Origin of the sequence: Microbacterium sp. TPU 3598 (assembly GCF_002356155.1) — a bacterium.
In the GTDB taxonomy this organism is placed as follows: Bacteria; Actinomycetota; Actinomycetes; order Actinomycetales; family Microbacteriaceae; genus Microbacterium; species Microbacterium maritypicum_A.
In genome coordinates, this window is sequence record NZ_AP017975.1 from 3,565,805 (window position 1) to 3,678,766 (window position 112,962).

At 69.2% G+C, this 112,962-nt stretch carries 110 protein-coding genes and 1 pseudogene (2 of these 111 only partly in view); 47 read left to right on the forward strand and 64 right to left on the reverse strand.

Translation table 11 applies throughout. The annotated features are described in order from the left end of the window. The 3 genes from MST3598_RS17020 to MST3598_RS17030 form a co-directional block, all read right to left on the reverse strand. Positions 1–1,695 carry the 5' portion of a glycosyl hydrolase family 95 catalytic domain-containing protein gene (locus MST3598_RS17020; protein WP_051671229.1) on the reverse strand. 1,509 nt of this gene lie to the left of the window's left edge, so only the first 1,695 of its 3,204 coding nucleotides appear in the window; the start codon lies at positions 1,693–1,695; the stop codon falls past the left edge of the window. Between the two features lie 241 nt (positions 1,696–1,936). Then, complete coding sequence (locus tag MST3598_RS17025; RefSeq protein WP_021201588.1) at positions 1,937–2,293, reverse strand: hypothetical protein; 357 nt, start codon at positions 2,291–2,293, stop codon at positions 1,937–1,939. Next, entirely contained in the window at positions 2,290–2,940 is a 651-nt protein-coding gene (locus MST3598_RS17030) for a hypothetical protein (RefSeq protein WP_021201587.1), read from the reverse strand. The genes MST3598_RS17025 and MST3598_RS17030 overlap by 4 nt, the downstream gene beginning before the upstream one ends. 305 nt (positions 2,941–3,245) lie before the next feature. Here MST3598_RS17030 and MST3598_RS17035 point away from each other — a divergent pair, with 305 nt between their 5' ends. After that, positions 3,246–4,169 carry a hypothetical protein gene (locus tag MST3598_RS17035; RefSeq protein ID WP_029260654.1) on the forward strand — a complete coding sequence of 308 codons (924 nt, stop codon included), beginning with the start codon at positions 3,246–3,248 and terminating at the stop codon, positions 4,167–4,169. Here MST3598_RS17035 and MST3598_RS17040 read toward each other — a convergent pair. Then, positions 4,157–4,996 carry a sulfurtransferase gene (locus MST3598_RS17040; RefSeq protein ID WP_021201585.1) on the reverse strand — a complete coding sequence of 280 codons (840 nt, stop codon included), beginning with the start codon at positions 4,994–4,996 and terminating at the stop codon, positions 4,157–4,159. The genes MST3598_RS17035 and MST3598_RS17040 overlap by 13 nt on opposite strands. 119 nt (positions 4,997–5,115) lie before the next feature. Between MST3598_RS17040 and MST3598_RS17045 the strand changes: the two genes are divergently transcribed. Then, positions 5,116–6,108: a DMT family transporter gene (locus MST3598_RS17045; RefSeq protein ID WP_231494498.1), complete on the forward strand. Its 993-nt coding sequence runs from the start codon at positions 5,116–5,118 to the stop codon at positions 6,106–6,108. Here the strand turns inward: MST3598_RS17045 and MST3598_RS17050 are convergent. Continuing rightward, complete coding sequence (locus MST3598_RS17050) at positions 6,098–7,117, reverse strand: zinc-dependent alcohol dehydrogenase family protein (protein WP_029260656.1); 1,020 nt, start codon at positions 7,115–7,117, stop codon at positions 6,098–6,100. The two genes, MST3598_RS17045 and MST3598_RS17050, sit on opposite strands and share 11 nt — an antisense overlap. Before the next feature lie 129 nt (positions 7,118–7,246). Here MST3598_RS17050 and MST3598_RS17055 point away from each other — a divergent pair, with 129 nt between their 5' ends. From MST3598_RS17055 to MST3598_RS17070, 4 genes are all read left to right on the forward strand, one after another. Continuing rightward, entirely contained in the window at positions 7,247–7,906 is a 660-nt protein-coding gene (locus MST3598_RS17055; protein ID WP_029260657.1) for a GTP cyclohydrolase II, read from the forward strand. Between the two features lie 38 nt (positions 7,907–7,944). Then, positions 7,945–8,418: a MarR family winged helix-turn-helix transcriptional regulator gene (locus tag MST3598_RS17060; RefSeq protein ID WP_021201581.1), complete on the forward strand. Its 474-nt coding sequence runs from the start codon at positions 7,945–7,947 to the stop codon at positions 8,416–8,418. A 71-nt stretch (positions 8,419–8,489) separates the two neighbouring features. Next, positions 8,490–9,416 (forward strand): helix-turn-helix transcriptional regulator, encoded by a 927-nt coding sequence (locus MST3598_RS17065; RefSeq protein WP_051671230.1) that lies wholly within the window; start codon positions 8,490–8,492, stop codon positions 9,414–9,416. A gap of 63 nt (positions 9,417–9,479) precedes the next feature. Next, a complete protein-coding gene (locus MST3598_RS17070) occupies positions 9,480–9,809 on the forward strand; it encodes a helix-turn-helix domain-containing protein (RefSeq protein WP_029260659.1) in 330 nt (109 codons plus the stop codon). 111 nt (positions 9,810–9,920) lie between these two features. Here MST3598_RS17070 and MST3598_RS17075 read toward each other — a convergent pair whose 3' ends face one another. From MST3598_RS17075 to MST3598_RS17085, 3 genes are all read right to left on the reverse strand, one after another. After that, the gene (locus MST3598_RS17075) at positions 9,921–10,511 is read right to left on the reverse strand and encodes a ClpP family protease (RefSeq protein ID WP_029260660.1); all 591 of its coding nucleotides are present in this window, start codon (positions 10,509–10,511) and stop codon (positions 9,921–9,923) included. Continuing rightward, a complete protein-coding gene (locus tag MST3598_RS17080; protein ID WP_021201577.1) occupies positions 10,508–11,122 on the reverse strand; it encodes a ClpP family protease in 615 nt (204 codons plus the stop codon). The genes MST3598_RS17075 and MST3598_RS17080 overlap by 4 nt, the downstream gene beginning before the upstream one ends. Positions 11,123–11,309: 187 nt before the next feature. Further along, positions 11,310–12,737: a hypothetical protein gene (locus tag MST3598_RS17085; protein ID WP_081860211.1), complete on the reverse strand. Its 1,428-nt coding sequence runs from the start codon at positions 12,735–12,737 to the stop codon at positions 11,310–11,312. Between the two features lie 213 nt (positions 12,738–12,950). On the opposite strand from MST3598_RS17085, the gene MST3598_RS17090 reads away from it, so the two are divergent. Further along, positions 12,951–13,424: an acyl-CoA thioesterase gene (locus MST3598_RS17090; RefSeq protein ID WP_051671231.1), complete on the forward strand. Its 474-nt coding sequence runs from the start codon at positions 12,951–12,953 to the stop codon at positions 13,422–13,424. A 28-nt stretch (positions 13,425–13,452) separates the two neighbouring features. On the opposite strand, the gene MST3598_RS17095 is transcribed toward MST3598_RS17090, so the two are convergent. Continuing rightward, a complete protein-coding gene (locus MST3598_RS17095; RefSeq protein WP_029260663.1) occupies positions 13,453–14,703 on the reverse strand; it encodes a trans-sulfuration enzyme family protein in 1,251 nt (416 codons plus the stop codon). 112 nt (positions 14,704–14,815) lie between these two features. On the opposite strand from MST3598_RS17095, the gene MST3598_RS17100 reads away from it, so the two are divergent. Beyond that, positions 14,816–15,283 carry an Lrp/AsnC family transcriptional regulator gene (locus MST3598_RS17100; protein WP_021201573.1) on the forward strand — a complete coding sequence of 156 codons (468 nt, stop codon included), beginning with the start codon at positions 14,816–14,818 and terminating at the stop codon, positions 15,281–15,283. A gap of 125 nt (positions 15,284–15,408) precedes the next feature. Further along, the gene (locus MST3598_RS17105) at positions 15,409–17,124 is read left to right on the forward strand and encodes an AMP-binding protein (RefSeq protein ID WP_029260664.1); all 1,716 of its coding nucleotides are present in this window, start codon (positions 15,409–15,411) and stop codon (positions 17,122–17,124) included. A 2-nt stretch (positions 17,125–17,126) separates the two neighbouring features. Here the strand turns inward: MST3598_RS17105 and MST3598_RS17110 are convergent, their stop codons facing one another. Together MST3598_RS17110 and MST3598_RS17115 are read right to left on the reverse strand one after the other, a co-directional pair. Further along, the gene (locus tag MST3598_RS17110) at positions 17,127–17,594 is read right to left on the reverse strand and encodes a hypothetical protein (RefSeq protein ID WP_136053565.1); all 468 of its coding nucleotides are present in this window, start codon (positions 17,592–17,594) and stop codon (positions 17,127–17,129) included. 145 nt (positions 17,595–17,739) lie between these two features. Beyond that, positions 17,740–19,212 carry an MATE family efflux transporter gene (locus MST3598_RS17115; RefSeq protein ID WP_029260665.1) on the reverse strand — a complete coding sequence of 491 codons (1,473 nt, stop codon included), beginning with the start codon at positions 19,210–19,212 and terminating at the stop codon, positions 17,740–17,742. Positions 19,213–19,367: 155 nt separating this feature from the next. On the opposite strand from MST3598_RS17115, the gene cycA reads away from it, so the two are divergent. Then, on the forward strand, positions 19,368–20,837 hold the full coding sequence (gene cycA / locus MST3598_RS17120) for a D-serine/D-alanine/glycine transporter (protein WP_029260666.1): 1,470 nt from the start codon (positions 19,368–19,370) through the stop codon (positions 20,835–20,837). Positions 20,838–20,948: 111 nt separating this feature from the next. Here cycA and MST3598_RS17125 read toward each other — a convergent pair whose 3' ends face one another. The 4 genes from MST3598_RS17125 to MST3598_RS17140 form a co-directional block, all read right to left on the reverse strand. After that, positions 20,949–21,401: a DUF2871 domain-containing protein gene (locus tag MST3598_RS17125; RefSeq protein ID WP_029260667.1), complete on the reverse strand. Its 453-nt coding sequence runs from the start codon at positions 21,399–21,401 to the stop codon at positions 20,949–20,951. 142 nt (positions 21,402–21,543) lie between these two features. Next, positions 21,544–22,167, reverse strand: coding sequence for a response regulator (locus tag MST3598_RS17130; RefSeq protein WP_029260668.1), 624 nt, complete (start codon positions 22,165–22,167; stop codon positions 21,544–21,546). Beyond that, positions 22,164–23,471, reverse strand: a complete 1,308-nt coding sequence (locus tag MST3598_RS17135; protein WP_029260669.1) for a sensor histidine kinase — start codon at positions 23,469–23,471, stop codon at positions 22,164–22,166. The genes MST3598_RS17130 and MST3598_RS17135 overlap by 4 nt, the downstream gene beginning before the upstream one ends. Next, positions 23,437–25,575, reverse strand: a complete 2,139-nt coding sequence (locus tag MST3598_RS17140) for an MMPL family transporter (RefSeq protein ID WP_029260670.1) — start codon at positions 25,573–25,575, stop codon at positions 23,437–23,439. Before MST3598_RS17140 ends, MST3598_RS17135 begins: the two co-directional genes overlap by 35 nt. Positions 25,576–25,805: 230 nt before the next feature. Here MST3598_RS17140 and MST3598_RS17145 point away from each other — a divergent pair, with 230 nt between their 5' ends. The 9 genes from MST3598_RS17145 (at position 25,806) to MST3598_RS17185 (ending at position 35,766) form a co-directional block, all read left to right on the forward strand. Further along, positions 25,806–26,792, forward strand: a complete 987-nt coding sequence (locus MST3598_RS17145) for an aldo/keto reductase (RefSeq protein WP_029260671.1) — start codon at positions 25,806–25,808, stop codon at positions 26,790–26,792. A gap of 30 nt (positions 26,793–26,822) precedes the next feature. Continuing rightward, positions 26,823–27,476, forward strand: coding sequence for an IMPACT family protein (locus MST3598_RS17150; protein ID WP_029260672.1), 654 nt, complete (start codon positions 26,823–26,825; stop codon positions 27,474–27,476). Positions 27,477–27,546: 70 nt separating this feature from the next. After that, positions 27,547–28,479, forward strand: a complete 933-nt coding sequence (locus MST3598_RS17155) for a DnaJ domain-containing protein (protein ID WP_029260673.1) — start codon at positions 27,547–27,549, stop codon at positions 28,477–28,479. A gap of 128 nt (positions 28,480–28,607) precedes the next feature. Then, complete coding sequence (locus tag MST3598_RS17160; protein WP_029260674.1) at positions 28,608–29,597, forward strand: LacI family DNA-binding transcriptional regulator; 990 nt, start codon at positions 28,608–28,610, stop codon at positions 29,595–29,597. A gap of 109 nt (positions 29,598–29,706) precedes the next feature. Next, positions 29,707–30,969 carry an ABC transporter substrate-binding protein gene (locus MST3598_RS17165; RefSeq protein WP_029260675.1) on the forward strand — a complete coding sequence of 421 codons (1,263 nt, stop codon included), beginning with the start codon at positions 29,707–29,709 and terminating at the stop codon, positions 30,967–30,969. A gap of 16 nt (positions 30,970–30,985) precedes the next feature. Next, entirely contained in the window at positions 30,986–31,870 is an 885-nt protein-coding gene (locus MST3598_RS17170) for a carbohydrate ABC transporter permease (RefSeq protein WP_029260676.1), read from the forward strand. Then, positions 31,867–32,709 carry a carbohydrate ABC transporter permease gene (locus MST3598_RS17175; protein ID WP_081859796.1) on the forward strand — a complete coding sequence of 281 codons (843 nt, stop codon included), beginning with the start codon at positions 31,867–31,869 and terminating at the stop codon, positions 32,707–32,709. The genes MST3598_RS17170 and MST3598_RS17175 overlap by 4 nt, the downstream gene beginning before the upstream one ends. A 29-nt stretch (positions 32,710–32,738) precedes the next feature. Beyond that, a complete protein-coding gene (locus MST3598_RS17180) occupies positions 32,739–33,722 on the forward strand; it encodes a glycoside hydrolase family 130 protein (RefSeq protein ID WP_029260678.1) in 984 nt (327 codons plus the stop codon). A gap of 4 nt (positions 33,723–33,726) precedes the next feature. Then, positions 33,727–35,766, forward strand: a complete 2,040-nt coding sequence (locus MST3598_RS17185; protein WP_051671232.1) for a hypothetical protein — start codon at positions 33,727–33,729, stop codon at positions 35,764–35,766. 80 nt (positions 35,767–35,846) lie between these two features. On the opposite strand, the gene MST3598_RS17190 is transcribed toward MST3598_RS17185, so the two are convergent. Continuing rightward, positions 35,847–39,359, reverse strand: a complete 3,513-nt coding sequence (locus MST3598_RS17190) for a DUF7507 domain-containing protein (protein ID WP_051671233.1) — start codon at positions 39,357–39,359, stop codon at positions 35,847–35,849. 193 nt (positions 39,360–39,552) lie between these two features. Between MST3598_RS17190 and MST3598_RS17195 the strand changes: the two genes are divergently transcribed. Beyond that, positions 39,553–39,975, forward strand: a complete 423-nt coding sequence (locus MST3598_RS17195; RefSeq protein WP_029260681.1) for a Fur family transcriptional regulator — start codon at positions 39,553–39,555, stop codon at positions 39,973–39,975. Positions 39,976–40,041: 66 nt separating this feature from the next. Beyond that, a complete protein-coding gene (locus MST3598_RS17200) occupies positions 40,042–41,493 on the forward strand; it encodes a catalase (RefSeq protein ID WP_029260682.1) in 1,452 nt (483 codons plus the stop codon). An 87-nt stretch (positions 41,494–41,580) separates the two neighbouring features. Here MST3598_RS17200 and MST3598_RS17205 read toward each other — a convergent pair whose 3' ends face one another. Further along, positions 41,581–42,240, reverse strand: coding sequence for a TetR/AcrR family transcriptional regulator (locus MST3598_RS17205; RefSeq protein WP_051668199.1), 660 nt, complete (start codon positions 42,238–42,240; stop codon positions 41,581–41,583). Between the two features lie 126 nt (positions 42,241–42,366). Here MST3598_RS17205 and MST3598_RS17210 point away from each other — a divergent pair, with 126 nt between their 5' ends. From MST3598_RS17210 to MST3598_RS17220, 3 genes are read left to right on the forward strand one after another with little or no spacing between them, the layout of a single operon-like run. Then, on the forward strand, positions 42,367–44,388 hold the full coding sequence (locus MST3598_RS17210; protein ID WP_231494499.1) for a glycoside hydrolase family 3 N-terminal domain-containing protein: 2,022 nt from the start codon (positions 42,367–42,369) through the stop codon (positions 44,386–44,388). Positions 44,389–44,425: 37 nt separating this feature from the next. Beyond that, a complete protein-coding gene (locus MST3598_RS17215; RefSeq protein WP_029260685.1) occupies positions 44,426–45,727 on the forward strand; it encodes an MFS transporter in 1,302 nt (433 codons plus the stop codon). A 46-nt stretch (positions 45,728–45,773) separates the two neighbouring features. Beyond that, on the forward strand, positions 45,774–46,574 hold the full coding sequence (locus MST3598_RS17220; protein WP_096359657.1) for an alpha/beta fold hydrolase: 801 nt from the start codon (positions 45,774–45,776) through the stop codon (positions 46,572–46,574). Positions 46,575–46,629: 55 nt separating this feature from the next. Here MST3598_RS17220 and msrA read toward each other — a convergent pair whose 3' ends face one another. From msrA to MST3598_RS17275, 11 genes are all read right to left on the reverse strand, one after another. Then, positions 46,630–47,178, reverse strand: coding sequence for a peptide-methionine (S)-S-oxide reductase MsrA (msrA, locus tag MST3598_RS17225; protein ID WP_029260687.1), 549 nt, complete (start codon positions 47,176–47,178; stop codon positions 46,630–46,632). Then, positions 47,175–47,669, reverse strand: coding sequence for a peptide-methionine (R)-S-oxide reductase MsrB (msrB, locus tag MST3598_RS17230; protein WP_029260688.1), 495 nt, complete (start codon positions 47,667–47,669; stop codon positions 47,175–47,177). Before msrB ends, msrA begins: the two co-directional genes overlap by 4 nt. A gap of 171 nt (positions 47,670–47,840) precedes the next feature. Continuing rightward, positions 47,841–49,796 (reverse strand): sialidase family protein, encoded by a 1,956-nt coding sequence (locus tag MST3598_RS17235; protein WP_051671234.1) that lies wholly within the window; start codon positions 49,794–49,796, stop codon positions 47,841–47,843. 183 nt (positions 49,797–49,979) lie between these two features. Further along, positions 49,980–50,900, reverse strand: a complete 921-nt coding sequence (locus tag MST3598_RS17240; RefSeq protein WP_051671235.1) for a DUF4862 family protein — start codon at positions 50,898–50,900, stop codon at positions 49,980–49,982. Further along, entirely contained in the window at positions 50,897–51,583 is a 687-nt protein-coding gene (locus MST3598_RS17245; protein WP_029260691.1) for an N-acetylmannosamine-6-phosphate 2-epimerase, read from the reverse strand. The genes MST3598_RS17240 and MST3598_RS17245 overlap by 4 nt, the downstream gene beginning before the upstream one ends. Then, complete coding sequence (locus MST3598_RS17250) at positions 51,580–52,515, reverse strand: ROK family protein (protein WP_029260692.1); 936 nt, start codon at positions 52,513–52,515, stop codon at positions 51,580–51,582. Before MST3598_RS17250 ends, MST3598_RS17245 begins: the two co-directional genes overlap by 4 nt. Further along, entirely contained in the window at positions 52,515–53,462 is a 948-nt protein-coding gene (locus MST3598_RS17255; RefSeq protein ID WP_021199494.1) for a dihydrodipicolinate synthase family protein, read from the reverse strand. Before MST3598_RS17255 ends, MST3598_RS17250 begins: the two co-directional genes overlap by 1 nt. A 16-nt stretch (positions 53,463–53,478) precedes the next feature. Beyond that, positions 53,479–54,279, reverse strand: a complete 801-nt coding sequence (locus MST3598_RS17260; RefSeq protein WP_021199493.1) for an ABC transporter ATP-binding protein — start codon at positions 54,277–54,279, stop codon at positions 53,479–53,481. After that, entirely contained in the window at positions 54,276–56,327 is a 2,052-nt protein-coding gene (locus MST3598_RS17265) for a dipeptide/oligopeptide/nickel ABC transporter permease/ATP-binding protein (protein ID WP_051671236.1), read from the reverse strand. Before MST3598_RS17265 ends, MST3598_RS17260 begins: the two co-directional genes overlap by 4 nt. A 1-nt stretch (position 56,328) precedes the next feature. After that, positions 56,329–57,285 (reverse strand): ABC transporter permease, encoded by a 957-nt coding sequence (locus MST3598_RS17270; RefSeq protein WP_029260694.1) that lies wholly within the window; start codon positions 57,283–57,285, stop codon positions 56,329–56,331. 72 nt (positions 57,286–57,357) lie between these two features. Continuing rightward, the gene (locus tag MST3598_RS17275; RefSeq protein ID WP_021199490.1) at positions 57,358–58,956 is read right to left on the reverse strand and encodes an ABC transporter substrate-binding protein; all 1,599 of its coding nucleotides are present in this window, start codon (positions 58,954–58,956) and stop codon (positions 57,358–57,360) included. Positions 58,957–59,115: 159 nt separating this feature from the next. On the opposite strand from MST3598_RS17275, the gene MST3598_RS17280 reads away from it, so the two are divergent. From MST3598_RS17280 to MST3598_RS17290, 3 genes are all read left to right on the forward strand, one after another. Then, on the forward strand, positions 59,116–59,811 hold the full coding sequence (locus MST3598_RS17280) for a FadR/GntR family transcriptional regulator (protein ID WP_021199489.1): 696 nt from the start codon (positions 59,116–59,118) through the stop codon (positions 59,809–59,811). A 95-nt stretch (positions 59,812–59,906) separates the two neighbouring features. Beyond that, on the forward strand, positions 59,907–60,824 hold the full coding sequence (locus MST3598_RS17285; RefSeq protein WP_029260696.1) for a DUF808 domain-containing protein: 918 nt from the start codon (positions 59,907–59,909) through the stop codon (positions 60,822–60,824). Between the two features lie 120 nt (positions 60,825–60,944). Then, positions 60,945–61,184: a hypothetical protein gene (locus MST3598_RS17290; RefSeq protein ID WP_029260697.1), complete on the forward strand. Its 240-nt coding sequence runs from the start codon at positions 60,945–60,947 to the stop codon at positions 61,182–61,184. 49 nt (positions 61,185–61,233) lie between these two features. On the opposite strand, the gene MST3598_RS17295 is transcribed toward MST3598_RS17290, so the two are convergent. Then, complete coding sequence (locus MST3598_RS17295) at positions 61,234–62,583, reverse strand: HNH endonuclease (protein WP_231494500.1); 1,350 nt, start codon at positions 62,581–62,583, stop codon at positions 61,234–61,236. Between the two features lie 83 nt (positions 62,584–62,666). Here MST3598_RS17295 and MST3598_RS17300 point away from each other — a divergent pair, with 83 nt between their 5' ends. After that, entirely contained in the window at positions 62,667–63,866 is a 1,200-nt protein-coding gene (locus MST3598_RS17300) for a hypothetical protein (RefSeq protein ID WP_029260699.1), read from the forward strand. 51 nt (positions 63,867–63,917) lie between these two features. Here MST3598_RS17300 and MST3598_RS17305 read toward each other — a convergent pair whose 3' ends face one another. The 4 genes from MST3598_RS17305 to MST3598_RS17320 all read right to left on the reverse strand — a co-directional run bounded on the left by MST3598_RS17305 (position 63,918) and on the right by MST3598_RS17320 (position 68,498). After that, positions 63,918–65,861 carry an ABC transporter ATP-binding protein/permease gene (locus MST3598_RS17305; protein ID WP_036271968.1) on the reverse strand — a complete coding sequence of 648 codons (1,944 nt, stop codon included), beginning with the start codon at positions 65,859–65,861 and terminating at the stop codon, positions 63,918–63,920. Position 65,862: 1 nt separating this feature from the next. Beyond that, the gene (locus MST3598_RS17310; protein ID WP_081860212.1) at positions 65,863–67,083 is read right to left on the reverse strand and encodes a peptidoglycan-binding domain-containing protein; all 1,221 of its coding nucleotides are present in this window, start codon (positions 67,081–67,083) and stop codon (positions 65,863–65,865) included. Between the two features lie 63 nt (positions 67,084–67,146). Beyond that, positions 67,147–68,019 carry a hypothetical protein gene (locus MST3598_RS17315; RefSeq protein ID WP_029260702.1) on the reverse strand — a complete coding sequence of 291 codons (873 nt, stop codon included), beginning with the start codon at positions 68,017–68,019 and terminating at the stop codon, positions 67,147–67,149. Positions 68,020–68,048: 29 nt separating this feature from the next. Next, the gene (locus tag MST3598_RS17320; protein WP_029260703.1) at positions 68,049–68,498 is read right to left on the reverse strand and encodes a peptidase inhibitor family I36 protein; all 450 of its coding nucleotides are present in this window, start codon (positions 68,496–68,498) and stop codon (positions 68,049–68,051) included. Between the two features lie 235 nt (positions 68,499–68,733). On the opposite strand from MST3598_RS17320, the gene MST3598_RS17325 reads away from it, so the two are divergent. Next, complete coding sequence (locus MST3598_RS17325) at positions 68,734–69,261, forward strand: GNAT family N-acetyltransferase (RefSeq protein WP_029260704.1); 528 nt, start codon at positions 68,734–68,736, stop codon at positions 69,259–69,261. 2 nt (positions 69,262–69,263) lie between these two features. After that, on the forward strand, positions 69,264–69,977 hold the full coding sequence (gene pnuC / locus MST3598_RS17330; RefSeq protein ID WP_029260705.1) for a nicotinamide riboside transporter PnuC: 714 nt from the start codon (positions 69,264–69,266) through the stop codon (positions 69,975–69,977). A gap of 64 nt (positions 69,978–70,041) precedes the next feature. Here the strand turns inward: pnuC and MST3598_RS17335 are convergent, their stop codons facing one another. From MST3598_RS17335 to MST3598_RS17365, 7 genes are all read right to left on the reverse strand, one after another. Next, on the reverse strand, positions 70,042–71,409 hold the full coding sequence (locus MST3598_RS17335) for a heparan-alpha-glucosaminide N-acetyltransferase domain-containing protein (protein WP_051671237.1): 1,368 nt from the start codon (positions 71,407–71,409) through the stop codon (positions 70,042–70,044). 130 nt (positions 71,410–71,539) lie between these two features. Then, positions 71,540–72,277, reverse strand: coding sequence for an amino acid ABC transporter ATP-binding protein (locus MST3598_RS17340; protein ID WP_021199478.1), 738 nt, complete (start codon positions 72,275–72,277; stop codon positions 71,540–71,542). Continuing rightward, complete coding sequence (locus tag MST3598_RS17345) at positions 72,274–73,140, reverse strand: amino acid ABC transporter permease (protein ID WP_029260707.1); 867 nt, start codon at positions 73,138–73,140, stop codon at positions 72,274–72,276. Before MST3598_RS17345 ends, MST3598_RS17340 begins: the two co-directional genes overlap by 4 nt. After that, the gene (locus MST3598_RS17350) at positions 73,137–73,988 is read right to left on the reverse strand and encodes an ABC transporter substrate-binding protein (RefSeq protein ID WP_029260708.1); all 852 of its coding nucleotides are present in this window, start codon (positions 73,986–73,988) and stop codon (positions 73,137–73,139) included. The genes MST3598_RS17345 and MST3598_RS17350 overlap by 4 nt, the downstream gene beginning before the upstream one ends. 77 nt (positions 73,989–74,065) lie before the next feature. Then, on the reverse strand, positions 74,066–74,494 hold the full coding sequence (locus MST3598_RS17355; protein WP_029260709.1) for a cupin domain-containing protein: 429 nt from the start codon (positions 74,492–74,494) through the stop codon (positions 74,066–74,068). 37 nt (positions 74,495–74,531) lie between these two features. Beyond that, the gene (locus MST3598_RS17360) at positions 74,532–75,827 is read right to left on the reverse strand and encodes an amidohydrolase family protein (RefSeq protein WP_029260710.1); all 1,296 of its coding nucleotides are present in this window, start codon (positions 75,825–75,827) and stop codon (positions 74,532–74,534) included. Further along, a complete protein-coding gene (locus MST3598_RS17365; protein ID WP_051671238.1) occupies positions 75,824–77,281 on the reverse strand; it encodes an adenosylhomocysteinase in 1,458 nt (485 codons plus the stop codon). Before MST3598_RS17365 ends, MST3598_RS17360 begins: the two co-directional genes overlap by 4 nt. A 120-nt stretch (positions 77,282–77,401) precedes the next feature. On the opposite strand from MST3598_RS17365, the gene MST3598_RS17370 reads away from it, so the two are divergent. Next, the gene (locus MST3598_RS17370; protein WP_029260712.1) at positions 77,402–78,784 is read left to right on the forward strand and encodes an LLM class flavin-dependent oxidoreductase; all 1,383 of its coding nucleotides are present in this window, start codon (positions 77,402–77,404) and stop codon (positions 78,782–78,784) included. A 73-nt stretch (positions 78,785–78,857) separates the two neighbouring features. On the opposite strand, the gene MST3598_RS18585 is transcribed toward MST3598_RS17370, so the two are convergent. Continuing rightward, positions 78,858–79,034, reverse strand: a complete 177-nt coding sequence (locus MST3598_RS18585; protein ID WP_029260713.1) for a hypothetical protein — start codon at positions 79,032–79,034, stop codon at positions 78,858–78,860. Positions 79,035–79,051: 17 nt separating this feature from the next. Beyond that, positions 79,052–79,420 (reverse strand): hypothetical protein, encoded by a 369-nt coding sequence (locus MST3598_RS17375; protein ID WP_029260714.1) that lies wholly within the window; start codon positions 79,418–79,420, stop codon positions 79,052–79,054. 54 nt (positions 79,421–79,474) lie between these two features. Here MST3598_RS17375 and MST3598_RS17380 point away from each other — a divergent pair, with 54 nt between their 5' ends. Next, positions 79,475–80,224 (forward strand): DeoR/GlpR family DNA-binding transcription regulator, encoded by a 750-nt coding sequence (locus tag MST3598_RS17380; protein ID WP_029260715.1) that lies wholly within the window; start codon positions 79,475–79,477, stop codon positions 80,222–80,224. Here MST3598_RS17380 and MST3598_RS17385 read toward each other — a convergent pair. Next, positions 80,208–80,954, reverse strand: coding sequence for a MerR family transcriptional regulator (locus MST3598_RS17385; protein WP_081860213.1), 747 nt, complete (start codon positions 80,952–80,954; stop codon positions 80,208–80,210). The genes MST3598_RS17380 and MST3598_RS17385 overlap by 17 nt on opposite strands. A 61-nt stretch (positions 80,955–81,015) precedes the next feature. Between MST3598_RS17385 and MST3598_RS17390 the strand changes: the two genes are divergently transcribed. From MST3598_RS17390 to MST3598_RS17415, 6 genes are all read left to right on the forward strand, one after another. Beyond that, entirely contained in the window at positions 81,016–81,456 is a 441-nt protein-coding gene (locus MST3598_RS17390; protein ID WP_029260717.1) for a DUF6194 family protein, read from the forward strand. Between the two features lie 2 nt (positions 81,457–81,458). Beyond that, the gene (locus MST3598_RS17395; protein WP_029260718.1) at positions 81,459–81,992 is read left to right on the forward strand and encodes a putative immunity protein; all 534 of its coding nucleotides are present in this window, start codon (positions 81,459–81,461) and stop codon (positions 81,990–81,992) included. Between the two features lie 72 nt (positions 81,993–82,064). After that, positions 82,065–82,742: a response regulator transcription factor gene (locus MST3598_RS17400; protein ID WP_021199465.1), complete on the forward strand. Its 678-nt coding sequence runs from the start codon at positions 82,065–82,067 to the stop codon at positions 82,740–82,742. Continuing rightward, complete coding sequence (locus MST3598_RS17405) at positions 82,735–84,051, forward strand: sensor histidine kinase (protein ID WP_029260719.1); 1,317 nt, start codon at positions 82,735–82,737, stop codon at positions 84,049–84,051. The genes MST3598_RS17400 and MST3598_RS17405 overlap by 8 nt, the downstream gene beginning before the upstream one ends. 79 nt (positions 84,052–84,130) lie before the next feature. Beyond that, positions 84,131–84,961 (forward strand): hypothetical protein, encoded by an 831-nt coding sequence (locus MST3598_RS17410; protein WP_029260720.1) that lies wholly within the window; start codon positions 84,131–84,133, stop codon positions 84,959–84,961. A 152-nt stretch (positions 84,962–85,113) separates the two neighbouring features. After that, positions 85,114–85,341: an RNA-binding S4 domain-containing protein gene (locus tag MST3598_RS17415; RefSeq protein WP_021199452.1), complete on the forward strand. Its 228-nt coding sequence runs from the start codon at positions 85,114–85,116 to the stop codon at positions 85,339–85,341. Positions 85,342–85,398: 57 nt separating this feature from the next. Here MST3598_RS17415 and MST3598_RS17420 read toward each other — a convergent pair whose 3' ends face one another. The 3 genes from MST3598_RS17420 to MST3598_RS17430 form a co-directional block, all read right to left on the reverse strand. Further along, positions 85,399–85,992 (reverse strand): hypothetical protein, encoded by a 594-nt coding sequence (locus MST3598_RS17420; RefSeq protein WP_029260721.1) that lies wholly within the window; start codon positions 85,990–85,992, stop codon positions 85,399–85,401. 145 nt (positions 85,993–86,137) lie between these two features. Next, positions 86,138–86,599, reverse strand: coding sequence for a hypothetical protein (locus MST3598_RS17425; RefSeq protein ID WP_029260722.1), 462 nt, complete (start codon positions 86,597–86,599; stop codon positions 86,138–86,140). Between the two features lie 118 nt (positions 86,600–86,717). After that, positions 86,718–87,341 (reverse strand): LysE family translocator, encoded by a 624-nt coding sequence (locus tag MST3598_RS17430; RefSeq protein WP_021199449.1) that lies wholly within the window; start codon positions 87,339–87,341, stop codon positions 86,718–86,720. Between the two features lie 98 nt (positions 87,342–87,439). Here MST3598_RS17430 and MST3598_RS17435 point away from each other — a divergent pair, with 98 nt between their 5' ends. After that, on the forward strand, positions 87,440–87,895 hold the full coding sequence (locus MST3598_RS17435; protein WP_021199448.1) for an Lrp/AsnC family transcriptional regulator: 456 nt from the start codon (positions 87,440–87,442) through the stop codon (positions 87,893–87,895). An 11-nt stretch (positions 87,896–87,906) separates the two neighbouring features. On the opposite strand, the gene MST3598_RS17440 is transcribed toward MST3598_RS17435, so the two are convergent. The 9 genes from MST3598_RS17440 to MST3598_RS17480 are packed head-to-tail and all read right to left on the reverse strand — an operon-like array spanning position 87,907 to position 96,872. Beyond that, positions 87,907–88,401 (reverse strand): gluconokinase, encoded by a 495-nt coding sequence (locus MST3598_RS17440; protein WP_231494501.1) that lies wholly within the window; start codon positions 88,399–88,401, stop codon positions 87,907–87,909. Beyond that, a complete protein-coding gene (manD, locus tag MST3598_RS17445; protein WP_029260724.1) occupies positions 88,398–89,636 on the reverse strand; it encodes a D-mannonate dehydratase ManD in 1,239 nt (412 codons plus the stop codon). Before manD ends, MST3598_RS17440 begins: the two co-directional genes overlap by 4 nt. Continuing rightward, positions 89,633–90,886: a mannitol dehydrogenase family protein gene (locus MST3598_RS17450; RefSeq protein ID WP_331280353.1), complete on the reverse strand. Its 1,254-nt coding sequence runs from the start codon at positions 90,884–90,886 to the stop codon at positions 89,633–89,635. The genes manD and MST3598_RS17450 overlap by 4 nt, the downstream gene beginning before the upstream one ends. Continuing rightward, on the reverse strand, positions 90,856–91,716 hold the full coding sequence (locus tag MST3598_RS17455) for a sugar phosphate isomerase/epimerase family protein (protein WP_029260726.1): 861 nt from the start codon (positions 91,714–91,716) through the stop codon (positions 90,856–90,858). Before MST3598_RS17455 ends, MST3598_RS17450 begins: the two co-directional genes overlap by 31 nt. Further along, complete coding sequence (locus MST3598_RS17460) at positions 91,713–92,831, reverse strand: Gfo/Idh/MocA family protein (protein WP_029260727.1); 1,119 nt, start codon at positions 92,829–92,831, stop codon at positions 91,713–91,715. Before MST3598_RS17460 ends, MST3598_RS17455 begins: the two co-directional genes overlap by 4 nt. Next, on the reverse strand, positions 92,828–93,661 hold the full coding sequence (locus MST3598_RS17465; protein WP_021199442.1) for a sugar phosphate isomerase/epimerase family protein: 834 nt from the start codon (positions 93,659–93,661) through the stop codon (positions 92,828–92,830). The genes MST3598_RS17460 and MST3598_RS17465 overlap by 4 nt, the downstream gene beginning before the upstream one ends. Beyond that, a complete protein-coding gene (locus MST3598_RS17470; RefSeq protein ID WP_029260728.1) occupies positions 93,658–94,569 on the reverse strand; it encodes a carbohydrate ABC transporter permease in 912 nt (303 codons plus the stop codon). Before MST3598_RS17470 ends, MST3598_RS17465 begins: the two co-directional genes overlap by 4 nt. Further along, on the reverse strand, positions 94,566–95,495 hold the full coding sequence (locus MST3598_RS17475) for a carbohydrate ABC transporter permease (protein ID WP_231924894.1): 930 nt from the start codon (positions 95,493–95,495) through the stop codon (positions 94,566–94,568). The genes MST3598_RS17470 and MST3598_RS17475 overlap by 4 nt, the downstream gene beginning before the upstream one ends. Positions 95,496–95,513: 18 nt before the next feature. After that, complete coding sequence (locus MST3598_RS17480) at positions 95,514–96,872, reverse strand: ABC transporter substrate-binding protein (RefSeq protein WP_029260730.1); 1,359 nt, start codon at positions 96,870–96,872, stop codon at positions 95,514–95,516. Positions 96,873–96,988: 116 nt separating this feature from the next. On the opposite strand from MST3598_RS17480, the gene MST3598_RS17485 reads away from it, so the two are divergent. Further along, positions 96,989–98,035 carry a LacI family DNA-binding transcriptional regulator gene (locus MST3598_RS17485; protein WP_021199438.1) on the forward strand — a complete coding sequence of 349 codons (1,047 nt, stop codon included), beginning with the start codon at positions 96,989–96,991 and terminating at the stop codon, positions 98,033–98,035. Continuing rightward, positions 98,032–99,450 (forward strand): glucuronate isomerase, encoded by a 1,419-nt coding sequence (uxaC, locus tag MST3598_RS17490; RefSeq protein ID WP_029260731.1) that lies wholly within the window; start codon positions 98,032–98,034, stop codon positions 99,448–99,450. The genes MST3598_RS17485 and uxaC overlap by 4 nt, the downstream gene beginning before the upstream one ends. Before the next feature lie 3 nt (positions 99,451–99,453). On the opposite strand, the pseudogene MST3598_RS18890 reads toward uxaC, so the two are convergent. After that, positions 99,454–100,265, reverse strand: a pseudogene (locus MST3598_RS18890) (helix-turn-helix transcriptional regulator). Between MST3598_RS18890 and MST3598_RS17500 the strand changes: the two are divergent. Then, the gene (locus MST3598_RS17500; RefSeq protein WP_029260732.1) at positions 100,225–101,361 is read left to right on the forward strand and encodes an epoxide hydrolase family protein; all 1,137 of its coding nucleotides are present in this window, start codon (positions 100,225–100,227) and stop codon (positions 101,359–101,361) included. The pseudogene MST3598_RS18890 and the gene MST3598_RS17500 overlap by 41 nt on opposite strands. 27 nt (positions 101,362–101,388) lie before the next feature. Here MST3598_RS17500 and MST3598_RS17505 read toward each other — a convergent pair whose 3' ends face one another. Continuing rightward, complete coding sequence (locus MST3598_RS17505) at positions 101,389–102,003, reverse strand: class I SAM-dependent methyltransferase (protein ID WP_029260733.1); 615 nt, start codon at positions 102,001–102,003, stop codon at positions 101,389–101,391. A 93-nt stretch (positions 102,004–102,096) separates the two neighbouring features. Here MST3598_RS17505 and MST3598_RS17510 point away from each other — a divergent pair, with 93 nt between their 5' ends. Genes MST3598_RS17510 through MST3598_RS17520 form a run of 3 tightly spaced genes read left to right on the forward strand, consistent with a single transcriptional unit; the run spans position 102,097 to position 104,460 of the window. Continuing rightward, positions 102,097–102,633: a Chromate resistance protein ChrB gene (locus MST3598_RS17510; RefSeq protein ID WP_029260734.1), complete on the forward strand. Its 537-nt coding sequence runs from the start codon at positions 102,097–102,099 to the stop codon at positions 102,631–102,633. Continuing rightward, positions 102,630–103,826, forward strand: coding sequence for an MFS transporter (locus MST3598_RS17515; protein ID WP_029260735.1), 1,197 nt, complete (start codon positions 102,630–102,632; stop codon positions 103,824–103,826). The genes MST3598_RS17510 and MST3598_RS17515 overlap by 4 nt, the downstream gene beginning before the upstream one ends. Before the next feature lie 43 nt (positions 103,827–103,869). Continuing rightward, positions 103,870–104,460, forward strand: coding sequence for a DUF2165 domain-containing protein (locus MST3598_RS17520; protein ID WP_029260736.1), 591 nt, complete (start codon positions 103,870–103,872; stop codon positions 104,458–104,460). A gap of 21 nt (positions 104,461–104,481) precedes the next feature. Here MST3598_RS17520 and MST3598_RS17525 read toward each other — a convergent pair whose 3' ends face one another. After that, positions 104,482–104,925 (reverse strand): VanZ family protein, encoded by a 444-nt coding sequence (locus tag MST3598_RS17525; protein WP_029260737.1) that lies wholly within the window; start codon positions 104,923–104,925, stop codon positions 104,482–104,484. Between the two features lie 492 nt (positions 104,926–105,417). Beyond that, a complete protein-coding gene (dnaB, locus tag MST3598_RS17535) occupies positions 105,418–106,791 on the reverse strand; it encodes a replicative DNA helicase (protein WP_017829839.1) in 1,374 nt (457 codons plus the stop codon). 531 nt (positions 106,792–107,322) lie between these two features. Between dnaB and MST3598_RS17540 the strand changes: the two genes are divergently transcribed. Together MST3598_RS17540 and MST3598_RS17545 are read left to right on the forward strand one after the other, a co-directional pair. After that, the gene (locus MST3598_RS17540) at positions 107,323–108,312 is read left to right on the forward strand and encodes a hypothetical protein (RefSeq protein ID WP_029260739.1); all 990 of its coding nucleotides are present in this window, start codon (positions 107,323–107,325) and stop codon (positions 108,310–108,312) included. Positions 108,313–108,413: 101 nt separating this feature from the next. Then, positions 108,414–109,937 carry a hypothetical protein gene (locus MST3598_RS17545; protein ID WP_096359731.1) on the forward strand — a complete coding sequence of 508 codons (1,524 nt, stop codon included), beginning with the start codon at positions 108,414–108,416 and terminating at the stop codon, positions 109,935–109,937. Between the two features lie 199 nt (positions 109,938–110,136). On the opposite strand, the gene MST3598_RS17550 is transcribed toward MST3598_RS17545, so the two are convergent. The 5 genes in view from MST3598_RS17550 to MST3598_RS17565 are tightly spaced (at most 21 nt apart) and all read right to left on the reverse strand, a layout consistent with a single transcriptional unit that may run on beyond the window. Beyond that, positions 110,137–110,385: a hypothetical protein gene (locus MST3598_RS17550; RefSeq protein WP_172889166.1), complete on the reverse strand. Its 249-nt coding sequence runs from the start codon at positions 110,383–110,385 to the stop codon at positions 110,137–110,139. Further along, positions 110,334–110,483 (reverse strand): hypothetical protein, encoded by a 150-nt coding sequence (locus tag MST3598_RS18450; RefSeq protein WP_157749870.1) that lies wholly within the window; start codon positions 110,481–110,483, stop codon positions 110,334–110,336. The genes MST3598_RS17550 and MST3598_RS18450 overlap by 52 nt, the downstream gene beginning before the upstream one ends. Further along, the gene (locus MST3598_RS17555; RefSeq protein WP_051671241.1) at positions 110,480–111,322 is read right to left on the reverse strand and encodes a hypothetical protein; all 843 of its coding nucleotides are present in this window, start codon (positions 111,320–111,322) and stop codon (positions 110,480–110,482) included. Before MST3598_RS17555 ends, MST3598_RS18450 begins: the two co-directional genes overlap by 4 nt. Before the next feature lie 21 nt (positions 111,323–111,343). Then, entirely contained in the window at positions 111,344–112,207 is an 864-nt protein-coding gene (locus MST3598_RS17560) for an amidohydrolase family protein (RefSeq protein WP_029260743.1), read from the reverse strand. Next, on the reverse strand, positions 112,207–112,962 hold the 3' portion of the coding sequence (locus tag MST3598_RS17565; protein ID WP_029260744.1) for a CaiB/BaiF CoA transferase family protein. The gene runs 435 nt beyond the window's last position; the window shows 756 of its 1,191 coding nt (coding positions 436–1,191); its start codon lies beyond the right edge, outside the window; it ends in the stop codon at positions 112,207–112,209. Before MST3598_RS17565 ends, MST3598_RS17560 begins: the two co-directional genes overlap by 1 nt.

Here is a 112,962-nt window from a genome sequence, read left to right on the forward strand (position 1 = left end):
CTCGATCGCCGGCTGCGGCGCCGCACCGCGCCATCCGTGTGCGGCGCTCAGGCGGTAGTCGGTGCGGGCGTCGAGCAGCAGGGTGATGCTCGCGGCGCCGGAGACGCGCAGTCCGCCCTCGGCGGCGACCACCTCTCCGTCGGTCTCCGCGATGCGCACCGCGGCCGCGTGCGTGAGGTTGTTGGCCATGGTTCCGGCGAAGCCCATTCGGCGGCCGCCCGCGTCGACTGTCGTCGCGACGCCGTCCTGCTTCGAGACCAGGGTGATGAGAGCGGTGAGCGCACCGGGGCGGTCGGCGGTGAACCGCACCGCGATCACGTCGGCATCCCGACTGGCGAACGCCTCACGCAGCACCGTGCCCTGTGCGGTGGCGAAGTGGGTGCTGTGGGTGCCGTCCGCGATATCGAGTGCACGTCGGTAATCGACGACGGCGCGGGCTCCGGCGGTGCTGAAGCCACCGCCGGTGAAGGCGATGCCGCCGAGACGGAGCGCGCCGGGTGCGGAGAACGAGATGCGGTACATCGTGTAGGCGGTGGTGTTCGCGAACGAGAAGACCCGCCCGGTGCCGCGCTCCGGGAACGTCTCCCCGGTGCGCGTGTCGAGCGTCTTCCAGCCGAGCCCGTCGTCCGAGCCGGAGACCGTCCAGTCCCGCGGATCCTGTTCCGGCGCGTCGGGAGCACTCGTGAGCACGTAGCCGTTCAGGGCGAGCTTGGCGCTGAGCTCGACCTGCCAGACCGCCCCTGACCCGGTCGACGGAACCGCCCAGACGGTCGCGGGGTCGGCGTCCACGGTGCCGACGAGGGAATCGGCGTGGCCGCTGGGCGACGACACGTAGACGGCGCTCCCCTGTGCGAGGTCGACCCCGCCGAGCGCGACCTCGGCGACCTGGAAGTGACTGACCCCCGCCTTCGGCGCGAAGACGAAGCGGTAGTGCGCGTACGCCGTCGTGTTCGCGAACGAGAAGCTCTTGGTCTGGAGCCGCTGCGGGAACGGCGCTTCAGCCCGCGTGTCGAGCGCGACCCAGGCCGCTCCATCGGCAGACCCTTCGAACCGCCAGTCCTGCGGATCGCGGGCGGGGACGTCGTTCGCGCTCGTGAGCGCGTAGGAGGAGACGGCGACCGGCTCCGCGAGATCGGCCTGCCAGATCACCTCGGCGGGCGGCGCGATCAGACACCACTTCGTGGCCGGATTCCCGTCGAAGGTCTTCTCGACGCTCTCGCCACCCGATACCTCGTACGGGCCTCCCGGCGAGCTCACGACGGTGCGCGCGCCGAACGCGACGGTCACCTCGCCGAAGTCGCGGAACGAACCGAAACCGGTGACGCTGGTGTCGTACGCTCCGTCGGGCTGGCCGGCGAGCGCGTTGTCGTAGTCGTTGACGCCGCCCCACAGGCTCTGCTCGCTGAACTGGATCACTTCGGCGTCCGGGTTCCCGAACAACTTCGCGCCGAGGCGCGAGTTGCCGATGGGGAGCGCCTGCGTCTCCCAGCTCGTCGCCGGGGTCGCGTACCAGAGGGCGTACGGCGAGAGCTGCGGACGCGGGATCGCACCGGCGGGGACGGCGCGCAGAGCGGCGTCCACCGAGAATGCGTTCGCAGCCGCAGGCCGAGCGGCCAGGAATTGAGGGACGAGCGGGGCGAGGAGGGCGAGGCCGCCCACCTGCAGCGCCTGTCGGCGGGAAATGGGGTCCATCATCACAGCAAACCTCCGGAGCATCGTTGATCATCTGGGGCCGTGCGGTCTCGCAACCGGTCGTGGATGCGGGGCGCGTCAGAAGTCAGTGTCCGACACGAGACATCGGATGTCTAGAGACGATTGTCCAGAGGGTACGCCGAAAGTACCGGAGATCCGCGCGATTCAGAACGCCTGACGCGCTCTTTAATCGGATGTTAGATGGTCCCGTCGACGAGCAGATCTGCCGCTCCTGCGGAGCGCGTCAGGAGGACGCCGGGCGGCCGGAAGCCTCGGAGTCAGGGCTCTCCCCGTCGGGCTCCGGGTCGTACAGCACCGGACGATCGATCGTCTTGGTGACGTCGGAGGGATCGACGGCGAGGATGAGCATCGCCAGGATCAGCAGCGTCACGATGAACGCCCCGCCGCCGACGACGAGCCCCAGCGCGATCGGGGTCAGCCCGTCGTAGGTGCCGTCGGCGATCGACGCGTTCACGCGTGCGGTGAAGGCTCCGGTCGAGACCAGGGTGACGACCATGGCGAAGACGCCGCAGCCGAGCGCGATGAGGAGCAGGTGCAGGGGCCGCAGAATGTCCCGGCGGGTGGGCTTCTCGTCGCTCATCGCTCTCCTCCATGCTCCGCGGGGGCGGCGCTGTCGTTCGATTCGGACACCGTGGCGACGGCATCGACCTGCTTCGGCGTGAGGCCGGCGATGCCGAGGAAGACCGCGACGATCGCCGCATAGCCGCCGAACATGCCGACGCCGAGGATGATCCCGGAGAGGACGAACGTGCCGGCCTTGTCGATCGTGTACTCCTGCAGGAACCCGGCCGGGATCAGCAGCAGGGCCACGCCGAGCAGAACACCTAGGCCCCCGACGGTGATCGCATCGCGCGACAGCATTCCGCCGGTGCGCCGGGAGCGGATGCCGGCGAGCAGCTCGATGCCGCCGCTGACGATGGCCCAGGAGGAGACGATGATGAAGAACAGGTCGTCGGAACGCCACACCGGGATTCCGCTCACCATGCCGGCGACGACGCCGACCGCGGCGAGCAGGACGTACGACCAGCGTGAGCCGGCGGGGAGCACCAGCCAGGCGGCGAGCACCTGGACGAGAGCGGTGATGAAGACGAAGCCGCTGAACACGGACAGGCCGACGGCGGCGGAGTGATCAGACGAGAACGTGATCATCAGTGCAGCGACTGCGGCGAACAGGGCGCGCAGCAATTGCACGTGGCGCATGGTGAATGCGCGAGCAGGGGCAGACATGACGGTCCAGAGTCCTCCGGGGTGTTGCTCCCAGTCTACGCGGGGCGGCGGAGCCGCAACGCCGGGAGCCCTGCGGAGGGAGGATTCGTGAAGCCCGGCTGATCTCCCCAGATCGATTGCCGGGCTTCACGACATACGCAGCAAGGGGGGCATCACTGCGTCAGGCCGGTGATCGCAGGGTCGGGCACCCTGCCTGCGAAGACGGCCAAGTGACCCCACATGCCCACCCGGTCCCCTGAGGTACGCGCGTGCGGTCGTATGCTCACTCTAAGGCGCTGATCTTCACATACCGGAGGGGATCTGTGATGAGTTTCGAAGATGACGCGCGCAGAGCCGAACCCGATGACTTCGCGAACGCCCTGCGCGACGCGATAAACGCGAAGCCGGTGACGCTGTCGTGGCTGCAGCGTCAGCTCAAGGCGCGCGGGAACCGCGTGTCCATGGCCACGCTGAGCTACTGGCGATCCGGCGCGCGACGGCCGGAGGGGGCGCAGTCGCTCGCCGCGCTCAGCGACATCGAGGAACTCCTCGGACTCGACACGGGGGCGCTGAGCAGACTGCTCCGATCGACGAACCGCACAGGTCCGCTCGGACCCAACCAGTTCCCGATCGACGAGGAAGAGCTCGAGTTGGCGGTGATCGACGCCTTCCGCGCGCTCGGCGCCTCCTACCCCGACACCTCCCGCGAGCTCACGACGCATTCGGTGACCGATGTCGGCGCGGACGGCAACGTCGCATTCAGCATCACGCGCAGCATCGTGCAGTCCACGGTCGGCACGATCACGGCGATCCCCTTCCTCGAGATCACCCCCGGGGTGCGCACCCCCGCACCTCTGCTGAAGGCGGTGGCAGGGGGCCGGATCGCCGCGCGCTACTCCCACCCCGACGGCGAGGTGCACGGGGTGCTGTTCGAGCTCGATGTGCCGCTGACCGCGCCGGAGACGGCGATGGTGGAGTGGTCGGTGGAGTACCCGCCCGACTACCCCGCGACGCGCGACACCGGCCACGCCCTGGCGCAGAAGGCCAGAGAGCTGCTGGTGTGGACACGCTTCCATCCGGACGCTATCCCTGACTGGTGCGAGGAGCACCTCGAGACACCGGACGGCGTCATCATGACGCCGCTGCCGCCGCCCCGGGGAACGTCGGTGCATCTGGTGCGCCGGGCTTTCGGCCCCGGCGCCCTCGGACTGCACTGGGGCTATGGCCCCCGGGAGGATCAGCCAGGCTGATCTCCGGTCGCGACCGGTCGGCCGGGGGTGTTCGACCACTGGCTCCACGACCCGGGGAAGACCTTCGCCTCGATGCCGACCTCATGCAGGACCAGGGCGGTGTGCGCGGCCGTCACGCCGGAACCGCAGTATGCCGCGACGGCCGTGCCCGGCGTGACGCCGATCTCGGCGAAGTTCGCCAGCACGGTCTCCCGGTCGAGGATGCGGCCTGTGGCGTCCAGATGCAGCAGGGTGGGCAGGTTGCGTGCGCCGGGGATGTGTCCTGCCGCGGGATCGAGCGGCTCGGTCTCGCCGCGGTAGCGTTCGGGGGCCCGCACATCCACCAGGACACCGGATGCCGGGAACGCGGCGGCCTCGTCGATCGTCAGCGCATCCGCACCGATCTCCGTGAGGACGACATCGCCACGATCCGGCGCCACATCATCGGTCGCGACGGCGAAGCCCTCATCCTTCCACCCGCGGATGCCGCCGGCGAGCACCCGCACATCGACGCCGGCCTGACGCAACAGCCACCAGGCACGGGCGGCCGCGATCCCCTTGAAGTCGTCGTAGGCGACCACCGTGTCGCCCGCACGCACGCCCCACCGACGGGCCGCGTCCTGGAGGGTGGCCGTCGACGGCAACGGGTGCCGTCCCTCCGACGGCTCGCCGTGGGTGGAGAGCTCGGTGTCGAGCGCGGCGAACACGGCGCCCGGGATGTGCCCGGTGAGGTAGTCGTCGTGCCCGGCCTCCGGACGATCCAGGCGCCACCGCACGTCGATCACGCGCACCGGTGCACCCCGGGTCAGCAGGTCGTTCAGTTCGACGGCACTCACGAAGTCGCTCATGCTGCGAGGCTACCGAGTCGCCGGCGGCGTCCGGTGCGCCATCGTCTTCTTCCGTCACGATCCGAGCGACGGGTCCGGCGCACTAGGCTCGATCCGGCAACGTCGAGAAAGGGCCAACGATGCCCTCTCGTCTCCGCTGGATGCGGTTCCGACCGCAGGAAGCCGCGCTCATCGCGATCACCGCCGTCTGGGGCGGCACGTTCCTGCTCGTGCATTGGGCGATGGAGCACTCCGGACCCTGGTTCTTCGTCGGCATCCGGTTCCTCATCGCGGGACTGATCAGCATCGTGATCTTCCGACGCGTGCTGCGCGGCATCCGCTGGCGCGATGTCGGCGCGGGCGTCGCGATCGGGGTGATGATCTACCTCGGCTACGGCCTCCAGACGCTGGGGCTGCAGACCATCGACAGCAGCACCTCGGCCTTCATCACCGCGATGTACGTGCCGCTGGTGCCGCTGGCGCAGTGGGCCGTGTTCCGCAAGCGCCCGCCCGCCATGGCGTTCGTCGGGGCGGGTCTGGCCTTCGTCGGGCTGCTGTTCATCGCCGGCCCCGACGCCTTCGCGCTGACGCTCGGCGCGGGCGAGATCGCGACCATGATCAGCACGCTGCCGATCGCCGCCGAGATCATCCTGATCAGCCTCTTCGCCGGGAAGATCGACCTCGGACGCATCACCGTGGTGCAGCTGCTCACCGCGGGAGCGCTGGGACTGCTCACGATGCCGGTGGTCGGCGAGGGCGTGCCGGAGTTCTCGTGGATCTGGGTCGGCTGTGCGGTCGGCCTGGGAGCGGCGAGCTGCCTGATCCAGTTGACGATGAACTGGGCCCAGAAGTCGGTCTCCCCCACCCGCGCGACGATCATCTACGCCGGGGAACCGGTGTGGGCAGGAGTCATCGGACGCATCGCCGGTGAACGCCTGCCCGCGACCGCGCTCGTGGGCGGAGCGCTCGTCGTGCTCGGCATCCTCGCGAGCGAGTTGAGGATCGTGCGGCGCAGGGCACAGCCACAAACATCACCGCAGGCTCGGGAGGAGAACCACGCCATGGGCGGAGAATCTCCTGTCGAATCTCCGCCCGACACGGAGATCTCCGCCCGCCGCGAGGTCACACCGTGAGCAGCACCTTCGTGGCGCGGCGCTCGTCCATGGCCCGATAGCCCTCGGCGGCTTCTTCGAGCGGAAGGGTGAGGTCGAACACCTTGCCCGGGTCGATCTTCCGGTCCCAGATGAGCTGGATCAGCTCGGGGAGGAAGCGCCGCACGGGCGCAGGTCCGCCGTGCAGGTGCACGCCGGAGTAGAACAGCTCCTCGCCGGGCAGCGCCACGTCGTGAGAGACGCCGACGAAGCCGACGTGGCCTCCGGGGCGGGTGGAGCGGATCGCCTGCATCATCGACTCCTGGGTGCCGACGGCCTCGATCACCGAATGCGCACCGAGACCGTTCGTGAGTTCCTTGATGCGGGCCACTCCCTCATCCCCGCGTTCGGAGACGATGTCGGTCGCGCCGAACTCGCGCGCCAGCGCCTGCCGATCGGCGTGCCGGCTCATCGCGATGATGCGCTCGGCACCGAGCTCCCGTGCGGCGAGGATCCCGAGGAGCCCGACCGCGCCGTCGCCGACCACGGCGACGGTCTTCCCCGGTCCGACCTCGGCGGCCACGGCTGCGAACCATCCCGTGCCGAGGACGTCGGACGCGGCGAGCAGTGAGGGGATCAGATCGGCGTCGGGCCGGCCGGGCGTGACGACCAGCGTGCCGTCGGCGTGCGGGACGAGCGAGTACTCGGCCTGCGTGCCGTAGCGCCCCATCGGCACCACGTGCACGCAGCGGGACTGGTACCCCGCCTGACAGATCTCGCACGTGTTGTCCGACGCCATGAAGGATCCGACGACGAAGTCGCCGACCCGCAGCGTCTGCACCTCGGCGCCGATCTCCTCGACCACGCCGACGTACTCGTGCCCCATCGGCGCGTGGTCGACGTCGTTGGCACCGCGGTACGGCCACAGGTCCGAGCCGCAGATGCAGGTCGCGGCGATGCGGATCACCGCATCGGTCGGCCGCGTGATGGTGGGCTTCTCTCGCTCCTCGACCCGGACGTCTCCGGGGGCGTGCATGACTACTCCGCGCATTCGTGGTGCTCCTTCTGTCGCGTGGACTTCAGTCCACACCGAATCCCTCGCGGATGGGAGGTTCTGACGGAACCCCTCCGAAATCCTGGGATCCGGGAATAGTCCGCCGAGCGCCGCGTTGCACCCGACATGATTGAAACTTCAACCGTCGCTCCGGTCGCCACGGAACGCACTCGCGTCCGCGTGCCGCTGCGCTTCGGCGACGGCTTCTCCACGACCGCCGACGTGGTCACCTTCGACGGCCTCGTCGACGGCCGCGAGCACCTGCTGCTCGGGCTCGGCGACTGGCGCGCCGCACTCGAACCCGTGATAGACGGCGGGGACGCACCGCTCGTCCGTCCGCACAGCGAATGCCTCACCGGCGACGTGTTCGGCTCCGAGCGCTGCGACTGCGGCCCCCAGCTGCGCGAAGCCGTCGAGCGCATCGCCGACGAAGGCGGGTTCCTGCTCTACCTCCGCCAGGAGGGCCGGGGCATCGGCCTGTACGCCAAGCTCGACGCCTACGCGCTGCAGGACGCGGGCCTCGACACGTACGAGGCGAACGTCGCCCTGGGCCACGGCGAAGATGAGCGCGACTACACGGTGGCCGCCCAGATGCTGAACGCGCTGGGCGTCGACGGCATCCGCCTGCTGAGCAACAACCCCGACAAGGCCGTGCAGCTCGAAGCGCTCGGCATCCGCGTCACCGAGCGCGTGCGCACCGAGGTGCACCTGTCCGAAGCGAACACCCGCTACCTGCAGGCGAAGCGCGACCACACGGCGCACACGCTCGACCTGTCGGCAGCGTGACACCCGCGGGATACCCGAGTGACCCCCAGGAGGACAGCATGACGGCGGAGCAGCAGCATCCGCGTCGACTCGACGACACCGAGATGGAGACCTGGCTCCCCGTCATCCGGTTCGTCCAGCTGCTGCCGCAGGTGCTCGATCGCACGCTGAAGGAAGAGGTCGGGCTCAACCACGCCCGATACGCGATCCTCGTCACCCTGGCAGGTCAGGGGGAGAGCGCCGTCACCATGACCGAGCTCGCCCGCATCGCCGGCCTCAGCCGTTCCCGCCTGAGCCACGCTCTGGATTCTCTCGAGGAACGCGGCTGGGTCACCCGCACCTCGTGCGGGTCCGACAAGCGCACCCTCTCGGCCGCACTGACTCCGGCCGGACGGGAGATGCTGCGCACGGCCGCCCCCGTGCACGTCGAGCAGGTGCGGGAGCTCGTGCTCGATCCGCTCACCGCACAGGAGCGCGAACAGTTGGGGGCGATCCTCGGCAAGCTGCTGCCCGGGGTGACCGCGGCACTGTGAGGCGTCGCGGATCGGTCACCGGTACCGCCAGTACCTCCCTCCACGGTCGCTGAGCGCGTACCGTCGAAGGCATGGACACCCGCAGCGAGGTGCGCGAGTTCCTCTCCACGAGGCGCGCACGCATCACCCCCGATCAGGCAGGCCTCCCCGCATTCGGGGGCAACCGCCGCGTACCGGGCCTGCGCCGCGAGGAGGTCTCGCTCCTCGCGGGTGTCAGCGTGGACTACTACACGCGGCTCGAGCGCGGCGACCTGTCCGGCGCGTCCGACAGCGTGCTCGACGCCCTCGCCCGCGCGCTCCAGCTGGACGAGGCCGAGACCGCGCACCTGTTCGACCTCGCCCGCACCGCGAACGCCTCGCCGGTCGCACGCACGCCGCGGAAGAAGGCCACGGAGCTGCGTGCGAGCATCCTCCGCCTGCTCGATGCCATGACCGAGGCGCCGGCGATCGTGCGCAACAACTACTTCGACTACCTGGCCGGGAACGCCCTGGGCCGTGCCCTCTACGCGCCCGTGTTCGCGCAGCCGCAGCCCAACAGCGCCCGCTTCGCGTTCCTCGATCCGGTGGCGCAGGAGTTCTACCCGGAGTGGGACCGCAACACGCAGGAGCTCGTCGCGGCGATGCGCGGGGAAGCCGGCCGCAATCCGTTCGATCGGAAGCTCACCGACCTCGTCGGCGAGCTCTCGACGCGGAGCGAGCGGTTCCGCACGCTGTGGGCCGCCCACAACGTGCGCTTCCACCGCACGGGTGTGAAGCGCATCGCGCATCCGGTGGTCGGAGAGATGGAGCTGACCTACGAGGCGTTCGAGCTGCCGGCCGATCCGGGACTCCACCTGTCGACCTATACCGCGGAGCCGGGCACGGCGTCGGCGGACAAGCTGCGGATGCTCGCCAGCTGGGCGGCGACGGATGCGGCCGCACCTGTCGCCGCGGAGCCCGAGCCCGCTCCCGATCCCACTCCCACTCCCGATCACACCTCGGGGCGCGCAGACTCCTGAACCACGGTTCTGCTCTGAGCAGAACCGCTCGAAGCCGCCGGATGCCGCGGATTATCGTGAGGCATGGCCGACATCCTCGCATTCCCGCGCACCCCTCGCTCCGATCGCCCCCGCCCGAGCGATCCCGAGCCCCTGTGGCGACACCTGCTGGGTGACCAGCTGCGCCGCCGACGTCACGACCGCGAGGAGACCCTCTCCGAGACCGCCGACAAGGCCGGTGTCTCGCCGCAGTACCTCTCCGAGGTCGAGCGGGGATTGAAGGAGCCGTCGAGCGAGATGATCGCCGCGATCGCCGGAGCCCTCGACACGAGCCTCGTCGAGCTGACGAGCGACGTTGCCGACAGTCTGCGATCGACGGCCCCTTCGCGTGGCGCGTTCGCCCTCGCCGCGTGATCCCGGAGCCGTCATCTGCATGATCGACGGACGGATGCATGACCACAGGCACCGCATCGGTCATGCAGTCGTCCGCCGCTCATGCATCCGTCCGCGAGCCCGGACTGCAGATCAGCTCCGCGCGCCGAGCACCGTGTCGACCAGCCCGTAGTCGAGTGCGGCGGCGGCGGTGAACACCCGGTCGCGATCGGTGTCGACCCGGAGCTCCGCGACCGTCCGGCCGCTGTGCCTGGCCAGGATCTCCTCCATGTCGGAGCGCACCCGCACCACCTCGTCGGCCGCGAGGATCAGGTCGGGGATCGCGCCCCGGGACTGTCCGGCCGGCTGGTGCAGCACGATGCGCGCATGGGCGAGGGCGGCCCGCGCCCCCGGATCTCCGGCAGCGACGAGGAGTGCTGCCGGTCCGATGGCCTGCCCGACGCAGGTGGTCGCGACGCCGGGACGGATGTGCTGCATGGTGTCGTAGATCGCGAGCGCTGCGCCCGGATCGCCGCCCTCGCTGTTGATGTAGAACTGGATGCCGGATTCGGGGCTGTCCGCGTCGAGATGCAGCAGCTGCGCGATGAGGGCGTTCGCGACCCCCGCATCGATGCCCGTGCCGAGGTAGATGACCCGCTCCGCGAGCAGGTGCGAATAGACGTCCATGATCCGCTCGCCTCGGGGATGCTGCGCGATGACGTTCGGGATCGTGTAGCCGCTCATGCGTCCGCCCCCAGTCCGACGCGCGCGCGACGTCGCGGCATCACTTCGGCGATCGAGGCCACGATGCCGTCGATGAAGCCGTAGTCCTGCGCCTGCACCGCGGTGTACCAGCGGTCGTGAAGGGAATCCTCGAAGATGCGCGCGATGGGCTGGCCCGTGTCGTCGGAGATGAGGCCGAGCACGGTGTCGCGCATATGCCGCAGGTCGTCGGCCTGCGTCTCGAGCTCGCCCGCGGATCCGCCGATGCCCGCGGAACCCTGATGCATCAGGATGCGTGCGTGCGGCAGCGCCCGTCTCTTGCCGGGGGTACCGGCGGAGAGCAGGAACTGTCCGGCGCTGCAGGCGAGTCCGAGGGCGAGGGTGGCGACGTCGTTGGGGATCAGCCGCATGATGTCTCGGATGGCCAGCATCGACGGCACGGAGCCGCCGGGCGAGTGGATCCACAGCGCGATGTCGGCGACGGGGTCCTCGGCCGACAGCGCGAGCAGCTGGGTCATCAGCAGCGTGCCGTTGTCGTCGTCGAGAGCGCCGTCGAGCACGAGCACCCGCTCGTGGAACAGTGCGCGGCGGGCTTCGGGACCGAACTGCGGGATGGGGTTGTCTTCGCTCATGCCCCCAGCCTCTGTCGCCCCGCAGGCGTGCGGAGCGGATTCTGCCCTGGGCGGCTCTGCCGTCAGCGGATGCGGGCAGATGCGAGCGGATGCGGGCAGATGCGAGTTCCTGGGCGGATGCCGGTGGGGAGGCATCCGCCCAGGCCCTCGGGTGGGGATGGAGGCGGGTGGGGTGAGCGGACGCGGATCAGGCGGCGAGGGCCAGTGAGCGCCGATGGGAGATGCGGTGACCGACCCAGAAGCCGATCGCGATCAGCCCGGCCAGGGCGATGCCGAGGATCCACGGCAGCATCGAGGGCGCGGCCCCCGCGGTGGCGGTGGCGAGGGTGTCGGAGCCGTCGGCGATCAACCCGTTCCCCGCGGCGAGGTCGGCGGCCCCGGCCTCGAGCTTGTCGCCGCCGTCCGCGAGATCGCCGGAGCCGTCCGCGACCGTCGCCGCGCCGGCGGAGAGCTTCTCGATGCCGATGTTGAGGTCGCCGGCCCCGGCCTGCAGCGCACCGACGCCGGTGGCGAGCGTGCTGGCGCCGTCGTTCAGGCGGGTTGCGCCCGCGCTGAGGTTCGCCGTGCCGGAGGAGAGGGAGGAGGCCCCGGTGGAGAGCGTCTGCAGCCCGGCGGCCAGCGTGGCGGCGCCGGCCGAGAGCTGCGACGTGCCGGAGTGCAGGGACTGCGCGCCCGCGACGAGGGCCGGCGCCCCCTGGGGAGCGACCAGCGCCACGGTGCCCGGCCACTTGTTCGCGACGTCGCCGTTGATGAGGCCGTTGACCCCGGCCGTGACCTTCGCCGACCCGCCGGCGGCGGCGACGAGCCCCTGGGCGAGGTCGGACCCCTTGGCCGCCACGGGAGCCATCGCGTCGACCTCCTGATCGACGCCGGCAGCCAGGCCGGCGAGCGCCTGGAGCTGCGGGTTCTTCGGGTCGGCGGCGAGCATCCCGGCGAGAGCATCGGCGAGCTGCTGCGAATGCCCTGGCGCCGTAGCGGCCACTCCCTGCAGGAGGCTCTTCGCTTCGGGCTGCGCGAGAGCGATCACGTTCGCGTCGACCTTCGTGCCGAGCGTGCCGCTGAGCGCGCTCGCACCCGCCAGTACCTGCCCGGCGTACGCGTGCGCTCCGTTGACTCCGGCGGCCAGGGTCGACACTCCCGCTGCCAGCGTCTGCGCCCCGGCATCCGCCTGCGCCATCTTCGTCGAGAGCTCCTGAGCCCCGGCGAGCGCGCTCTGGGCTCCTCCGCTGACCTTGCCGGCACCGGCTGCCGCGGTCGATGCGCCGGCGGCGAGGCTGCTCGCGCCGTCGGCCAGGCTCATGGCACCGCTCGCCGCCGTCGTGGCCCCGTCGCTCAACTTCTGGGAGCCCTCCTGCGCGCTGGCCGCGCCCGCGGAGAGGACACCTGTCCCCGTGGCGAGCTGCGCCGCACCGGCCGAGAGGTCTGCGGCACCGGCAGCGAGGTCGGCCGATCCGTCTTTCGCGGACGTCGTTCCGTCGGCGAGCTCGGAGGCACCGGCGGCGATCTTGCTCGTCGTCGCGAAGAACAGGATCACCATCGCGGCCAGCAGCAGGCTGAGCACGATCACGGCGATGCGCATGCCGATTCCGTGCGAGTGGGGCGTGGTACTCGTCATTGAGGACTCCCGGGGTCAGTGGCGTCGTTGCCACCGGCGACTGTATGGGCACCCCGACTCGCGACCCCCGGATTTGCCGTTCGAAACCAAGTCTCAGTGCCGATGGAACTCAGTTTCTTGTCGCTAATGCACAAATAGGCGTGCCCTGCCCTGTGTCCTCTACGAAAAGAGGCCGTAACATCGCGGACTCACGACCCGCCTAGCCTCGTGCCCATGGCGAAGCAGAAGGCACCGGCGTGGCAGTGGTCGGAGGACGGACTCAATTTCCGCACGCGCAAGTGGGTGCGTCCGGAAGACCTCAACGCGAACGGCTCGCTGTTCGGCGGCAGCCTGCTGAAGTGGATCGACGAGGAAGCGGCGATCTACGCGATCGTCCAACTCGGCAACTACCGTGCCGTCACCAAGCACATCTCGGAGATCAACTTCGAGGCCTCGGCCGTGCAGGGCGATCTGATCGAGATCGGTCTGCAGGCCACGCACTTCGGCACGACGTCGCTCACCATGCGCGCGGTGGCCAGGAACATGATCACGCGCAAGCGCATCCTCACGATCGAGAAGATCGTGTTCGTCAGCCTCGACGACGATGGGATGCCGACCCCGCACGGCTACACGGAGATCACCTACGACCGCGACCGGATGCCGACCGAGCGCATCGCCACCGGCACGATCCGGCTCCCCTCCCTCTGATCCGCCACAGGAACGCCGAGCCACCTCCTCAGGCGCGAACTGCCCCCCGGTGTGCCGCGCGCGAGGAGGTGACCCGGTCGGAGAGGGGCGCATCGACCTCGAAGGCCGGAACGCCGGCGAACGCCTGGGCGAGGTCGGCGATGAGGTCGTCGACATCCTCCAAGCCGATCGACAGACGCAGCACGTCGGCTGCCGGACGCGCTTCGGGAGGGACAGGCCGATGCGTGAGCGCCGCCGGATGCTGGATCAGCGAGTCCACTCCGCCGAGCGACACCGCGTGCGTGAACAGTGCGGTCGCGGTGGTGACCGCAGAGGCCGCGGCGAAACCCCCGCGCATGCGCATCGCGATCATCGCGCCGGTACCGCGCATCTGCCGTTCCAGGATGCCGCGCGGGTCGCCGTCGAGTCCCGGGTAGAACACCTCGGCGACCTCGGGGCGATCGATGAGCCACTGCACGATCCGCCGCGCACTCTCCTGCTGGTGCCGCACCCGCACGGGGAGGGTCGTGAGACCGCGGTGCAGCAGATAGGCCCCGAGGGGATGCAGCAGCCCTCCCGTCACCGCCCGCACGCGGCGCAGAGCCTCCGCCGTCTCCTCGCTGCACGCGACGACGCCGGCGATCACATCACCGTGCCCGCCCAGGTACTTGGTGGCGCTGTGCAGAGACATCGCCGCCCCGAGGTCGATCGGATTCTGCAGCACGGGGGTCGCGAACGTGTTGTCGACGACGACCGGTACCGCGCCGGCCTGGCGCACGACGTCGGCGATGTCGGCGATGTCGAGGGTGGGGTTCGCCGGGGTCTCCACCACGACGAGGCCGGTGTCGGGGCGCACGGCCGCCGCGACCTCATCGGGGTGACAGTAGGTGGTCTCGACGCCGAGCAGGCCGGAGCCGAGCAGATGGTCGGTCCCCCCGTAGAGCGGACGCACCGCGACGACGTGGCGCGCCCCGGTCGCTCCCGTGTTCGCCAGGATCACGGCCGTCATCGCGGCCATGCCCGAGGCGAAGGCGACCGCAGCCTCGGCGTGCTCGAGCTCGGCGAGTGCCTCCTCGAAGCGGGCGACCGTGGGGTTCCACAGTCGCGCGTAGACCATGCTGCCGTCCGCCGGAGGACGCCCTCCCGTCGCCATGGCCTCGTACGAGTCGCCGCCGCGCTCGATGTCCGGGAGCGGGTTCGTGGTCGACAGATCGATCGGCAGCGCGTGGACCCCGAGCCCCTCGAGGTCGGAGCGGCCGCCGTGGACGGCGACGGTGTCGGGATGCAGCGGTGCAGTCATGACTCCACGTTGCCGGAATCACGATGAAACCGCAGGAACTCGACAGAAGCCGCCAGGAATTCGACGCTGAACGCTATTCTGTGCAGGATCCGAAAGGCAAGGAGGCCCCCCGTTGGCGAAAGCACAACTCGACGAGACCGACCTCGAGCTGCTCGCGGTCCTCAGCCGCGACGCCGAGACGACGAACAAGGCGCTCGCACATCGCCTCGGCCTCGCCGAGTCGACCTGCGCACATCGGGTGCGGGCGCTGCGCGAGCGCGGAGTGATCCGCGACACGCGCATCCGCGTCGACGGGGCCGCTCTGGGTTTCCCGCTGCAGGCGATCATCAAGGTGCGCCTGGCGAACCACACAGGAGACAAGGTGACGGCCCTCTTCGATGCCCTGGTCGACATCCCGCGCGTCCTCCAGGTGTTCCACGTCGCCGGCGTCGACGACTTCCTCGTGCATGTGGCCGTGCAGGATGCGACGGCCCTGCGCGACATCGTTCTCGAGCACATCACGGTGCACCCCGTCGTGCGCGGCACCGAGACCCAGCTCGTGTTCGAACTGCGCGACGGACCGGGAGTGCTCTCCACCTGACCCTTCCGGTCGCACTTCGTGCCGTCCGATTCCGTTTCAGACGGCACGAAGTGCGACCGGAACGAGCGGAGCGTCGGTGCGTGCGCGAGGATGGAAGGCACGCCAGCCAGGAGCAAGGGAGCACCATGAGACGCAGCGCCACCGCCGCCACGCACACCGTCCGCGAGATGCGGGACTTCCTCTTCGCGAACGCCACCGACTATGCGGCGGCCCGCGACGGATTCGTCTGGCCGGAGGTCGACGAGTTCAACTTCGCGTTGGAGTGGTTCGACGTGGTCGCGAGCGAGAACCCCGACCGCCCGGCGGTTCAGATCGTCGAGGCCGACCTGAGCCTGCGCTCCTGGACCTACGGGCAGCTCTCGGCGCGATCCGACCAGGTCGCCTCCTGGCTCCGCACGCTCGGCATCGGTCGCGGCGACCACGTGATCGTGATGTTGAACAACACGATCGAGCTGTGGGAGGTGATGCTGGCGATCACGAAGATCGGCGCCGTGTCGATCCCGACCTCGACCCTGTTGTCGGCTTCGGACCTCGCCTACCGCGTCGAGCACGGACGCGCGCGGGCGGTCATCACTCTCGGAGCGCTCGCCGATCGCCTCGACGACATCGATCCCGGCATCCCGCGCATCGGCGTCGGCGACGACATCTCCTCCGGCTGGGCACGCTTCGCCGATTCCACCGCCGCTCCGGCGGGTTTCGCGCCCGACGGTCCGACCCCCTCGTCCGACACCGCGCTGCTCTACTTCACCTCGGGCACGACGAACCGCCCGAAGCTCGTGCAGCACACCCACGCCTCCTACCCGATCGGGCACCTGTCGACCATGTGGTGGCTCGGGGTGCGCCCCGACGACGTGCACCTCAACATCTCCTCCCCCGGCTGGGCCAAGCACGCGTGGTCCAGCTTCTACTCGCCGTTCCTGGCCGAGGCCACCGTCTTCGTCTACAACTACGCCCGCTTCGACGCGAACACGCTCATGCAGGTCATGGACACCCACCACGTGTCGACGTTCTGTGCGCCGCCGACGGTGTGGCGCATGCTGATCCAGGCCGATCTCGCCCGGCTCACCCGCCCTCCGCGCGAACTGGTGGGCGCGGGCGAGCCCCTGAACCCCGAGGTCATCGACCGGGTGCGTGACGCCTGGGGCGGGACGATCCGCGACGGGTTCGGTCAGACCGAGATGACCGCGTGCATCGGCAACTCCCCCGGCCAGGCGGTCAAGGTCGGCTCGATGGGACGCCCGTTGCCCGGTTATCCGGTGGTGCTGCTCGACCCGGTCACCGGCGCAGTCACCGAGGGGCAGGGCGAGGGTGAGATCGCGCTCGATCTGTCGCAGCCGCCGCTCGGGCTCATGGCCGGCTACTACGACGACCCGGAGAAGACCGCGGAGTCACGGACGGGCGGTTACCACCACACGGGCGACATCGCCGTGCGCGACGACGACGGCTATCTCACCTATGTCGGCCGCTCCGACGACGTGTTCAAGGCTTCCGACTACAAGATCTCACCCTTCGAGCTCGAGTCCGTGCTGCTCGAGCACGACCTCGTGATCGAGGCAGCGGTGATCCCGAGTCCCGATCCCACGCGTCTTGCGGTGCCGAAGGCCTACATCTGCCTGACCCCGGAGGCCCCGGCCGTCGGTTCGGATGCGGCGCGCGCGATCTTCGCCCACGCGCACGAACGGTTGTCATCGCATCTGTGGGTGCGGATCATCGAGTTCGTCCCCGAGCTCCCCAAGACGATCTCCGGCAAGATCCGACGCGTCGAGCTGCGGGCACGCGAAGCCGCGCGGGTGCAGTCCGGCGACGAGGCCGGGCAGCACCGTGACCGTGACTACCGCTGAGGTCAGCGCACGACGGCGATCGTCGCCGTCGCCGGCCCGGTCTTCGTGAGCGCAACCTTCGACGTCGCTGCGACGGGCGTCTTCGACGTCGCCGTGACGGGCGTCTTCGACGTCGCCGTGACGGGCGTCTTCGACGCGGGAACCGCCTTCGGCAGCTCCTCGACCGCGCGGTCGGCACGTTCCACCCCGGCCGCATTCACGATCGCGCGCACGACGCTCCCGACGATCAGCATCGCCGTCAGCGCCGCGCATGCCACGATCAGCGGCGTCCACTCGCGCGCGAAGGACGCCGCGAAGCTCATCAGCGCGCCGACGATCCACAGACCCACCGCGCCCCCGGCGAGCCCACCGGAACCCCGGACGATCGCGACCGCCGCGACGATCGCGAAGATGACGGCGAGCGCCGCACCCACGTAACCGATCGGCACCATCACCGCAGCCAGATCACTGGCCATTCTCAATGTCGTCATGACGACCCCCCGTCAGTGGTTACTCCACTCATTCGACATTAGAAGTGTCCCCCGGAATGGGCATCCGCCTCAAGTGCGACTCGCATCATCCTGAAGGCGGATATCTGTACGGACCGGCACAGTCGGAACGACAGCGGCGCGGCTGTCAGCGACGACGTGGCCAACGCAGGCGGCGCGCCCGCACGACCCGCACCGGCTGGGTGACGACCGCGTCCACGACCATCGACCCGTCGGTCGGTCCGACGATCGCGATGGCCGAGGTCTCCGTCGCCTCCGCGGGGTCGATGGGCAGCCGTCCGAGAGCGCGGTGGGCGCGGATGTACGCGGGGACGAGCAGCACGATCGCTCCGAGCCAGGCGAGCGGGTTGCTCAACGCGACACCGTCGAATCCGATCCATGCCCCCAGCACGATCGCCGCGCCCACGCGCATCACGAGCTCGATCACGCCGGTCACGGTGGGCACGAGCGTGTGACCGAGTCCCTGAAGAGCGCCGCGCAGCACGAACAGCATGCCGAGCGCCCAATACCCGCAGCCGTTGATGATGAGCATCCGATGCGCGTCGTCGACGACGACGTCGGATCCTTCGCCGATGAACAGGCGCACCATCGGGGCACCGAATGCGACCAGCAGGGCACCGAGGACCACGCCGGCGGCGACCGCCATCCAGGTCGCCTCGACCACACCGCGACGGATGCGGTCGGGCCGACGACCGCCGTGGTTCTGCGCCGCGTACATCGAGACGGCGAGGCCGAGAGAAGACAGCAGCGCGACCGCGAGGCTGTCGACGCGCGAGCCCGTGGTGTAGGCCGCGACCGCGTCGGCGCCGAGAGTGTTCAACGCGACCTGCACCGTGAGCGTGCCGATCGCGATGATCGACGCCTGGAACCCCATCGGCAGGCCGAGTCGCAGGTGCTCGGCGATGTCGTCACGGGTGATGCGCCAGTCGGCTCGGCGCAGGTGCAGCATCGGCAGGCGCCGACGCACGAACTCCAGGCACAGCGCCACCGAGACGGCCTGAGCGACGACCGTGGCGAGCGCAGCTCCCCCCACTCCCCATTCGAGGGGCCCGACCATCAACACGACGAGGCCGACGTTGAGCGCACACGACACGGTCAGGAACACCAGCGGCGTCTTCGAGTCGCCGATCGCACGGATGATCGCGGACAGGTAGTTGAAGAACATCGTCGCGCTCGCGCCGAGGAAGCTGATCTGCGTGAAGATCGTCGCCTCGGCCATCAGCTCGGGCGGCGTCTGCAGCAGCGACAGGATCGGGCCGGCGAGGAGGGGCGCCCCCACGGTCAGGATGACGCTCGTGATGGCGCTGAGCAGTACGCCGGTCGCGACCGATCGGCGTACGGCCGCGTCGTTCCTCGCACCGAATGCCTGGGCGATCGGGATCGCGAAACCGCTCGTCAGCCCCCAGGCGAACCCGAGCAGCAGGAACAGCAGGCTTCCGGTCGCTCCGACGGCGGCGAGCGAGGTGACGCCGAGATGACGGCCGACGACGATGGCGTCGGCGAACTGGTACAACTGCTGCACCACGTTGCCGAGCAGGAGCGGGATGGAGAAGGCAAGGATGACGCGCCACGGACGGCCCGTGGTGAGGGAGGTGGCCATGAAGGAGCGGCTCGCAGAACTGAGGGGATGATCGGGGGTGCCACCAGCTTATCGAATCGATTCGGCGGGCCGGAAGACCGGTACTCGATTCTGGACTCGGCCCCTCCTCCAGGTACCGTCGGACGGCAACCGTCGACGAGGACCGGAGGAAGAAAGTGACGAAGCAGCACACGGGGGGAACCGGACGCGAGCGCGACACCGCCGCGGACGGAGAGGAACAGCATCTGCGGCGAGCGCTGAGCAACCGCCACATCCAACTGCTCGCGATCGGCGGGGCCATCGGCACCGGGCTGTTCATGGGCAGCGGCAAGACCATCTCGGTCGCGGGCCCCTCGGTGATCTTCGTCTACATGATCATCGGCTTCATGCTGTTCTTCGTCATGAGGGCGATGGGCGAGCTGCTGCTGTCGAACCTGAAGTACAAGTCGTTCAGCGACTTCGCGAGCGACCTGCTCGGCCCGTGGGCGGGCTTCTTCACGGGGTGGACCTACTGGTTCTGCTGGGTGGTCACCGGCGTCGCCGACGTGATCGCGATCGCGGGATACACGGATGCGCTCATCCCCGGAATCCCCCTGTGGATCCCCGGCGTGCTGGTGATCGTCATCCTGCTCGCCCTGAATCTCCCGACCGTCGCCGCGTTCGGCGAGATGGAGTTCTGGTTCGCGCTGATCAAGATCGTCGCGATCGTGGCGCTCATCATCACCGGACTCGTGATGATCTTCACCGGATTCCAACACGACGCCGGCACCGCGAGCTTCTCGAACCTGTGGGACAAGGGCGGCATGTTCCCGCACGGATTCATGGGTTTCGTCGCGGGCTTCCAGATCGCGGTGTTCGCGTTCGTCGGCATCGAGCTCGTGGGCACCGCAGCGGCGGAGACCAAGGACCCGAAGCGCAACCTGCCCAAGGCCATCAATGCGATCCCGATCCGTGTGCTGCTGTTCTACGTGGGCGCGCTCATCGTGCTGATGGCGGTCACCCCGTGGACCGAGTACGTCGCCGGCGAGAGCCCCTTCATCGCGATGTTCGCCCTCGCCGGACTCGGCATCGCCGCGACGGTGGTGAACCTCGTGGTGCTGACCTCCGCCATGTCGAGCGCGAACTCCGGCATCTACTCGACCTCGCGCATGGTGTTCGGTCTCGCACAGGACGGCGACGCCCCGCGCATGTTCGCCCGCCTCTCGCGCCGCCGGGTGCCGCAGAACGCACTGTTCCTGTCGTGCATCCTGCTGCTCTCCGGCGTCGTGCTGCTCTACGCGGGCAAGGACATCGGCACCGCGTTCGACATGGTGACCACGGTCTCGGCCCTGTGCTTCATGTTCGTCTGGACGATCTTCCTGTGCAGCTACCTCGTGTACCGCCGCACCCGCAAGGACAAGGTCGCCGCGTCGACCTTCCGGCTGCCCGGCGGTGTGTTCATGGTCTACGTGGTGCTGGCGTTCTTCGTGTTCATCCTGTGGGCGCTCACGACCCAGCCCGACACGCTGACCGCGCTGCTCGTGACGCCGATCTGGTTCGTCGTGCTGCTCGTGGCCTGGCTGTTCGTGCGCCGCTCACCGAACCACCTGGCCCGGCACGCGGCGCACATCGCGCACCTCCGCGACGACTCGGTCGAGGCGGACTGACTCCGGCCTCGGGCGGTCTCTCTGTTCACCACTCAGAAACTTCGTCGAGCACCGGACCGGATCACGGGGACATGGCTGTCCGGCCCTGAAGTTCCTGAGTGGTGAACGCCGTCAGGCCGAGACGGCCGGGGCGGCCGCAGCCGGGGCGGCGGGCTTCGTCGCGAACAGACGCTTCCGCAAGGCGAGGAACAGCAGCACCATACCGGCGCTGAGCAGGATGTGGCCCAGCCCCGCGATGCCCGCGATCATGCTCGACGACTCCTGCCCGAGCACCGTGAGGCAGCCGTGCCAGATCATCATGGCCGACGTGAGCACCAGGCCCGCGTTGTACAGCCAGAAGAACCAGCCGAACAGGCGGCTCTCGGAGAGCGCGAACGCCTTCTCGAGGAGCAGGACGATCAACAGCACGATGAAGCCCAGCACGAGCAGGTGCGTGTGCACGAGCCCGAGCTGCGTCGCCTCCCCCTCGGGGAAGCCGTTGATCTTGGTGAACTCTCGGTAGAAGAGTCCGGAGGCGACGCCCGCGATCATGGAGGCGAACGCGGCGGTGAAGAGTCTGCGCATCGGGAATCCTTTCGGTCTGATTCCAGCCTCGGCGTCGCGGCCGTTCCGGGGATCCATCGAACGGTTGACAGGGTCCGGCCCCGCACACGCGGCCCGCGCCAGCGGGCGACTCGGAGCAGACCGGACTCGGAGCAGACCGGACTCAGAGCAGACCGGACTCGCGTGCGATGGCGATGGCACGCGCCCGGTTGTCGGCGCCGAGCTTCTCGAACACGTGCACGAGGTGGGTCTTGACGGTGGCCTCCGTCACGAACAGCGTCTTGGCGATCTCGCGGTTCGACGCCCCCGTGTCGAGCAGCCGGAGCACCTCCAGCTCACGGCCCGTCAGCCGCACCCGCGGCGCGCGCATGACCTGCACCACCCGCTCACTGAGCTCCGGGCTGAGCACGAGTCCGCCGGATGCGGCCTGCCGGATCGCACGCACGATCTCGTCCGGGGCGACATCCTTGAGCAGGTACCCCGCCGCTCCCGCCTCGATCGCACCGAGGATCTCGGCGTCGCGATCGAATGTCGTGAGGATCAGGACGGCCGGGGCCGGATCCTGCGTGCGCAGGGCGGCGGTCGTCTGCACGCCGTCCATGCCCTCACCGAGCCGCAGGTCGCACAGCACGACATCGGGATGCAGGTGCCGAGCGAGAGCGAGCGCCTCTTCTCCGGACGCCGCCTCACCGACCACCTCGACGTCGTCACGGTGGTCGAACAGCGAGCGCACACCGGCGCGGACGATGGGATGGTCATCGACGAGCAGCACGCGCACCGGGGTCATCCCTGTTCTCCGTTCCGTCGCCCCTGAGCGGCGCGGCCCAGAGGGATGTGCGCCGAGAGCGCGGTGCCGTCGCCCGGGGCGCTCTCCACATCGAGCCCTCCGCCGAGCTCCCGCAGGCGCGCACGCATCGAACGCAGTCCGTAGCCGCCGCCGCGGCTGCCGACGCCGCCCTGGGCGTCCCAGTGCCGGGCGTCGAACCCGATCCCGTCGTCGACGATGTCGAGGCGCACCGCATCGCCCGCATCGGCCAGGGTGACCACGACACGGGAGGCCGATGCGTGGGAGCGGACGTTCGCCAGGGCCGACTGCGCCGTCCGCAGCAGGGCCACCTCGGCATCGATGCCGAGCGACGGCAAGTCGTCGTCGGCGTGCAGAGCGGCCTCGATCCCGGTCTCCTCGGTGAGGCGCTCCAGCATCCGGGCGAGGGCGTCGCCGAGCGCCGTCGACTCCAGCTCCGCCGGCGCCAGGGCGTTCACGATGCGCCGAGCATCCGCCATCCCCTCCGCAGCCAGGGCGCCGATCTGCTCGAGAGCGCGCGTGCGCTGCGACGGATCGTCGACCTCCAGGGCCGAACGCGCGAGCATCCCGATCGACGACACGCTCTGCGCGACGGTGTCGTGGATGTCGCGCGACACCCGGGTGCGCTCGGCCGTCGCCCCCGACTCGCGCTGGGTGCGGGCGAGCTCGTCCTGCAAAGCTGCCATCTCCTCCTGGGTCGCAACCAGCGAGGCGATCAGCCGACGGCGCTCGCGCCCGTCGCGGACGAGCTCGAGGTACCCGCGCGAGATCCCCAGCGCGAAGACGCCGCCCACGAGGGGACCGATCACGTTCGCATAGGTCGTGGTGCCGGTGTGCAGCAGCGGAGCGGTCACCACCACGGCGAGGACCACGACGCTGAGCAGCAGCGCCCACCGCAGGCGCATCACGAATCCGGCGAGCAGCCACAGCGGGAAGGCGAGCCACACGAACTCCGGCGAGACCACGACCGCGCCGAGCCAGATGAGGGTCAGCCCGAGCAGCCACCAGGTCGCGAGGCGACGGTCGGCGGTGCGTTCGCCGAGCAGCAGACCGCCGCCGTACCAGCCGAGGAAGACGAGCGAGAGGGCGAGGACCCACGGCAGCGGCACACCGTCCGCCGCGGCGCGCCACGCACCGACCACGAGCAGCACGACCGTGATGACGGCCTGACCGATCCGGATGGAACCGACCAGGCTCGCCCACGTGCGCGGCGCGCGGATCCCGGCCGCGGAATCGACGCGGCCGGAACGCTCAGTCCGCGTCTGCGGAGATGGCGACTGCGGCATCTTCGTATTCTCCCCCGTGCGGCCGGTCTCCGTGTCGATCCGCGTGTCGATCCCCGCGGGATCCCGCACCCCCGGCCTTCCGCGGCCACCACATCCGCTCGCCGACGATCGCGAAGATCGCCGGGACCACCAGGGTGCGCACGACGAAGGTGTCGACGAGCACGCCGATCCCGACGATGAGGCCGATCTGCCCGAGCGTGACCAGGGGCAGCAAGCCCAGCGCAGCGAACACGGCCGCGAGCACGACACCGGCGCTCGTGATCACGCCGCCCGTCGCGGTGAGGGCGCGCACCATCCCCTGCCGCGTGCCGACCGTCCGTGCCTCCGTGCGCGCGCGATGGACGAGGAAGATCGTGTAGTCGATCCCGAGCGCGACCAGGAACAGGAACGACAACAGGGGCACCTGGAGGTCGAGCGCGTCCCACCCGAACACGACCCTGCTCAGCCACGTGCCGGCACCGATGGCCGCGACCGCGCTGAGGATGTTCACCGCGAGCAGCAGCACCGGCGCCACCAGGGAACGCAGCAGCACGATCAGCACGAGCAGACTGACGGCGAGGACGAGCGGGACGACCAGCAGCAGGTCGCGCCGATTGCCCTCGCGCGCATCGAGATCCGCCGCCACCGGGCCGCCCACCACGGCGTCGGCATCCGGCACCGTCTGCACGGCCTCTCGTACCGCGCTCACCAGGTCGAGGCTCGCGGGCGTTCCGGGCGCCGGCTCACCGACGACGAGCAGACGGGTGAGCGCTCCGTCGCTGCTCTCCCCGGTCGCCGATACCCGGAGCACACCCGGCACGTCGTCGATCGCGGCGACCAGCGCATCGGCCTCCGCCGTATCGCCGATCACGAACATCGGCTGCGCCTCCCCGGCCGGGAAGTGATCGCCGAGCACCGTGAGACCTGCGGCCGACTCGGACACGACACGGAACTTCTCGACCTGGGTGAGCCCGACGGACGCTCCGGCGAGCCCACCGGCGAGAACGCCGAGCAGCGCGAGTCCGCCGACCAGTGGCACCCACGGGCGCCGGGAGACGCGTTGAGCCACCGCACCCCACACGCGGCCCGTGGCCGCGACATCGCCCACGCGCGGCGCGAACGGCCAGAACAATCGACGGCCGCACACGGCGAGCGCCGGTGGCAGCACCAGGAGCACGGCGGCGAGCGCGATCAGCAGGCCCACGGCAGAGGCGATGCCGAGCCCGCGCGTTCCCGGGATCACCGCGAGGGCGAGAGTCGACAGCGCCAGGACCACGGTGACGTTCGAGGCGACGATCGCGGGGGCGGTGGCACGCCAGGCGGCGACCAGGGCGCGGCGATGATCGGTCTCGCGGGCGAGTTCTTCGCGGTAGCGCGAGATGAGCAGGAGGGCGTAGTTCGTTCCGGCACCGAAGACGAGCACGCTCACGATCCCGGAGTCGAACTGCAGCCCGAGCCCGGCGCCGATCGCCGCGGTCGCCTTGTTGGCCAGCTGATCGGCGAGGGCGACCACGATGAGGGGGATCATCCACAGCACGGGCGAGCGGTACGTGACGATGAGCAGCAGGGCCACGATCCCGAGGGTCACCATCAACAGCGTGAAGTCCGCGCCGTCGAACGCGGAGGCGACGTCCACACCGAACGCGGGCCCGCCCGTGACCTGCACATGCATCCCGTCGAGGGGGTGCTCGGCCACGGTGTCGCGCAGACCGTGCACGGCCTCAGCGGCGGCGTCGTCGTCGTCCAGGGTCAGCGTCGCCTGGATCACCGCGGCCTCGCCGTCGTCGCTGACGATCGGACCGTGGGGGGCGTGCCCGGTCTCCGCTTCGACTTCGCCCGAGAGCGCACCCAGGGCGGCGAGGTCGGCATCGCTGAGCTGCGCGTCGTCGTCACGGGAGGCGACCAGCATTACCGTGTGCTCGTCCGCGTCGGGGAACTGCTCGGCGAGGAGCGCGGCCTGCGCGGATTCGGAATCCGGCGGAGCCACGTCGTTGCCTGCCGGGACCGATGCCCGTCCGAACGCGCCGAGGAGGGCGGTGAACGCGACCGCCGCGATCAGCAGGGAGATCCATCCCCCGCGACGAGAGGTGAGCCACAGCGGAAGGGAGCGGAGGGTGCGGAGCATGACTCCAGTCCAGCCGCCCTCATCCTCGACCGGATCGCGCAGGGGGCGGAGACGGGTCTCCACCCTTCGATGGATCCGCGCGGCGCGCAGGAGGGTCCGGCAGCGGCCTCCTGCCGAGAGAGGGGCTCCCGTCAACGGGGTTCCACCAGACCCTCCCCCGTCGCCGCACGTGCGCGTAGCGTCGGGTCCAGGCCGCCGATCCGTCCGCGGCCGCGACGAAAGGACCACTCATGCACACGCGCACTCTCGGACAGGGCCTTCAGGTCTCGGCGGTCGGACTCGGCTGCATGGGCATGTCACAGAGCTACGGCCCCAATCCGGGTACCCGCGACGACATGATCGCGGTGCTGCGCTCGGCGGTCGATCACGGCGTCGACTTCTTCGACACCGCCGAGGTGTACGGACCGTATGTGAACGAGGAGCTCGTGGGCGAGGCACTCGAGCCCATCCGCGACCGGGTCGTGCTCGCGACGAAGTTCGGGTGGGATATCCAGGACGGCAAGAGCGTCGGCCTGAACAGTCGACCCGAGCAGATCCGCCGGGTGGCCGAGGCATCGCTGCGGAGTCTGCGCTCCGATGTGATCGACCTCTTCTACCAGCACCGTGTCGATCCCGATGTGCCGATCGAGGACGTCGCCGGCACGGTCGGCGAGCTGATCGCCGAGGGGAAGGTGCGCCACTTCGGGCTCTCCGAGGCGTCGGCCGAGACGATCCGCCGCGCGCACGCCGTACATCCCGTCACCGCGCTGCAGAGCGAATACTCCCTGTGGACCCGCGACCCCGAGGCGGAGATCCTGCCGGTGCTCGCCGAACTCGGCATCGGATTCGTGCCGTTCAGCCCGCTCGGCAAAGGTTTCCTGACCGGCACCGTCGACACCGCGTCCGACTTCGCGGCCGGCGACATCCGCGCCACGATTCCGCGCTTCACGGCAGAGAACCGGGCCGCGAACCAGGCGCTCGTGGCGCATGTCGCGCAGTTGGCCGCCGCCAAGGACGCCACGGCCGGCCAGATCGCGCTGGCCTGGCTGCTCGCCCAGCAGCCGTGGATCGTGCCGATCCCCGGCACCCGGCGCACCACCCGCATCGCGGAGAACGCCGCGAGCACGGCCGTCGCACTCTCGGCCGACGAGGTCGCCGACCTCACTGCCCTCGCGACACGCATCGGCGTGAGCGGTGACCGCTACAACCCGCAGCAGATGGCGTTCGTCGATGGTTGAGCCTCCCGCGGCATCGGTATCGTGAGGCGGGTGACCGCCGCCCGCAGCTACCCCGCGACCATCGCGTCTGCCGTCGAGCATGAGACCGTCATCCGCAAGTCACGCTTCCTCACGCGGATCGAGCCCGTCACCTCGGTCGAGCAGGCCGAGGCCGTGATCGCCGGCATCCGCAAGAAGGCGTGGGATGCCAACCACAACTGCACGGCGATGGTGACGGGTCTGCTCGGCGAGCAGGCGCGGTCGTCGGATGACGGCGAACCGTCCGGCACCGCGGGCATCCCGATGCTCGAGGTGCTGCGTCGGCGCGGACTGACCGACGTGGTCGCGGTCGTGACACGGTACTTCGGCGGGGTGAAGCTCGGAGCGGGTGGCCTGGTGCGTGCCTACTCGTCAGCGGTGTCGGAGGCACTCGACCTGGCCGCGCTCGTGCGGCGGGCGGCATTGCGCCAGGTGACGTTCGAGGTTCCGCACGCCGACGCCGGCCGCTACGACAACCTGCTGCGCGAATGGGCGGCGCATCACGGCGCGACGCTCGGCGAGCCGACCTACGCGGCGACAGCCACGCTCGAGCTGTGGGCACCGGAGCCGGAGCTCGCGCACCTCGCGGACGACCTCGCCGCCGCATCGGGCGGCGGGATCGCACCCGTTCTCGGCGTGGAGCGCATCGTCGACGTGCCCGCCTGACCCCCCCGGCATCGGGAGAACCACAACGGCCGCCGGATATCCTGGATGCCGCGGTCGCGGAGGGAGAGCGATGTTCGACAGTCCGCTCTCGGCTTCGGCCTACGAGATCCTCGACGTCGACCCCACGGTCGACGACGTCGAGTTGCGCCGCGCCTATCGCCTCCGCCTCCGGCAGACGCACCCCGATACCGGTGGAGATGCGGCGATGTTCATCCAGGTGCAGCGCGCGTGGGAGCTGGTCGGCACCGTCGAGAGCCGCGCCGCCTACGACCGCCGCTCCGGTGTGGCAGGAGCGACGGCCGCCGAGCCCGGGACCGAGTGGAGCGGATGGCGCCCGCCCGCCGCCCGCACCGACACCCGTCCCCGCGCCCGGTCCTACGGGCACCCCGGCGGCTGGCGCCGTGAACGCTACCTCGTGCTCATTCGCGAATGGGCCGGCCGCGGCGTCGAGGTCCCCGATCCGTATGACCCCGCGCTCGTGCGCTCGGCTCCGCGTGACCTGCGGCGGATGCTCGCCGACGCGCTGGCGGAGGAGGCCACGGCCCGCACGGTCTCCGACCTCGGCATGGGCTTCACGGTGTGGCACGACGTCGCGGTGGGAGCGGATGCCGACGACAAACTCGACCATGTGGTGCTCGGCCCGTCCGGACTGTACGGCGTGATGTCTGAAGACTTCGGGGGTGTCGTGGGCTTCCGCCGCGGCGAGATCACCGGCCCGAGTCTGGGCACCCGCGCGCCGGTCACCGCTGCTCTGCGTCGGATGCGCACCGTCGCGAAGGCCGCGCGCGTGCGCTTCGGCGGGGCGATCATCGTGCTGCCCGACGACGACCTCGCCCAAGCCGTCACGCCGCTCGGCACGAGCCGCGGAATTCCGGTCGTCGTGGTGCGACGCAGCGCTCTCGCGATGGTGCTGCGTCAGGGTGTGCCGCAGGCGCGGGCGATCGGGGGCAACGAGCTCTTCGACGTGCGCACCCGCCTGCAGCAGACCGTCCGCTTCGTCTGAGCCCGCGCTCGCCGAGCGTCGTCGCACCGCGGTCGTACCGTTGACTTCCGAAATCAAACCGGTTTACACTCATCAAACCGGTTCACCGATGAGCGCATCGGAGCGTCCGGAATCCACGAGGAGGTGGCATGAGCCGCACGACCATCGCCGATGTCGCTCGCGAAGCAGGCGTCACGAAGGCCACGGTCTCGCACGCCCTGAGCGGCAACCGCCCGATCTCCGACGAGACGAAGGCGAAGGTCCTCGCAGCGGCCGAGAAGCTGAACTGGGCGCCGAGCCAGAGCGCACGGGCACTCGCCACCCGTCGAGCCAACGCGGTCGCCGTGGTGCTGGCCCGCGACCCCCAGGTCATCGCGAACGATTCCTTCTTCCCGGCCTTCATCGCCGGCGTCGAGTCGGTGCTCGCCGAGACCGAGACGGCACTCCTGCTCCAGGTCGTCCCCGACCGCGACGCCGAGGAACGGGCCTACCGCACGCTCACCCACGGCCGCGCCGACGGCGCCCTCCTGCTCGACCTGCGCACCGACGACTGGCGTGTGCCCTTCCTAGACGACCTCGGACTGCCCACCGTGCTGGTGGGCGCCTATGACCAGCCGACCGGGTTCTCGTGTGTGCGAACCGACGACACCGCCCCGGTCCGCGAGATCATCGCGCACCTCCGGGCCGCCGGGCACGAGCGCATCGCCCACATCTCCGGGCCGCTCGAATACGTGCACTCGAAAGCGCGTGCAGACGCCTATGTCGCGGCGATCGGCGACGACGAGCTGCTCCGCGAGGGCGACTTCACCGCCGCGAGCGGGCGCACCCGCACCGCCGAGCTCCTCGCCCTGCCCGACCGCCCGACTGCGATCCTCTACTCGAACGACACCATGGCCATCGCCGGGCTCTCCTACGCCCGTTCCCAGGGCCTCTCGATCCCGCAGGACCTCGCGATCTCGGGCTTCGACGACGACCACCTCTCCGCCCACCTGTCTCCGGCGCTGACCAGCGTCTCATCCGACCCCGCGGCCCGAGGCCGCGCCGCCGCCCGCCTCCTGCGGGCAGACATCCTCGGGGCGCGGCCGCGCACCGAGGATGTCGACTGCAACGTCGTGCACTTCCGGGAGAGCACCAGCTAGTAGACATCCGTATCACCGCAGCATCACCACCGCAGCATCACCACCGCAGCATCACCACCGCAGCGTCACCACCCGCAGCGTCACCACCCGCAGTGTCAAGGAGGACACCATGAAGAAGCTCCGCGCAATCGCCTTGATCGGCGCCACCGCTCTCATCGCCACCGGATGCTCGGCCGGAGGCGGCGGCGAAAGCTCAGCCGACGGCACCGGCCCCATCAGCATCTGGCTCTCCAACAACGAACAGGAACTCGCCTGGGGCACCGCCGTGGTCAAGGCCTGGAACGACGAGCACCCCGACGAGAAGGTCAAGGCGCAGGAGATCCCCGCCGGCTCCTCTTCGGAAGAGGCGATCACCGCCGCGATCACCGCCGGCACGGCTCCCTGCCTCGTCTACAACGTGGCCCCGGCCGCGGTCTCGGGCTGGGTCAAGCAGGGCGGACTCGTCGACCTCAGCAAGATCGACGGCGGCAGCGACTACATCACCGAGCGCGGTGGAGAGGTCGACGCCTACGCGAGCGACGGCAGCTTCTACCAGCTCCCGTGGAAGTCGAACCCCGTGATGGTCATGTACAACAAGGCGCTCTTCCAGGCCGCAGGGATCGACCCAAAAGACCCGCAGATGAACACGTACGACGCGTTCCTCGAGGGGTCGCGCGCGATCGTCGCCTCCGGCGTGCAGAGTGCGATCTGGCCGGCGCCGACGAGCGAGTTCTACCAGCCGTGGTTCGACTTCTATCCGCTGTACCTGGCCGAGACCGACGGCACGATGCTCGTCGAAGACGGCAAGTCCACGTTCGACTCGGATGCCGGGCGCACCGTCTCGGAGTTCTGGAAGACCTTCTACGACGAGAAGCTGTCGCCGAACGAGGCGTCGACCGACGACGCGATGTCGGCAGGTACCACTGCCATGCAGCTCGCCGGCCCCTGGGCGATCCCCTCCTACGCCGACACCGTCGACGTAGGCTTCATGCCGGTGCCCACCAGCGACGGCCGAGAGACTCCGACGACCTTCGCCGACTCGAAGAGCGTGTCGATGTTCACGGCCTGCAAGAACCAGGGCACCGCGTGGGAGTTCCTGAAGTTCTCCACCAGCGAGGACAGCGACGGCCAGCTGCTCGAGGCCACGGGGCAGATGCCGATGCGCACCGGACTCACCGACACCTACGGCGACTACTTCGCTGCGAACCCGAACTACGTGGCCTTCGCCGAGCAGGCTGAGAAGACCGCCGACGTGCCCAGCATCCCCAACTCCGTCGAGGCGTGGCAGGCGTTCCGCGACGAGTACTCCTCCGCCGTGATCTTCGACAAGGAGTCGATCGACGACTTCCTCGGGAACGCGGCGAAGAAGATCGACGCGCTCGTCGCCGAGTGACACCGTGACCGATGAGATGCGGCCCCGCACCCGCTGGCTGGGTGCGCAACCGATCGGCGGGCTGTTCGCGCTCCCGTACTTCGTGTTCGTGATCGCGATCTTCGCGTATCCCCTTGCGTTCGCGGTCTACATCGCCTTCCACGACTACTTCTTCACGGCTCCGGGCACCGAGGTCGATCGCCCGTTCGTGGGCTTCGACAACTTCGTCACGGTGCTCACCGACCCGCGGGTGCTCGGGTCCTTCCGCAACACCCTGATCTTCCTGGTCATCAACGTGCCCCTCACGGCCGTGCTCTCCCTCGTGCTCGCGGCGGCCCTGAACACCGGCATCCGGTGGGTCGCGGCGTACCGGGTCGCGTTCTATGTGCCGTATCTGACCGCGAGCGTCTCGCTCGTGGGCGTGTGGATGCTGCTGTTCTCGGGCAACGGGCTGATCAACACGATCCTCGGCCCGCTCGCCCCCGATCCGTCGTGGCTCGTGAACAGCGGACTCGCGATGCCGATGATCGCGTTCTACGTGACCTGGAAGCAGCTCGGGTTCTACATCCTGCTGTATCTGGCCGCGCTGCAGAACGTGCCGAAGGAGCTGTACGAGTCGGCCGAGACCGACGGTGCCGGAGTGCTCTCGCGCTTCCGACACGTCACGATCCCCGGCGTGCGAAGCGCCACGACCCTCGTGCTGATCCTGTCGATCATCACCGGCGCGAACCTCTTCACCGAGCCGTACCTGCTCACCAACGGCGGCGGCCCTGACGGCGCCTCGACCACCCCGGTCCTGCTGATCTACCAACTGGGCATCCAGCAGCAGAACCCCGACACCGCAGCGGCCATCGGCATGATCCTCGTGATCCTCGTCGGCATGCTCTCGCTGGCGGCCAACCGCGCGACCAGGGAGCGATGATGCGAAAGAAGCGTTCACTGCCCCGCATCCTGAGCATCATCCTGCTCACGATCGCGGCCATCGGATTCGCCTTCCCCTTCTACTTCATGATCGTGGGGGCGTTCCAGGAGAGTCCGACGAACTCCCCGAGCGAACTGTTCCCGACGAGCGGGTGGACTGTCGACAACTTCGTCGCGATCGACTCGCGCATCGACCTGGTCGGCTCGCTGCTGAACTCGCTGATCTTCACGGCGGGCGTGCTGCTGGGAACCGTCGTGTTCGGGCTGCTCGCCGGCTACGCGATCGCCCGCCTCGACTTCCGCGGCCGAGGCGTGATCTGGGTGCTGATGCTGCTCGTGCAGATGGTGCCGTTCCAGCTGCTGATGATCCCCCTCTACGTGCAGATCACCCGCAACTACGGCCTCGGCGACTCGTACATGGGCATGATCCTGCCGTTCCTGATCAACACCACGGCAGTGTTCATCTTCGTACAGTTCTTCAAGGCGCTGCCGGTGGAGATCTTCGAAGCGGCGCGGATCGACGGTGCGGGCGAGATCCGCCTGCTGACATCCGTCGCGATCCCGCTCATCCGCCCCGTGCTGGTGACGGTCGTGCTGGTCACCTTCATCGGCCCCTGGAACGAATTCCTCTGGCCCTTCCTCATCACGAAGGATGCGAGTCTGCAGCCTCTGGCCGTCTCACTCGCGAACTACATCTCCAACGTGGCGCAGTCCACGGCCAACCCGAACGGCGCGATCCTCGCCGGCGCCACGGCGCTCGCGTTCCCCGTCGTCATCCTGTTCGTCGTCTTCCAGCGCTTCTTCAAGGCCACCGACCTCGGCGCGGCCGTCAAAGGCTAGCCCCCATCCCCCAGTCAGAAAGGGCCCCCATGTTCTCCGGAGCCTCCTTCCCCCTCGGTCCGTTCACGCCCTTTGAAGGCAACCCCATCCTGCGTCCGCGCGGCGACAGCTGGGAGTCGGCCAACCTCTACAACCCGGCGGCCATCGTCGACGGCGATGAGGTCGTGCTGCTCTACCGGGCGCACGCCGACGACATCATCTCCCACATCGGCATCGCCCGCTCCCGGGACGGGGTGACCTTCACCCGCGAGGACGCGCCGATCCTCTCCCCCTCCGAGGACTACGAGACCTACGGATGCGAAGACCCGCGCATCGCGCTGATCGACGGCACCTACTACCTCACCTATACGGGCTGGGACCGCCGCAGCGCGCAGCTGTGCCTGGCGACCTCGACCGACCTGCGCACCTGGACCAAGCACGGTCCGCTGTTCGACGACTTCGACACGTTCAAGACCATGGACCCGCGCGGGTTCAACTGGTCGAAGGCCGGGGTCATCGTTCCGCAGCGGATGCACGGGAAATGGTGGATGTACTTCGGCGAGGGCGCGATCTACTGGGCGACCAGCGACGACCTCATCCACTGGAGGCCGGGCACGCCCGACACCGAGCCGATGTACTCTCCGACCCCCGGCACCTGGGACGAGGCGCTCGTCGAGATCGGCGCCTCCCCTGTGGTCACCGACAACGGATTGCTCCTGTTCCTCACGAACGGCGCCACCCGCACCGTGCACGACGACGGCACCGTCGACGTCGACTACCGCTGCGGGCAGATCGCGATCGACCCGGACGAGCCGACGAAGGTCATCGCCCGCCTGCAGGAGCCGTGGCTGCGCCCGCAGACCTTCGAGGACATGCACGGACTCGTCTCTAACGTGACCTTCGTGGAGGGGCTCGTGAAGTTCCACGGGAAGTGGTTCGCGTACTACGGGCAGTCCGACACGACGCTGGCGGTCGCGATCCACGATCCGGCCGAGCCGTGGGGTCGCGCACTGCGCGACGGCGGAGAGGCGTGATGACGTGGACGCCTCCCGACGCACGTTCCTGACGTTCACGGCAGCAGCCTCCGCGCTCGCCCTCCTCCCCGTCGACGCCGCCATGGGCACGACGAACACTGCGACCGGCACGGCGACGCCGCCGCCGCTCGAGACCGCGCGCCGGCCACGGCTGACGAACCTCGCCCACCTGCGATTCCTCCTCGCCGATGTTCCCGTCGTCGCGAGCGCGACCCACACGACGTTCGGGATCGAGACGAAACCAGCGGTCCGTGCGCCCTGGACCTACGCCGACACCGACGGTTCCGGCGGCTATCGACCCGTGGGCGGCGGCACCCGCGATGCGCTGACCGGATACTGGTCGCAGGGCGCGTACAACGCCGACGACATCGCCCGCGCCGCCGTCGTGTTCGTCCGCGAGTGGAAGGCCACGGGCGACGCGCAGAGCCGCGACGAGGCCAGAGACGTGCTTCGTTCGCTCGCCTTCCTGCAGACGACTTCCGGGCCGAATGCCGGACGCGTGGTGCTGTGGCAGCAGGAGGACGGCACCCTGACCCCCAGCGCCGTCCCTGTCGAGCTGCCCGACCCCTCGGACTCGGCGGAGTCGTACTGGCTCGCCCGCTCGGTCTGGGCCTTCGGCGAGGGCTATGCGGCCTTCCGTCGCGATGACCCGGAGTTCGCGGCGTTCCTCCTCGCAAGGCTGCACCTGTGCCTCGATGCGCTGGGTCTCGAGTCGCTCTCCCGCGCCGGCCAGTGGGTGAGAAGCGATGGGCAGAGGCTCCCCGCCTGGCTGATCGCCGGAGGAGCGGATGCGACGGCCGAGGCCATGCTCGGTCTCGCTGCCGCCACCGAGGCCGGGGACTCCCGCAGCAGGACAGCTCTGCAGTCGTACGGCGAGGGCGTGGCCGCGATGTCGACCGACCCCGCGCGGGGCTGGCCGTTCGGCGCCGTGCTGCCGTGGACGGGTTCGCTCGGGTTCTGGCACGCATGGGGTGCGGCGGCGCCGGAGGCACTGGCCAGAGCCGGAGCGCTGCTACGGCGTCGGGACTGGTCGGCCGCGGCGCTCTCGGACGCCGGACGCTTCACGCCGCAGGTGCTGGCTTCGGGCGGGCCCCACAACGCGTGGGCGCCGCTTCCCGCCGAGGCGCAGATCGCGTACGGCGCGCACGGCCGCGTGGCCGGCGCACTCCAGGCATCCACGGTCGGAGGGGAAGGCCTCCGCGTACTCGCCGGACTCGCCGCAGGATGGTTCTTCGGCGCGAACACGGCCGGCATCCCGGTGTACGACGCAACGACCGGGGTCACGTTCGATGGGGTCGAGACCGACGGACGGGTGAACCGCAACTCGGGCGCAGAGTCGACGATCCATGGCCTGTTGACGATGCAGCTGCTCGACGCGAACCGCGACGTGGCCGACCTGGCAACCTCGATCACCGGCCTCACGGCGAACACCGGTCTGCGCGTCATCGAGGCCGAGACCGCGCGACTCTCCCCCGGATGTGTGGTCGAGCGACCGGACGGCGGGGCATGGACGGGCGAGGGGAATCTGTCCGGCGGCGCATACGTGCGCATCCCCCGCGGTGAGTGGGTCGAGTTCGACGTCACCGAGTCCGGCGGCATCCTGCACGGTGTCGTGTGGCGACAGGCGGCAGATGCGGGCGAGGCCGAGTGGGAGGTCCTCCGCGGACGCCGCCGACTGTGGAAGACCCGCACCGCGGCCGGTTCGACCGGAGACCGCGGCCTCACCGAGGCCGACGGGATGCTCGTGCCTGAGCTCCTCGGTGGCGATCTGCCGGAGGCGGCGGTGACGGTGCGCTGCACGAGTCGCGGCGATGTGCGCCTCGATGCCCTGCTGATCCAGCCGCGGATCGCGAGCGCGGTGTATTCGACGCGCTCGGGCTCTGCCGTGCTCTACGCCAACGGCACGCGCCAGGATCAGCGGGTCCCACCGCTCGCGCCGGGCACCGGGCGCGCCTACGACGCAGACGGCTCGCCGCGCGGCGACGCGGCGCAGAGCGGGAAGGTGCGGGTGCGGGGTACCGGCTTCACCGTGACGCGCAGCTGACGCGCACGCTCGGCCGATCTACGCCGACCATGACAGTGCCCCGACGAGCATAAGAGCTCGTCGGGGCACTGTCGGTTGCGCTACTCCTGCGGCTGTCGACGACGGCGGATGGCGGGGAGGAGCATCCCTCCAGCGAAGAGCATCAGTCCCCCCAGCAGCAGACCGGCCGAAAGCACTCCACCGGTCACCGCCAGTGTGGGCGGCGGCGGCGGGAACACTCGCGTGGTCGTCTCAGACGGAGGCGGAACGATCGTCCCTCCCCCGGGCGGGACGCCTGTGGCGGTGGCCACGTTCCGCACCTGACCCCTCTCGACGTCGGCGGCGGTGACGGTGTGCGGCGGCACCGTGCAGGTCATCTGCACCCCGGAGCCCAGACTCGTCGACGGACACGTGACCGGCCCCGCGGTGGGGTCGGTCACGACGATGTCGTCGATGGTCTGTGCACCGGTATTGGTCACGAGGATCGTCCACTCGATGCGGTCACCGGGATCGATGACGCCGTTGCCGTTCACATCGACCGGATTCGCGCGCTTCTCGAGGGTCAACGCGTTGGGCCCGTCGAAGGGGACCTCGACCGTCGACGGCGGCGAGACCGGAGGCTGCCCCGAGGGCGGAGTTCCGGTGGCGACGGCCGTGTTCGTGAGCAGGCCCGAGTCCACGTCGGCCTGCGTCGTCTGGTACTGCGCGGTGCAGGTGATGATCTGGCCCGGCAACATGCTCGCGGCACCCGCAGGGCATTCGATGGCGGACAGCGATCCCGACCCGGAGAAGGCGGTCTCATCGACCGTCACGTCTTCGAGCGTGACGTTTCCGGTGTTCGTGACCACGAAGGAGTATGCGAGGATCTGCCCCACCGCCGTCATGGTCGCCGGCGTGGCCGACTTCACGATGCTGATGCCCGGGACGGGATCGATGGGAACCTCGGTCTCCGAGGGCGGCGAGACCGGCGGGACGAGCGTGCCCGGGGGCGTTCCGGTCGCGGTGGCGCTGTTCGTCACCCGGCCCGCGTTCACATCGGCTTGGGTCAGCACATACGTGGCGGTGCAGACGATCTGCACGCTCGGGGCGAGCGACGCCGCGCCGGCCGGGCACACGACGGGCGACAGTGCGCCGGTCCCGGAGAAGCTCTCCTCGTTCACCGTCACGTTCGCGAGGGTGACGTTGCCGGTGTTCGTGACCACGAAGGAATAGGTGATCTCCTGGCCCACCTGGTAGGCGTCCGGCGTGTTCGGGCTCGCCGATTTCACGACCGTGATCCCGGGCACCGGATCCGGCGGGACGACGACGGTCGACGGGGGCGACACCGGAGGCTCTCCGGTCGGCGGCGTGCCCGTACCGGTCGCGGTGTTCGTGACGCCTCCGGCATCGATGTCGGCCTGGGTCACGACGTACGAGGCCGTGCAGGTGACGGTCGCGCCCGCGGCGAGCGATGCCGCGCCCGCGGGGCACGTGACCACGGGGGGTGTCCCCGTTCCGGTGAATGCCGTCTCCGTCACCGTCACACCCGTGAGTGTGACGTTTCCGGTGTTCGTCACCAGGAACGAGTAGTTGATCGTCTCGCCCGCTGCCGTGATCCGCGTGCGGTCGGCGGTCTTTGACACGGTCAGCGCCGGTGCCGAGACGACGGGGATCTCGACGGTCGACGGCGCAGACACCGGCGGAGTGCCCGAGGGCGGGGTTCCCGTCGCTGTGGCGGTGTTGTCGAGGGAATCGGAGGTGTAGTCCGCAGCGGTCGTCGTGTACGACGCGGTGCACGTGATCTGTGCACCCGGGATCATCGACCCGGCACCCGCGGGGCACGTGATCGCCGGAGAGGTACCGGTTCCGGAGAACGCCGTCTCATCGACCGCGACGTTCGTGAGGGTCACGTTGCCGGTGTTGGTGACCACGAAGGAGTAGCCGACCGCCTGACCCGCTGCCGTGATCTCGGAGGTGTCGGCGCTCTTCACGAGGGTGATCGCGGATGTCGCCGTCGACGGCACGTTGACGGTGGAGGGCGGGGAGACGGGAGGCACGAGGATGCCCGGCGGGACACCCGTCGCGGTGGCCGTGTTGGTGAGGGTCCCGCTGTCGATGTCGGCCTGGGTGAGGGTGTAGCTCGCGGTGCAGGTCGCCTGCGCCCCGGGAGCCAGCGGTGTCGTCGGACACACCGGGGTGGTCATGCTCCCCGAGCCGGTGAAGGCGGTCTCGTCGACGCTGATGTCGGCGAGGGGCACGTCACCGGTGTTGGTGACCACGAAGGAGTAGTCGATGACCTGTCCGACCGTGAAGTCATCGGGCCCCGACGGCGATGCGGACTTGAACAGCGAGATCCCCGGGTTCGCCGCGGCGATGGTGAGGGCATAGTCCTCCACCTCGCCCACCCCTCCCGCGCCCGTGGGCATGGAGGTGGTCAGGGCGGTGCCGCTGGAGATCCGGAACCGCGCGAAGGTCGGTCCCGCGACGGTCTGTGCGATGATGCCCGGCCAGGTGAGCGTGACCGAGGATCCGTCGGGCGTTCCCGCCGGGACCACCGCGGATGCCCCCTCGTTCGCGTCGAAGACGCCGTTGCGGTTGAAGTCGACCCAGCCGACCAGCGTCGCCGGCTGACCCGGCACCTTGTTCGACGCCAGCACCGACACCGAGTAGCTGCTGGTGATCCCTGCGGTGATCGGCCCGAACGTCGCGACGCCGTTCTCGTCGTCGATGAACTGGTTCGGCGCGGTGCCGCCGACCTGATCGTCTCCGGTCGCGTTCGCGCTGTACTGCATCGCCGCCTCGGTGTCGGCTGACCACCCGAGGTAGGTGGCGGCATTCAGCTCGTGGGACACGACCCCGTAGCCGGCCGGGGCATCGCCGTAGTCGTCGGGGATGGTGGCGCAGGAGGGCGTGAAGCCGTCGATGCCCTCGCCGCCTCCCTGCGCACGGTAGCCGCGCACGAGGATGTCGCTGGTCCCGGTGGTGGCCGCAGGCCCGCAACGTGGCGTCGGGGTGTCCAAGCCGCCGGTCGTGTTGAAGTTCTCACCGATGGTGAGGACGGTGGGCGTGGCGGCGAGATCGATCCGCAGCTCGCCCGCCGCGCTGAAGGTCATCGGCCGGCAGGTGATCTGCACCGATGAGGGCCAGCGGTTCGTGCCGTCGCCGACGAAGGTGGTCCCGGTGATGCGGTGCACGAAGGTGTTGGCGGGGCACACGCCGGTCTGCACGTTGGCACGGCTCTCGTTGTAGACGGGACCGGTGATCCACGCGGGGTTCACGGTTCCCGTGACGGTCCCGGCGTTGCTCACGGTGATCGTGGAGCACTGGATGCTGAAACGCACGAGGATCGAGTTGGCGTTGGACGGAGAGTCGGCCGTGCGGTTCTCCGTCTGCACGCCGGTGAGCACCGAGTTCGACGGACACTCCGTCGGCGCGACGAGGTCTTTGTCGGATCCGACCGTGGCCGCTTCCGTGGAGGGTCCGAGATACAGCTGGGCGGCATCGCCCGGAGCCGCCGTGGCGGGCGACGCGGGCACGATCAGCGCGGTGAGCACGAGCGTCAGCAGTGCGGCGACGGCCCAGGGCTTGCGACGGTCACGGCTCGTACGACCATGATGAGTGGCTGGATTCCGCATGGGGTCGCCCTCCGTTTTCTCAGCGTCACCAGAAGCTGAGACTTTGCTCACAGTAACCGACGAATCCCCTGGGTCCAACCCCTTTTTTTATGCTGCGACCTCGGTGAAATCACCTCGACCCCACCTCGATCCCTCCGCGGCATGCCGGAATACTTTCTTTTGAGTTATTCAAATGAAGAGGTATGCTTGATGGATGGAGACAGAACTCGACTCGGCGCTTCGCGTTGCCGGGTTGCGCGCGACCGCGGGCCGCGTCGCCGTTCTCGAGGCTCTCGACTCCATGGCCCATTCAGACGCGGAGCGGCTCTACCGTGCCGTGTCTGAGGTGCTGCCGACCACGTCGATCCAGTCGGTGCACAACATCCTCGCGGACCTGACGACGGCGGGCCTCATCCGCCGGATCGAACCGGCAGGCTCCGCGGCGCTCTACGAGCGGCGCATCAACGACAACCACCACCACGTCGTCTGCACCTCCTGCGGTGCCATCGGCGATGTGGACTGCGTCGTCGGCGAAGCGCCGTGTCTCACCCCGTCCTCGACGGGGGGATTCACCGTCCAGACAGCCGAAGTCACCTTCTGGGGCCTCTGCCCCAGTTGCCAGAACGCCGCGCAATAGCAGTCCGCCGATCACCCGTCCCCGGATGGGGGTAATCGTTGCGCCTGCGCGGAGAAGGAGAACACCATGACGAAACCTGCCACCACCACGCAGGCCGGAGCCCCGATCGCGAGCGACACGCATTCGCTCACGGTCGGCGCCGACGGCCCCACCGTCCTGCACGATCACTACCTGGTCGAGAAGATCGCGGCCTTCAACCGCGAGCGGGTGCCGGAGCGCAACCCGCACGCGAAGGGCGGCGGCGCGTTCGGCGAGTTCGTCGTCACCGAAGACGTGTCGGCCTACACGCGCGCGGCCGTCTTCCAGCCGGGTGCGGCCAGCGAGACCCTCATCCGCTTCTCCTCCGTCGCCGGGGAGCAGGGCTCGCCCGACACCTGGCGTGACGTGCGCGGGTTCTCGCTCCGCATGTACTCCGACGAGGGCAACCTCGACATCGTCGGCAACAACACCCCGACGTTCTTCCTTCGCGACGCGATCAAGTTCCCGGACTTCATCCACTCGCAGAAGCGCCTCGGCGACTCGGGTCTGCGCGATCCCGACATGCAGTGGGACTTCTGGACGCTGTCGCCGGAGAGCGCCCACCAGGTCACGTATCTGATGGGAGACCGCGGCCTGCCCCTCAGCTGGCGGCACATGAACGGCTACGGCTCGCACACCTACTCGTGGGTCAACGCCGCAGGCGAGGTCTTCTGGGTGAAGTACCACTTCATCTCGCAGCAGGGCGTCGAGGCGATGAGCAACGAAGAGGCCGAGCAGCTCGCCGGGTCGGACGCCGACCACTACCGGCGCGACCTCTTCCGGTCGATCGCCGACGGTGAGTTCCCGAAGTGGGACCTGTACGTGCAGATCATGCCCTACGACGAGGCCAAGGCGTACCGGTTCAACCCGTTCGACCTCACCAAGACCATCTCGAAGAAGGACTACCCGCGCATCAAGGTCGGCACGCTGACCCTGAACCGCAACCCGGAGAACTTCTTCGCACAGATCGAGCAGGCCGCCTTCTCGCCGGGGAACCAGGTGCCGGGCACCGGCATCTCCCCGGACAAGATGCTGATGGGGCGCATCTTCGCCTACCCGGACGCGCAGCGCCACCGCATCGGCCCGAACTACAACCAGCTGCCGGTGAACCAGCCGCACGCGAGCGAGGCGCGCAACTACCAGCACGAGGGCTCGATGCGCTACCAGTTCAACGACGCCGCGCACCGCACCTACCAGCCGAACTCCTATGGAGCGGCAGGAGGCCCGGAGGCCGACCCGTCGAAGGGCATCGAGGTGAACTGGGAGGCCGACGGCGAGATCCAGCGCTCCGCCGCGACCCTGCACCCCGAGGACGACGACTTCGGGCAGCCCGGCACGCTCTACCGCGAGGTGTTCGACGCCGAGCAGCGGGCACGTTTCCTGGAGACGCTCACCGGCCAGGGGCGTTCGATCACCGTCGACGCCATCCGCGAGCGCTTCTTCCAGTACTGGACGAACGTCGACGCCGCACTCGGCGCCGCGCTGCGCGACCGCGTCTGATCCTCGCGATCACCGGAACGGAAACGGCCTCCCCGAGACTTCGGTCTCCGGGAGGCCGTTTCGTCGTCCCCGGCACTGCCGGGCGCGTCAGGCGCCGACCGGCTCCGGTTCGGGGACGATCGCCTCGAACGCCACCTCGCCCGCCGGGGTCATCCACGCCCGCAGCATCGCGCGGATGGCGCCGGCCATGTCGATCGACCGGTCGAACAGCCACTGGGTCTGCAGACCGTCCATGGTCGCGGTCAGGCGCAAAGCCGCGTCGTGCGGATCGATGTCGGGTCGCAGCTGACCGGACGCGATGGCGAGCGCGATCGCCTGTCCGGTGCTCGAACGGATCCTCTCGTAACGGCGCCGGAAGTACTCGTGCGCCGGGTGATCGGCAGCCGACGCCTCGGACGACAACCGCACGAAAAGCTCGATCAGACCCGGCACGAGACGGTTGTGGTCGGCGAGGTCGACCATTCCGCGCAGCACGCCCATACCGCCGTAGCCGCGGGCGTAGGGACGGAAGCGGTCGCGATCCTCGATGTCACGGGCTTCGAGCACGGCTTCGAGCAGGGCTTCCTTGTCGGCGAAGTGGTGCAGCAGTCCCGCGCGTGAGATGCCGCACACCGCGGCGATCTCGAGGATCGTCGCCGAGAGGAAGCCGCGTTCGGCGAAGTGGTCCGAGGCCACGCGGATGATCTCCTCGCGGCGCGCTCGGCCGTTCGCGTATCCGCGCCCTCGCAGCGTCGTCGCATCAGCCATGGGGGAAACCGTAGCACCGCTCTTGACAAAACCGACACAAGTGTAGATATTTAACCGAACCACCCGCCGCACCCGCACCGCCCGCCGTACCCGAAAGACCCGCCGTACCCGAACGAAGGAGTTCCCGTGAGCGCGATCGCGCACCCGTACCAGGACCGCACCCTGACCGTGGATCAGCGTGTCGAGGACCTGCTCACCCGAATGACGCTCGAGGACAAGGCGGGACAGATGTTCCAGCCGATGGCGACCCTCGGCGACGACCTCGACGCCCCCGGCCTGTTCGGCTCTCCGTCGATGCGCACCATCATCGACCGTGGCATCACGCACGTGAACATCCTGCAGGCCCCGTCGGCGCGGGAGATCGCCGCATGGCACAACGCCCTGCAGGAGGAGGCCCGGCGACGCGGCCTCGGCATCCCGTTCTCTCTGTCGAGCGATCCGCGCCATTCGTTCTCGAACAACCCGGCCGCCGCGCTCATCGCCGGCCCCTTCTCGCAGTGGCCGGAGTTCCTCGGTTTCGGCGCCATCGACGACCCCGAGCTCACCCGCCGCTTCGCCGAGGTCGTGCGTCGCGAGTACCTGGCCGTCGGCATCCGCACCGCCCTGCACCCGCAGATCGACCTCGCCACCGAGCCGCGCTGGGCGCGGGCTTCCGGCACGTTCGGCCAGAGCGCGGAGGTGACCGGGCGTCTCGGCGTCGCCTACACGCTCGGGTTGCAGGGCGACGAGCTCGGAGCCGAATCGGTCTCGGCCATGGCCAAGCACTTCCCCGGGGGCGGCCCCCAGCTCGACGGCGAGGATCCGCACTTCTCATACGGCCGCGAGCAGGTGTACCCGGGCGGACGATTCGACCTGCACCTGCAACCGTTCCGCGACCTGCTGGCCGCCGGCGTCTCGCAGATCATGCCCTACTACGGCATGCCGATCGGCACCGAGTACGAAGAGGTCGGCTTCGGCTTCAACAAGCAGATCATCCAAGGCCTGCTGCGTGACGAGCTGGGCTTCGACGGGATCGTGTGCACCGACTGGGGCATCCTGTCCCGCACCTTCTGGGGTGTGGAGTCGCTCACCTACGACGAGCGGATGATGAAGTCGCTCGATGCCGGTGTGGACCAGTTCGGCGGTGAGTTCAACCCGAAGGCTCTGATCGGGCTCGTGCGGGCGGGCTCGGTGCCCGAGTCCCGGCTCGACATCTCGGTGCGCCGGCTGCTGCGTGAGAAGTTCCGTCTCGGGCTGTTCGACGACGCACGGTTCGTCGATGTCGAAGCTGCGGATGCGATCGTCGGTCGGGAAGACGCCCGCGCCGCCGGACTCGAGGCCCAGGCACGTTCACTCACGTTGCTCACGAACGGCGGCGGGGCGGCGCATCTGCCGCTGCAGGGGCGCCCGACCGTCTACGTCGAAGGCCTCGACCCCGTCGAGCTCGCCGGCTGGGCCGATGTGGTCACCGACCCCGACCGCGCCGACGTCGCGATCGTGCGCACCGACGCCCCGTGGGAGCCGCGCGGCAACGGGGCCGGCATCGAATCGTTCTTCCGCGCCGGATCCCTCGAGTTCCACGACGACGAACTCGCGCACCTGCGCGATCTGGCCGCCCGCGTGCCGCTCGTGCTCGACGTCTACCTCGATCGTCCGGCGATCCTCGCCCCGCTTCTCGACGTCGCCTCGACGATCATCGCGAACTACGGCGCCTCCGACACCGCGCTCGTGAATGTGCTGTTCGGCGCGGTGGAGCCCCAGGGGTCGCTGCCCTTCGAGGTGCCGTCGTCGATGGAAGCCGTGGCGGTGAGCCGCCCCGACGTGCCGTCGGACACGGTCGACCCGTCGTTCGCGTTCGGCCACGGCCTCCGGTACCTCGACTGGTCGCCTGCCGCACGGCCCGACCCCGCGTCCACGACGATCGAGATGGCGGATGTCGCCGCACCCGGCGGACGCTTCGACCTCACCAGCGCGACCGTCGCCCAGGTGCTCGCCGACGCCGAGGCGCTCGCGATCATCACCGAGCTCGTCCCGGAACTGCCGGGCAACCCCATGCTCGCCGCGGCGCAGAACATGCCGCTCGACACCGTCCTCGGCTTCGCCGGCGCCACCCTGCCGGCCGAGACGATCGACACGCTGCGCTCCCGCCTGGTGGCGCTCCCCGCCTGACCCCCGTTCTGCCCGACCCGAGAGGACCACGACGACGATGTCTGGAACGCCCGCAACCCCCGAGAGCACCGTCCCGATCACGGAGACGACGTTCATCCGCACCGCCGCCGGCAACGACGACCCGCCCCCGCCCCTCAAGGGGATCCGGCGCCTGCTCGGCTGGATCATCCCCGCCAACCTCGGCATCTTCCTGATCTGGGGCGCGGTCCCCGGCATCCTCCTCCCCCAGCAGGTCACGGTCGCGCTCGGCGAGGAGAACAAGGTCGCCAACCTCGCGATCATCGCGACGATCGGTGCGTTCGCGGCGATGATCGCGCAGCCGATCGCCGGGCAGATCTCCGACCGGACGCGTTCCCGCTTCGGTCGGCGTGCACCGTGGATGATCGTCGGCGTCCTCGCCGGAGGGCTGGCCCTGGTCGGCCTCGCCTTCGCGGACTCCCTGGTCGGCATCGCCATCGCGTGGACTCTGGTGCAGATCGCGTACAACTTCGCCCAGGGCCCGCTCTCCGCCGTGATGCCCGACCGCGTGCCCCTCAAGCGCCGGGGAACCTTCGCCGCCCTCTCCGGCATCGGCCTCATGGTCGGCTCGCTCGGCGGTCAGATCGTCGGCTCCCTGTTCTTCAACAGCATCGCCGCGGGCTACGTGGTCTTCGCGGTCTTCGCCCTCGTCGTCATCACACTGTTCGTCGTGTTCAACCCGGACTACTCGAGCGAACGGATCACGCCCGAGCCGTTCGACCTCAGCGCGTTCCTGCGCACCTTCTGGGTCAGCCCGATCAAGCACCCCGACTTCTTCTGGGCGTTCCTCGGCCGCCTGCTGCTGTTCACGGGCTACTTCTCCGTGACCGGATATCAGCTCTACATCATGACCGACTATCTGCACATCGAGAAGCCCGAGACGGTCATCCCGCTGGTCGGGCTCCTCAGCCTCGCCGGCATCCTGATCTCCACGATCATCTCCGGTCCGCTCTCCGACAGGGTCGGGCGACGCAAGCCGTTCGTGTTCGCCTCGTCGGTGGTCACCGGTCTTGCACTGCTGCTGCCGTGGATCTCGCCGACGATCGAGGCGTGGATGATCATGTCGTTCATCGCCGGGCTCGGGTTCGGCATGTTCCAGGCCGTCGACACCGCACTGATGAGCGAGGTGCTCCCCTCGGCGCAGTCGTTCGCGAAAGACCTCGGGGTCGTGAACATCGCGGCCACCCTGCCCCAGACGCTGGCCCCCGGAGTCTCGGGTCTGATCGTGATCGCATTCGGCTTCGCCGGGCTCTTCCCCGTGGGCATAGTCCTGTCGGTGCTCGGCGCGTTCGCGGTGTGGCCGATCAGGTCGACGCGCTGATCCCGCACCCGACGCCGCCGTCCAGGAACAGGGCCAAGATGGAGAGGTGGCCGTCCCTCTCTCCGACCTGACCAGCATGCCCGAACCCCAGCAGGTGTACGCCGCCGACGGCACACGACTGGCGACCTACACCTGGGGCGAGTTCGACGCCCCCGTCGTGGTGATCGTGCACGGCTTCGCGTCGAGCGCGCGCGACAACTGGGTGCTCACCGGATGGGTACGCGAGCTGACGCGCGCGGGTTATCGCGTGCTGGCACTGGATCAGCGCGGCCACGGCCTCAGCGAGAAGCCACATGACCCCGACGGTTACCGGATCCGCACACTCGTGACCGATGTCGAGACCGTGATGGACACGTACCTCGTCGACGACGCCCTCTACGTCGGCTACTCGCTCGGCGCACGCGTGGGCTGGGAGGTCGTTCGCGAGCTGCCGCACCGCATCGGGCGTGCAGTGCTGGGAGGGGTGCCGGACGGCATCCCCCTGGCGCGGCTCGATCTCGAACAGGTCCGGAAGTACATCGCCGACGGCACCCCGGTGGCCGATCGGACCACGCAGAACTACATCGCGCTGACCGAACGGGTGCCGGGAAACGACCTGCAGGCACTCGTCGCGCTCGCGGAGGGCATGCGGGCGTCGGGCATGATCGACCCCGATCCCTCGGATGCGCCGACGCGGCCGATCCTCTTCGCCACCGGCTCGAAGGACGCGATCATCGAGGGTTCGCGGGCGCTGGCCGCAGCCGCCCCCGACGGACGGTTCTTCGAGATCCCGAACCGGAACCACTTCAACGCCCCGGGCTCGCGCGACTTCAAGGACGCGGCCGTGGCGTTCCTCGCCGAGGCGTAGACCGCTCACGAGAATGGCCCGGTCGGATGCGACCGGGCCATTCTCGGGTTCCGCGTCAGACGGTGGCGGCGGCCTCGTCGCGCTTCGGCAGCACCCAACCCGCACGCGGGAAGTGGCACGTGTAGCCGTTCGGGTACTTGATCAGGTAGTCCTGGTGCTCTTCCTCGGCCTGCCAGAACGGCCCTGCCGGCTCGATCGTGGTGACGGCCTTCGCCGGCCACAGGCCCGAAGCGTCGACATCGGCGATGGTGTCGCGCGCGATCGCCTCCTGCTCGGGGGTGAGCGGGAAGATCGCCGAGCGGTAGCTCGAACCGATGTCGTTGCCCTGACGGTTCAGCGTCGACGGGTCGTGGATCTGGAAGAAGAACGCCAGGATGTCGCGGTAGGTCGTCTTCGTCGGGTCGAACACGATCTCCACGGCCTCGGCATGGCCGGGGTGGTTGCGGTAGGTCGCGTGCTCGTTCGAGCCGCCGGTGTAGCCGACCCGGGTGTCGAGCACACCGGGCTGACGGCGGATCAGGTCTTCCATCCCCCAGAAACAGCCGCCGGCGAGAACGGCCGTCTCGGTCCCGGGCGTGCGGGTGATGGTTCCGGTGTCGGTCATGACTGCTCCTCGGTGGTGTCGGAAGGTGCGGGGGTGTCGGTGGTGGGGCGTGCGAAGAGGGCGCTGTAGCGACCGTACCCCTCTTCCTCCAGGCTTTCGGCCGGGATGAAGCGGAGAGCCGCCGAGTTCATGCAGTAGCGCAGGCCGCCCTCGGCGCGCGGGCCGTCGTCGAATACGTGACCGAGGTGGCTGTCGGCGACGGCCGAGCGCGCCTCGGTGCGCTTCATCCACAGCGAGCGGTCGGTGCGCGTGGTCACGGCATCCGCGTCGATGGGCTTCGTGAAGCTCGGCCATCCGGTGCCGCTGTCGAACTTGTCGGTCGACGAGAACAGAGGCTCGCCCGAGACGACGTCGACGTAGATGCCGTCGTCGTGGTTGTCCCAGTACGCGTTGCGGAAGGGCGGCTCGGTCGCGTCCTGCTGGGTCACCTGGTACTGCAGAGGGGTGAGGCCGCTGACGGCCTCGGGGGTCGTGCCGTAGTCGTTCGACATGATCTGACTCCTTGTCCGACGTCGCTGGCTGCGCCGTCATAGAGGAGAACCGACGAGCGGCCCGTTTTGGTCCCGCGGCCCTGAGAACGGGCTGTGAGTTTCTGCGGGCGGGGAGTTTCTGCGGGCTGGGGGGGTTCCACGGACCGCTCGTCGGGGGATGACGGATGCTCGTCAGCCGCGCAGAGCCACCGGCGCGCCCGCGTGGGTCACGGTGACCGCCGGCGCCGAGCCGTCGGCCGGTGCCACGGTGAACGCGAACTCCGGCGTGTACCATCCGCGGTCGATGTCGGCCTGCGTGAGCGTGCGTCGAGGGGTGCTGCAGTTGTAGGCGTCGTAGGCCGGGAGATTCAGCCATCGGCACGCGGTGGGAGCGAAGCCGGCGGTGAAGGTGTTCGTCGCCGGAGTGACGACCGTCGTGACGCCCGCTGTGCTCACGACCCGCACTCGGAAGCTCAGCTGCTCCCCCACCGTGTACGGATTCGTCGCGACGTCGCGCGGGGCCGAGGTGTTCGTCGCCGTGAGGGTCGCTCCGAGCGCGGAGGACTGCGGAAGGGTGAACGTCGCGGTCGTCTGACTGAGGCGTCCGTCGGCGGCGGTGAAGGCGGCCTGGAGACGCTGCTCACCAGAGACGCCCTGCGGAGCGGTGACCTGCACCTTCACGGTGGCGCTCGCTCCCGGTGCGAGACCGGTGATCTGCGCGGTGGTCGCGGTCCAACCGGCGGCGGTGTGGAAGGTCACGGCGCCGCTGAGCGCGGCCGCCTCCTGATTCGTGATCGTGACCGGGACCGTGGTGGCGACTCCGGCGGTCAGAGCGGTCTTCGGCACCGACAGTGGCGCACACGCCGCGTTCAGCCACGCGTCGTCGAACGAGGAGAACTGCATCGTGTTCGTGTAGCCCGCCTCCCACAGCACCCCCACCCTGCCGTCATCGATCGCCGTCGCGCTGGAGTAGGCGAAGGTCCCCGTCTCGAGCGTGCGCAGACCGGGCCAGGTCTCGCCGTCGTCGCAGGAGAGGCGCACCGCTCCGTTCACACGGTTGCTGTTCGCCCCGTTGGCGGCATTCGTGAAGATCAGCTTCTTCGCGTCGGCGCTGCCCGCGGCGGCGTCCGGATGCAGGCGGGTGATCGAGGCGTTGTTCGTGGGGTCGGGCAGCTCGGCGTCGCGGGTGACCGGACCATAGCTGTGACCGCCGTCGGTCGAGATCGCGACCTTGCGAAGACGCCCGTCGGAGCTGTCTCGCGAGTTGAGCATGACGCGTCCGTCGGAGAGCTCGACGACCTTGTTCTCGTCCATGCCGGTGCCGACGTATTCGCCACGCTGCCAGGTGTCGCCGCCGTCGTCGGAATACACCGAGTACGCCTGGATCGCGGTGGATCCGTCGGCCTGACGCACGGTGCCAGCGTACTGCTGGATGAGCCGCCCGGCATACGCGCCGTAGCGCAGCTGGATCCCCTCGCCCGAAGTGGCGAACGTGCCCTTCACATCGCCCGCGACGGGCGTGTAGACGCCCCCGCTGGTCGTGCCGTTGGAGGTCTTGGCGACGTCGGTGATGAGCCGCGGCGCACTCCAGGTCGCGCCGCCATCGTCGGAATGGATCACGGCCGCTCCCAGAACCTGCCGGTTCGCGTCGTCGTCGCCGTAGGCACTCCCCTGGAACCCCTGGTCCTGGGAGCGCACGAAGAACGCGAAGACCCGACCGCTCTGCCGGTCGACGACGTAGCTCGGGTCGGAGTAGCCGTACTGGCCGCTCCCGGTCTTCCCCGCGGCGATGATCTGCAGCGGACCCCAGGTACGACCGTTGTCCGTCGAGCGGCGCTGGATGATCGAGTTGGGGTTGGGGGCGTCAGCGGCGCTTCCCGGCCGGGCATCCCACGCCGAGAGGACCACGCCGTCGCCGAGGTGGGTGAGCGCGGGGATCCGGTAGAAGTAGTTCGAGGCCGTGCGGTCGGCGCCGATGTTCAGTTCGAGGTAGTCGCCGGGGTCGGCGTTCGGATCGGTCAGATACCCGGGCGCCGGGGCCGCCGAGGCAGCGGCGGCGGGGAGGCTGAGCGCGAGGACCAGCGCTCCGATCGTGCCGCATCGCAGCAGGCGGCGGCTCCGGGAAGGGGGCGAGGAAGGAACGTGCATGGACAGACCTTTCTGTTCGTGCGGAAATATGACGTCTGATGTCAGATTTCAAGTCACTCTAGCGAGGGGTATCCCCACGGACAAGGCCGGATCTCGTCGTCCCGCGAGCGGCGTTCGACTCCTCGGGCTCGCGCGGCGAGCCGTCGACGACACCGCGCCGACGGCTGCCGCCGTTCCCTCCGGTCAGCCTGCGGCGCGCACCACCTCGAGGTTCCGCGCGACCGTGCGCAGGGCATCCGCCGCGGTGGTGTCGTCGGGGCGGCGGGCCGTCTTCAGCCCCAACCACTCGACGTCGCCCGCAGCGGCGAGCGCTGCGGCGACGTGCGCGTCGTCGAGGAGCGAAGCGGATTCCGGGTGGGTCGAGGCGATCGGCAGGTGCGCATCGCTCCATGGGTGGCCATACGGGCTCTGCACCGGGGCGGCCCCTGAGAACGCCAGGCCGACGAGGAGGCCGGACGCCGCCGCCGCCGCGACCTGCGCGGTGACGGCATCCGCATCGCGCAGCTCGATCGCGGAACGCCCCCAGTTGAGCCACACTCCGATCGGCAGTCCCGACGAGCGGATCGCGGCGATCTCGGCGTCCAAGGGCAGGAAACCCTTCTCAGGGACGCGGCCGGGCACGAACGCATCGCAGTGTTCGATGACCAGGCGCGCGCCGGACCAGTCGAGCGCGGCGACCTCCCCCAGCGAGCGCACGAGCGGCTCCATGGCGGCCGTCGCTCGCGGCGCGGAGTGCACCGTCACCACCGCGACGGATGCGGCGCTCTCGCCGTCGATGCGCGCGACGTCGGCGGCGACCCTCCGAAGATCGGCGACCGCCGCCGCGCGCCCCTCCTCATCGGCCGAGGCGAGACCATACCCGGGGTGTGCCCCGACGCGCCCCATGACGAACGGGATCGGGGTGACGGCGAGCGGCACGGCCGGCACGTTCGCGAGGAACCAGGCGTCATCGTGCGGATGCAGGCGCCCCATCCACGGCACCTCGAGTCCGGCGACCCCGGGAAGCGCGCACAATGCGGGCAGCAGCGCGCCTTCGAGCACCGGATCCCAGTGCGCGTGGGCGGGAGAGGCCGGGTAGGCGCTGACGAGGATGGGCGCGGTCATGCGCGTGCTCCCGCGACGGCATCGGCGAACCAGGTGGTGATCGTGGACGGATGCGTGATGGCGGTGCCGACGCACACCGAGAACGCCCCGGCGGCGATCGCGGCCGCGGCGTGCTCGGGTGTGTGGACGCGCCCCTCGGCGACGATCGGGCGGCGGCAACGGGCGGCGATCAGCGCGATGAGCTCCAGGTCGGGCCCGGTGGTCTTCGGGCGCTCGCCGGTGTACCCCGACAGGGTGGTGCCGAGGATATCGGCGCCGGCGGCCTCGGCGGCGATCGCGTCGTCGAGGGAGCCGCAGTCGGCCATGATCAGCGCGTCGGTGTCCGCGCGAAGGCCCGCGATCGTCTCCGCGAGCGTCAGCCCGTCCGGGCGCGGGCGCCGCGTCCCGTCGACCGCGACGATGTCGGCGCCCGCGTCGGCCACGGCCCGAGCGTGCCGGAGCGTCGGAGTGATGAAGACTTCGGCGTCGCCGTCCTTCCACAGCCCCACGATCGGAACAGGGAGGTGTGCCGTCGCGCGGATGTCATCGAGCCCCTGCACGCGGATTCCGGCTGCTCCTCCGGCCAGGGCGGACGCCGCGACCTGCGCCATCGTGCGGGGGTCGCGCATGGCCTCACCCGGGTAGGCCTGGCACGAGACGATCAGTCCACCCCGCAGTCGTTCGAGGGTGTCGGTGAATCTCATGGTCGCCTCCAGGCGGATGCCGCGGCTCCGCGCAGCGGTGCGTCGTCGCCGAGCGCGCCCGGCAGGATGGGGGTGTTCTGCAGCGCATCGATCGCCTCGGCGTGGAAGGCGGCGCGCATCGGAAGCCACCAGGACTCACCGATGTTCGGCACGCCCCCGGTGACCACGATGCGCTCAGGGTCGAGAAGCGTCGCCGCCCCCGCGAGGGCCCGACCCACCGCCGCGGCCGACTCGTCGAGGGCCCGGCGGGCGATGGGGTCCGCGGCCGCAGCTGCCATCGCGACCCCCCGCGCATCGGTGATGCCGGGATCGCCTCCGAGAGACCGGAAGTGCCGATGCATCCCGATGCCGGAGCCGATGGCCTCGAGGTGCCCGAAGCGCCCGCAGGGGCAGCGCAGGTGTGCGGCTCCCGGCACGGGCAGGTGCGCGATCTCCCCCGCGACGTGATGCGCACCCCGCACGGCCCTGTCGTCGAGCACGACTCCTGCACCGACACCGGTGCCGACCGCGACGACGAGCGCACTCGCCGCCCCGGCCGCGGCACCGTGTCGATGCTCTCCTGCCGCGTGCGCGTCGACGTCGTTCTGCACGGCGACGGGAGCGTCGGGGAGCAGATGCGCGCCGAGTCCCGAGCGCACGAGTGCGGCCAGCGGTGTACCCGGCCAGTCCGCGAACGTATCCGTGGCGGAAACGATCGTCCCGGTTCCGGCATCCACGACCCCGGCCGTGCCGATGCCGACGCCCGAAAGGCGCAGCCCGCTGCCGGCGAGGAGACGTCCGGCGAGCGCGACGACGGTGGCGACGACCGCCACCGGCCCCTGGGCCGCCGGCGTCGCGGCCACCTCGGTCCGCAGCAGTGCATCGTCGCGGTCGGCGAGGGCCGCGGCCGTCTTGGTGCCGCCGATGTCGACGGCGAGGACGACCTCGCCCATCAGCCGACGGCGACCGGGAGCAGATGCAGCTCGTCGAGGATGTCGCGGATGCGGGCGACCGCGTCGACGTCGAGCGCCTGCACGGTGTTTGCCATCGTGGCGTGATCGATGATGCCACGGGCGTGCATGGCCGCCTTGAACGCGCCGACACCGGTCGCATCACCCGAGAGGCCCTTCGGCTGGAACACGATGTCGAACAGGCGGTTGATGCGCTCCTGCTCGGCCCGAGCCGTCTCCCAGTCGCCGCTCTTCGCGGCCTCCCACAGTCGCACGTACCCCGCGGCCTCCACGTTCGCGAGCCCGGGAACCACGCCGTCGGCACCGGCGAGGGCCATGGCGTCGACGACGACCTCATGTCCGGTGAGCAGCTGCAGCGGACCCCCTGCGGCATCGTTCGCCGCGATCAGGCGCCGGAACGAGACGTCGTCACCCGAGGAATCCTTCACGCCGTGGATGACCCCTTCGGTGCCCAGCTGCACGAGCAGGTCGATGCCGAGCTTGGAGTGCACGCGCACCGGCACGTCGTAGGCCCACAGCGGGGCGTCGATGGCCGCCGCGATGGTGCGGAAGTGGTCGGCGACCTCGGCTGCCGAGTTCAGTGTGTACAGCGGAGCCGTCGTGACGATCGCCTGGGCGCCGGCATCGATCAGACGGCGGGCGGTCTCGATGATGCGCGGCGCCGTGAGCTCGATCGCGCCGGCGATGACCGGCACCCGACCGGCGTTCGCGGCGACGATCGTGCGGAGCAGCTCGACGCGCTGGTCGTCGGTGAAGTACGCGGTCTCGCCGGTGGAGCCGAGCGCGAACAGTCCTGACACCCCCTCGGCGACCAGACGGTCGACGAGGCGGGAGAGGGAGACGTGGTCGATCGATCCGTCCTCGAGCAGCGGGGTGGCGACGGGCGGGACGACGCCCGCGAAGACGGGGGCGGGAGAGGCAGCAGACATGTGTGTTCCGGTCGTTTCAGTGGTGGGGTTCGAGCAGCGAGGGCGCAGCGCCCAGCAGCGTTCTGGTGTACTCGTCGGAGGGCGCGTCGAACACGCGGGCCGCATCGCCGAACTCGACGACGCGCCCCTTGTTCATCACGGCGATCTCGTCGGAGAGATAGCGGACGGTCTGGATGTCGTGGGAGATGAACACCATCCCGAGGCCGAGTTGATCCTTCAGATCGGTCAGCAGATTGAGGATCTGGGCGCGCACCGAGACGTCGAGCGCCGAGGTGGGCTCGTCGGCGACGATCACCTGCGGGTCGAGCACGAGCGCCCTGGCGATCGCCACACGCTGGCGCTGGCCACCCGAGAGCTGGCTGGGCAGGGCGTCCAGGGCCGATGCCGGCAGTCCGACGAGACCGATCAGGTCGCGCACCTTTCGGCTCCGGGTCGACGGGCTGCCGAGGCGGTGCACCTGCATCGGGTCGAGCAGCGCATCGCGCACCGTCATCCGCGCGTTCAGGGCGGTCGCCGGATCCTGGAACACCACGGAGAGGATGCGGCCGAGTCGTCTGCGCACGGCGGGCGTGAAGGATCGCACCGGCTCTCCCCCGAACACGACCTGCCCGCTCGTGGGCTTCTCGAGGCCGATGAGCACCTTGGCCGAGGTCGACTTGCCCGACCCCGACTCGCCGACGATGCCGAGCGTCTGCCCGCGCTTCACGGTGAGCGAGACCCCCGCCAGCGCGTCCACGTACTGCGGCCGGAAGAGCGAGGAGGCACGGGTCTTGTAGCGGACGTGCACGTCCTTGAGCTCGATGACGGGTTCGCTCATCGTCCTGCTCCGATCGGCTCGACGGGCGCATCGTCGGGATGCGCGGAGTAGTAGTGCTCGGTTCCTGCGATGTGCCGCCGCACCGGGGCGACGCCCGCGTACCGGGCGGGGTCGCTGGAGCGCGGCGCGAAGCGGTCGCCCGTCGGGAAGTCTCGCGGCGACGGCACGACGCCCGAGACCTGATGAAGACGATCGGAACCGGCCTCGATCGAGAGCACCGCGCCGAGGAGCCCCTGCGTGTACTCGTGCACCGGCTGGGTCAGCACCTCTCTGGTCGTGCCCTGCTCGACGACCTGGCCCGCGTACATCACCGTGATCCGGTGCGTGAGCTCGGCGACGAGCGCGAGGTCGTGCGAGACGAACAGGAGCGCGAATCCGAGCTCCTTCTGCAACCGCATGAGCAGGTCGACGACCTGCGCCTGCACCGTGACGTCGAGGGCCGTGGTCGGCTCATCGGCGATCACCAGTCGCGGGTTCCGGGTGAGCGCCATGGCGATGAGCACGCGCTGCCGTTGGCCTCCCGAGAGCTCGTGCGGGTACGAGGCGAGGGTGCGTTCGGGGTCGAGACCCACGAGCTCCAGCAGCTCCCTGGCGGTGCGGGTGCCGCCGCGCGACGTGAGCTGCTTCATCTGGGAGCGGATGAGCATGGCCGGATTGAGGGAGCTCAGCGCGTCCTGGTAGACCATCGCGATGTCGTGGCCGCGCAGCGCGTTGCGCTCCTTGGGTGCCATCTGCAGCAGGTCCTCGCCGTCGAACAGGATGCGCCCGCGGATGTCGGCTTTCGGATCGAGCAGGCCCATGATCGCGAGCGAGGTGATCGACTTGCCGCAGCCCGACTCCCCCACCAGCGACATCGTCTCGCCGGGGCGCACCGTGAAGCTGACGTGGTCGACCACGTCCACGTCGCCATGACGGGGGAACGAGATGCACAGATCCTGCACGTCGAGCAGAGGCTTCTCCTCCGCCGTGTACACCAGGCGGTCGGTGCGCGAGAGCTCGCGCTGACGGAGCTCGGCCAGTCGCTCGGCGAGAGGAACGGCCTCGGCGCGCGGCACCAGGGTGTCGGGCACCCCGCTCGGAACGGAGAGGTTCACCGCCGTGTCGACGGTGGGGATCACGTGGGTGTCGTCGGGGATCGCTGCGACCTCGAGCTCGTGCGTGGACTCCTCGGTGCCCGCGGCATCCGCGGTGATCTTGCGTGCCCGCGGCGACACCATCGCATCGGTCATCCCCTCCGAGAGGATGTTGAGGCACAGCACCGTGAGCATGATGAGGATGCCGGGGAAGAAGGTCGCCCACCACGCGCCGCTCATCAGCAGATTGCGGCCGGCGGCGATCACGTTGCCCCACGACGGCTCGGGGTCGGGAACCCCGGCCTGCAGGAACGACAGCGAAGCCTCGAACACGATCGCGTCGGCGACGAGCACGGTCGCGAACACCAGCACGGGGGCCATGGCGTTGCGCGCCACGTGGCGGACGATGATGCGCGGGGTGCCCGCGCCCATCACGCGCACGGCCGAGACGTAGTCCTCGCCGTACTGGTCGAGGATGTTGGCGCGGACGATGCGGGTGAGCTGCGGCACATAGAGGAACGCGATCGTGAGCACGAGCACGGGGAGCGACTTGCCGAACACCGCCACGAAGACGGCGGCGAGCGCGATGCCGGGGAACGACATCACGACGTCCATGACGCGCATGAGCGTCTCGGAGATCCACCTCGGGGCCGTGGCGGCGATCGTCCCGAGCACGCAGGCAGCCAGCAGCGCGACGAGTGTCGCGCCGATGCCGATCACGAGCGAGTAGCGGGCACCGAAGACGAGACGGGAGAAGATGTCGCGGCCCTGACGGTCGGTGCCGAACCAGTGCTCCGCGCTCGGCGGCTGCACCGGAGTCCCGGACGCCAGCGGGTCGAAGGGCGCGATGAGCGGTGCGAAGATCGCCGCCAGCCCGATGATCGCCAGCACGGCGATGCAGATGATCGATCCGAGGGACAGCCGGCCCCAGCGGAAACCGGGAACGGAGAGACGTTCCGTGAGTTTGCGTCGCATGTCACACCGCCCGGATTCGAGGATTGATGAGCACGTACAGGAGGTCGACGATGATGTTGATCACGACGAAGGCGAGCGCCACGGCGAGCGTCACACCCTGCACGAGGTTGGGTTCGTTGTTGGTGACGCCGTTGAGGATGAGCGTTCCCATTCCCGGGATGGCGAAGATGATCTCGATAACGACCGCACCGCCGAGCAGGTAGCCGATGCGGAGTCCGAGCACGGTGACCGGGGTGATCAGGGCGTTGCGCAGCACATTGCGACCGACGACGATCACTCGCGGGATGCCGGCGCCCAGGGCGGTGCGCACGTAGTCGCGGTCGAGCTCCTCGACCATCGAGGTGCGCACGACGCGGGAGAGCTGACCGATCACCGGCACGGCGAGCGCGATGGCGGGGAGGGTCATGCGGGCGAGCCATCCGGAGGGGTCGCTCCAGAAATCCGGGAGCGGCCCGGAGGCCGGCAGCAGGTTCAGCCCCAGGGTGAAGACCTGGATGAGCAGGATGGCGAGCCAGAACGACGGCGTGGAGAGCGCCGCGACGCCGAACACGCGGATCACCTGATCGGGCCAGCGGTCGCGGTAGACGGCGGCGAGGACGCCGATCACGAAGGCGACGATCACCGCGATGAGGAGCCCGAGGAAGGTGAGGGCCAGGGTCACCGGGAAGGCGCGGGCGACCTCGTCGATCACCGGGAGACTGCGTGCGGAGTAGGTGCCGAGGTCGCCCTGCACGAGTCCGAGCAGGAAGTTCACGTAGCGGACGAACAGCGGGAGGTCGAGGCCGTGGTCCTCGCGGTACGCCTCGAGGGCTTCGGGCGACGCCGTCTCGCCGAGCGCGGTGCGCGCCGGGTCTACGGGGGAGAACGACATCACGAAGAACACGAGGAACGTGATGCCGAGGATCATCAGCGGCAGCTGCAGCAGTCGCCGGCCGATGAGGCGGAGCGTGTGGGACACGTGCCGCTCCTTCCGGGGGTATGGGAGAGACAGGGGGCGCACTCGTCGGGTGAGCGCGCCCCCTGGTGCGGGCTACTTCGCCGCCACGCCGACGTCGAGGAACGACAGTCCGGTGGTGGGGACGGGCTGGAATCCGACCAGCTCCTGGCTGCTCCATGCGGTCGGCAGCTTGCGGTGGAACAGCGGGTAGAGCACGGCCTGGTCGGAGAGCAGGTCGTAGGCCTCGTCCCAGGTCTTCTGCTGCTCCTCGCCCTCCTGCTGGACGGCGGTGTCGAGGAGCGTGCGCAGCTGGGCGTACTCGGGAGAGTCGGCCCAGTTGGTGCGGGTCTGGGTCCAGACGTTCTCGCCGTACCACCAGTTCATGAGCAGGTCGGGGTCGACGCCGAAGACCGAGGGGTCACCGGGGGCCACGGCCACCGTGTAGTCGCCGGAGTCGACCTTCTCGTACATCGACGCGGACTGCCCGATGTCGAGCGTCGTGTCGATGCCGATCGCGTCGAGGGACTCCTTGATCAGCGGGGCGACCTCCTTGACCCATCCGGTGTCGGTGGTGAGCAGGGTGATGGACAGGTCGGAGACGCCCGCGTCGGCGAGCAGTTCCTTCGCCTTCTCGGGGTCGTAGGTGTAGACCGTGGAGGCCTCGTGGTAGTTCGGGTAGGTCTCGGGCAGGAACGAGGTCGCGGGCGTGGCGTTGCCGAGCATGCCGGTGCCGATGATCTTGTCCATGTCGAGGGCGTAGTGCAGGGCCTGGCGCACGCGGACGTCGTCGAACGGCGCCGCCTTGGTGTTGAACATCATGAACAGCAGGCCGAACGACTGCACGCTGTCGACGTCGGCCGAGGAGGCGAGCGCGTCGACGTCGATGTACGGCACGTCCTCGATCGCCTGCACGGTGCCCGTGGACATCGCGGTGACGCGAGCGGAGGCGTCGGAGAGCAGGTTCCAGTTCATGCCGGCGGCGAGCGCGGGGCGCGGCCCGTTGTAGTCGTCGTAGCGCTCGAAGACGAGCTTGTCCTCGGGAACGGCCGACACCAGCGAGTACGGGCCGGAACCGACGGGGTTGGTGGCGAAGCCCTCGGGGTCGGCTTCGACGACCGACTTCGGGACGATCTTGACGACACCGAGGCGGTCGTTGATCAGCGAGAACGGGTAGTCGGTGGTGATCCGCACGGTGTCGTCGTCGACCGCGGTGACGGTGTCGATGAAGTCGACGAACGACAGGAAGAGCGAGTTGTTGTTCGGGTCGAGCACGCGGTCGTAGCTGAAGACCACGTCGTCGGCGGTGACCGGATCGCCGTTCTGGAAGGTGGCGCCTTCGCGGAGGTCGATCTCGTAGGTCGTGTCGTCGATCTTCGTCGGGAGGTCGGCGGCGAGGGCGGGGGCAGACTTCTGGGTGACGGGGTCGAGGTCGACCAGCCCCTCGAAGATGTGCCAGTTCGCCGAGACCGTGACGGCGCCCGACGCGACCATCGGGTCGAAGCTGCCGTTCAGCGTGTACGAGATGCCCGCTTCGATGATGCCGTCGGGGTCGATCTCGCTCGCGGCTGCGCTCTCGTCGGGAGTGCTGGTGGTGCCCGCGCCGCAGCCGGCGAGGGCGACGGACGCGGCGACTGTGCCGGCGACCGCCATCGCGAATCGACCCGCGCGGCGGCGGGTGATGTGTCGGTTCATGTGTGCTCCAGGGTGGTGGGGGGAACATCTTGAGGACATCTGATGTCTGATGTACTCTAGACACAGGTTCGATCAGATCACAAGAGTGAGATGATCGGAGCGTTTCTGCCAGGCACGAGAGGGAGCCCCATGAAGTCCACCACGAGTAGGGCGTCACGCATGCGGCGCTCGACCACGGCGGATCAGATCAAGCAGCTCATCCTGACCCGGGGGCTCACGCCGGGCGACCCGCTGCCGACCGAGGCGGAGCTCTGCGAGGAGCTCGACGTCTCGCGATCCTCCGTGCGCGAGGCGATCCGCACGCTCTCGACCCTCGACATCGTCGATGTGCGTCACGGCCACGGCACGTATGTCGGACCGATGTCGCTGGACCCGATGGTCGAAGCCCTCGTGTTCCGCGGGGTGCTGTCGCCGGAGGGATCCCTGCAGGCGCTGCGGGAGGTCGTCGAAGTGCGCCTGGCGCTGGATCTGTCGATGGCCGAACGCGTGGTGGCCGCCGCTCAGGACGACCCCGACCCCGAGCTCGACGCCCTGGTGGCCGACATGGTCGCCAAGGCCGAGCGCGGGGAGCACTTCCTCGACGAGGACCGCGCGTTCCACACCCGCCTCTTCGGCGCGATCGGCAACCGTCTGGTCGGTCAGCTGGTCGGCGCCTTCTGGGATGTGCACACGGCCGTGCTCCCCCAGCTGGGCATCCCTCAGCCCGACGACATCCACAAGACGGCGAAGGCGCACGGCGACATGCTCGACGCCGCACGTTCGGGTGATGTCGAACGCTATCGGCAGGCCGTCATCGAGCACTATCAGCCGTTGCAGCGTGTGCTCGCGAGCGCGGCGGAGGAATCCCAGGGCTGAGGTCGCCGGCCGGATCCCTTTTCCGACTCGACAGTGGCGCCCCTCGGACTCGATAGAGTTGCCTGCGCACTGCACACCACGAGGGGGATCCGCCCATGTCCGTTGGACTTCTGGCCGTCGTCGACGACATCCTGAGCGCAGCGATGAAGGCATCGGCCAAGGCGGCCGGCGTCGTGATCGACGACGCCGCGGTGACTCCGCAGTACGTGCAGGGCCTCACGCCCGCGAGGGAGCTGCCCGTCGTCGGCAAGATCGCCCTCGGGTCGCTGGCGAACAAGTTCGTGATCATCATCCCGGCGGCGCTGCTGCTGACCGCGTTCGCTCCGTGGGTGCTGCCGTATCTGCTGATCCTGGGCGGGGCGTACCTGTGCTTCGAGGGCGCCGAGAAGGTGCTCGAGTGGTTCGGCGTGCAGCACGGTCACGCCGACGAGGGAGCGCGCGATGAGAGGAAGCTCGTGCTCGGCGCGGTGCGCACCGACCTGATCCTCTCGACCGAGATCATGCTCATCTCGCTCGCGAGCCTCGAGAAGGGGCTCGACATCTGGGCGACGCTGGCGATCCTCGCCGTGATCGCCCTCCTCATGACGGGTGTCGTCTACGGCGCTGTCGCACTGCTGGTGAAGATCGACGACATCGGTCTGAAGATGGCGAAGAACCCGGTGCAGCGTGTGCGGCACACCGGCACCAGGATCGTGCGCTCGATGCCCGGGGTGTTCCGCTTCATCAGCATCCTCGGCACGGTCGCCATGCTCTGGGTCGGCGGCCATCTCGTGCTGGTGAACCTCGGCGAGGTGGGGTGGCACTTCCCGGTCGATGTGCTGCACGCGGTGGAGCAGGCGCTGCATGGCCTCGGTCCAGTCGTGGTCTGGATCGTGGACACCATCATCTCCGCGATCGCCGGTCTCATCCTGGGGCTGCTCGTCGTCGGGATCGTGCTCGGCATCGCCCGGCTGTTCGGCAAGACGCCCAGCTTCCACGAGGGCGAGGCATCCCCCGCCGACGTCCACGTCTGAGCCCGAGCCCCAGCCCGAGCCCGAGCCCCCGCCCGAGCCCCAGCCCGAGCCCCGGCCCGAGTCGTCGCTATCCGCCGCGCGGGGGATGCGGCCCGCCGTCCGCTCCGGTTTGATCGGAGCATGAGCACCGATCACGCCACGCAGTTGCGTCGGACCCGGCGCCTGATCTCCGCCATCGCCATCGTGGGGATCGGTGCGGCCGCGGTCTGGTTCGTCTTCGCCGCAATCGGCGAGTCCGGTGGCCAGCTCACTGCTGCCAGCGCCACTGCTGCGGGGCTGGGCGCGGCCTGGTCAGCGGGGTTCGCCGCCCTCACCTCCCGACTGAAATCTATCGAGAACGCCCCGACCTCGTCGGGCTGAGTCCACCGGACGAGCGCGACGAAGGTGTCTGCCCGAGGAGACGGCGCACTCACGCCGCGATGTCGTACCGGGCTCTGCCGCCAAGCCTCGGTCTGCGCTCGGGGTCGACGTTCGGCGGCGGAATGAGCCACACCCGCGCCGCGAACCCCCGCCCCTCGATCCTGATCTCCCAGTCGTTGTCGTGGATGCGATGATGACAGCTCTCGCAGAGCAGCACTCCGTTGTCGAGATCGGTCGGTCCGGCATCCCGCTGCCACCAGCGCAGGTGATGCGCCCTGGTGAGTTGCGGGGGCAACCCGCACATCACGCAACCGCCGTCGCGTTCCACGAGCGCGAGTCTCTGGGCGCGGGTGAACAGCCGCTTCTCGCGCCCCCAGTCGAGGATCTCGCCGCCACCGCCGAGCACGACGGGGATGATGCCCCCACCCGCCGCCATCCGACGACATGAGGCGATGCTGACCGGCTCATCGAGGCCGTCGACCGTCGCGAATCCGGTGCCTGCGGTCAGGTCGTCGAGCCCCACGCGGACGACGACGGTCGCACCGGATACCGGAAGCCCGCCGTTGTCGCATCCGCTCGCATGCGCGCAGATCTCGACGAGCGCATCGGCCTGGATCATCGCGACCGTGCGACGGTCGGCATCAGGCGCCGCGGGGTCGAGCACGTGCGCCCGCGCCTGGAACGTGGCCGTCACGTACGCCTGGATCGCCGCCTTCACGGGAGCGCCGGACGCGATGTCGGTCTGCAGGGTCAGATGCAGCGACCCGTCGCGCTCGAACATCGTCAGCGAGCGCCGTGACCGGGCCTCATCTTCGCGCGGAGCCACACCGTCGGGATCGAGCCAGGCCTCGGCGTGCACGACGAGCTTGCGCACGTCATCGAGCGACAGCCCTGCCGCACGTTCGACGAGCAGTCGCTCGGCATCGACGATCCGCTCGATCCCGGCCTTCACGCGCGCCCGGTCGAGCAGGGCCACGATCAGCGCCGCGGCCGCCGCACTGAGCTCGCCGGCGCCGATCGCCCGCTGCACCTCGGGGTACCGCGGGGGCAGCTTCTCGCCGATGAGGTTCGCCCGCGGCGCGGTCGCCTCCCCCACCTTGACGAGCCGCACCGCGTCGCCCGTCGATCCGCCGGTCGTGGCGGCGATCATGGTCGCCGGGTTGCGGAATCCCTGCTGCTTCGCGAGACCCGCAGGCCCCAGTTCCGGACGCGATTCCCGCGCGATGCCCGCCGCGATCTCGGCATGGATGCCGTCGAGCCGACGCTGTACCAGTCCCATCGCCCGGTGCGCATCGAGCAGCTGCGCGCGGCTCAGATCGGCCGCGTTCGTCGCATCGCCCCACGCGTCTTCGAGGTACGTCATCGCCTCGAGGAGCGGGTTCAGATGCGGGTTCGCCATACCTCCATCTTAGAAGATATGTTCGAATCTCAGGAAGGCCTGTGGATAACTCCGCACCTCGTCATTGCCGTAGTCTCATCGCCATGTCCGCGTCCCCGAAGCTGCGCAGCACGAAGCGCGATGCCGACCGCTGGTTCCGTGAACAGGGCCTTCCGACGTTCGTTCCGCTACGCCGCTGGTTCACCGACCTCCCCCGCCGTGTCGCACCGTTGATCGCGTGGGTCGCGGTGGCCGCGTACCTCTTCCAGGACGGGATCGAGGTCGTCTTCGACTTCGCTCTCGACGACGACTCCACGGAATGGGAGATCCTGCTCGTCCTCCTCGCCGTGGTGATCTTCCTGCTCGCGATCGGGCTCGCGTGGGCCGCCTACTACCTCGTGCGCGCCCTGCTGCGTCGCCTCCCGGTGGGCATCGGCACCGCGGTCGCGCTCGTGCTGATCGCCGCGTGCCTCGCCTTCACGATCGTCTACGGATACAGCGCCCAGCCCGACGCGACCGTCGGCCCGGTCCTCCGCACGATCCTGGTGCTCGGCCTCTGCATCCTGGTGACCGGCATGGGCGGCGGCGCGATGATCTCCTGGGCCTCGCGCCTCGCGGTGCGCAACGCCTCGGCGATCGGTCACATGGCATCGATCGCCCTCCCGGTGATCCTGATGCTCGTCGTGTTCTCGTTCTTCTCCGCCGAGGTCTGGCAGATGGCATCCGCCCTCTCCTGGGGATCGATCGCCCTGCTCGGCCTGGTCGTCGCGGTGCTCGCGGGGATCGTCGTGCTGCGAGTCAGCGCCTCCGAGATCGACGACGACGCTCAGGCACCGAGTCCCGAGCAGCGAGCCGCCCTGCTCGTCGGCACGCCCGCCGAAGGCCGCCCCGTCACCTCCGGCGCTCCGGGGCGACTGCGCGCACCGCAGCGCATCAACATCCTGCTCGCGATGACCGTCGCGCAGCTGGTGCAGGCCCTGTTCTTCGCCGGGCTCCTCGCGGCGCTGCTGATCGTGATCGGAGGCATCGCCGTCCCCACGGGCGTCGTCGGCATCTGGCTCGGTCCCGGCAGCGCCGCACAGCCGCTCGCGGTGCAGCCCCTGGAGTTCTTCGGGGCGAAGCTGCCGCTCACCGTCAACCTGCTCAAGGCGGCCACCCTGCTCTCGGTGATCGCCGCCCTCCCCTTCGTGTTCTCCGCGGTGAGCGAGGCCCGCTATCGTGAGCGATTCTTCGACCCGATCATGGCCGACATGCGGCGTGCGATCCTCGTGCGCGAAGCCGTGAGCACGACGACTGCGCGCTGAGCTCTGTGACTGTTCGGTCGCAGCACGCCCGGACGGCGTCCAGCGAGGATGTCAGCTGCGGAGGTTCTCCGCGGGGCGCAGACGCGCGGCGCGGATCGAGGCCAGTCCGCCTCCCCCGGCACCGACGATCAGGCCGACAGCGATGGCGATCGGAAGCAGCACGATGTCGAACACGGGGGCCCATCGTTGGCTCACGGTGACGACGAGGATTGCCGCCATACCGAGTACCAGGCCCGCGGCCCCTCCGACGACACCGACGATTGCGGATTCCAGAGTGATGAGTTCTCCGATCTGCCGGTCTCGTGCTCCGAGCGCTTTGCGCATGCCGATCTCGCCGCGGCGCGCATTGACAGCGAGGAGCGTGGCGTTCATGAGTGCGGCGATCGCGACGATCAGCGCCAGCAGCGTGAACGCGGTGAGGGTGGCTTGCACGCCCTGTTCGACCTGCCCCCTCAGCTGTGCGGAATCGGTCGGCGCAACGACGACGATCCGCTCCGGCTCGAACGGGTTCAACGCCGAAGGCAATTGCTTGGCGACCTGCTGCGCTGCGCCGGAGGACGTCACGGCCAGCATCGTCACGTCTACGGCCCCCTTTGCTGTGAGGCCGTCGCGGGGTCCCACGACCACCTCGCCGCGGAGCAGGGGGAGGCGCGCGGACGTGGTGATGATGCCAGCGACGACATATATGACGCCATCAACCGAGATCGTGGGAGCGCCATCAATGCTGCTGAGCCGCATGTCCTTCGCGAGAAGATCTCCGATGTAGGCCTCGCCGCCCGCTAGGGGTCCCGCATGCCACGGTGCCTCGTCGACCGTGAGACGCGCAGCACCGACGATATCTCCGATGGCGACGTGCGGCCGGATCTGGCGTGCCTCCGCGAACGTCGAGACCGTGCTGACGTTGAGATCGATGACGACCGCAGCCGCATCCACTCCGCTGAGTCGCTCGATCGCCTGCGGAACCTCCTCGGGCGGAAGCGAGTTCTTGGCCCCCGTCGACCACGTCGCCGAGACCTCACGATTCAGGTGGGCATCGAATGTGGCGGATACCTGCGCTCGCGCCGATGCCGCAAGCCCGAGAGTGGTGATCGTCAACGCCACGGCGATGGCGACGGCGAGCCCCTGTCCGATCGATTGATACCTTCTCGACGTCACGGATGCCCAGGCGTCGCGAAGCATGTCGGCGAACCGGATGCGCCCGGTGAGCCGCACCCGCTCATCTTCTCTCGTGCGGGACGTGCGGGCATCATTCGAAGGAGAAGCCGGCGGCCCGTCCGCAGGGGCTTTCGATGCCGTACTCGCTCCGCTGCCGGACTGTCGCTCGTCGGACACGATCGCACCGTCGGCGATGTGGACCACACGACGCGCCCGTGCCGCGACCTCGGCCGAATGAGTGACGACGACGACCGTCGCCCCATCGCGATTGATACGTTCGAGCTCATCGAGAACCCGAGCGGCGTTGACCGAGTCGAGGTTGCCGGTCGGCTCGTCGGCGAGAATCAGCTTCGCATCCCCGGCGATCGCACGGGCGATGGCGATGCGTTGACGCTGCCCGCCCGACAGTGTCGAGGTGCTTTGGAAGGCGCGGTCTGCGAGGCCGACAGAGTCGATGGCGCCGAGAACGCTCTCACGCCGCTCCACACGGGGCACGCCCCGGTAGAGCAGGTTCAACTCGACACTGTCGATGGCCGGCCTGGCCTCGAGAAGGTGGAAGGCCTGGAACACGAATCCGATCTTCCGTGCGCGCACGCTCGCCGCGCGGCGACCGTCGCCGGCACGAGCTTCCTCGCCGTCGAGAACATAACTACCCGCCGTCGGGTCGTCGAGAAGCCCCAGGATGTTCATCAGCGTCGTCTTGCCACCGCCCGATGGCCCGACGATCGCAACGAACTCCCCCTGGTCGATTTCCAGGTCGATGCCGCGAAGCGCATCGACCTCGGGCCGACCCGCCGAGGAGTACGTCCGACGCACTCCCCGCAACTGAATCAGCGACACGTCAACCGACTCGAACCAGTTCGCCGGCCTTCAGGGCACCTTCGTCGCGCGGCTCGACGGCTACCTCGCCCTGCAGTGTGCCCAGGACTGTGACCGGCACCTCGAGGAGCGTTCCGTCGGCGTGCTGCTTCGTCAGAACGTTCTTGTCAGGCCCTCGGTCCGACACGGCGAGAACCGGGACGATCAGCGCGTCCTCGGCCACGATCTGCTTGATCACCGCCACCCGCGCCCGCCCCGACGACCCCGGCAGCGCTGTTTTCGGAACCACGGCGAAAGTGACCTCGGGTGCGGCCTGTTCCGCATCACCGTTCGAGCCCGATCCCTCTGAGTCTTCGGCCGAGTCAGAGGGGCGGATGTCTCCCACGATGCCCTCGACCTCAGTGCCACCGATCGAGATCACCGCCGCGTCTCCTGCGACCACATCCCCGAGATCGGTGACGGGAACCGTGATCGTGACCACCAGATCCGCCGACCCGAGGATGAAGTCCGGCACACCCTCCGCCGCCAAACGCTGCCCGACCTGAACACCTTTCACGACCTGCGCGGACGCAGAAGGCATCGCCAGAATTTCGGCGACAGGAACATACCCCTCGGCAGCCGGCGCCTTCTCGCTCGGATCTGCCGCCTTCTCGCCCCCCTCCGGGCTCGTCTTCTCCGCCGCGGCACTGCGAGTGGGGGCCTCATAGCCATTGTCCTGATACCAGCGCTTCACCGCCGCAGCCGTCTCGCCTCCGAACCGCCCATCGGCGTTGAGCTGGTACGACCGCGCCACGAGTGCAGCCTGTAATGCCTCGACATCCGGGCCACGATCCCCGACGCCCATGTCGCGGTAGAAGGAGAAGGCCGACTGCACACCGAAGAGAGGGCGCCCGTTGACCTCGGTGAGAACCTGCCCCGAAGAAGCGGTCGCACCCGTCGCCAGTGGGCGTCCGGTGACGACGGTGAGCGACGCTTCCGCGACAGGGAGCACCGTCACCGGAGTCTGCGTCGACGGGCCCGCCTGCCCGGTGAAGCCGACCTCGCCAGCCAGCGCCCCCTGCGTGACCTCTGCGAAGACCGGCCCGGGGGCGGGCGCCTTGGCGTTGGCCTCCTGCTGCGCCGACGACTGGAACTGCGCCGCAAACCAAAACCCGGCACCGATCAGCGCCACAATCAGCACCACGGCGATCACGACGATCCAGCGTGACCGTCTCGCCGTCTCCGGCACAGCTACTTCATCCATCGAACTCTCATCACTCACTGATCGGCCAAGGCTCGTTACCGAGCCAACTCTCGCGCCGCCTCTCTAGGGCGCGGCTGGCGCGTTCTCCGCCACGATCGTCAACAGCTTCTTCTTCCGTTCGATCGCGTCCGCACGGATCCGATCGAGCTTGTCCCTGTTCTCCGCGACGAGCTTCTCCTGCTCCTCCCAATTCCGCTCATACCAGAGCGAGGCCCACCCACTCGACTCCTGGCACTCCGCATCAGCAACAGCCGCAGCAAGCTCCTCCGCCGAAGGCGCGGACGACGACCCGGTCACCGCACCCCACACCTCTGCCACCTCATAAGGAGCTCCTTCCCAAGGTTGCTCCTGAGTCACCGCGTAATCCACCCGTGGGGTCAGACACTCCCGCCAGGCTTTCACCGCCTTGACCACATCCGGATCCTGCTCCACGATGTCCCAAGCCTGGGCGGATAGCTCAGCGTTGTAGTTCAGCCCGTCGGCGGTGGATGCGAAGTCCTTGTCTTTCGCGCGGATCTTGTCAGTGCAGGCCACGAGCGCGTCATCCAGTTCCTGATTCGGAAAGTACGAATCCACTGTCTCTGTGTATGTCAACCACAGCTCAGCGCTCTCCGGATCATCCAGCCGCGCGAAATGGTAACCCCACTTCTTTGCCAGTTCCAGATTGAACAGCCGCAGACCTACCCGGTTGAAGTCTTCCGCACGGGGGAAGTCGGTATCCTGCCACGGCACCGGCCACTCATACCCCTGCGCACCCAGACAATCCGAGATCAACAACTGCTCCGCATAGTTGTCCAGGTCCGGGGAATACACGACGAACTCATCAAGAGGCATCTTCCAAGCCGCTTGATTCCTCACCCCCGCATCCGCCTCACTGTCGGACGCGGTACACCCCACCAGACCCCCGGCAACCGTGACCGCAAGGACGGTCGCCATGACCAGGCGGCCACCTACGCGCGGAGAAGTCACCGGCATAGAGCCGAACCAACGCTACTGAGGGTGCCGCTGAAGTATCCCGACTCGATCTCGTCGTTGTAGCTACCCACATTGCCGAAGCCCTGCCCCCGGAGGATAAGGAGGCCCTTCCCTCCTGTCTGGTTCTGTCCTTTGTAGAGGTAGGAGTTCTGGGAGCGCCCGTTGTTGAAGGTGGAGGAGATGACGTCGCCGTAGGACCTCCAGCCGATGGCCATGACATCCACGCAGTTCGCGAACTTGTGCGTGGACGGCTGCTGCCATGCGTCGTTGGTGTAGTTGTAACCCGAGTAACTGCACGTGTACCCGGATGGGCAATCACTCGGCGCGGCTGCGGCAGGGCCCGCCAAGGCGAGAACTCCCACCCCGGACAGGACGAGTGCGATCAGCGCGCTGGCCGCTCTTGTGCGCCAGGTTGCGCGACGCGCGTGTTCCAAAGACATGAGATCCTCCGATGCACCCGCCTACTAAAACAATACGTTCTACACAGTAGACATGGTTCGTGTGCGCGTCTGTAGGCCGTTCGGGGGACAAGCGCGGTGCCCGCACGTCGCCCCCGTAACTGTTCGGCCGCAGCACGCCCAGCGCCCGTTCCTCCTGCTAGCGTCGGCGATGCGCACCCGAAGCGCCGAAGAAGGATGCGCACCCGAAGCGCAGAAGAAGAGAGAACGCCCGCCGATGACAGCCGTGCGAATCAGGGACGCCGAGACCGCCGATCTCGAGACCATCACCGCGATCCACAACCATGCCGTGCTGCACACCACCGCGATCTGGAACGAAGAGGCGGTCGACCTCGCCGACCGCGTCGCCTGGCTCGCCGATCGCACCGCCCGCGGCTACCCGGTCATCGTCGCCGTCGACGACACGGGGGTGCTGGGCTACGCGTCGTACGCGCAATGGCGTCCGCACAGCGGCTATCGCCACACGGTCGAGCACTCGGTCTACGTCCTCGACGGCCAGCACGGTCGCGGCATCGGCACCGCCCTCATGTCGGCGCTCGTCGATCGTGCGCGGGACGCGGGGATGCACGTGATGATCGCCGGGATCGAAAGCGGGAACGCCGCCTCCATCGCCCTGCACGAGCGCCTGGGCTTCGTCGAGGTCGGACGCATGCCGCAGGTCGGTGCCAAGTTCGGACGCTGGCTCGATTTGAGCATGCTGCAGCGGGTGCTCGACGACCGCCCCGAACCCGACGCCGGATCCTGACGATGAACCTGCTGCAGTGGTTCGTCGACGCCTTCAACTCGCAGTGGATGCTGCCCGGCGGGCAGACGCTCCTGGTCCGGGAGGTCGTGGGCAACGCGTTCGGTCTCGCCAGCGCGCTCGGCGGCATGCGACGCAAGGTGTGGGCATGGCCGGTCGGCATCATCGGCAACCTGCTGCTGCTCACCGTCTTCCTCGGCTCCGCTCTCAGCCCCGATCCGTCACTGCCGCACCTGCTCGGCCAGGCCGGGCGGCAGATCATGTTCATCGCGGTCGCCATCTACGGATGGGTGCGCTGGCGGAACCTCGACGGCGGACGCGTGGTCCCGCGCTGGGCGCCGACGAGCGCCCGCATCGGCATGGTGCTGGTGATGGTCGTCGGCACGGTCGCCCTGACCCCGCTGTTCCGCCTGCTGGGATCGTGGGAGCCGGTGTGGGCCGACGCCTGGACGTTCGTCGGCTCGCTGCTGGCCACCTACGGCATGGCGAAGGGCTGGACCGAGTTCTGGCTGGTCTGGATCGCTGTCGACGTCGTCGGGGTGCCGCTGCTGTTCAGCTCCGGCTACTACGCCACCGGCTTCATGTACGTCTTCTACGGCGTCTTCACCGCGATCGGCTTCGTGATCTGGTGGCGGGCGCAGCGCACCGCCGCGCATCCGATCGAGATCCTGCCGCCCGACCCGAGCCCGCGACGGCCGGAGGAGGAAGAGCTCGCCTGAGCTCCCCTCCCCCCGGGCATCCCCCTCCGCCTCGATGTCGCCCCTCCTCGACACGAGGCCGTCTTCAGCGCCGGCGCTTCGCCGTGCGCGTCGTCTTCGCTGTCAGCGCCATGGCGTCGGCTGCCCACGCTGTGAGTCGTTCGAGCGGGCCCTTGCCGACCGTGCGCGTCCAGATGAGCGCGCCGGCCATCATGAGCAGTGAGAGCGCGATCCACGGCAGCACCGGGTTGGGCAGCCAGGTCGCCGCCCCCGCCAGGATGAGGATCGCCTGGACGACGTAGCCGGTGAGCGGAACCGCGCCGTAGGCCGCCAGCGGGAGAACGGCCCACCGCGCATAACGGGTCACCAGCAGGCACAGGCCGAGGACGGCCACCGCGAAGCCGCCGGATGCCAGCACCTCCAGCACGCCGCCGGAGTGGGCCGAGACGCTGATGACCGCTTCGAGCATCTTCGCGGGCGGGTCCTCCGAAGCCACGCGATCGATGTACGACTGCCCCTCTTCGATGCCGCCGCCGTCGTCCGTGAACAGCGAGGCCTTCTCCGGCGGGAAGCAGACGACGACGCCGTCACTGGTCTGGCACGCCAGTCCGGAGACGTCGACCTCGTCCCCGGGGATCATGCCCATCGAACCCGAACCCGAACCCGAACCGGACGTGGAGCTCGACGACGCGACTTCCTGCGGCGGCGACGTGAGGAGCGCACCCAGCGCGTAACCGCCGATCGCGATCAGTCCTCCGCAGACGAGCATGACGACTGCCGTCTTCACCCGGGTCAGGTCGAGGCGTCCGATCACGAGACCAGCGCAGAGCAGCGCAGCCCAGACCGTGATCGGGTAGGTGCCGAACAGCACCAGCGACAGCCCCGGGCCGCCCAGATCCGGCGAGAGCGTGCCGATCAGGGCGAGCAGCGGCGGACCGAGGATGCCGAGTGCCGCCCCCGCGATCACCAGCACTCTGGTGCGCAGGTGCACCGTGAACGCCGCCAGGATGTACAGCACGCCGTAGAGCGTGAGGATCACGGCGATTCCCGAGCCCAGCAGCTCGACCACGAGCCCGATCACGAAGATCGCCGCCCCGCGACCGACCAGGCGCAACCGGATCTTCCGGAGCTCGTCCGGTGACGCGGTACCGGCACCGCCCGTCATCAGCGCGAGCGAGACCCCGGCCAGCAGGGCGAACAGGATCGAGGAGCGACCGTTGACGATGTCCAGCCATGTCGACGGGTCGGTCAGGGTCAGGTCGGGACCGCTCGCGACCATCAGATGTGCGCCGAACATCCCCACCAGGGCGAGTCCGCGCGCGACGTCGACGCCGACGATGCGGCGCCGACGTGTGGAGGCGCCTCCGCCGCGGCGTGGGCCGTCGCCGGAGTCGGCCGCGGAGGCGTCGGCCGTCGGCGCGGCGGAAGACGGGATGATGTGGGGCGTGCTCACGTGGGACCTCTCGAGGAATCGGCGGAGACCTCAAGCTCAGCACGCGCCTCCGAGGGCGCGCATCCACCCTCAGTACCGCTTCGATCCGTCGAGCGGATGAGCGTCGACGCCGCGCGCTTCCCGCCGGGCGTCAGTGCTGCACGCGCGCCAGGAACTCCGCGGTGGCCGCCTGCTGCGGGGCATCGAACACCTGGGAGGGCGGTCCCTGCTCGACGACGACACCGTGCTCGAGGAACACGATGCGGTCGGCGACCTCACGCGCGAACGACATCTCGTGGGTCGCCATCACGATCGTGGCGCCCTGCTGCTTCAGCTGTCGCACCAGATCGAGCACCTCGCCCACCAGCTGCGGGTCGAGGGCGCTGGTGATCTCGTCGAGCAGCAGCACCTCGGGCTGCGTGAGCACCGCGCGCACGATCGCCACGCGCTGCTGCTGCCCGCCGGAGAGCCGGTCGGGGTACTCGTCGGCCTTGGCGCCGAGGCCGAGCGTGTCGAGCAACGCGCGTGCCTGGGCGCGCGCCTCCGTCTTGCGCATGCCGTGCACGCGCACGGCGGCGAGCGTGACGTTGTCGAGCACGGTCAGGTGCGGGAACAGGTTGAAGTGCTGGAACACGACCCCGATCCGGGCCCGCACCGCGTCGGCGTCCACCCGCGGGTCGGTGATGTCCTCGCCGGAGAGGAAGATCTGCCCGTCGTCGATGCCCTCGATGAGGTTCATGGTCTTGAGGAGGGTCGACTTGCCCGAGCCGGACGCGCCGATCAGCACGACCACCTCGTGCGTGCCGACCGCGAGGTCGATGCCGCGCAGCACGTCATGATCGCCGAAGCGCTTGCGCACACCCCTGGCCTCGATCACGGGCACGCTCATACGACTCCTCCGGCCTGCTCGCGCTTGTTCAGACGCGCGGTGACGACATCGGTCAGGCGGATCATCGGCCAGCTGAGCACGATGAACATGAGGCCGGCGACGACGTACGGTGTGAAGTTGTAGGTCTCGGCGACCATCAGCTGTGCCGCACGGACCGCATCGACGGCGCCGAGCACCGAGATCAGCCCCACGTCCTTCTGCATCGAGACGAAGTCGTTCATGAGGGCGGGGACGACCTTGCGCACGCCCTGCGGGATCACGACGATCCGGAGCGTCTGCCCGTGGGTCAGCCCGAGCGACCGCGCGGCGATGCGCTGCGAGGGATGCACGGCCTCCATGCCTGCACGGAGCACCTCGGCGACATAGGCGGAGTAGGTGAGGACCAGCGCGATCGTGCCCCAGAACATCGGGGGCATGCGCGGGAAGATCATCAGCGCGGGGATGCCGAACCCCACGAGGTACAGCACGATCAGCAGCGGGATGCCACGGAAGAAGTCGGTGTAGGCCGCGGCGATCGCGCGCAGAGGGAAGAACACCGGGCCGCGCAGCGAGCGCATGGTAGCCAGGAGCGTGCCGAGGATCGCGACGCACACCACGGCGATGACGAGCACCAGGAGGTTGACGAGCAGTCCCTGGAAGATCGGACCGATGCTCTCCAGCGCGACCTGCGGATCGAAGAACGTCTGGCTGACGATCGCCCAGCCGGGGGTGTTGACGACGACGACGACGAGCACCGCCAACAGGGCGATGCTGCTGCCGAACGCGATCAGGATGGATCGGGTGGTCGCCCGACGCCGCAGAGCGCGGCGTGACAGCTCGAGTTCGCTCGGCTGCCACTCCGCGTCGACGGAGGTCGAGGTCATTTCAGGACGGGGACGTCGACCGCGTCGCTGAGCCACTTCTGCTGCAGCTCGTCGAGCGTGCCATCGTCACGCAGGGCGTCGACGGCCTTGGTGACGTCGGCCGTGAGCGCGGAGCCCTTGGGAAGGACGATGCCGAAGTCGTCGCCGCCGTTCGCGTCGGCGAACTGACCGGTCACCACGCCGTCGTCGAGCTGGGCACCGACGACGTAGAAGGCGCCGGGGAGGTCGGTGATCATGGCGTCGATCTGCCCGCCCTTGAGCGCGAGCACCACGTCGTCGACCGAGTTGAAGACGTTGAGGTTCGCTTCGCCGAGCTGGGCCTTGGCGACCGTGTAGCTGGTGGTCCCGCTGGCCACGCCGACCTTGGTGGCCTTGAGCTCGTCGATCGTGGTCGCCGATGCCGCGGGCGAGCCGCCGACCGCGACGACGGCCTGCGTGGTCGTGTAGTACGGCGACGAGAAGTCGACGGCCTTCTTGCGGTCATCCGTGATGGAGAACTGCTGCAGGTTGATGTCCCAGTCCTTGGGGCCCGGTGCGATGGCGCCGTCGAAGGTGGTGCGCACCCAGACGATGTCGTCGGCCGTGTAGCCGAGCTGCTCGGCGACGGCGTTGGCGACCGCGCCCTCGAAGCCCTCACCGTTGGAGGGGTCGTCGTCGACGAACCACGGCTCGTAGTTGGGCTCGCCGGTCGCGATCGTGAGCTTGCCCTCGGTCACGGTCGGAAGGCCCGAGCCGTCTCCGCTGCCGGAGCCCGTGGACGGCGAGCTGCAGGCGGAGAGGGTGAGGGCGATGGCGGCGGCAGCAGCGGCGACGGCTGCAGCGCGGCGGAGGGCGGGAGCGAAGGGCACGATGACTCCAGGGCGAGGAAGGGTATGGAGAAGACGGCGAGGCAGGACGGGTCTGCCTCTGCAGACACGGTCTGCCTCTACAGAGTAGGCGATGCGGCGAGTCGCCAATCGGCGAAGTCGAAACCTGGGGACACGAAGCACGACACCAGCACCTCGTCGGCGTCGAGCGGCCTCGCGGCCTGCCAGACACCGGCCGGCACAAGCACCTGCGCCGCCTCTCCGGGGCCGAGCACGATCGCCGTCCCCTCGCCCGGTTCCGCACCGTCTCCGCCGAGGCGGAGTTCGAGTCGGCCCGGCCCGTGCCACAGCCACAGCTCGTCGCTGGTCACGACGTGCCATTCGCTCTTCTCCGATGGCAGGAGGAGGTAGTGGATGCAGGTGGCCGCCGGCCGCTGACCGTTCGGCGTCTCGACGGGAAGCGGGCTCGTCCAGGTGCGGCGGAACCAGCCGCCCTCCGGATGCGGGGCGAGGTCGAGCCGCTCGGCGGTCGCGGGGCGCTGCGTCATGAGATGCCTCCAGTGCCAGGGGTGGCGATCGGAACGGTCACGGGGTGACCGCTGCACGGTCGAAGGAGTCGATCGCGTAGCGCACCTCGCCGGAGACGATCGTGGCAGCGGTACGGCCGGCACCGTGCTCGACGAGTTCGACCACCGCATCGGGGCCCGCCGGGACGTCGAAGAAGGTGAGATCGGCGAGGGCCCCCACGGCGAGGTAGCCGGTGCGGTCCGGGCCCACGTCGATCCCCATGGCGTGCGCACCGCCGAGGGTCGCGGCGCCGAGCAGCCGCGCGTGCAGGTCGCGGTCGGTGTACCCCTGCGAGCGGGCGATGCGCGCGAGCTCCGCCACGTCGGCCAGCACGTCGAGCGACGGGCTCGACGACAGCGAGTCGGTGCCGACGGCGATCGGGCTGCCCTCGCGCAGGTACGCGGCGATCGGCGGCTCCTCGAGTCCGATGACGGCGTTCGACCGCGGGCACAGGGCCACCGTCGTGCGACGCTCCCGCAGGATGGCGCGGTCCCTGGCGCTCATGTAGACGCCGTGCGCGATATGGCAGTCGGGCCCGAGCACGCCGAGCTGATCGACGAACTCGGTGGCGCTGGTGCCGAATCCGGCCTGGCGCAGTTCTTGGAAGCTGGCGAGCCCGGCCGTGTGCCACGCCTGCGGATGCTCGTGAGCGAACTCGCTCTCGAACGCGGCCTCGCCGAGGTGGATGTGGATGCGTCCGCCGCGCTCGCGCACGATATCGGGGATCTCCAGCAGCGGCTCGATGTCGAGCGAGTAGGGGGCGTGGGGTGAAAGGCCCGTCCCCGGCGGGGTCGGCAGGGCGTCGAGCGCCTGCTCCACCTGCGCACGCCCGGTACGGGCCCAGTCGGCGTTGGTCCAGCTCATCACCTCCCAGTAGGTGATGCCGTGCAGTCGGGCGTCGTGCAGCGCGGTCGCCGCCGCACGATCGGTCACGACATCGGCCACGGCCGTCGTGCCGGAACGCAGCGCCTGCATCGCACCGTCGGCCGCATCCGCCGCCCAGTCGCGACCGCCTTCGTACACCGGGTCGAAAGCGCGCACCCAGTCGTCGAAGCCGTCGTACTGCCCGCGCCCGACCGAGGCCATGCCGGTGTACTGCAGGTGCGTGTGCGCGTTCACGAGCCCGGGGGTCAGGACGCCGGGCCAGTGCACCTCGTCGGCGGCGATGCCTCGTTCGGACAGCGACCGCAGCACCCACTCGCGCTCTCCGACGTGCATGATGCGGCCGTCGCGCACCGCGACCGCGCCGTCGACGATCGGCGGCGCGGTGATCGGCACGACGAGCCCTGCGGAGTAGACGGTCACGGCAGTCATGCGGATTCTCCTCGGAATCGCGGCGAGCGCCACTCGCGCTGCGCTTCGACCTGCGCCGGGCTGCGCTGGTCGATGTGCGCGCCGCGCAGGGCGAGAGCGGCCGTGCCGATGACGGTGTCGGTCTCGTGCGGCAGCGCATGCACGCCGGCGGGCAGATCGTGCGCGAGGAGGTGCTCGACGGCGAAGAGCTGCACCGAGAACGAGAGGTCCATGATCTCGATCGGGTTGCCTTCGCCGGCAGACAGGTTCACGCACCCGCCTCGGGCGATCACGAGCGCACCTTCGCCGGCGCGATCGACGAACGGAGAGGCTGCGCCGCTCGCACCCGCGAACGGTCGCAGCGTCGCAGGGTCGAGGTCGACCTCGTGTGGAACCCCGCCCGCGACCGCGACGATCGCCGCCGCTCGCAGCACCACGGCGTCGACCGTGTGCGGCGCCCCGGTGGCCGAGACGACGAGCGCTCCCGGGGCGAGGTCGTGCAGTCGTCCGATCCGATAGCCGTCGTGCGCGGCTCGGAGAGCACGCACCGGATCGGTCTCAGCGACGCCGACCTGCACGCCGAGGGCCCGCAGGTGCGCGGCGACACCCTCACCGACCGGGCCGTAGCCGACGACGACGGCAGGCTGGTCGCGGAGGTCGATGCCTGCGGCGTCCAGCGCATCGGCCATCGCGAACACGCACGACTGGCCGGTGCCGTAGCGGTTGTCGAAGGAGGTCTTGGTCAGGGCGTCGTTCACCGCGATCACGGGGATCTCGAGCAGCCCCTCGCGCTCCATGAGCCGCAGCGGCGTGAGTCCGCTCGTCGTCTCCTCCGCCGCACCCCGCAGCTGCCCTGCGAGACCCTCTTCATGAGCGAGGCGGATCAGGTGCGAGCCGTCGTCGAGCAGCAGGTCGAAGCCGCGGCGCAGGAACGACACCGCGGCAGCGCGCTCCGCAGCACCGGAGAGCGAAGGATCACCGTCGACGGGGATGCCGCGGGAGCGCAGCACCTGGGCGACCTCGACGTCGATCTCATCGGGGTGGGCGTACACGGCGACCGCAGCACCGGCATCCCGCAGCAGCAGGGCGAGCTGGGCGGTCTTGGGCTCGAGCACCATCGCGATGCCGATCCGCACACCCTTCACCGTGCCGGCCTCGCGCAGGCGTCGCGCGCGATCGGTGGCGACGGGCATGTGACGTCCGGCCGCATCGACACGGTCGTGAGCCGTCTCACGCGCCGGGAGAGCCTTGCCGTCGAGCAGGATCTCGGGCGTCGCACCCGGTGCGAAGACGACTCCGTGGCCGACCGTGCCGGTGCTTCCGAGATGCGCACCGAAAGCGGGCAGCAGTCGACGCAGCTCGTCGGCCACGGCATCCGTTCCCACGACGGAGAAGTCGCGACCGGCCACGAGCAGGTTGGTCTCGCGGGCGAAGCGCCGCACCAGACGCTGGGCTGTCGCGGTCTCGTCGGTCACCAGTCAAGGGTAGAGCCCGCCGGGTGTGCCGACTGCCAGAGCGGAGGCTGTCGCACCCGAATGTGTCGGCGCGTGTCGGCGACCCTGGATTCACCGGCGCCCTTCGCCTTTCATGGGGTCATGACCCGTCAGATCCGCTTCAACGCCTTCGACATGAACTGCGTCGCCCACCAGTCGTCCGGCCTGTGGCGGCACCCCGACGACCGGTCACGGCAGTACAACACCATCTCGTACTGGACCGATCTGGCGAAGCTGCTGGAGAGCGCGACCTTCGACGGCATCTTCATCGCCGACGTGCTCGGCACCTACGACGTGTACGGCGGCACGAACGAGGCCGCGATCCGCAACGGCGCGCAGGTGCCGGTGAACGACCCGATCCTGCTGGTGAGCGCGATGGCGGCCGTCACCGAGAACCTGGGCTTCGGCATCACGGCCGGCACCGCGTTCGAGCACCCCTATCCGTTCGCGCGCCGGCTGAGCACGCTCGACCACCTCACGCAGGGCCGCGTCGGCTGGAACGTCGTGACCGGCTATCTGCCCAGCGCCGCGCGCAACATGGGTCAGGAGGACCAGCTCGCCCACGACGACCGCTACGACCACGCGGACGAGTACGTCGAGGTGCTCTATAAGCTCTGGGAGGGCTCGTGGGAAGACGATGCCGTGGTCGAGGACCGCGAGCGCGGCATCTTCACCGACCCGGGCAAGGTGCACCCGATCGGGCATGAGGGCAAGCACTTCAGCGTTCCCGGCATCCACATCTCCGAGCCGTCGCCGCAGCGCACGCCGGTGATCTACCAGGCCGGCGCGAGCCCGCGGGGCGTGAAGTTCGCGGCCGAGAACGCCGAGGCCATCTTCGTCGCCGCGCCCTCGAAGGAGGTGCTCGCCGGCACCGTGAAGCGCATCCGCGATGCCCTCGAAGCGGCGGGCCGCGACCGGTACGACGCCCGCATCTACACGCTTCTCACCGTGATCACCGCCGCGACGAGCGAGGAGGCGACGGCGAAGCACGCCGAGTACCTCTCCTACGCGAGCCCCGAGGGCGCGCTCACGTTCATGTCGGGGTGGATGGGCGTCGACCTGTCGCAGTACGCCGAGGACGAGCCGGTCGGCAACGTCGAGTCCAACGCGATCCAGTCCGTGCTGCAGCACCTCAAGGAAGAGGCCGACCTCGGCCGCGAGTGGACGGTCGGCGACTTCGGACGCCACAACGCGATCGGCGGCCTCGGGCCCACGATCGTCGGATCCGGCACTGAGATCGCCGACGAGCTGCAGTCCTGGGTCGACGAGACCGACATCGACGGCTTCAATCTCGCCTACGCGGTCACCCCCGGCACCTGGCAGGACATCATCGAGCACGTGATCCCGGTGCTGCGCGAGCGCGGCGCCTACCCCGAGGAATACGCACCCGGGACGCTCCGCAACAAGCTCCACGGCCGTGGCGACCGCGTGCAGGACACGCACCGCGCCGCGAAGTACCGGGTCGGCGCGTTCGCCAAGGCGTAGCCGCTCTCGAATCGCGCACGTGGTCGCTTCCGCGGCGAATCGGCGACCAGGTGCGCGATTCGACGGCCGTGGGTCAGTCGTCGCTGCGGGCGAAGATCCCACGCAGGACGAGGAAGACCACCACGGCCACGACCGCGACGATCGCGAGCTTGAAGATGAACGCGAGGACCGAGAACAGGGCGCTCACGATCCACCACGCGATCACGACGGCGAGGACGACGCCGAGGATGGTCCAGAGGTTCTTGGTCATACCTCCAGCCTACGGAATCACCGCCGGGGGATCTCCTCGAGGGAGCGGTAGACCGGCAGCCCGCGCTGCTGCGCGATCTCGACGTCCTTGTCGGCGCCGGACGACTCCCCCGGCAGGCGCAGCACGGCGTCGCAGTGCTGCAGCAGGCGGTGCGCGGTCTCGTACATGACGTCACCGGCACCGGCATCGGCATCGGAGTCGGCCGGCTCGAGCGTGCGCAGGATCGGCAGCGCGACCCACTCCCCGATCATCGGCACGTGGCCGAGGCGGAAGATCGGGCCCGAGACCTCCTCCAGGCGCGCGAGGTTCCGGGCGATGAGGTCGGGGTCGCCGTTCGTCCCGGAGCGATAGGGGCCGGCGATGAGGATCAGGAGTGGCTTCGTCATGGAGATGACTGTAGTCTGAATCATGCACAATCGTGCAACTTCGTGAGGAAACAAATGCTCGCTGCGCAACGCAAGGACCACCTGCTCGACCTTCTCGCCCGCGACGGACGCGTCGTCGCGAAAGCGGTGGCCGACGAGCTCGGAGTGTCGGAAGACGCCATCCGCCGAGATCTCCGCGAACTCGCCGAGGAGGGGAAGCTCCAGCGGGTGTACGGCGGCGCCCTGCCGATCCCCGAGCCCGAACGACCGGTGCGCGACCGGCACGGCCTCGCGACCGAGAGCAAGGAGCGGGTGGCACGTGCGGCCGTCGCGCGCATCCGTCCCGGAGCGACGATCGTGCTGGACGCCGGGACCACGACCCTCGCGATGGCTCGGCTGCTCCCCTCCGGCGCCGGCATCACGGTCATCACCCCGAGTCCCGTCGTCGCGCTCTCCGTGGCCGAACACTCCGACGCCCGTGTGGTCATGATCGGCGGGGAGCTCACCCGGCACTCCCTGGTCACCGGCGGAGGACTCGCGATGGAGGCCATCCAGCACCTCGCCGCCGATGTGTTCTTCCTCGGCGTGACCGGCGTCGATCCCGTGCACGGTCTCACGACGGGTGAGCTCGACGACGCGGTGACGAAGCGGGCACTCGCTTCGCGGTGCACGGAGACCGTGGTGCTGGCCAGCGAAGAGAAGGTCGGTGCCGCCGCTCGCTTTCCTGTCCTCCCGTTCGAGGCGATCACCGCGATCATCACCGATCCGCTCGACGCGAATCCGATCGTCGAGCGGCTCGCCGCACTGATCAGCGCTCGGGAGTGACCGACGATCCCGCCCCGGGGAGACGGTCGGCGAGCAGGTCGTGCAGGTGCCCCGCGGTACCGAGCAGGGCGACGCTACGGCGCGTGAGGTCGGCCAGCCTCTCCGTGAGGATCCGCTGAACTTCGGAGGTGCGACCGTGCGTGCGCACCTCGTCGAGGATGCGGGCGATCGCCGGAATGCCGTAGCCGCCGGAGCGGAGAGCCGCTGCCACCCGCGCCTCGGTGATCGCGGCGGAACCGTAGGAACGGGTCGACGCCGCACCCCGCAGCGGATGCACGAGCTCCTCGCGCTCCCAGTGACGCAAGGCCGACGGACGGATGCCCAGCGCCTGGGCGAGTTCGCCGATCGTCATCGCGTCCTCCTCGGCGAACACGTCGTCGGCCTCGGCCACGGCGACATCGAGTCCGCTCAGCGCCTCCCGCACCCGAGAACGCTCACGGGAGAGGTTCGCGTGCAGATCGTCGATCCGCTCGGCGGCTCGCTCGAGCGTCCCCTCGATCAGGTCCGGCATGAGCCGGCGGGCGGGCACCGGGCCGAGCGCGGCCGCCATCGCGCGGTACGCCTGCAGGGCCGTGACATGCGGCATCCGATACCGGCGATACCCGTTCGCACCGCGCTCTGCCGCGGGGATGACGCCGAGGCGCTCGAGATCGCGCACCTGCTGGGTCGAGTAGCCGACCAACCGTCCGAGCTGCACCGTCGTGAATGTCGCCTCTTGAGGGTTCTGCACCTTCTCCCCCTTCGCTTACGGACAGAAGTCCACATAAGCACTTCCACCTCACCATTGAAGGATGGAAATGCAGAAGATCATCGAGACGGTCCGCGGGCTCGACGGTGTCCTGATCGTCGAGCCCGAAGCAGGCAGCGACTTTCCGGAGCTGTCATGGGGAGACGCCTACCTCTACTACGCACCCGATGGGCGGATGCCGGAGCGCACCCAGCCGTACGGGACGATCATCACGAAGGACTACCCGGACGACACCTCGTCCGCCTTGGACGCTCCGGGACGCTTCCGGGTGAACATCCACGTCGGGCGCGCACAGACCGAGTCGATCGTGGATGCTGACGCCGATCCGACCGAGGCCGACGTGTTCCACCGGCATCCGCTCTACGGCATGTCCGGTTGGGTGTGCGTGATCAACCCTGCGGAACGGACGGCGGATGCGGTGCTCACCCTTCTTCGCGAGGCGCACGAGGCCGCACGATCACGCATCGAACGCCGAGCGAGGTGAGCATGACGACCCCACAGGGCATGACCGACGCGGACCGCCGCACCGTCGCGGTGTGGGCCGCTGACTGCGCAGAGCGGGTGCTGCCCTTGTTCGAGGCCGAGGCGCCCGACGACGCTCGGGCCCGGGACGCCATCGCCAGGGCACGGGCGTTCGCGCGGGGCGAGCTCGCGGCTGCGGGCGAGATCCGTCGACGTTTCGTCGCCGGCCGGGCTGCCCACAGCGCCACATCGCCCGCCGGAGTCGCCGCGGCCCGCTCGGCAGCCCAGGCCGCAGGAGTCGCACACATGGGCGCGCACGCGCTCGGAGCAGCCGCCTACGCCGCGAATGCCGTCGAGCTGGCCCACCCGAATGCTCGCGGAGCACGTGTCGAAGAGGTGCGATGGCAGCTCCGCATGCTCTCCGTCGACGCCGCCACCGCACTCCGACGCCTGCCGCCCCTCGGCACCGACTCCGCCGGCCCGCTCGGCCCCGGGCTGCTCGACTCCGGCACCCTCGGCGAAGTGATCCGTGAGATCCAGGCTGCTCTCGCCGACTGACTTCTTCGAGTCGGAGTATGGCGAGGCGACCGCTTCAGCCCGGATTCAGCGTGGAGCCACCACACTGGAGGGATGCGGATCCTGGTGGTGGACGACGAGGTGCGTCTCGCCGAGGGCGTACGCCGCGGCCTCGAGGCCGAGGGCTTCGCCGTCGACGTGGCGCACAACGGCGTCGACGGACTCTGGCGCGCACGCGAGACGCGGTACGACGCGATCGTGCTCGACCTCATGATGCCCGGCATGAGCGGCTGGAAGGTGTGCGAGGCGCTTCGGGCCGAGGAGAACTGGACGCCCGTGCTGATGCTCACGGCGAAGGACGGCGAGTGGGATCAGGTGGAGGCGCTCGAGACCGGCGCCGACGACTACGTCACCAAGCCGTTCTCGTTCGCGATCCTCGTCGCACGCCTGCGGGCCCTCGTGCGCCGCGGTGCCGTCGCCCGTCCGGCCGTTCTGGAAGCCGGCGATCTCCGACTCGACCCCGCCGCGCACCGCGTCTGGCGCGGGGAGACGCCCGTGACCCTGACCGCACGGGAGTTCTCGGTGCTCGAGTACCTCATGCGTCATCGCGGCCAGGTGCTGTCGAAGCGGGCTCTCATCGACGGCGTCTGGGACGACGACTTCGACGGCGACCCCAACATCGTCGAGGTCTACGTCGGACACCTGCGCCGCAAGCTCGACAAGCCCTTCGGACGCGAGGCCATCGAGACCATCCGCGGTGCGGGCTACCGGCTGGCGGCGAACGGTGGCTAGCCGCGGCTGGCGCTCGGTGCGCGGCAGGACCACGCTCGGAGCGACCGTCGTCGTGGCCGTCGCACTGCTCATCGGCGCCTTCTCGTTCTACGGCGTCCTCAGCGCCAGCATCCACGACAGCACCGAACGCGCCGCGGAGCAGCGGCTCAGCGAGCTCGCCGAACGTGCCGGTGGGCCGGGTGGCAAGGGCGTGGACGCGCTCGACGACGAGATCCTGCAGATCCTCGGTCCGGACGGGTCGGTACGCGCGGCGAGCGAGGAGGCTCGCGACAAGCTGGGTTCGACGCCGCTCCCCGCCGATGACGACCCGCAGACGACCACCGTCGACGGCGACACCGTCGTGGTGGTCTCGGAAGACATCGACGGCGATCAGACGCTCGTGCTCGCCGTCTCGATGGATGACGATGCCGAGACCCTGGCGACGGTCGCGACGCTGCTCGCCGTCGCGGTCCCCCTGCTGCTGCTCCTCGTGGCCGTGACCACCTGGCTCGTGGTCGGTCGCGCGCTCCGCCCTGTCGAGCGCATCCGCGAAGAGGTCGACGGCATCACCGCCGAGCGCCTGCACCAGCGGGTGCCGGTGCCGGAGACCGCGGATGAGATCGCCGCACTCGCGACCACCATGAACGGCATGCTCGACCGACTCGACGCCGCGGCCACCGCGCAACGGCGCTTCGTCTCGGATGCCTCGCACGAACTGCGATCGCCGCTCGCGACCATCCGTCAACACGCCGAGCTCGCCCAGGCCCACCCCGACGTGACGAGCATCGGCGAACTCGCCGAGGTCGTGTCGGAGGAAGGGCTGCGTCTGCAGGGGATCGTCGAATCGCTGCTGCTGCTCGCCCGTCTCGACGAAGGCGCGAGCACGCTGGACGAAGCGGTCGACCTCGACGACATCGCGCTCAGCGAGGTGCGCCGGCTGCGTGCGGCCGGGCTCGACGTCGACGGTTCCGGCGTCCAAGCCGCAAGGGTGCACGCAGACCCGCGCCTGCTCGGCCAACTGGTGCGCAACCTTGCAGACAATGCCGTGCGCCACAGCCGAGGACGCATCGCGATCGGGGTGATCCCGTCCGACGGCCACGTGTTCGTCACGGTCGAGGACGACGGCACCGGGGTGCCGGCCGAGGAACGCGAGCGCATCTTCGAGCGCTTCGTGCGCCTCGACGAAGCCCGCAGCCGCGACGCCGGAGGCAGCGGACTGGGGCTCGCGATCGCCCGCGGCATCGCCACCCGCAGTCGGGGAACCCTCACGGTCGACGACTCCCGCTGGGGCGGCGCACGCTTCGTCCTCACCCTCCCCCTCAGCACCTGACCGGCCGGAAGTCCGGTTCCTGAAGAGGTCTTCAGGACGCTTCAGGATGGCTTCAGCGCCTGCGCGGCACCATCGAGACATGGACGACAAGACACCCACTCCCGACCAGACGCCAGCTTCCGACCAGACCGCACAGGGCACCCCGGATGCGCAGACCGTACCGGTGACCCCGGCCCCGGATGCGGCAGCCCCGGCAGCAGGTTCCGGGCAGCACCCGACGTTCCCCACCGCCGAGCCCGCTCCCGCGGCTCCCGCGCCGAAGCCCGGACGCAAGCGCGCACTCCTGATCGGCGGGGGCATCGCGGCAGCCGTGGTCCTCGCAGGTGGCGGCATCGCCGTCGGTGCCGCGATCGGCGACGAGTTCGGCGACGACGACCGCTCCTCCATGGCCGACGGTCCCCGCCACGACGACGCGGATGAGCACGCCCCGCGTGAGGGCAACCGCGGCGACGACCGCGGCGACGCCCCCTCGAACGGCCGCGGCCCGGTGACAGGCATCGGCACGGCATCCGCCGACGAACTCATCACGATCGCGGATGCCGCACGCGGAGCCGCCGACGGCGAGGTCACCTCGATCGATGCGAAGCGCGACGGCACATGGGAGGTGCAGCTCACGACGACCGCGGGCGATGAGACCGAGGTCCGTGTCGACAAGGACCTCGCCGCATCCGTCATCTCGACCGATGTGGCCGACGGCGATGACACCGGCCCCGCGCTCACGCTCGACGACGAGACGATCCGCGCCCTCGTCTCGGCGGCACTCGCCGAGGCCGAAGGCATGATCACCGACCTCGATGTCGACGGCGACGACGTGAGCCCCTACGACGCCTCCGTCCTCACGTCGGACAACCGTTCGATCGACATCGACTTCGGCGTCGACTTCGCGGTCGTCGGAACCGACACCGACTGAGCTGTTCGAGGGGGGACCGAGTCGTTCGAGGAGCAGCCCCCTGCGGCCTGTCGGGCGAACCCGATGCGCCCGACTCGAGATGATGCCGCCGCCCCGCCCGAGCGGCGGCATCGTCGCATCCGGACTTGGTCGAAGCCGATTAGCATTCAAGGATGACGAACTCCGCACCGATCGACGACATCTCCATCGGCGGTGAGGTGATCCGCCTCGGGCAGTTCCTCAAATTCGCCGGCCTCCTCGATTCGGGCGGCGACGCCAAAGAGGTGATCATCGACGGATACGTCACCGTGAACGGCGAGGTCGATCGCCGACGCGGGCGCCAGCTGCGCGACGGCGACCTGGTGACCTTCGAGGGACGCACGGTCCGCGTCCGCCCCTGACCGAACAGCGAAATGCGGTGGATTCCGAAGAACCCACCGCACGTGTCAGCGGCCGATTCAGCCGATGACGGTGTTCGTGTCGCTGATCTGCGACATCGGACCCGAGAGGTCCTGATAGACGTAGGCGCGGGTCTGCAGAGTGGTTCCGGGGGCGACGTCACCGACCTCGGCCGTGATGACCGCCGTGCCGGTCTCGCCCGGCTCCAGCTCGCCGAAGGAGGCGAAGACATGGCTGCTGCTGACGATCGGCTCGCCGAGGGACGATTCGGCACCGGTCACGGTCAGACCGTAGGCCGTCGGGATCGCCGTGGAGATCAGGCGAGTGAAGCTGGAGCGGTTGGTCGCGGTGACCGTGATGCGCACCTTCTCTCCGGCCTGGACCACATCGACGTTGTCGTCGAGAGTGACCTTCGCGGCCGATCCGAAGGTCTGCTCGGACTCCTGGCCCAGCGTGCCGTCGGCAAGTCGCACCCAGCCGATTCCCGCCTGGCCGACGCTCGTGTCATCGCTCGGCGCGAAGGGGTAGTTCACGGCTCCGTAGTTGTCGACCTGGGCTTCGGCAGCGTTGGCGGCCGGTGCGCCGATGAGCGCGACACCCGCGGCCAGGGCGATGGTGATGCCGGTAGCGGCGATTCGGTTCTTCAGTTTCATGGTGTTCCTCCGGTTGATGTCCGGCCAGGATCCGGCCGGCAACATTCAACATTTCACTGCCGTGATGGAGGTGGCCGCGTTCAGGGAATCTGTATGCCGATAGATCGGAATGCGTGGGCTTTCGGAAGAGGTGCGGAGCGGTCGACTATCGCGCTTCCGCCGGCAGGACCCGCCGCACGGTGACGACGACCAATGCGACGAGGAGCCCGATGATCGCCACGTCGGCGGCGATGTACGCATAGTGCGCCCAATTCGTGCCCGGCGCCTCGGCCCCGGCGATCACCAGATCGCTGCGCCGGTTGAGCACCGGGCGGATGACGGCGATCTCGAGAAGGAACACCAGCCAGATCACACCGAGGATCACCAGGGTCGTGCGTCCGGCCTTCGCCCGGGCACTCACGGCTGTGAGCACGACCAGGACGACACCCGCGAGCACGTTCAGCGCGGCGAAGACGAGTCGACCGATGCCGAGACCGATCGGGATCGTGACGCCGGGCGCGAGGAACTTCAACGGGGCTTCGAGGAAGGAGATCGCGATGATCGCCCCGAGCAGGAACGCCGGCAGCAGCAATTGCAGAGCCGCGTTCGTCCGTCCATTGGAAGTCATGAAGCCCCTCTTCTCCCGCCGATCGCCGCCCTCCCTCCGACGCTACTGCGGCAGGTCGAGATCGCAGACGGTATCGACCGGAGAAAAGACGGCATCGACGGGAGAGAGACGTAGGCGCTCACAGCCACTCGATCACCTGCTCCGCGAGGATGCCGACGCCGATGACGGTCATGGCGATGCCCGCGATCCGGGTGACCACAGAGCTCGCACGCGGCCGGGTGCGCAGGAGACGACGGGCGAGCAGCCCCACTGTCGTGTAGACGATCGCGATGTTGAACAGGTGCAAGCCGCCGAGGGCGAGCATCTGTGTCGTCGACGGCCAGCCGTGCGGGCTCGTGAACTGCGGCAACAGGGCGAGCAGCAGCAGGAGCCCCTTCGGGTTGATCCCGCTCACACCGGATCCCCGCAGGAACTGCCCCCACCCCCCGGTGGCGACCGGTTCGCCGCTCTCCGCGATCGGCGCAGGGCGTGTGGCCAGCGACGTCGCACCGAGGAAGATCAGATAGAGCGCGCCGATCACGGTCAGGGTCGTGAGGGTTACCGGATACGCGGTGACCAGCGCTCCGAGACCGAGCGCGACGGCGACGATCACGACGGTGTACCCGGCGATCATCCCGAGGATGGAAGGCGCGATCGAGCGGGCGCGCAGGCCGGCGGAGATCGCATACGCCCAGTCCGCTCCGGGGGTCAGCGCCAGCATCACGGCGACCACCCAGAACTGCATGACCAGAGCGATATCCATCGGTCCTCCTCAATCCGAGGAAGAGACTACGAAGGATCACGCGAAAGGTGCTCCGATTCTTCGGGTGATCGCGCCCTTCACCTGCAAGAATTGTCACCATGGACGCACTTGACCGGGAGATCCTCTCCCTGCTGCAGGATGACGGACGGATGAGTGCGACGCACCTCGCCTCCCAGGTCGGGTTGAGCCTGTCCGCGTGCCATCGCCGACTCAAGGAACTGGAGCAGTCCGGAGCGATCGAGCGATACCGCGCGGTCGTCGCGCCCGCAGCCGTCGGCCTCACGTTCGAGGCCATCGTGTTCGTGACGATCGGACGCACCGACAAGGACACGATCGTGGCGTTCGAGGAGGCGGTCGTGGCGATCCCCGCGGTGGTCGAGGCCCAGCGCCTGTTCGGCGACCCCGACTACATGCTGCGCATCCTCACCCGCGACATGAGTGCGTATCAGGAGCTCTACGACAACACCCTCGGGGCCCTGCCGGGCGTGCAGCGGCTCACCTCGACCATGGTCATGAAGCGCCTCGGAGCGGACCGGGCGGTGCCGATCCCCTGAGGCGGGTGCGGTCAGACGGGGGCCTGGCAGATGCGTTCCACGAGCTCTTCGGGCGCGGCATCCACGGTCACCGCGATCCCCTGCTCGTCCGGCCCGAGGGGCTCCAGCGCCTGCAGCTGCGACGCCAGCAGCGCCGGCGGCATGAAGTGGTCCCGGCGCGCGGTGGTCTGCGCGACCACCCGTTCTCGGGGCGCGTCGAGGTGCACGAAGAAGACGGTCGGGGCCGAGGCGCGCAGCCGGTCACGGCAGCTGCGCTTCAGGGCCGAGCAGGCGACGACGACCGCCGGATCTGCGGCGAGCGCCGCCCCCACCCGGTCGAGCCACGGCCATCGGTCGTCGTCGTCGAGCGGAGCACCGGCTGCCATCTTCGCGATGTTCTCCGGCCCGTGCAGATCATCCGCATCGATGAACGCGACACCCATCCGGCGCGCGAGTTCCCGCCCCACCGTGGTCTTGCCCACCCCGGACACCCCCATGACGACGGTCGGCCGACGCGCGGTGGTCACCAGTCGTGCACCGTTCCATCCGCCAGACGGTTGTACGGCAGATAGGCCCGCTCATACGGGTACTTCCCCGCCTCGTCGACATCGAGCTCGACGCCCAGACCTGGCTCGTCGCCGGGGTGCAGCAGGCCTTCGCGCCAGGTGAAGGACTGCCGGAAAACCTGGTCGGTGCGCGAGCCGTGCTGCATGTACTCCTGGATGCCGAAGTTGTGGATGGCGAGGCCGAGGTGCATCGCCGCCGCCATGCCGACCGGCGAGATGTCGGTGGGCCCGTGCATGCCGGACTTGATCTGATACATCGCCGCGTAGTCGAGCGTCTTCTTCAGCGGGCTGATGCCGCCCATGTGCGTCACGGCGCCGCGCACGTAGTCGATGAGCTGATCGCGGATGATGTCCTTGAAGTCCCAGACGGTGTTGAAGATCTCGCCGATCGCGAGGGGTGTCGTCGTGTGCTGACGCACGAGCCGCAGCGCCTCCTGGTTCTCGGCGGGGGTGCAGTCCTCGAGCCAGAAGAGGTCGTACGGTTCGAGTGCCTTGCCGAGCTTCGCCGCCTGGATGGGCGTCATCCGGTGGTGGCCGTCGTGCAGCAGGGGGATGTCGGGGCCGAACTCGTTGCGCACCGCCTCGAAGACGCCCGGCAGGTGGTTCAGATAGGCGCGGGTGTCCCAATCCTCCTCGACCGGCTTCGCACCCCGCCGGGCCGGCTCGTGGTCGTACCGGGCTTCGCCGCCCCCGGCGTCTGCGGCCTGCGAGGCGATGCCGTAGATGGCCTTGAGCCCGGGAACACCCGTCTGGATGCGGATCGCCCGATACCCCTGGTCGAGGTGCGCGCGCACGGAGTCGAAGAGTTCGGGCAGCTCTTTTCCCGAGGCATGACCGTAGGCGAGCAGGCCGGAACGCGATGCCCCGCCCAGCAACTGGTAGACCGGCATCCCCGCCTTCTTGCCCTTGATGTCCCAGAGTGCCATGTCGACCGCGGCGACGGCGGCCATCGTGACGGGGCCTCGCCGCCAGTACGCGCTCCGATAGAGGAACTGCCAGGTGTCCTCGATGCGGTCTTCGTCGGCGCCGATCAGCAGCGGCACGACGTGTTCAGTGAGGTACGCGACGACGGCGAGCTCACGCCCGTTGAGGGTCGCGTCGCCGAGGCCCGAGACGCCGTCGGCGGTCGTGAGTTTGAGGGTGACGAAGTTCCGGTCCGGGCTGGTGACGATGACCTCAGCCTTGTCGATGCTCATGCGAGGGTCCCTTCGGGAGTGAGGTGGTCGATGACGGTGCGCGTGCGATCGCTCTCGGGCACGGCGCCGATGGTGCGCGCGACGGCGGCCGTCGCAGTGTCGGTCGGGTCGAGTTCGAGGAGCGAGCGGATCCAGGTCTCCAGGGCGTGCACCTGTGCGTCGTCGACGGCGAGGCCGTCCTCACGCCGCCGGCGCACGGGAGCCACGAGTCGCAGCGCCACCTTGATCGGGCTGTCGCGGCGGATCTGGTCGAGTCGATGGGCGATGCGCGGGTTCGCGAAGCGGACGCGCAGGTCGCCGAGCCATCCGTCGAGCTCTGCGACAGGCAGATCGACCGCGGTCCGCTGGGCGGCCCAGAGCGCTTCGGTGTCGCCACGGAGGTCGCGGTCGTCGAACGCCTCGGCGATCGTCTCATATCCGCGCAGACGACCAGCGGCCGCGAGGAAGCTGTGGCCGGCGTTGAGCAGGTAGAGCTTGCGCTCTTCATACGGACCCACGTCGGCCACGAATCGTGCACCGCCCTGCGCCCAGTCCGGTGCGCCGCCGGGGAACTCTCCGGCGAGGATCCACTCCGTGAACGGCTCGGTCACGACGGTGGAGGGATCGTCGAGGCCGGTGAGCTTCCGCACGGCATCGATGTCGGCTGCCGTGACGGCCGGCGTGATCCGGTCGACCACGGTGTCGACGAACGACGCGGTGTCCGAGATGCGCGCAGCCTCGGTGCCGGCGGCCCTGAGTACCGCGTCACGCAGCACGCGGCCGTTCCCCGGCAGGTTGTCGCAGCTCACGACCGCGAGGGGTCCTGCGTCGGCGTCCGCCCGAGCGATGAGGCCGTCGGCGATGCGTCCGGGCACCGCGGAACCGGCGGAGTACCCGGCCTCGGTGACAGTGACGGTCAGCACGGCGACCTGCGGATCGGCGAGCACGGCGAGCCAGGACGCCTCATCCGCTCCGGGGACCGCGCGCACGATCGACTGCACGGTCGTCGCCCGATCCCCCTCGGCCGAACGCTCCAGCACCGTGTAGACGCCGTCGTTCCGTGACAGCAGTTCCGCAGCCTCGGGGGTGCGTCCGGTGAAAGCGGCGATGCCCCAGCCGTCGTCCGCGCCTGCGCGGTCGTTCACCTGCTGGGTGTACCAAGCCTGATGGGCGCGGTGAAAGGCGCCCATCCCCAGATGAGCGGCACGGAGCGGAGGATGCTGCGTGCGCGCCGGCCCGGTCACGATCCGATGCCCGCGGCACCGGCGCACGCGCGGAGGAAGGCGAGGTCGTCGACCAGTCGCTCTTCCAGCGGAGCATCCGTCGAGAAGTCCTCCAGCGTCACCCAGCCGTCGTACCCGACCTCGGCGAGAGCACGGAAGTAGTCCGGCACACTGGCGATGCCCTCGCGCAGCGGCACCCACACCGACTCCCAGCGCACATCTCCATCGAGCCCGGTCTGCCCGGTGCGCTGCCAGACCGCGTTCTTCACGTGCACGTGAGCGAGGTACTCGCCCAGAAGCTGGAGCCCGGCCCGAGTGTCCTCCTGTCCTTCGATCACGAGATTGCCGAGGTCGTGGATCACGCCGATGGTGCGCGGATCGATGCCGTCGACCAGCCGGAGGGCGGCCGACGCCGACGACGAGATCGTCTGGTGGTGCAGCTCGACCAGCACCTTCACGCCGAGTGTCCCCGCCTGTTCCGCGGCCCACTCCAGGTCGTCCCTGGTCTGCGCGAACACCGAGCGATAGTCCTGGGCGTCGTTGAAGGGGATGCGCACGCGCACCTGACGCGCACCGAGGTCCGCCGTCGCCCAGAGCGTCCGCAGCACGTCGTCCCGGTCGGGCGCGAGCGCGTAGCCGCCGATGCCGCTGAACTCCAGCCCGGCCTCGCGGGTGATGCGGGCGATCTCGGCGACCGACCCCTCGAGCCCGGTGAGCGGCCAGGTCGCCCGGTTCCCGGCCCAGAACCCGGGCGGATCCGCCTCGTCCTGGTCGGTGATGCGCCACTCGATGCCGTCGTAGCCGATCGCGGCGATGCGGCGGGCCGCTTCCGCGGGCTCCCAGTCGGGGGTCGCCGCGGTGAACACGGAGAACTTCATGCGATGCCTCCTGTCCGCACGTTCGTGTCGTCGACGGTGCCGTCGATCAGGTCGGCGATGCGCACCGGCGAGCCGGTGGTCGCCGAGACGTAGATGCCGCGCACGACGGCGAGCGCCCGCAGCGCCTCGGGCACCCCGACGCGGGAAGCCCGCCCGTCGCGGATGCTCTCGACGATGTCGGCGTACTGACGGGCGTGGCCCTCGGCGAATGCCTGCGGGTTGCGGTCGTCGCCGAGTCGATGCCCCTCCGGCACCCAGTCGGCGCTGCGGTCGGTCGGCTCGCCGTCGATCCACAGCCGGGCGAGCTGGTCGTTCTCGATGATGCCGGTCCCCTGTGCACCGTGCACAGCCAGCCGCACCGGCTGCTCGGGGAAGGCCGCGGTCGTGGCGTGCAGCACGGCGAGCGCCCCCGATTCGAAGCGCACCGTGACCACGGCGACGTCTTCGACCTCGACCCGCTCGTGCGCGAGCAGCGCGGTGTGGGCGAACACCTCGACCGGCATGCCGAGGAACCACAGCAGCAGATCGACGGTGTGCACGCCCTGGTTCATGACGGCGCCTCCGCCGTCGAGCTCCCAGGTTCCTCGCCAGGCGCCCGAGTCGTAGTACTCCTGAGAGCGCCACCAGGGCACCGAGGCCACCGCGCTCGTGATCCGTCCCAGGCGTCCGGAGTGGGCGGCGTCGGCGACGGCCACGGCACCGGGGTCGAAGCGGTGCTGGCTGATCACCGAGATCCGGATGCCGCGCGTCTCCGCGTCCCTGGCGATCTCCGCTAATCGGCGGCCGCGCTCCATCGACACGTCGAGGGGCTTCTCCAGCACGACGTGCATCCCGCGGGCGACCGCCCGTTCGGCGAGCTCGACATGGGAGCCGCTCGGGGTGCAGATCACGACCATGTCGACATCGGCGGGGATCGATTCGATCCCGGCGTGGGCCGACGGTCGCGCGCCGCCCAGCTCGTCGACGACGAGGTCGGCCAGCCGTGCGGTCGCCGCCGGCACCTCGTCGACGACGGCGACGATGCGCAGGCCGGGAGTGCTCGCGATCGCTCGGGCATGATTGACGCCGATGATGCCGCATCCGACGATCGCGACGTCGAGGATTGCGTCGGTCATGAGAGGGTCACTCCGATCTCGTCCGTGAGGGTGCGCAGGGCCCGACCGGCGCGGCCGAAGGCCTCGGGGCCGGAGAACCCGCCGAGGGCGTTCACGTCGGCGAGGTGCGGTTCGAGCGAGGCGAACCCCGCATAGCCGTCGTCGCGCAGGGCGGTGAGGGTCTCGCGCAGCTCGCCGTCGCCCTCGCCCACCGGGACCACCTCGCCGGTCGCGGCGAGCGCATCCTTCAGCTGCAGATACTCGAGGTGCGGTCGCAGCATCGCGTAGCCGTCGGTGAACGGACGGACGCCGACCTGCACGAAGTTGGCGTTGTCCCAGGCGATGCGCAGCCGGTCCGAACCGACCGACTCGATCACGTCGAGCACGCGTGCGGGGATGTCGCCGTAGATGTCCTTCTCGTTCTCGTGCACGAGGGTGACCCCGGCCGCCTCGGCGGTGCGCGCCAGCGCCGCCATGCGCACGAGCACGTCGTCGCGGATGTCTTCGGCCGAAAGGTTCTCGTCGCGGAAGAACGAGAAGATGCGGATATACGGGGTCTCCAGGACGTCGGCGGCACGGATCGCCCGCTGCAGTCGACCGACCTCGTGCTCCACCGGTAGGGACACGTCGACCTTGCCGATCGGCGAGGCGACCGCCGAGACCGACATGCCGCGTTCGCGCACGACGGCCGCGAGCTGCGTCAGCTGAGACTCATCGAGATCGACGATGTTCACCCCCCACGCGCTGCGCACCTCGATGTGCCGCGCGCCGAGCGCCTGGAGCACGGCGATCTGCACGGCCGGATCGGGATCGATCTCGTCACCGAATCCTGAGAGCTTCCACGGGGTCATTTCACTCCTCCTGCGGTGAGACCGCCTACGAGATAACGCTGGAACACGAGGTACAACACGACGACGGGGATGGCGCAGATGAGCGAGGCCGCCATCATCTGTCCGTACAGCGGCACCGCCCCCGTCTCCTGCGTCGCGCCGAAGATCTGCAGGGCCACCGCGGCGGTCCGGCTGTCGCGGTTGGTCATGACCGAGGCGAACAGCACGTCGTTCCACCCCTGCAGGAACGCGAAGATCGCGGAGACCACGATCCCGGGCCAGCTCAGCGGCAGCACGATGCGAGTGAGGACGCGGAAGTTGGAGGCGCCGTCGATGCGGGCGGCTTCTTCGAGCTCGCGCGGCAGCCCGCGGATGTACGTCACCATCACCCAGGTCGAGAACGGCAGCGCGAAGGTGAGGTAGGTGACGAACACCGACCAGTGCGTGCCGATGGTGGGGATGCGCAGCACCGACGACAGCGTCGAGAACATCACGAACACCGGCAGCAGCATGAGGGTTCCCGGAACCGACTGCAGTCCGAGCAGACCCCGAAGGATCGTGACGCGTCCGATGAAGGTGAACCGCACCAGCACCCAGGCCATCGACACGGCCACGGCCGCGCAGACGACCGCGACCGCCCCGCAGATCAGCAGGCTGTTGGCCAGACCTCCGGCGAGATCGACACTGCGCCAGACCTTGATGTAGTTGTCGAGACGCAGCTCGGTCGGCCAGTACGCGCCTCCGGCGACCGCGACATCGGCGTTGATCGAGGCGAACAGCATGTACGAGACGGGCCCGAAGACGACCAGGCACAGGAAGACGTTCGCGGCCACGAGAAGCGGACGCGGCAGCAGGCGGTCGACCTGGCTGTGACCGCCCGGGCGGCTCCGGCGCGGGTTGACCTGCGCGATCGTGGTGGTGACGCTCATCGCTTCGCGTCCTCTCCGGTGTCGAGGCGCACAGCGCGCAGGTAGACGAACAGGGGGATCGCGACGATCGCGAGAGAGGCGACCGCCATCGCCGCGGAGAGCCCGAACCGGAAGCTCTGGAACGCCGTGACGTAGGTGAGGACCGGCAGGACCTCGACGTCGACGGGGGCCGGGATCCCGAAGAGCACGAACGGCATCGTGAAGGCGTTGATGCTGTGCAGGAACGTGAGGATGAAGGCCAGCAGGATCGATCCGCGCAGGTACGGCAGGATCACCTTGCGCAGCTTGATCCCCCAGCCGGCGCCGTCGAGCGCCGCCGCCTCGTGCACCTCCGCATCCACCGCCTGGAGACCGGCGAGGGTCAGCAGATACACGAACGGCCAGCTCACCCAGAGCTGCGTGATCACCAGGGTCCAGTAGCTCTGCGGTCCGTTCAACCACAGCCCCGGATCGACGCCGAAGACGCCGAAGGCCTCGTCCACCACGCCCTCGGGCTGGAACATCGCCCGGAAGACGGTCGCCACGACGAACGCGGGGAGGATGTACGGGATCAGGTACACCGAGCGCACCAGCCCACGGCCGCGGAAGGCGTTCTGCGTGGCCAGCGCCGCCGTGACGCCGAGGGGGATCGCCGCGACCGACACGATCAGTGCGTAGCTGACGCTCAGCCAGATCCCCCGCAGCAGCGGAGAAGTGGAGAACGCCTCGACGAAGTTTCCCAGGCCGACGAACGGCGCCTGCAGCCACTGCCTGATCGTGTACTGGTCGAGATCGAGCATCGAGATCCAGAAGGCCAGCAGCAGCGGCACCAGGATCAGCAGTGTCATCAGCACCCCGCCGGGGAGCAGCATCCACAGCGGGCGGGGCCGCTCGCTCGGCGGCGTGTCGTCGGTGCGTTTCCGACTCGTATCGGTCGCGATCGCCATGTGCGGGTCCTCGCGTCGTTACTTGGACTTGTCCAGCGCGGACTGCGAACTCGCCTGGGCCTCGGCGATCGCCGCGGCGATGTCGCTCTGGCTGAGCGTTCCCCCCTGCAACGCGGGCAGCGACTGCACGACGACGTTGGTCAGCGCGAGCTGCGTGTCACCCCAGGCGCCCGTGAACGGAGTGGCTACCGACTGCGAGGCCGCCTGCACGTTGGCGCTCAGATCGGGGTTGTCCTTCTCGACCTGTGCGGCCGCCTCCACCCCCGTCGGCAGCTCGCCGAACGTGTCGAAGTAGTCGAGCTGCGACTCGGTGCTGGTGAGCATCTCGATGAACGCGAACGCGAGGTCCTGATTCGGGGAGTACTGGGCGACCACGAGGTTGTCTCCCGAGAGGATGCTGGCCGCTTCCTCGCCGCCCTTGGGGAGTTCGGTCTCCCCCGGCGGGATGGTCGGGAGGAGGGCGTAGGCGTAGGAGTCGGCGACGGGGGAACCCGCGAACGTGGGCTTCGAGTTCGCCGAGGTCATCGGAAGGAAGGCGGCCTTGCCCTCGGCGAAGGCGGCGACGGCCTGGGCGTTCTTCCAGCCGATGGCTGCCGGGTCGACGAGTCCGTCCTGGTACCAGCCGAAGTAGGTGTCGTAGGCGGCGGCCACGGCGGGATCGTCGATCTCCGCCTTCTTGGCCTCGACATCGATCAGCGGATTGCCCGCCTGCACGCTCATGCCCCAGACGAACTTCCAGGGGTCGAAGCTGTCGGCGTATCCGATCGCGAGACCGTGCACGTCTCCGGATTCGATCTTCGCGGCCGCGGCGGTCAACTCGTCCCACGTCGTGGGCGGCTCGTCGATGCCGGCGGCGGCGAGCAGCTCGGTGTTGTAGGCCATCACGAACGGACGACTCACGAACGGGACGGCGATCTCGTCCTTCTCGCTCGGGCCGGAGATGCCCAGGGTCGACGGCACGAAGCGGTCGCGGCCTCCCACCTTGTCCCAGTCGGCCTCGGTGAGTTTCACGAAGGCGCCCGTCGCGTACGCGGTCGGGGTGAAAGTGGTGCCGAGTCCGTAAACGTCGGGACCCTGTCCGGAGAGCACAGAAGTCTGGATCTTCGTCAGCTCGTCGTTGGCGCTCGCGAAGGTCTCGAACTCGACCTTCGCTCCGGTCTTCTCCTCGAAGGCATCGGAGACCTTCCCGAACCACTCCTTCTGCTGCTCGGGGTAGAGACCGTTCGCGGCCATCATCACCGTGAGCGTCTGGCCGGTCCCGTCGACGGTGCCACCGGCGTCGCCGTCGTCCGTGCCGGCGGTGGATCCCGAGCATGCGGTCAACGCGATCGCTGCTGCGGCCATCGCCCCGAGGGCGATCAGGGGTCGAGACTTCATTGAACTCTCCTTCGAGACAGTGAGTGGACGTGACTGCGTCTTCGCCAAGGTAGGCAAGCGTGGCAATTGTTAGCAATTCATTGCCAGTAATTGCCATCTTGTGATTCTGTTGCCCCATGTCGTCCCCCACACCGCCTTCGCACCGGCCGACGCTCGCCGATGTGGCCGATGCCGCCGGCGTCGCGATCTCCACGGCGTCGCGCGCCCTCGCCGTCCCCGGCCGTGGCAACCCCGGCACCCGCGACCGCATCATCCGCGTCGCGAAGGACCTCGGCTACACGCCCACCGCCGCCTCCGGCACGGCATCGACGCCGTCGACCCGCATGGTCGCCGTGCTGGTCTCCGACGTCACGAACCCGTTCTACTTCGGGATCATCCGCGGTACCCAGCAGGCCCTGCGGGTGGCGGGCTACTCGCAGATCCTGGTGCACACCGAGGAGTCCCCCGAGATGGAGGAGAGCACCCTCGAAGAACTGCGCAGCTCCTACGACGGAGCGATCCTGACCGCGTCCCGCCTGTCCGACGAGCGGCTGGCCGAGCTCAGCACCGAGCTCCCCCTCGTGGCCCTGAACCGTGCCGTGCCCGGAGTGCCGTCGGTGTTCATCGACACGCCGCTCGGCTTCGACCAGGCCGTCGAGCACCTCGCCTCCCTGGGGCATCGACGCATCTGCTACGTGGCCGGTCCCCCGACCAGCTGGGCGAGCAATCTCCGCTGGCGGGCCGTGGCGGCCGCGTGCGAGCGCCTCGGGATCGAGCACACGAAGGTGGGGCCGTACCAGCCCCGCACGAAGGCGGGAGCGGCGGCGGCGGATGCCGCACTGAACACCGGTGCGACCGCCTGCGTGGCTTTCAACGACCTCCTCGCGATCGGCATGCTGATCCGGCTCAAGGAACGCGGCGTGCGCGTTCCGGAGGACATGAGCATCGTCGGCTGCGACGACATCTTCGGCGCCGACTTCTGCAACCCGCCACTCACGACCCTCACCGCTCCGATCGAGCAGGCCGCACGCCTGTCCGTGTCGATGCTGCTCGACCGCCTGCAGAGCGAGCGCATCGGAGCGGGCGCGCTCAACCGACGGCACATCGCCGCACTGCCCACCCACCTGACCGTGCGGGAGTCGACCGGCTCCGCACCCCGCCGCACCCCTGGAGGAGACTCATGAACACTGCGCTCAGCCCGCACGCCGACCGACTCCTCCCCGCCGATCCCGGCGTGCGCGAGCTCGCCCGCCGGCTGTACGACACCGTCGCCGCGGCGCCGATCCTGTCGCCGCACGGGCATGTCGACGCCGCGCTGCTCGCCGACGACCAGCCCTTCCCCGATCCCGCGACGCTGCTGATCACGCCCGACCACTATGTGCTGCGCCTGCTCCACGCCGTCGGTGTGCCCCTCGGCGCGCTGGGTCGCGGAGCCGCACCCGCCGATCCGCAGGAGGTGTGGCGGGCGTTCTGCGCGAACTGGGACGTCTTCCTCGGAACGCCGGTGCGCTACTGGTTCGAGTCGTCGCTGTCCGAGGTGTTCGGGGTGACCGAGCAGCCGAGCGCGGGCAATGCCGATGAGCTGTACGCACACATCGACGCGCAACTGCGAATCCCCGCATTCCACCCACGGGCGCTGTTCGAGCGCTTCCGCATCGAGGTGCTCGCGACGACCGACGACCCCGCCGACGACCTCGCCGCGCATGCACGACTGCGCGACGATCCGTCCTTCCGCGGGCACGTGCTTCCGACGTTTCGCGCCGACCGCTACATGGATCCGTCGGCCGAGGGATGGTCGGCTGCACTCTCGGAGCTGTCGGAAGCTGCCGGCACCGATGCCGCGAGCTACGCCGGGCTGCTCGACGCCCTGCGCCGCCGACGGACCGCATTCCGGGCGGCGGGCGGCACGGCCACCGACACCGGTGTGCTCGACGCCGGGTCGCAGCCGCTGACGCATGCCGACGCAGAGCGCCTCCACGCCGCCGGGCTCCGAGGGGACGTCACCGCGGAAGAAGCGACGGCCTACCGTCGCAACATGCTCTACCGACTCGCCGAGATGTCGTCTGAGGACGGACTCGTGATGCAGCTGCACCCGGGCGTGATCCGCAACCACCACCGAGACACGCTCGCGCGCTTCGGCCCGGACAGCGGACACGACCTGCCCGACGTCGCCGCCTTCACGCGTCCGCTCACCCCGATCCTCAACGACTTCGGCACCGACGAGACGTTCCGGATGGTGCTGTTCACGGTCGACGAGACCGCGTTCAGTCGAGAGATCGGACCGCTCGCCGGCTTCTACCCGTCTGTGTACGCCGGTGCACCGTGGTGGTTCCTCGACACCCCCGACGCCATCTCCCGCTACCGCCGATCCGTGACGGACAGCGCCGGTTTCACGAAGACCAGCGGGTTCGTCGACGACACCCGGGCCTTCTGCTCCATTCCCGCGCGCCATGACATGTCCCGGCGGCTCGATGCGGGCTACCTGTCCACTCTCGTCGCAGAGCACCGCCTCACCGAGGAGCAGGCCTTCGCGCTGGCGCACCGCTTCGTCGACGACATCCCGCGGACGACCTTCCGACTGCCCAGTGCTCCCGCCTGAGCCTCACGAAGTGGAGGTCTCCGTGACACGACGCACGACGTACTCGACGACATCGCCCTCCGGGATCGCGCGGGGTCGGAAGCGCACCCCGGTCGGCGCCCGCGGAACCATGCGATCAACGCGGAAGATGCGCCAGTCGTCTCGATCGAGGTCCCACGCGAGCAGGTACCAGACCGGCCCCAACTCACCAGCCGCTGCGGTTCGGTATGCCGCGGCTCTTCTCTGCCGCCCGGCTTCGTGTAGCCGAAGCGGAGCCGTTCGTGACCGCGGATCGCCGCGGCGACCGTGCTGAGTGCTGCGAGATCGAGTGGGGGTTCGGCCCCGGGAACCACGCTGGTCGCCTTCCGGATCGCGTCGACACGGCGGCGGAGGCGGGCGGGCATCACCTGTTCCAGCTTGGCGAGGGCGGTGAGAGAGGTCTCTTCGACGCCGAGCCGCCAGGTCGCCGCCGCCCCCAGCCCGACCGCGACGGCGACGGCTTCGTCATCGTCGAGCAGCAGTGGAGGCATCGCCGCCCCCGCGGCCAGCCGGTACCCGCCGGCGACACCGGGTCGCGCGTCCACGGGATAGCCGAGCGAGCGGAGCTTGCCGATGTCGGCGCGCACGGTCCTCGTGCTCACACCCAGTCGGTCGGCGAGTGCGGAACTCGTCCAGTCCCGTCTGAGCTGAAGCAACGACAGCAGTTCCAGCAGACGGGCCGAGGTCTCGAGCATGTCTGATCCTCTCAGCAAATGCGGAAGCTGGTCTTCCGCATTGCCTGAGAGCGTGAACAGCATGACCCAGAACACCTCTCTCACCCCTTTCCGCATCGACATCCCGCACAGCGCCGTCGATGATCTTCACGATCGCCTGACCCGTACACAGTGGCCGCTTGCCGTGCCCGGTCGAGACGATCGCGCCGACTTCCGTCGGGGCACCCCGCTTCCGTATCTGAAGGAGCTCGCCGAGTACTGGCGCGACGGCTTCGACTGGCGGGCGCAGGAGGCGACCCTCAACATGCACGAGCAGTTCACCACGGTCATCGAAGGCCAGACGTTCCACGTGCTCCACGCGCGGTCGACGAACCCACAGGCCACGCCGCTGCTCCTCAGCGACAGTTGGCCGGCGTCGTTCGTCGAGTACCTACGACTGATCCCGTTGCTGACCGACGAGTTCCACGTGGTCATCCCGTCGTTGCCCGGCCTGGGCTTCTCGAACCCGCTGTCCGGTACCGGGTGGGACCTCGCACGGACGGCGGAAGCCTACGCCGAGATCATGACACGCTTCGGCTACGACCGGTTCGCGACCCACGGCACCGACGTCGGCACGGGCATCACCGGACGACTTGCAGGGATCCACCCCGACCGCGTCATCGGCACCCACTTCGGCAGCGACCGCGTATGGCTCGGGCTGGTCGGCAACATGTTCCCCGCCCCCGATGGCCTGTCAGAGGAAGAGCTCGCCCAGCTCGAGGCCGCACACGTCGCGAGTGCGGCAGAGCGCGGCTACATCGGCATGCACAACCATCGACCGGACACGATCGGACCGGCGCTCACGGACTCGCCCGTCGGTCAGCTCGCGTGGATCGTCGAGAAGTTCAAGCGGAGGACCGATGAGGGGTTCCTGGCACCGGAGGTAGACCGCGACCAGCTCCTGACGAACGTGAGCCTGTACTGGTTCACTCGCAGTGGCGCTTCCGTCGCGCAGTTCTTCTACGAGTCGGAGCACGCCGAGCTCGACTTCGCCATGCCCTCCGGGGTACCGGCCGGCTGGGCCGTGTTCGACACCCATCCGCTGATTCGGCGCACGATGGATCCGACCGGCGCCATCGGTCATTGGAGCGAGTTCACCGAGGGCGGGCACTTCCCGGCGATGGAGGAGCCGGAGCTTCTCGCCGAGGACATCCGGAAGTTCTTCCGCAGTCTCGCCTGATCGACACCGCACGTCCGCACGCTGGGATCAGAACGCGACGGCGCTGATCGACGCGTGCGGACGCCGTCCGTCCTGTACCCGCGCATCGCTGTCGAGTACGGAGAACCCCGCGCATTCGAGCAGCGCCGACATCCCGTCCACCGACCAGTAGTGCGCCGTGGTGACCGCGTGCGGGAAAGGTTCGCCGTCCTTCCCGTCGAAGAACCCGATCAGCAGGTGACCGCCCTCGCGGATCGCGCGCCGAGCGGCCGTGAGCAGGGACGGCAACTCATCCGGAGCCGCATGGATCAGCGAGTACCAGGCGAGCACGCCACCGAGTGAGCCCGCCGGGACGTCGGCGTCGGTCAGTGACGCCACCCGATACGGCACCTGCGGGAACCGTGCGGAGGCATCGTCGACGAATTCCGGCACGAGGTCGATGCCCTCGGCGTCAGCGCCTCGATCGACGAGGAAGGCGGTCCAGTGCCCGGGTCCGCAGCCGACATCGAGAATGCGCCCGTCGATGCCATCCGCCCAGCGTCCGATGCGCTCCCGGTCGATGTCATCCATCTGCCCGATGTCACCGAACAGCTCCGTGTACTCGGTGGCACGCGCGGCATAGCCGTCGCGGATGCGCACGTCGCTCCCGGAGTCATTCGCCAAGGCTCGCCCCTCCCTGTCTGCTCGCGATCGCTTCCCTCCACGGTATCCGGCAACTCTTCACCGAAGGGATGTAACGACTGTTACATTCTCACTGTGACGAATCTTGATCGTTGGCTCATGCTCCTGGTCCAGGTGCCCGCAACTCCCTCGAGGCACCGTGTCGCGGTCTGGCGAGAGCTGCGCCAGTTCGGAGCGGTCCCTGCGGGGCAGGGAACCTGGGTGGTCCCGGAGGTTCCGGCGTGCGTCGCGGGAGTCGAGCGCGCCCGCGCCCTCGCTCAGCGCGGCGACGGCGCCATCCTCGTACTCCGCACCCAGGCAGACGGGGGCGACACCGCCGCGCTTCGAGAACTCTTCGATGCTGCGCGGGCCGATGACTGGACGGAGTTCATCGCCGACTGCAAGAAGTACGAGGCCGAGATCGCGCGCGAGATCGACAAGAAGAAGTTCACTCTTGCCGAGCTCGAAGAGGAGGAGCAGAGCCTCGATCGCCTGCAGCGGTGGCATCGCACCATTCGCAGCCGCGACGTGTTCGGATCCCCTTCATCCAAGGAGGCCGACCGTGAACTCGCCACATGTGTCGCCGAGCTCGCGCGGTTCACGGACCTCGTCTACCAGGCCGTTCACACGTGAGCGAGCCGGCGGTCGCCGCGCGGACGATCGCCCCGCTCTACGCCGCGGGGTTCGTCACTGCGTTCGGCGCCCACAGCATCGCGGCCGGCATCGGGGCGACGGGGCAGGACATCGGTCTCGACCTCCTGCGGATGGGCGCGCTCCTGGCTGTCTACGACCTCGCCGAGGTGTTCCTCAAGCCGGTTTTCGGTTCGCTGGCCGACCGCATCGGCGCCAAACCCGTGATCGTCTTCGGGCTCCTCGCCTTCGGAATCGTGTCGCTCGTGGGGCTGTGGTCGTCGAACACCATCGCCCTCGCCGTCGCGCGGCTCGGGCAGGGCGCGGCGGCGTCGGCATTCTCGCCGGCCTCTTCTGCAACGGTCGCACGGCTCGCAGCCCCGGGCGCGAAGGGGCGATACTTCGGCAGATACGGTTCCTGGAAGGGACTCGGCTACACGCTGGGTCCACTCATCGGCGCCGCACTGATCTTCACGGGTGGCTTCGCGCTCCTCTTCACCATTCTGAGCGCCGTCGCGATCCTGACCGCGTTCTGGGTGGCGGTCACCCTCCCCCGCCTCGATCCCCTCCCGCGCCCGCGTTACACCGTCGCAGACCTCGTCCGCCAGACGACCGAGCGGGGGTTCCTCGTGCCTACCCTGGCCCTGGCAGCCTCCACAGGGGCACTCGGCGCATCGATCGGCTTCCTCCCCGCCATGGCGAGCGGCCAGGACGCGCCATTGCTCGCGAGCATCGCGCTCGCGTCCGTCCTGGCACTGAGTTCGACGCTCACTCAACCCTGGGCGGGAAGACTGCGCGACAGCGCCCATACGAGCGATCGAGCGGGGATGGCGCTGGGCCTTGCGACCATCACCACCGGCACCATGACGGCCGCACTCGTTCCCGCACTGCCCGGGCTCTACGTCGCCGCGGGACTTCTCGGAATCGGGATCGGCTTCGCCACACCATTCGCGTTCGCACACCTCGCCGACACGACACCGCACGAGCGTATGGGCCGCACGATGGGCACGGCGGAGCTCGGGCGCGAACTCGGGGATGCCGGCGGGCCCGTGCTCGTCGGCGGCATCGCGATCGCTGCGACACTGCCGATCGGACTCGCCGCGCTCGCACTCGTCGTCGCGGCGGCCGGAGTGTCGACGCGGATGCTCCCACGCTTCCCGGAAACGACCCGGGATCCCCGTCGACCGCGTGACTGAGGCCATCCTCGACGCGAGGACAGCCGACCGATACTGTCTGGTCATGACTACGACCGACGCACCGCTGCGCTCACCTCGTTGGCACCTGCTCGGCTCGCTGCCCTTCGCCGCAGCCGCGCTCGTCCTCGTGAACGGGCTCTACATCTTCCTCGTCGCCCTCGGCAACATCACCGACTACGGCACGAACTTCGACTTCGTGCAGCATGTGCTGGCGATGGACACCACGAACTTCGGTCAGGATGCCGGAAAAGGTCTCGACCCTGACCTGATGTGGCGGGCGATCGACAATCCCGTGCTGTGGAACATCGCGTACATCGGCGTGATCATCTGGGAGTCGCTGAGCGCGATCGTCCTGATCGTCGCGGTCGTGTTCTTCGTGCGCGGATTCCTCGGCCACGGCTTCCACGCCGCCCGCGTGTGGTCGTCGATCGGACTCGTGATGATCATCCTGCTCTTCGTGGGCGGATTCATCTCCATCGGCGGCGAGTGGTTCCAGATGTGGCGCTCCACGTCGTGGAACGGGCTCGACCCCGCCTTCCGCAACTCGGTGATCGCCGGCATCGGTCTGGTGCTGCTGCACCTCCCGTCACCCCGATGGGATGACGCTCCGCCTCGGCGCGACGCCGCCCGATAGGCGCGTGGGCCCACGGCGTCCTCACGAACGCCGTCGCCCCAGGGCCCAGAGCCCTCGCACGATTCCCACCGCGACGGCGCCGATGATCCCGCCGATCGTGTTCCACACGATGTCCTGCACGTCAGGGACACGCCCAGGGATCGCGGCCTGGACACTCTCGATCGCGAACGACGCACAGAAGACGAGCACGGGCGCAAGCATCCAGAGCCGCCGGCTGAGCGCAAGCGCCACCGCGGCTCCGAGAGGGACGAAGAGCAGTGCGTTGAGGGTGCTCTCCACCTCGATGAAGGTCATCGGCTCGACCAGAGGCGCCGCGAAGACATGGGCGAGGTCCATGAAGAGCGCACGAGCAGGGCTCGCGAACCGGCGCGGCGTCAGCGTGACGGCGACGACCGCCAGAGCCGCGAGGCCCGCGACGAGGAGCCGCGGGCCGGACGACGGGCGAGAGTGAGCGGAGTGAGCCATACGCCCACCTCACCGCATCCGATGTTGCGTGAGCGTATGCGTTTCGGTCGCTAACACTCAGGGGTGGAGAGCGAACCGCGATGGAATCTGACCGTCGGGCTCTGGCTCATCTGCACGCTGGTCCCCTCCGGATTCGGCGACGGCGTGGTGGGTCGGGGCTGATACCTGACCGGGGCGCTGCACCGTGACTTCCGGGAAGGGCGGGCCGAAGGGTACGACTGGAAGATCGAACCCGACGGCTCCTGGAGCATCGCAGAGCGCCTCGTCGTCTTCGCGATGAGCGAGAACGGCGACTACCTCGCCTGGGACACCGGTGCCCGAGACGACGACGGCGAACTGCCGATCTTCCACACGTCTCGCTTCAACTCACTGACGCGCATCGGTGACGACCTCTATGAAGCGATCGAATGGCTTCGTCGAGGCGACCGCGAACCGGATCCCATCGACTTCACTCCCCTCGCTCCCACCCGCTGTGAGCGACGGAGCCTACACTCAGTTGAAGTCGCCGCCGGGAGCCATGTCCATGAAGCGCGAGTAGTGCCCCTGGAACGCGACGGTGATCGTCGCGGTAGGTCCGTTACGGTGCTTGGCGACGATGAGGTCGGCCTCGCCCGGACGCACGTCTTTGTCGTACACCGAGTCGCGGTGCAGCAGGATGACCATGTCGGCGTCCTGCTCGATCGAGCCCGACTCTCGCAGGTCGCTGATCGCGGGCTTCTTGTCGGTGCGCTGCTCGGGACCACGGTTCAGTTGCGAGAGGGCGATGACCGGAACCTGCAACTCCTTGGCGATGAGCTTGAGGCTTCGGGAGAACTCCGAGACCTCCTGCTGACGCGACTCGACGCGCTTGCCCGAGGTCATCAGCTGCAGGTAGTCGATGATGACCATGCGCAGTCCTTCGCGCTGCTTCAGTCGACGGCACTTCGCCCGGATCTCGACGAGGGTCATGTTCGGGCTGTCGTCGATGTAGAGCGGCGCGTCGTTGATGCGCCCTCGGGTGGCGGCGACGGTGGTCCAGTCGCGCGGGTCGAGGTTTCCCTTTCGCATGTTCTGCAGCGGGATCGCGCCCTCGGCGCTGAGCAGACGCATGGCGATCTCGCTCTTGCCCATCTCGAGGGAGAAGAAGACGGAGGGGAGGTTGTGGCCGATGGATGCGGCGCGCGCGAAGTCGAGCGCGAGCGTGGACTTGCCCATGGCGGGTCGAGCGGCGACGACGATCATCTGCCCGCCGTGGAGGCCGTTCGTCAGTTCGTCGAGCTCTTTGAAGCCGGTCGGCACTCCGGTCATCGATCCGTCGCGGCCGCTGGCGGCCTCGATCTCCTCGAGCGCGGCGTCGACGGCGATCTGCAGCGGGACGTAGTCTTCGGCGGTCTCGGATCCGGTGATCGAGTAGATCTCGGCCTGCGCGTTGTTGACGATGTCGGTCGCATCGCCCTCACCGGCGTACCCGAGCTGCACGATGCGCGTGCCCGCATCGACGAGCCGGCGCAGGATCGCGCGCTCGGAGACGATGCCCGCGTAGTAGCCGGCGTTGGCCGCCGTGGGGACGATCGACGTCAGCGTGTGCAGGTAGTCGGCACCGCCGGCGCGGCCGAGCTCGCCTGTCTTGATGAGCTCGTCGGTGACGGCGACGACATCGGTGGGCTCACCGTGCGAGTACAGCGAGAGGATGGCCTCGAAGATGAGCTCGTGCTTCGGGATGTAGAAGTCGGCACCCTTGAGCGTCTCGATCACATCGGCGACCGCATCCTTCGACAGGAGCATTCCGCCCAGCGCACTCTGCTCGGCGAGAAGGTCGTGGGGAGGCGTGCGCTCCGGCGCGCGCTTCGCGCCCATGCGCTCCTCTGAGATGTCAGCGATCGACACAGTCTTCCCTTCGATGCGACGTTTCCGATGCGATGTTCTGATGAGACGCTTCGACGGGGGGGCCCGTGCGGCCTTCGGCCCTCACACCGCTCTGAACAGCAAAACAGCTGCCTCCGACATTCGGTCGCTCGCCCACGCTACGAGCGACTGTTTCCACATGCAAGACGGCCTGTGGATAACTCTGTGGAGAGCGTGCGAACAAACTCGGAGTGTCTGTGCACAACGGGTGTGGATAACCCCGTGGAAGACCGGGATACGAAACTTTTTAATTCCACTTGAACTGGCTTTTATCGTTTCCCCAGCCTGTGGATGGAAATCAGTTTAAATCGGGCATTGAAGGTTGCCCTCCGCGGGGATGGGATGTGTAGAACTTGGGGAAAGTCAAGCCGAGATTTCTCCGGGCGCGTCACACCCGGACATCCCCGGAAACGCGCGGAGAACCCTCTAGACACGACGTCCGTGCGCGAGTATCGTCAGCCCCAATCGACGCAACGGCGTCGACGTACGTTGCCTTCGGAGGGGGAGGTCGACGTGGACGTTCGGGCCACCCGACGCGGCATACCTGCCGCCGTCTTCTGGGGTGGCATCGGCGTGCTCGCCTGGGCGACGCTCACGGTTCTCCTCGCGGGCGGATCCGCGCACGCGGACGAACAGGACGGCCCGCTCGACGGACTCACCTCGCTCGTCAGCGACACGGTGTCGGCCGTCACGGCCCCCGTGACCCCGGTCGTCACGCAGGTGGTCGCCCCCGTGGTGACACAGGTGGTCGCGCCCGTGCAGCAGGCCGTCCCCGCCGTGGTCGCCACCGTGACCGAGCCGATCGTGAATGCTCCGGTCGTCGGTCCGGCGGTCGCACCCGTCGTGAACACCGTGACCGAGACCGCGACCGCGGTCGTCACCCCTGTCACCGATGCCCTGACCGACGCACCGGTCTCTCAGATCACCGATCCGATTCTCGACGCGGTCTCCCGCATCCCCGTGGTCGGCGGACTCGTCTCCGACCTCGGTCTGATCTCCGCGGTGGGTGACGTCGTCGGCGTCGTCGATGACACCACTGCTCTTCTCGGGAACGTCACGAACGAGACGGTTCCGCCCGTGCTCGAAGCGCTCAACCCGTCGACGACGACGCCTGGATCCGGCGAAGGTCCCGCGAACGTCGCCGAGGCCCCGGTCCCCCCGACGGCCGCCCCCGCGACGGAGAGCTCCGCAGCGACGCCGGCGGTCTCGTCGACAGCTGTGCCGTCGACCGTGTCCCCGCCGTCTGGCGCGCTCACCACCGCGATCGGCGCCACCACCGACGACGCCACTTCTGTGCCCACTGCTCCCCCGTCGGGGAGCCCGCCAGGCACCACAGTCCCCGCGTCCTCCTCCGCCGGTTCCGGCGGCGGGAGCGGCGCATCCCCCGCGCGCCTCAGCGACGCGAACTCTTCTCCGCTCCGTGCTGGCGAGCGGACATCCGGCGCCTCCGACGACGAGCTTCCCTCGTCGACGGTCGCCGACACCGACGTCTCTCCTGACTGACGGATCGTCACGTCGTTCCCCCGGGAACGACAGATGCCGTGCTGCGCGCGCATGTGATCGCGCGCACCCATCAGACGATCCATCCAGTCAGGAGAACGATCATGCGTACTTTCATCAAGCGGGCCCTCTGGGGCACGCTCATCGCCGGGGGCATCACGCTCCTCGGCGCGACGGCCGCGAACGCGGCTGAGACGACCGGAGACGACGGACTGCTCTCCGGCACACAGGTGGAGACAGCGATCACCGCACCGATCTCGGTCGTGAACAACGCGATCTCGGTGCTGAGCGACGCCGTGTCCACCGCGCCTGCCCCGGCTCCGGCGCCCGGGCCTGCCCCGGCACCCGCACCCGCACCCGCACCCGCACCCGCACCCGCACAGACGAGCGGTGACTCGGGCACGGCATCCGGCACTCAGGCCGCGGTGACCGTGAACCTTCCCGTCACCGTGTCGAACAACGCGGTGAGCGTGCTCGACACATCGACGACCAGCGCCCCGGCCGCCACTTCCCCGAGCCCGGCTCCCCAGGCCGAAGCGCCTCTCGTGACCACGAACGGTCTGGACGGTGTGCTCTCGGGCACGCAGGCGCTGCTCGCCGTCAACGCACCGGTCACCGTCACGGGCAACGCCGTGTCGCTGGTCGGCGACACCGAGAGCACCACTCCGAACGCGCAGGGGGCCGCAGCACCGGCCTCCTCCGCTCCCGTGGGTGCGACCACATCCGGTGACGACGGCATCGGCAGCGGCACACAGGTCATCGCGCCCATCACGGCACCGGTGACGGTGTCGGGGAACGCGATCTCGTTGCTCGGTGACACGAGCTCCACGGGAACCGGCACCGCCGGCTCGACCGCTCCCCCCGCTCCCGCCACGTCGGCGGCAACGTCGGGCGAAGACGCGATCCTCGGCGGCACGCAGGCGACGGCGCCCGTCACGGCACCGGTCACGGTGTCGGGGAACGCGATCTCCGTCCTCGACGACGCCACCGTCACCCGCACCGGCACCGGCACCGGCACCGGTGGAAACACCACCGCACCGGCAGCCGCCGCCACCGGAGGCAACGCCACCACCGGAACCGACAGCGTCCTCGGCGGCACCCAGATCACGGCACCCGTCACCGCCCCCATCGGCGTGACCGGCAACGCGATCTCCGTCCTCGACGACGCCACCGTCACCCGCACCGGCACCGGCACCGGCAGCAGCACCGGAGGAACCGCCCCCACCACCGGAGGCAACACCACCACCGGAACCGACGGCATCCTCGGCGGCACCCAACTGGCGCTGCCGATCAGCCTTCCGATCACGCTGGGCGGAAACGCCATCTCCGTGATCGGCGAGGCGACGGTGACCGACCCCGGCACGGGAACCGACCCCGGCACCGATCCCGGTACCGACCCCGGAACGGATCCCGGTACCGACCCCGGAACCAACCCGGGAACGACGCCCGGAACGACTCCGGTCTCGACGGCCGGAGCCGCCTTCGCCTCGGGCGCGGCGACGACCGGTCAGGCGTCAGGGCTCGCGATGACCGGCGCTCCGTCGCCGGTCGGACTGCTCGCACTCGCCGCCGTCCTGCTCCTCCTCGGAAGCGCCGGACTCCTGCGACGTCGTCTCGTGACGGCGTAGTGAGGACGCCGGTGGTGCGGCCGTCCTCGGGGGAGGAGACCCGCACCGCCGGTGCGCCGCTGCGTCCACCCCACACGTCGACGGATTCGTAGCCCCCAGCTCACACCGTCGTTCGACGCCGGCGCAGAATGGGCGGATGCCCCGTGGAAACCCCACCCACGGGGCATCCGTCGCGCCTGCGCACAGGCGTTCCAGGAGGTCAGGGGATGTCGTCGACCTCGCCGTACGGGATGATCGCGGCCCGGTATCGCTCGACGAGTTCGCGCCATCCGAAGCCCTCGGTGTACTCGTGCTCGTAGACGGCTTCGGTGAAGTGCCACAGCAGATACGGATGCGCGCCCAGACCGTAGAGCGCGCCGTAGTCGCGGTTCACGAAGGCGGTGCGCTCCTCGGGGGTCAGCACCCGGTCGTCGGCGACCGCGTCGGGCCCCGCTCCCCGGCGAGCCACCCGGCGACGAACCCCTCGGTGTCGGCGACGTAGGCGTTCACGTTCGCGGTGCTCATCTCGACGGCGCGGATGAACTTGTTCATCATGTACCGGCTCACGATGCGGCCCTCCAGAGGAAGAACGGACTGGAGGCGAAGCGCGAGGTCGTGGCCTCCGCGAGTTCGGCCGGGCGCCCCTGCATGGCGGCGAGCGCGGCGACGATGTTCACGTACTGGTACGTGACGTTGCCGGCGGCCATGATGCGGTCGAACCGGCATCCGGCGATCGCCCCGTCGAGGTCGCCGTCACGCATCCACCCGACCGCCTCGGCGTCGAACTCCGGATCGGGCGAGCCGTTGAACGTGCGCGGGCCGCCCACGTCGGTTGCCATGTGCCCCGAGGTGAGCAGGCCCACTCTGGCGTCGCTGTCCCAGGACTCGACCGCGGTGCGCAGGTGGTGTCCGAGAGCGGCGAAGCGGGCGGCGGTCGGCAGCGGCGGGAGGATCGAGTTCGCGTGGATCGGCACGATCGGCAGGTCGAGCTCCGGACGCACGTACTGCAGCGGCAGCACGAAGCTGTGGTCGAGCCGCCACTCGTGCGATACCGAGAAGTCGATGGTCTCGGGCAGCACCTCGCGGCCGGTGATCTGCGTCGCCAGCTCCGGGTTGCCGGTCAGTTCGGCGTACTCCATGCCGAAGGTGCGCACCTCGTTCTCGTAGGTGCCGTGGTACGAGGCGGCTTTGCCGACGATGAAGGCAGGTGAGTTGTCGGAGAAGAACTGCCGCACGTGGTCGGTGCCGAGCACGATGAGAGTGTCGACCCCGGCATCCGAGATCGCCTCACGGATGCGACGGAAGTTCGCCTCGACCGTCACGAGATCGTCGGGCATCGGCTCGCGCATCGCCCGCCACAGCAGCGGGTTGTGCGGGGTCGCTGCGGCCATCACCAGTTCAGCCACGTTCGGCTCCTTCCTTCGCGCTCACAGTCGAAACAGCGTGCGTGCGTTGTCGAGCAGGATCTTCCGACGCGACTCCTCCTTGAGCCCGAGCTCATCGAACTCGGCCATCCAGCGGTCGGCGGTCATCACGGGCCAGTCCGACCCGAAGAGCACCCGGTCGGAGATCAGCGAATCGGCGTAGCGGACCACCTCGGGCGGCAGGTACTTCGGCGCCCACCCCGACAGGTCGAGGTACACGTTCGACTTGTGCCACACCATCGCCAGGTTCTCGAGGTGCCACGGCCATGCCGGGTGCGCGCTGATGATGTTCAGCTCGGGGAACTCTGCGGCCACGTCGTCGATGTACGGCACGGGGCGTGCGTTCTCGAGCCGATACCCGCCGCCACCGGGAGTACCCGCACCGGCGCCGGGGAACCCGGAGTGGAACATCACCACGAGCCCGAGTTCGGCGCAGGTCTCCCAGATCGGGAAGAAGCGACGGTCGTTGGCGAGGAACTTCTGCCGCGACGGGTTGAGTTCGCCGACGCCCTTGATGCCGTACTCGGCGTGCATCCGACGGATCTCGGCGACCGCGGCCTCGCCCTTCCACGGGTCGATGCCGGCGAAGGCGAGGAACACATCGGGGTGGTCCTGCTGCGCCTTGCCGAGGAGGTCGTTCGGTGCACCCTTGATTCCGCTCGTGGTCTCCGAGTCGGAGTTCACGATCACGGCCATCATCTTGCGGTCGCGGTACTGATCGGCCTGCTCGGCGAACGACACCACCGGCCGCTCGCGCCCGAAGTGCGCCGACATCTGGGAGTGCCGCTGGCCCATCGCCGCGATGAACTCCTCGGTCTGCGGGTGGGTGTGCACGTCGATCGCGACGATGTCGTCGATACCGGACATCAGGCTGCCCCTTCCTTCGCTCGTGCGGGTTCGGATTCAGATTCGGTCCGCAGTCCCGTGATCTCCTCGGTGTCGGCGCCGAGCGCCGGCGCGTATCGCAGCTCGGGTCGACCGGACCGCTGGAACCGGATGCTGGGCACCGGGACGCGCAGCACGCCATCAGGCCCCTCGATCTCCTCGACCAGGCCCATGCTCGCGATCTGCGGATCGTCGAACAGGTCGCCCATCGTGTTCAGCGGACCGTGCGGGATGTCGTGCGCGGCGAGCCGGTCGAGCCAGTACTGCCGGGGTCGGGTGGCGGCGATCTCCTTGAGCACCACGTCGAGCTCGTCATAGTTGCGCACGCGCGCTTCCCGGGTCGAGAAGCGCGGGTCGTCGGCGAGATCGGGCCGCTCGAGCACGTCGAGCAGTCCGGTCCAGAACTTCTCCGGCACCGACATATGGATCACGAAGGCCTTGTCGTCGGACCCCCGGCAGGCGTAGGCCTGCGCGCGGCGCGGACGCGAGTCGGGCGATGAGACCTGTCCGGTCTCGAGGAACGCCGAAGCGGACTCGGTGAGGAAGTCGAGCAGGGCACCCACCATCGTGACCTCGACATGCTCGCCCACCCCGCTGACGTCACGGGCATGCAGGGCGGCGAGCACGGCCTGTACGGCCGACATCCCCGACAGTAGATCGGAGAACGCAGGCCCCAGCGGACGGATCGTGGAGGCCGGGACCACCTGGCTGTACATTCCCCCGGTCGCCGAGATCAC

Coding starts and splice junctions, on each gene's coding strand:
- MST3598_RS17415 (WP_021199452.1), top strand. CDS start 85,114: ATGACGAACTCCGCACCGATCGACGACATCTCCATCGGCGGTGAGGTG.
- MST3598_RS17375 (WP_029260714.1), bottom strand. CDS start 79,420: ATGACGAAGCCACTCCTGATCCTCATCGCCGGCCCCTATCGCTCCGGG.
- MST3598_RS17060 (WP_021201581.1), top strand. CDS start 7,945: ATGACGGCGGAGCAGCAGCATCCGCGTCGACTCGACGACACCGAGATG.
- MST3598_RS17455 (WP_029260726.1), bottom strand. CDS start 91,716: ATGAAGTTCTCCGTGTTCACCGCGGCGACCCCCGACTGGGAGCCCGCG.
- MST3598_RS17155 (WP_029260673.1), top strand. CDS start 27,547: ATGTTCGACAGTCCGCTCTCGGCTTCGGCCTACGAGATCCTCGACGTC.
- MST3598_RS17195 (WP_029260681.1), top strand. CDS start 39,553: ATGGAGACAGAACTCGACTCGGCGCTTCGCGTTGCCGGGTTGCGCGCG.
- MST3598_RS17285 (WP_029260696.1), top strand. CDS start 59,907: ATGTCCGTTGGACTTCTGGCCGTCGTCGACGACATCCTGAGCGCAGCG.
- MST3598_RS17360 (WP_029260710.1), bottom strand. CDS start 75,827: ATGACTGCCGTGACCGTCTACTCCGCAGGGCTCGTCGTGCCGATCACC.
- MST3598_RS17290 (WP_029260697.1), top strand. CDS start 60,945: ATGAGCACCGATCACGCCACGCAGTTGCGTCGGACCCGGCGCCTGATC.
- MST3598_RS17200 (WP_029260682.1), top strand. CDS start 40,042: ATGACGAAACCTGCCACCACCACGCAGGCCGGAGCCCCGATCGCGAGC.
- MST3598_RS17075 (WP_029260660.1), bottom strand. CDS start 10,511: ATGAGCGGCTACACGATCCCGAACGTCATCGCGCAGCATCCCCGAGGC.
- MST3598_RS17260 (WP_021199493.1), bottom strand. CDS start 54,279: ATGAGCGAACCCGTCATCGAGCTCAAGGACGTGCACGTCCGCTACAAG.
- MST3598_RS18585 (WP_029260713.1), bottom strand. CDS start 79,034: ATGACCAAGAACCTCTGGACCATCCTCGGCGTCGTCCTCGCCGTCGTG.
- MST3598_RS17390 (WP_029260717.1), top strand. CDS start 81,016: ATGGAAATGCAGAAGATCATCGAGACGGTCCGCGGGCTCGACGGTGTC.
- MST3598_RS17500 (WP_029260732.1), top strand. CDS start 100,225: ATGACCCAGAACACCTCTCTCACCCCTTTCCGCATCGACATCCCGCAC.
- MST3598_RS17070 (WP_029260659.1), top strand. CDS start 9,480: ATGGCCGACATCCTCGCATTCCCGCGCACCCCTCGCTCCGATCGCCCC.
- MST3598_RS17485 (WP_021199438.1), top strand. CDS start 96,989: ATGTCGTCCCCCACACCGCCTTCGCACCGGCCGACGCTCGCCGATGTG.
- MST3598_RS17295 (WP_231494500.1), bottom strand. CDS start 62,583: ATGGCGAACCCGCATCTGAACCCGCTCCTCGAGGCGATGACGTACCTC.
- MST3598_RS17105 (WP_029260664.1), top strand. CDS start 15,409: ATGAGACGCAGCGCCACCGCCGCCACGCACACCGTCCGCGAGATGCGG.
- MST3598_RS17215 (WP_029260685.1), top strand. CDS start 44,426: ATGTCTGGAACGCCCGCAACCCCCGAGAGCACCGTCCCGATCACGGAG.
- MST3598_RS17255 (WP_021199494.1), bottom strand. CDS start 53,462: ATGTCTGCTGCCTCTCCCGCCCCCGTCTTCGCGGGCGTCGTCCCGCCC.
- MST3598_RS17425 (WP_029260722.1), bottom strand. CDS start 86,599: ATGACTTCCAATGGACGGACGAACGCGGCTCTGCAATTGCTGCTGCCG.
- MST3598_RS17480 (WP_029260730.1), bottom strand. CDS start 96,872: ATGAAGTCTCGACCCCTGATCGCCCTCGGGGCGATGGCCGCAGCAGCG.
- MST3598_RS17315 (WP_029260702.1), bottom strand. CDS start 68,019: ATGGCGACCGTCCTTGCGGTCACGGTTGCCGGGGGTCTGGTGGGGTGT.
- MST3598_RS17085 (WP_081860211.1), bottom strand. CDS start 12,737: ATGACGAGTACCACGCCCCACTCGCACGGAATCGGCATGCGCATCGCC.
- MST3598_RS17460 (WP_029260727.1), bottom strand. CDS start 92,831: ATGACCGACGCAATCCTCGACGTCGCGATCGTCGGATGCGGCATCATC.
- MST3598_RS17090 (WP_051671231.1), top strand. CDS start 12,951: ATGGCGAAGCAGAAGGCACCGGCGTGGCAGTGGTCGGAGGACGGACTC.
- MST3598_RS17240 (WP_051671235.1), bottom strand. CDS start 50,900: ATGACCGCGCCCATCCTCGTCAGCGCCTACCCGGCCTCTCCCGCCCAC.
- MST3598_RS17135 (WP_029260669.1), bottom strand. CDS start 23,471: ATGCCGCAGTCGCCATCTCCGCAGACGCGGACTGAGCGTTCCGGCCGC.
- MST3598_RS17325 (WP_029260704.1), top strand. CDS start 68,734: ATGACAGCCGTGCGAATCAGGGACGCCGAGACCGCCGATCTCGAGACC.
- MST3598_RS17410 (WP_029260720.1), top strand. CDS start 84,131: ATGGACGACAAGACACCCACTCCCGACCAGACGCCAGCTTCCGACCAG.
- MST3598_RS17300 (WP_029260699.1), top strand. CDS start 62,667: ATGTCCGCGTCCCCGAAGCTGCGCAGCACGAAGCGCGATGCCGACCGC.
- MST3598_RS17175 (WP_081859796.1), top strand. CDS start 31,867: ATGATGCGAAAGAAGCGTTCACTGCCCCGCATCCTGAGCATCATCCTG.
- MST3598_RS17400 (WP_021199465.1), top strand. CDS start 82,065: ATGCGGATCCTGGTGGTGGACGACGAGGTGCGTCTCGCCGAGGGCGTA.
- MST3598_RS17170 (WP_029260676.1), top strand. CDS start 30,986: ATGCGGCCCCGCACCCGCTGGCTGGGTGCGCAACCGATCGGCGGGCTG.
- MST3598_RS17245 (WP_029260691.1), bottom strand. CDS start 51,583: ATGAGATTCACCGACACCCTCGAACGACTGCGGGGTGGACTGATCGTC.
- MST3598_RS17420 (WP_029260721.1), bottom strand. CDS start 85,992: ATGAAACTGAAGAACCGAATCGCCGCTACCGGCATCACCATCGCCCTG.
- MST3598_RS17235 (WP_051671234.1), bottom strand. CDS start 49,796: ATGCACGTTCCTTCCTCGCCCCCTTCCCGGAGCCGCCGCCTGCTGCGA.
- MST3598_RS17050 (WP_029260656.1), bottom strand. CDS start 7,117: ATGCGCGGAGTAGTCATGCACGCCCCCGGAGACGTCCGGGTCGAGGAG.
- MST3598_RS17355 (WP_029260709.1), bottom strand. CDS start 74,494: ATGACGCAGCGCCCCGCGACCGCCGAGCGGCTCGACCTCGCCCCGCAT.
- pnuC (WP_029260705.1), top strand. CDS start 69,264: ATGAACCTGCTGCAGTGGTTCGTCGACGCCTTCAACTCGCAGTGGATG.
- uxaC (WP_029260731.1), top strand. CDS start 98,032: ATGAACACTGCGCTCAGCCCGCACGCCGACCGACTCCTCCCCGCCGAT.
- MST3598_RS17395 (WP_029260718.1), top strand. CDS start 81,459: ATGACGACCCCACAGGGCATGACCGACGCGGACCGCCGCACCGTCGCG.
- MST3598_RS17470 (WP_029260728.1), bottom strand. CDS start 94,569: ATGAGCGTCACCACCACGATCGCGCAGGTCAACCCGCGCCGGAGCCGC.
- MST3598_RS17370 (WP_029260712.1), top strand. CDS start 77,402: ATGACCCGTCAGATCCGCTTCAACGCCTTCGACATGAACTGCGTCGCC.
- MST3598_RS17250 (WP_029260692.1), bottom strand. CDS start 52,515: ATGGGCGAGGTCGTCCTCGCCGTCGACATCGGCGGCACCAAGACGGCC.
- MST3598_RS17145 (WP_029260671.1), top strand. CDS start 25,806: ATGCACACGCGCACTCTCGGACAGGGCCTTCAGGTCTCGGCGGTCGGA.
- MST3598_RS17025 (WP_021201588.1), bottom strand. CDS start 2,293: ATGAGCGACGAGAAGCCCACCCGCCGGGACATTCTGCGGCCCCTGCAC.
- MST3598_RS17190 (WP_051671233.1), bottom strand. CDS start 39,359: ATGCGGAATCCAGCCACTCATCATGGTCGTACGAGCCGTGACCGTCGC.
- MST3598_RS17280 (WP_021199489.1), top strand. CDS start 59,116: ATGCGGCGCTCGACCACGGCGGATCAGATCAAGCAGCTCATCCTGACC.
- MST3598_RS17345 (WP_029260707.1), bottom strand. CDS start 73,140: ATGACCTCGACCTCCGTCGACGCGGAGTGGCAGCCGAGCGAACTCGAG.
- MST3598_RS17340 (WP_021199478.1), bottom strand. CDS start 72,277: ATGAGCGTGCCCGTGATCGAGGCCAGGGGTGTGCGCAAGCGCTTCGGC.
- MST3598_RS17030 (WP_021201587.1), bottom strand. CDS start 2,940: ATGTCTGCCCCTGCTCGCGCATTCACCATGCGCCACGTGCAATTGCTG.
- MST3598_RS17380 (WP_029260715.1), top strand. CDS start 79,475: ATGCTCGCTGCGCAACGCAAGGACCACCTGCTCGACCTTCTCGCCCGC.
- MST3598_RS17125 (WP_029260667.1), bottom strand. CDS start 21,401: ATGCGCAGACTCTTCACCGCCGCGTTCGCCTCCATGATCGCGGGCGTC.
- MST3598_RS17110 (WP_136053565.1), bottom strand. CDS start 17,594: ATGACGACATTGAGAATGGCCAGTGATCTGGCTGCGGTGATGGTGCCG.
- MST3598_RS17040 (WP_021201585.1), bottom strand. CDS start 4,996: ATGAGCGACTTCGTGAGTGCCGTCGAACTGAACGACCTGCTGACCCGG.
- MST3598_RS17430 (WP_021199449.1), bottom strand. CDS start 87,341: ATGGATATCGCTCTGGTCATGCAGTTCTGGGTGGTCGCCGTGATGCTG.
- MST3598_RS17205 (WP_051668199.1), bottom strand. CDS start 42,240: ATGGCTGATGCGACGACGCTGCGAGGGCGCGGATACGCGAACGGCCGA.
- MST3598_RS17045 (WP_231494498.1), top strand. CDS start 5,116: ATGCCCTCTCGTCTCCGCTGGATGCGGTTCCGACCGCAGGAAGCCGCG.
- MST3598_RS17265 (WP_051671236.1), bottom strand. CDS start 56,327: ATGCGACGCAAACTCACGGAACGTCTCTCCGTTCCCGGTTTCCGCTGG.
- MST3598_RS17130 (WP_029260668.1), bottom strand. CDS start 22,167: ATGACCCCGGTGCGCGTGCTGCTCGTCGATGACCATCCCATCGTCCGC.
- MST3598_RS17545 (WP_096359731.1), top strand. CDS start 108,414: ATGCGTACTTTCATCAAGCGGGCCCTCTGGGGCACGCTCATCGCCGGG.
- MST3598_RS17465 (WP_021199442.1), bottom strand. CDS start 93,661: ATGACCCCGTGGAAGCTCTCAGGATTCGGTGACGAGATCGATCCCGAT.
- MST3598_RS17160 (WP_029260674.1), top strand. CDS start 28,608: ATGAGCCGCACGACCATCGCCGATGTCGCTCGCGAAGCAGGCGTCACG.
- MST3598_RS17525 (WP_029260737.1), bottom strand. CDS start 104,925: ATGGCTCACTCCGCTCACTCTCGCCCGTCGTCCGGCCCGCGGCTCCTC.
- MST3598_RS17520 (WP_029260736.1), top strand. CDS start 103,870: ATGACTACGACCGACGCACCGCTGCGCTCACCTCGTTGGCACCTGCTC.
- MST3598_RS17055 (WP_029260657.1), top strand. CDS start 7,247: ATGATTGAAACTTCAACCGTCGCTCCGGTCGCCACGGAACGCACTCGC.
- MST3598_RS17435 (WP_021199448.1), top strand. CDS start 87,440: ATGGACGCACTTGACCGGGAGATCCTCTCCCTGCTGCAGGATGACGGA.
- MST3598_RS17275 (WP_021199490.1), bottom strand. CDS start 58,956: ATGAACCGACACATCACCCGCCGCCGCGCGGGTCGATTCGCGATGGCG.
- MST3598_RS17095 (WP_029260663.1), bottom strand. CDS start 14,703: ATGACTGCACCGCTGCATCCCGACACCGTCGCCGTCCACGGCGGCCGC.
- MST3598_RS17115 (WP_029260665.1), bottom strand. CDS start 19,212: ATGGCCACCTCCCTCACCACGGGCCGTCCGTGGCGCGTCATCCTTGCC.
- MST3598_RS17165 (WP_029260675.1), top strand. CDS start 29,707: ATGAAGAAGCTCCGCGCAATCGCCTTGATCGGCGCCACCGCTCTCATC.
- msrB (WP_029260688.1), bottom strand. CDS start 47,669: ATGTCGAACGACTACGGCACGACCCCCGAGGCCGTCAGCGGCCTCACC.
- MST3598_RS17065 (WP_051671230.1), top strand. CDS start 8,490: ATGGACACCCGCAGCGAGGTGCGCGAGTTCCTCTCCACGAGGCGCGCA.
- MST3598_RS17560 (WP_029260743.1), bottom strand. CDS start 112,207: ATGTCCGGTATCGACGACATCGTCGCGATCGACGTGCACACCCACCCG.
- MST3598_RS17080 (WP_021201577.1), bottom strand. CDS start 11,122: ATGAGCGAAGACAACCCCATCCCGCAGTTCGGTCCCGAAGCCCGCCGC.
- manD (WP_029260724.1), bottom strand. CDS start 89,636: ATGAGCATCGACAAGGCTGAGGTCATCGTCACCAGCCCGGACCGGAAC.
- MST3598_RS17475 (WP_231924894.1), bottom strand. CDS start 95,495: ATGGCGATCGCGACCGATACGAGTCGGAAACGCACCGACGACACGCCG.
- MST3598_RS17035 (WP_029260654.1), top strand. CDS start 3,246: ATGAGTTTCGAAGATGACGCGCGCAGAGCCGAACCCGATGACTTCGCG.
- MST3598_RS17140 (WP_029260670.1), bottom strand. CDS start 25,575: ATGCTCCGCACCCTCCGCTCCCTTCCGCTGTGGCTCACCTCTCGTCGC.
- msrA (WP_029260687.1), bottom strand. CDS start 47,178: ATGACCGACACCGGAACCATCACCCGCACGCCCGGGACCGAGACGGCC.
- MST3598_RS17320 (WP_029260703.1), bottom strand. CDS start 68,498: ATGTCTTTGGAACACGCGCGTCGCGCAACCTGGCGCACAAGAGCGGCC.
- MST3598_RS17180 (WP_029260678.1), top strand. CDS start 32,739: ATGTTCTCCGGAGCCTCCTTCCCCCTCGGTCCGTTCACGCCCTTTGAA.
- MST3598_RS17310 (WP_081860212.1), bottom strand. CDS start 67,083: ATGGATGAAGTAGCTGTGCCGGAGACGGCGAGACGGTCACGCTGGATC.